Source organism: Arthrobacter sp. NPDC055585 (assembly GCF_053619115.1).
This window is the reverse complement of the sequence record NZ_JBSHIT010000003.1, coordinates 224,035-339,377: the sequence shown is the minus strand read 5'-3', so window position 1 is coordinate 339,377 and position 115,343 is coordinate 224,035. Positions and strand designations below refer to the sequence as shown.

Here is a 115,343-nt window from a genome sequence, read left to right as displayed (position 1 = left end):
TACCCGGGCTGCGGCGGATAAGGCTGGGAGTACTGGTTCGGGTACGGGCCGGGGTACGCCTGGCCGTACGGCGGAGGGGGCGGCGAACCACCTGGCCCCTGCTGATACTGGCCGGTCGGCGGAGGGTAATTCCCTGGCCACTCTGAATGATTGCTCGACATGGGGGCCTGCTTCCTTCGGGGAACGTTCCTTCCGCGCAGTGCGGTCAGTCTTCCTGGAAACTAGAAAACCGGCCCGCCGACGAACGGATCGATGGCCAGGGCAACAAAGAGGATGGTGAGGTAGCTGATGGAGCCGTGGAAGACCTTCATCGCTGACTTGTCCGTGACTTCGCCGCGCAGGGCGCGGGAGTGCAGCAGGTGCGTTTCGGCCAGGAACCAGATGCCGCTCAGCACAGCGCCCAGGGTATAAACCCAGCCGGCACCGCCGACCGGAATCAGCAGCAGGGAGCAGGCCACTGTGGCGTAGGCATACAGGACAACCTGAACGGAGACCAGCTTCGCGCCGGCAACCGCGCCGAGCATCGGAACCGAGGCGTTGCGGTAGTCCTCGCCGTACTTCATGGACAGCGGCCAGTAGTGCGGCGGCGTCCACAGGAAAATCACGGTGAAGAGGATGACGGCGGGCCACTCGACGGTGTTCGTTACGGCGGCCCAGGCGATCAGCACAGGCATGCAGCCGGCTAGTCCGCCCCAGACAATGTTCTGGGTGGTGCGGCGCTTGAGGATCAGAGTGTAGAAGACTACGTAGAGCAGGATCGCACCGAGGCCAAGCAGGCCGGTCAGCGGGTTGGCTCCGAACCAGAGCAGTGCAATGGAGACAATGCCCAGCACCCAGCCGAAGACGAGTGCTTCGCGGGGGCTTACCTCGCCGGTTACCAGCGGCCGCTTCTCGGTCCGCCGCATCAGGCGGTCCATGTCCCGGTCGATGTAGCAGTTGAAGACGCCGGCGCTGGCGGCTGCGAGGGCGCCGCCAACCATGGTGGCAACCATCAGCCACACGGACGGAACTCCGCCGTGCGCAAAGAACATGGTGGGCAGGGTGGTGACCAGCAGAAGCTCAATGACGCGCGGCTTCGTGAGGGCCACATAGGCCCGGAGCTTACGTCCCACGCTCATTCTTCCGGCATATACCGGAACCTCGGCGGGGGCATGCTGCGTACTCACGAAACGATCACTCAGTCCTGTCTGGAATCCTGTCTGGGCCGTAAAAGTCCACGCTCATCATAACCTCTATCCCCTGTAGAAAACGAAGCACGGACCCGTGATCCGGGCAATTGGAGCCCGCACCGGAATCCGGCGGCCTCAACAAGGCGCAGATTGCGGCACCCGATACGCCCATTGACGTGGGCTTCGGGATAAGGTTGAACCGGACATTTCCTGCAGGGCCGGCAGGTCATTTGCACGGCTCCGGCAGGAAATTTGTGCATGTCGGGTAACGATTGCGCACAAAACCCGGTTGTAGTGGTGAGAACACCGCATCCGGCGCGGCAAGCGCCGGTAATCCGTACAGAGAGGGGCCCGGTAAACGTGCCACATTTGGAAGAGCAGAACCTGACCTGGAGCGAGACGGACAGCAAGGCAGTGGACACCGTCCGTATCCTTGCCGCCGACGCCGTTGAGAAGGTTGGAAATGGCCACCCCGGCACTGCCATGAGCCTGGCTCCGGCCGCTTACCTGCTGTTCCAGAAGGTGATGCGCCACGATCCGGCTGACCCGCACTGGCTTGGCCGTGACCGCTTCATCCTCTCCCCCGGCCACACGTCGCTGACGCTCTACATCCAGCTTTTCCTTTCCGGCTACGGCCTCGAGCTCGATGACCTCAAGGCGCTGCGCACCTGGGGTTCAAAGACCCCTGGACACCCCGAATACCGCCACACCGACGGCGTCGAGATCACCACCGGCCCGCTGGGCCAGGGCCTTGCCTCCGCAGTTGGTTTCGCGTACGCACAGCGCCGCCTGCGCGGCATGTTCGACGCCGATGCACCGGCCGGCACCAGCCCGTTCGACCACACCATCTGGGTCATCGCATCCGACGGCGACCTCCAGGAAGGCGTGACCTCGGAGGCCTCCTCCCTGGCCGGCCACCAGGAGCTGGGCAACCTTGTGGTGATCTACGACGAGAACCACATCTCGATCGAAGACGACACCGACATCGCGTTCACTGAAGACGTGCTCAAGCGCTACGAAGCCTACGGCTGGCACACCCAGCGGGTGGACTGGACTGAGAGCGGCGAATACCGCGAAGACGTCAACGGCCTCTACGACGCCCTGGCCGCAGCCAAGGCCGAAACCAACCGGCCGTCCATCATCTCGCTGCGCACCATCATCGGCTGGCCTGCACCGAATAAGCAGAACACCGGCAAGATCCACGGTTCGGCCCTTGGCCGCGACGAGGTGGCTGCACTGAAGGAAACCCTGGGCTTCGACCCGGAGAAGTCCTTCGACGTGGATCCCGACGTCCTTGCCTACACACGTGAGGTGCGTTCCCGCGGCGCTGAGGAACACGCGCTGTGGAACGACTCCTTCACGGCCTGGCAGGAAACCAACCCGGAAGGCGCCCGCCTGCTCGAGCGCATCCAGGAAGGCAAGCTGCCCCAGGGCTGGGAGGAATCCCTGCCCGTCTTCGAAACCGGCAAGGACGTTTCCACCCGAGCCGCCTCCGGCAAGGTCCTCAGCGCCATTGGCCCGGTACTGCCCGAGCTGTGGGGCGGTTCAGCCGACCTCGCCGAATCCAACAACACCACCATTGAAGGCGCACCGTCCTTCGTTCCTGCCGGGCGCCAGACGTCCACCTGGTCCGGCGGGCCCTACGGGCGCGTGCTGCACTTCGGCATCCGCGAACACGCCGCAGCTGCGATCGTCAACGGCATCACGATGTCCAGCAACACCCGCGCCTTCTCCGGCACCTTCCTGATCTTCAGCGACTACCAGCGGCCGGCCATCCGGCTGGGCGCCCTGATGGGCGTCCCGTCCATCTACGTTTGGACGCACGACTCGATCGGCCTCGGCGAAGACGGTCCGACGCATCAGCCGGTAGAGCAGCTCGCATCCCTGCGGGCCATCCCTGGACTCGACGTCGTCCGTCCCGCAGACGCCAACGAAGTGGCTGTTGCCTGGCGGACCATCCTCGAGAACACCGAGAACCCGGCCGGCATTGTGCTCACCCGCCAGAACGTTCCTACCTGGGAGCGGGGCACCGGCGCAGCAGACGCCGGGTCCTTCGCGTCCGCCGACGGCGCTGCGCGTGGCGGCTACGTACTGGCCGAGGCCGTGCGGGACGGCGAAGCGGTAACCCCTGACGTCATCCTGATCGGCACCGGTTCCGAGGTTCAGCTGGCCGTGCAGGCCCGCGAAGCGCTTGCAGCCGAAGGTATTGCCGCGCGCGTGGTTTCAATGCCCAGCGTCGAGTGGTTCAACCGCCAGGACGAGGACTACCGTGCGTCCGTGCTGCCGCGTTCGGTCAAGGCACGCGTGTCGGTGGAAGCAGGCATCGCCCAGGGCTGGCGCGAGTTCGTCGGCGACGACGGCCGCATGGTCTCCCTGGAGCACTTCGGCGCATCTGCCGACTACAAGACCCTGTTCAATGAGTTCGGCATTACCGCCGACGCCGTAGCCCAGGCCGCGCGGGATTCCCTCGCTGCCGTGCATGGCGGGGACGCAGCCCCTGCGGGCACCCCTGCAGCACCTTCCGGCGCGAACTCCACCGAGACCGGCGACCAGAAGTAAACGGATAAAGGAGCACAACCCATGACTTCCACACCCACCGCAGCGCTTTCCGAAGCCGGCGTGTCCATCTGGCTCGACGATCTGTCCCGTGAGCGCATCACCTCCGGCTCCCTCAAGGGCCTGATTACCTCCCGCAACGTCGTCGGTGTCACTACCAACCCCAGCATCTTCGCTGCGGCACTGGCCAACGGAGAGTCCTACGCGGCACAGGTTTCCCAGCTTGCCGCCAACGGGGCCGACGTCGACAAGGCGGTCTTTGAGATCACCACAGACGACGTCATCCAGGCCTGCGACATCTTCGCTCCCGTTGCCGAAGCCACTAACGGCGTGGACGGCCGGGTTTCAATCGAGGTGGATCCCCGCCTCTCCCGTGACACCCAGGGCACCATCAACGAGGCGAAGGAACTCTTCGACAAGGTTGGCCGCAGCAATGTCCTGATCAAGATCCCCGCCACCGCTGAGGGCCTGCCGGCAATCACCGCCGTACTGGCTGAAGGCATCAGCGTCAACGTGACCCTGATCTTCTCCCTGCAGCGCTACCGCGAGGTCATCAACGCCTTTATGGCAGGCATTGAGCAGGCCCGCGAGAACGGCCACGACCTCTCCAAGATCCACTCCGTGGCCTCCTTCTTTGTCTCCCGCGTGGACGCTGAAATCGACAAGCGGCTGGACGGCATCGGCACCGACGAAGCCAAGGCACTGAAAGGCAAGGCCGGCCTGGCCAACGCCCGCCTGGCCTACCAGGTCTACGAGGAGTCCTTCGCTTCCGAGCGCTGGCAGGTCCTGGCAGCAGCCGGAGCCAACGCCCAGCGCCCGCTCTGGGCCTCCACCGGCGTGAAGGATCCGGCGCTGCCGGACACCCTCTACGTCACGGGTCTGGTTGCGCCGCATACGGTCAACACCATGCCGGAGAAGACCCTGGAAGCCACCGCGGACCACGGCGTCATCACCGGCGACACGATCACCGGCACCTACGCAGAATCCGCTGCCGTGCTCGATGAGCTGGACGCGGCCGGTGTCGACTACAACGACGTCGTAGAGGTCCTGGAGGCCGAAGGCCTGGACAAGTTCGTTGTCTCCTGGGGCGAACTGCTGGAAACCGTAACTGCCGCACTGGAAACCGCACGGAAGGCATAGCACCCATGACGACCCTGTCCTTTGAAGCTGCCGGAGCCGCCCGCGAAGCCGTGGAGGCACAGGTCCCTGCCCTGGTCCGGGACGAGGTAGCCACCCGGCTCCTCGCCCAGGATCCGACGCTGTGGGGCCCGGACGCCGAGGCTGAAGCCTCCATCCGCCTCGGCTGGCTGAACCCCGCGCCAAGTTCCCGGCCGCTTCTGGGACAGATCCGGGCGCTGCGCGAAGAACTCGCAGCTGAAGGCGTGGACCGCGTGGTCCTCGCCGGCATGGGCGGCTCCTCGCTGGCCCCGGAAGTCATTACCCGCACCGCAGGCGTGGACCTCACGGTGCTCGATTCCACGGATCCTGATTCGGTGGCAGCTGCCCTGGCGGAAGACCTGGCGTCCACCGTCCTGGTGGTCTCCTCCAAGTCGGGATCCACTGTGGAAACGGATTCGCAGCGCCGTGCCTTCGAAGACGCCTTCACCAAGGCAGGAATCGATGCCGCCTCGCGGATCGTCGTCGTCACCGACCCCGGGTCGCCGCTGGACGCAGCGGCCCGGGAAGCCGGTTACCGCGCCGTCTTCAACGCTGACCCCAATGTGGGCGGACGCTATTCTGCGCTGACTGCCTTCGGGCTGGTTCCCTCCGGTTTGGCCGGGGCGGACGTTGAAGCACTGCTCGACGCCGCCGAGGACACCGCTGAGATCCTGAGCGACAACGCTGAAGACAACATTGGCCTGGCCCTGGGCGCTGCACTGGGCGGCACCAATCCGCTGCGGAACAAAATCGTGATTGTGGACGAGGGGTCCGGCCTGGCCGGTTTCCCGGACTGGGCGGAACAGCTCATCGCTGAATCCACCGGCAAGCTGCAGACCGGCATCCTGCCCGTCGTCGCTGAACCGCAGGCACCCGAGGTCCTCAGCGGGGCCCCGGATGTGCTGGTGGTACGGCTCACGGCGCCGGATTCCGAGGCCATGCCCGAGGGCGACCAGGTGGTTGTCTCAGGCAGCCTTGGCGCCCAGATGATGCTTTGGGAGTACGCCACCGCCGTAGCCGGACGCCTGCTGGGCATCAATCCCTTTGACCAGCCCGACGTCGAAGCAGCCAAGAAGGCAGCGCGCGGCCTGCTGGACGCGCAGCCCGAGCCGGCAGCGCCGTCATTCGTTGACGGGTCCATTGAGGTCCGCGGCGATTCCTCCCTGCTGGGCGGGGCAACCAGTCTTGGCGAAGCACTGCAGGCACTGCTGGGACAGCTCGGGGAAGACGGCTACCTCAGCGTCCAGGCCTACCTGGACCGGGCAGCACAGTCCGAACTGGAGCAGCTGCGTCCGGAACTTGCCCGCAAGACCGGGCGCCCGGTCACTTTTGGCTGGGGACCCCGGTTCCTGCACTCCACCGGACAGTTCCACAAGGGCGGCCCGGCACAGGGCGTTTACCTTCAGGTGACCGGCAATTCCGTGCAGGACATTCCCATTCCGGGACGGCCCTTCACCTTTGGTGAACTGATCGCGGCACAGGCAGCCGGCGACGCCCAGGTCCTCGCGGACCACGGCCGCCCCGTCCTGCGGCTGAACCTGCTGGAAAGGAAAGCCGGGGTGGCACAGCTGGCCGCGGCGGTAGCGGACCTGGGTGGTAAATAGCTGATGTTCAATGAGCACGACAACGGATCGGCATCCCCGCTGAGGGATCCCCGCGACCGGCGGCTAAGCCGGATCGCGGGGCCGTCCTCGCTGGTGATTTTCGGCGTCACGGGAGACCTGGCGCGCAAGAAACTCATTCCGGCCGTCTATGACCTCGCCAACCGCGGCCTGCTCCCGCCGAGCTTCGCCCTTGTGGGGTTCGGCCGCCGGGAATGGAGCGACGCCGACTTCGTTGACTACGTCAAGGAAGCCGTCCAGGCGGGCTCACGCACCAGGTTCAGTGAGAGTGTGTGGGACCAGCTGGTGGAAGGCATCCGCTTTGTCCAGGGCGGATTTGATGACCACGCCGCCTTCGACACCCTGCGCAGCACGCTGCAGGACCTCGATGAGAAGCGCGGCACCCGCGGGAACGTGGCGTTCTACCTCTCAGTCCCGCCGAAGAGCTTTGAACAGGTCTGCCAGCAGCTCTCCAGCCACGGCCTGGCGGAGTCCTCCGGCGGGCGCTGGCGGAGGGTGGTCATTGAGAAGCCGTTCGGCCACGACCTGCAGTCCGCCCGGGACCTGAACGAAGTCGTCGAGTCAGTGTTTCCCGCCGACTCGGTCTTCCGCATTGACCATTACCTGGGCAAGGAAACCGTCCAGAATATCCTGGCGCTGCGCTTCGCCAACCAGCTCTTCGAACCGATCTGGAACGCCAACTACGTTGACCACGTTCAGATCACCATGGCCGAGGACATCGGAATCGGCGGCCGTGCAGGCTACTACGACGGCGTTGGGGCTGCCCGCGACGTCATCCAGAACCACCTGCTGCAGCTGCTGGCCCTCACCGCCATGGAAGAGCCGATTTCCTTCGACGCAGCGCACCTGCGGGCGGAAAAGGAAAAGGTGCTGGCTGCCGTCCGGCTGCCCGAGGACCTGTCCCGGCATTCGGCCCGCGGACAGTACACCGGCGGCTGGCAGGGCGGGGAAAAAGTAACCGGATTCCTCGAGGAAGAGGGCTTCAACCCCGAATCCCGGACCGAAACGTTCGCCGCGGTCCGCCTGGACATCAACACCCGGCGCTGGGCCGGTGTGCCGTTCTACCTGCGCGCCGGTAAACGGCTGGGACGCCGTGTCACGGAAATCGCCGTCGTCTTCAAGCGTGCTCCGAACCTGCTTTTCCGTGACCACGCCGAAGACGACTTTGGCCAGAACGCCGTGGTCATCCGGGTCCAGCCGGACGAAGGAGCCACCATCCGGTTCGGTTCCAAGGTCCCCGGGACCCAGATGGAGGTGCGGGACGTATCCATGGACTTCGGCTACGGGCACTCCTTCACCGAGTCCAGCCCGGAGGCCTACGAACGGCTGATCCTGGATGTGCTGCTCGGTGAACCGCCGCTGTTCCCCCGGCACCAGGAAGTTGAACTGTCCTGGAAGATCGTGGACCCGTTCGAAGAGTACTGGGCGTCCCTGGACGAACAGCCCGAGCCCTATGCGCCCGGAAGCTGGGGACCTGCCTCCGCCGATGAACTGCTTGCCCGCGACGGAAGGACCTGGAGAAGGCCGTGATAGTAGACCTGCCGGACACCACCACGTCCAAGGTGTCCAAGAAAATCGTCGCGATGCGGGACAAGGGCGGCGTGATCGCCCTGGGCCGGGTGCTGACCCTGGTCATCGTGACGGAACCGGATTACGTCGAGGAGGCTATTGAGGCAGCCAACGACGCAAGCCGGGAACATCCCTGCCGGGTGATTGTGCTGGCGGCCGGATCAGCGGAGGAACCCTCGCGCCTTGACGCCCAGATCCGGGTTGGCGGCGACGCCGGTGCCTCCGACGTGATCCTGCTGTACGGCTACGGGGAACTTGCCGCTGAAAGCGAGTCGCTGGTCTCGGCACTGCTGCTGCCCGACGCGCCGATTGTGGTGTGGTGGCCCCACGGTCTCCCCCACTCCGCGGCACAGACCCCGCTGGGCCGCATTGCGCACCGCCGCATCACTGATGCCGCGAACGAGTCCGATCCCAAGCAGGCGCTGCTCGAGCTCAGCGAGAGTTATGAAGCCGGCGACACCGATCTGAGCTGGACCCGCCTGACCCACTGGCGGATTCAGCTTGCGGCAGTGCTGGAGCAGTACGGCGCCGGGGGAATCACCTCTGTTGTAGTAGAGGGGGCCTCCGATTCGGCCAGCACCTTCCTGCTGGCGGCGTGGCTGAAGCACGCCCTGAAAGTGCCCGTGGAGATCATCGAGGATCCTGCCGGGGCAGGAATCCGCCGGGTGCGCATTGAGCGTGAGGGCGGAGCACTTGAACTGCGGCGCCCCGAGGGCAGCACCGCCTACCTGACCCAGCCCGGCCAGCCGGAACAGCGCATTGCGCTTCCGCTGAGGAACCTGCATGAGTGCCTCGCGGAAGAGCTGCGCCGTCTGGACCCGGACGAAGTATTCGGAGAAGTACTGACACAGGGGCTGGCCGCGTGCCTGGCCCCGGAAGGGAACGCCGCATGAGGCACTCCCCCAAAGGCGTGACCATCCACCCGGACTTCGATGCCCTGGTCAAGGCCACCGCGGCCCGCCTGGTCACCAAGCTGGTGGACGTACAAAGCAGGCGCGGGGAAGCCACCGTGGTGCTCACCGGCGGCAGCGCCGGCACCGCTGTCCTGGCCGCCGTGGCCGCCGGACCGGCGCGTACCGCCGTGGACTGGAACAGGGTGAACTTCTGGTGGGGGGATGAGCGCTTCGTGGCCCCGGATTCCCCGGACCGCAACGCACTGGGCGCGCAGGAAGCGCTGCTGCGCCCGCTCAAGGCTGACCCGGCGCGGGTTCACGAGATGCCCTCCACAGCTGACTTCGCCACGGTGGAGGAAGCCGCAGATGCCTATGCCGCCGAGCTGGCGGGTGCCGCTGAAGCCGAGGTGCTGGCGGAGGGATTCGAAGCCCCTGACAGCCGTCTGCCGCGCTTTGACGTGCTGCTGCTCGGCGTGGGACCCGACGCCCATGTGGCCTCGCTGTTCCCGGAGATGGCCGGGATCCGCACTACCGGCCAGACCACGGTTGGCGTCCGGAACGCTCCCAAGCTTCCGCCCGAGCGGGTCTCGCTGACCCTGGAAGCGATCAACACTGCCGAGGAAGTCTGGCTGACGGTGGCAGGTGAAGACAAGGCAGGCGCTGTGGGTCTGGCCCTTGCAGGCGCAGGTCCGGTCCAGGTACCTGCCGCAGGACCGCGGGGCCAGCTCAAGACCCGCTGGCTGATTGACCAGGCCGCGGCGTCACAGCTGCCCGAGCAGCTGTTCGAAGGCGAGGATCAGGAAGCCGAAGAACTGGAAGCCGGCAGCTAGCTCCCCTCCACTGGCTCACGAACATGCACAAAAGGAAGGCCCCGGTCCAAGTGACCGGGGCCTTCCTTTTACATCTTGGTTTGTGCGCCTGCCGGCGGTTCTACGATTCGCCGGAGAACCGCTGGATGAGCCCCAGGGCAACAATGATCAGGCCCCAGGAGATACCGAGGATCACGGTAAAGCGGTTGAGGTTCTTCTCAGCCACGCCGGAGGAACCCATGCTGGTGCTCATGCCGCCGCCGAACATATCCGACATGCCGCCGCCGCGCCCCTTGTGCAAAAGGATCAGGAGGGTCAGCAGCAGGCTGCTCAGCCCCAGCAGGACAAGCAGGATGATCTTCAGAATTTCCACTTACGGCCTTTCACGGGTGACGCATGAGATTGGAGACCTTGCCGCTGTGCAGGTCAGTCGGTCACCAGATGTTCTTCAAACCTGACAATATTAGCAAATTCGGATACATCCAAACTCGCCCCGCCCACCAGCACGCCGTCCACGTCCCGCTCCTTGAGAATGCTGGCAGCATTGGATGCCTTGACCGAACCGCCGTAGAGCAGGCGCACCTTCGCGGCAACGGCGTCGTCGTACAGATCAGCCAGCTCGGTGCGGATGGTGCTGCACATTTCCTGGGCGTCGTCCGGTCCGGCAACCTCACCCGTACCGATGGCCCACACCGGCTCATAGGCGATGACAAGCTTGGAGACTTCCTCCGCGGAGAGGCCCACAAGGTCGTTGCGCACCTGCTGGAGGGTGTGGAGCAGGTGCTCGCCGGCCTGGCGCTCGGCAAGGCCTTCTCCGACGCAGAGGATCGGAGTCAGGCCGTGGCGGAAGGCAGCTTTCAGCTTGGCGTTCAGCAGCTCGTCCGTTTCCCCGTGAACACTGCGGCGCTCACTGTGCCCCACGAGCACGTAGCTGCAGCCGAGCTTGGCGAGGAACTGGCCGGAGATGTCGCCCGTGTAGGCACCGGAATCTTCCGGGGAAAGGTCCTGCGCCCCGTAGCCGATCTTCAGTTTGTCGCCCTGGACAAGCGTCTGGGTGCTGCGGAGGTCCGTGAACGGCGGGAAGACCACTACCTCAACACGGCTGTAGTCATGCCGGGCGTCGCTGAGGGTCCAGGCCAGCTTCTGCAGCAGCGTGATGCCCTGGACGTGGTCCATGTTCATTTTCCAGTTGCCCGCGATCAGCGGTGTGCGGTCGTACTTGCCGTTGGTCGAGGTGGTCATCTCTGCTCCGGTTTCGTTGTGGTTGGGATAAAGATTGGGCGGACATGACGAACGGGCCCGCCGGAGAGCCTCCGGGGGACCCGTTCGCAGCCTACTTGCCGAGGACAGCGATCCCCGGCAGTTCCTTGCCTTCGAGGTACTCCAGGCTTGCTCCGCCGCCGGTGGAGATGTGCGAGAAGTCGCTGTCGGAGAATCCGAGTTTACGCACGGCAGCAGCGGAATCACCGCCGCCAACCACGGTCAGCCCGGAGCAGTCCTTCAGGCCCTCGGCGACTGCACGCGTGCCGCCGGCGAAAGCGTCGAATTCGAAGACACCCATGGGGCCGTTCCAGAACACGGTCTTGCCGGAACGAATGCGGTCAGCGAAGGCAGCGCCGGAAGCAGGCCCGATGTCCAGGCCGATGCCGGAGGCACCGAAACGGCTGTCCTCCATGGACTCCGCCGGCACCACCTGGTGCTCCGCGTCGGCGGCGAACTTGTCTGCCACCACGATGTCGGTGGGCAACACAAACTCACAGCCCGCTTCCTTGGCCCTGGCGAGGTAGTCCTTGACCGTGTCGATCTGGTCTTCCTCCAGGAGGGAGGCTCCCACCTTGTAGCCCTGCGCAGCGAGGAAGGTGAAGACCATCCCGCCGCCCACCAGAAGGTAGTCGGCGCGGGTCATCAGGTTCTCGATCACGGCCAGCTTGTCGGAGACCTTGGAACCGCCCAGGACCACCACGTACGGCTTGGCGGGGTCCGTGGTGAGGCGGGAGAGGACATCGAGTTCGCTGCGGACAAGGTTTCCCTCATAGGCGGGCAGGACTTCGGCGATGTCATAGACGCTCGCGTGCTTGCGGTGCACCGCACCGAAGGCATCGTCCACGTACGCTCCGCCGCTGCCGGTGAGGGATGCCAGCTCCCGCGCCAGCTCCATCCGCTGGGCATCGTCCTTGGACGTTTCCCGCGGATCGAACCGGATGTTCTGCAGGATCAGGACACTGCCCGAAGCCAGTGATCCCGCAAGCTCACGGGCGCTGGTTCCCACAACATCCTCGGCGAACTCCACGGCAAAGGGAGCAAGCTCGTCCAGCCGGTCAGCGGCCGGGCGCAGGCTGTACTTCTCATCCGGCTGGCCCTTGGGCCGGCCAAGGTGTGCCATGACGATTACCTTGGCGCCGTGTTCCACGAGCAGCTGCAGCGTGGGGATCGAGGCACGAATCCGGCCGTCGTCGGTAACGCGTCCCCCGTCGAGGGGAACGTTGAGGTCGGAGCGGACCAGAACGTACCTGTTGTCAACGCCGTCGCTGATCAGTTCGTCAAGTGTCTTAATTGTCATGTCAACCTTTGCTTCTTTGCCGTGCGGGCGGGGAACCTAGAGCTTCGAGGCTACAAGCGTGGTGAGGTCCACCAGCCGGCAGGAGTAGCCCCATTCGTTGTCGTACCAGCCGACCACCTTGACCTCGTTGCCCATGGCCCTGGTCAGCGGCGCATCGAAGATGCAGGAGGCCGGATCAGTGACGATGTCGGAGGAGACAATCGGTTCGTCGGAGTAGCGCAGGTAGCCGTTCAGGCCGCCTTCGCTGGCCGCCTTGTAGGCGTCCGTGATCTCATCGACGCTCGCCTCGCGGGCCAGGGTAACGGTCAGGTCCGTAACCGAGCCGGTGGGTACCGGGACACGGAGGGCGAAGCCGTCCAGCTTCCCGTCCAGCTCGGGGATGACCAGGCCGATTGCCTTGGCGGCACCGGTGGTGGTCGGAACAATGTTCAGTGCCGCGGCGCGGGCCCGCCGAAGGTCGCGGTGCGGTCCATCCTGGAGGTTCTGGTCCGCTGTGTAGGCGTGAACCGTGGTCATCAGCCCGCGCTCAATGCCGAAGGCGTCATTGATGACCTTTGCCAGCGGGGCCAGGCAGTTGGTGGTGCAGGAGGCGTTGGAGACGATGTTGTCTGTTTCCGGGTTGTATTCGGAGTCATTGACGCCCATGACGATAGTGCGGTCCGCGCCCTTGCCGGGAGCTGAAATCAGGACCTTTTTGGCCCCGGCATCGATGTGCTTGCGGGCGTCGTCGGCCTTGGTGAAGAACCCGGTGGACTCGATGACGATGTCCACGCCCATGTCCTTCCAGGGAAGCTGGGAGGGATCACGCTCGGCCAGGACCCTGATGGTCTTGCCGCCGACCACCAGGTTGCCGTCCTGGACTTCGACGCTTTCGCCGATCCGGCCGGTGATGGAGTCGTATTTGAGCAGGTGAGCCAGGGCCTCTGGGCTGGTCAGGTCGTTGACCGCGACGATGTCCAGATCCGCATTCTGCTCGAGTGCTGCCCGAAAATAGTTGCGTCCGATACGCCCGAATCCATTGATTCCAACACGAGTAGTCACTTTTGTTCTCTCCTTGATAGCGGGTCGTTCGAGAATCAGTGACCTCAGTGGGGAAAGGCCACTTCAGTTGACTTCGCAGGAGCGGCGCGATCCGGACCTGCTTCAGCGCACGGGTTGCCGGTCAGGGCGTGCATGAGCCGTTGCTTCATCTTACGCGCAGGTGCCGCCGGTATGTGACCGGCGGCACCTGATTATTGGCGTACTGGGCGCAATAAATGACGCGTTACGCGGGCAGGATCAGCCCGGTTGCGCCGGAACGTGCAGCGTCGAAGCGGGCAGCGACGTCGGCCCAGTTGACGATGTTCCAGAAGGCCTTGACGTAGTCAGCCTTGACGTTGACGTAGTCCAGGTAGAAGGCGTGCTCCCACATGTCCAGCATCAGCAGCGGGATGGTGCCAACGGGAATGTTGCCCTGCTGGTCGTAGAGCTGCTCGATGACAAGGTTTCCGCCGAGGGGCTCGTAGGCCAGGATGGCCCAGCCGGAACCCTGCAGCGAGTTGGCTGCAGCGGTGAACTGGCCGCGGAAGGCATCGAAGGATCCGAAGAAATCGTCGATAGCTGCCGCCAGCTCGCCTACGGGCTTGTCGCCGCCTTCCGGAGACAGGTTGTTCCAGAAGATGGAGTGGTTCGTGTGCCCGCCGAGGTGGAACGCGAGGTCCTTGGAGAGCTTCGGGATGTTGCCGAACTCGCCCTTTTCACGGGCTTCGGCCATCTGTGCCAGGGCCGTGTTGGCGCCGGCGACGTAGGTGGCGTGGTGCTTGTCATGGTGGAGTTCCATGATGCGTGCCGAGATGTGGGGTTCGAGGGCTGCGTAGTCGTACGGCAGTTCCGGCAGTGTGTATTCGTTCACGAAAATCCTCCGTTGATTGTCGGATCCATAACTCCGGACGGCGTGTCCGTCCGGAAGTTCTTTGTGCTGAAAATCAGCACGCTTAGTCCATCCTATGCAAGACCCTACTGGTCTAGCATTTCGGGGGTCACATTGGCTTCAGTACCGGGGATGCCGAGTTCGGCGGCACGCTTGTCCGCCATGGCCAGGAGCCGGCGGATCCGTCCGGCAATGGCGTCCTTGGTCATGGGAGGATCAGCCAGGCGGCCCAGCTCGTCCAGGCTCGCCTGCTTGTGGGCCACCCGGAGTTCACCGGCGTAGCGCAGGTGGTCCGGGACGTCTTCTCCGAGGATTTCAAGGGCACGCTCCACGCGGGCTCCTGCAGCCACGGCCGCCTGGGCCGAGCGGCGCAGGTTGGCGTCGTCGAAGTTCGCCAGGCGGTTGGCAGTTGCCCGCACCTCCTTGCGCATCCGGCGCTCTTCCCAAACCATCAGCGCATCGTGTGCGCCCATGCGGGTCAGGAGCGCGGCGATGGTATCGCCGTCGCGGATCACCACACGGTCAACGCCGCGCACTTCGCGTGCCTTCGCCTGGATGCCGATGCGGCGGGCAGCGCCAACCAGCGCCAGCGCGGCCTCCGGGCCCGGGCAGGTGACTTCCAGCGAGGAAGAACGGCCGGGCTCGGTCAAGGAGCCGTGGACCAGGAACGCTCCGCGCCACACCGCCTCAGCGTCCGCAGCGGATCCGTTGACGACGACGGAGGGCAGGCCGCGGACCGGCCGCCCGCGGGCGTCCAGCAGGCCGGTCTGGCGGGCCAGGGACTCTCCGTCCTTGACCACGCGGACAATGTAGCGGTTGCCCCGGCGGAGGCCGGAACCGGACACCACCACAATGTCACTGGCATGGCCGTAGACCTCCGCAATGGCAGCACGCAGCCGCCGGGCGGTTGAGGCGAGGTCCACCTCTGCCTCAATCACGATCCTGCCTGAGATGATGTGCAGGCCCCCTGCAAAGCGCAGCATTGCCGATACTTCGGCTTTTCGAACCGAGGATTTCTTCACGCTCAGGCGCGAAAGTTCCTCTTTGACTGCAGCAGTCAGCGCCACAAAACACTCCTAGTTTTCCCCGAAAATATCGTGATAGGCGGCTGCCAGGCGCAGCGGATCATGGATCGGCCGCCCGGCCGCTGCCCCTACCTTACCGAAGACGGCACGTGCCCCCATTTCCGCCGCCGCGGCCGCGAAGGCGTCCGGGTCCTCGACGACGGCGGGATCGGCCAGCACGGCGTCGACCTTGAAGCCGGGCGCGTAGCGCCGGATGGCGTGCAGGTGGTCGACGGCGCTCATCCCGGCTGTTTCCTTGGTCTCATTGCGCAGGTTCATGGTCAGGCAGCGGCGGGCATTCGTGGAGCACAGCGCATCCCGCAGCTGGGGCAGCAGCAGGTGCGGGAGCACCGAGGTGTACCAGGAGCCCGGGCCCAGGATGACCCAGTCAGCCCTTTCGATGGCGGTAAGCGCATCTGGGCAGGCAGGTGCGTCCGAGGGCAGGAGACGGACATTGACCACGTTGGAACGGGTGCCTGCTACGGCCAGCTCGGCCTGGCCGGTGACCGTTTCGTGGCGGAGTCCCGACGCGGTCTGGCGCAGCACGTCACCCTGGATGGTGAGCGGATGGGTAGACATGGGCAGAACCTGGCCGCGCGCACCGAGCAGGGCGCCGGCCCACTGGAGGCCCGCCACCGGATCCCCGAGCAGTTCCCACAGGGTAACGATCAGCAGGTTGCCGAGGGCATGGTTGTCCAGCGAACCGTCCACACCCGGCTTGGACTGGAAACGGTGCTGCATCACGTCCCGCCAGGTCCGTCCCCAGTCAGTGTCATCACACAGGGCCGCCAGCGCCATCCTGAGGTCTCCCGGAGGCAGCACATCGAGTTCTTCGCGCAGTCGGCCGGAGGAACCGCCGTTGTCCGCTACGGTGACAACGGCGGTGAGATCGGTGGTCAGCAGCCGCAGCGCGGAGAGTGTGGCGGAAAGCCCGTGCCCTCCCCCGAGCGCGACGACGGCGGGGGGCTTTGTTCCGCTGGTTGCCGGGAGGGTGGATCCCTCCGGAAGGACCGGGATGGGCCCGGTCAGGAACCCCACCTACTCCCGCCCCAGGTCGCGGTGGTGGGCGCTGACTGTTACGTGAGGCAGTTTGGCCAGCCGTTTTGCCAGTTCCTCGGTGACGGCCACGGAGCGGTGCTTGCCGCCGGTGCAGCCGACGGCGATGGTCGCGTAGTGCTTGTTCTCCCGCCGGTAGCCGTCGATGACGGGCACCAGCGCATCCACGTAGCGGTCCAGGAACTCTGCCGTGCCGTGGGCAGCGAGGACAAAGTCACGCACATCGGCATCCTGGCCCGTGTGCGGCCGCAGCTGGGGAACCCAGTGCGGGTTGGGAATGAAACGGACGTCGGCCACGAAGTTCGAGTCCACCGGCAGACCGTACTTGAATCCGAAGCTCATGACGTTCAGCCGCAGGACAATGGGGCCCTGTTCGGTGAAAAGCTCCGTGATGGCAGTGGCCAGGGCGTGAACGTTGAGCTTGGAGGTATCGATGATGATGTCCGAGGCGTCCCGGAGTTCCTTCACCACGTCGCGCTCGGCGGCGATGCCGTCCAGGATCCGGCCGTCCTCCTGCAGCGGGTGGGGGCGGCGGCCGGATTCAAAGCGCTGGACGAGGGTCTGGTCCGAGGCGTCGAGGAAAAGGAGACGGTAGGAAACACCAGCAGCGCGCAGGCTGTTCAGCGCTTCGCGGATGTCCTGGAAGAGTTCCTTGCTGCGCACGTCCATGACCACTGCGAGTTTGGGTATCGAGTGCGGCATCCGGGAGACCAGTTCGGTGAGGGTGCCCAGCATCATGGGAGGCAGGTTCTCCACGACGTACCAGCCATGGTCCTCGAGTGCGTTGGCAGCCGTACTGCGTCCGGCACCGGACATACCGGTGACAACAAGCAGTTCGGACTCGGCAGGCTTCACGCTTTTCAGCCCGTCCACTTCAGTCATCTTTTCCTGTTCCCGTCACTCGCCAGGGCCATCCGGGGTTCGGTCAGCAGCCTGTACCGGCTGCGGACCGGCCCGGTGTGCGGGTCCGCCGCAGTCCGGCCTTCCCAGCCTAACTAAGATTCAACTATTTCGCCGGTGGTCATGTTTACTGCCGGAGCCGCGTCGGCGCCCGCATCTGCCAGCGCTGTCTGCAGGGCCGCCGCCATGGACGGGCCGATGCCGGGAACCTCCTGGAGCTGGGCTGCATCTGCCTGCTTGAGGCTGCGGACGGAACCGAAGTGCTTGAGCAGCGCCTTCTGCTTGGCCGGACCCAGTCCGGGGACCGAGTCCAGCACGGAGGCAGTCATGGACTTTCCGCGCTTCTGCCGGTGGAACGTGATGGCAAAGCGGTGGGCTTCGTCGCGGATCCGCTGCAGCAGGAACAGGGCCTCGGAGGAACGCGGCAGGATCACCGGGAAGTCACTCTCCGGGACCCAGACTTCTTCCAGCCGCTTGGCCAGCCCCACGACGTAAACATCGGTGATGCCCAGATCCTCCAGCGCCCGGGACGCTGCTGTGACCTGGGGTTTGCCGCCGTCGACCACCACCAGGTTGGGCGGATAGGCGAACTTGGCCCTGGGGGCTGCGGTCAGGGTGTCCGCCACCGGACTGTCCGGTTCCTGTGCCTCGGCAGCGGAGCCCGGCTCGGCGTCGGGCACCTGCGCGGCGGGATCGAAGTTCTCGGCAAGATAGTGCTTAAACCGCCGGGAAATGACGTCATACATCGACGCGGTGTCATCGCGTGCAGCCTCGCCGGTGATGGAGAAACGCCGGTAGTCGGACTTTTTCATCAGACCGTCCTCGGCCACCACCATCGAGGCCACAACGTTCGTGCCCTGCACATGGGAGATGTCGTAGCACTCGATGCGCAGCAGGGGTACCGGAAGATCCAGGGCCTCCTGCAGCTCGGACAGCGCAGCCGAACGTGTGGTGAGATCCCCGGCTCGGCGGCTCTTATGCAGCCGCATCGCGTCTTCGGCGTTGCGGGTGACCGTCTCCATCAGCGACTTCTTGTCCCCGCGCTGGGGAACTGAAATCTTGACCTTGGATCCGCGCAGGCCGCGGAGCCAGACCTGAAGTTCCTCGGCGTTCTCCGGCAGCACCGGCACCAGCACACGGCGCGGAATGCTGTCCTGCGCAGAAGCTTCGCCGTAAACCTGCTGGAGCAGATGCTCCACCATCTCACCGGTGTCCATGTCCTCGACCTTCTCCACCACCCAGCCGCGCTGGCCGCGGATCCGGCCGCCGCGGACGTGGAAGACCTGGACGGAGGCCTCGAGTTCGTCCTGGACCATGCCAAAGATGTCGGCGTCGGTATCTTCGGACAGAACCACGGTGTTCCGCTCGAAGACCTTCTTCAGGGCGGCGATGTCATCGCGCAGCCGGGCGGCGGATTCATAGTCAAGGTCCGCGACGGCTGCCTGCATCTGCTTTTCCAGGTCCTGGATGAAGCGTTTGCCCTCACCGGACATAAAGGAGCAGAGTTCTGCGGCCAGCGCACGGTGGTCCTCTGCGCTGATCCGTCCGACGCAGGGGGCGGAGCACTTGTCGATGTAGCCAAGGAGGCACGGGCGGCCGGTGCGTTCGGCGCGCTTGAAGACCCCGGCGCTGCAGGTCCGGACCGGGAAGACGCGCAGCAGCGTATCCAGGGTCTCGCGGATGGCCTTGGCGGGATAGAACGGACCGAAGTAGCGGGTATCTTTGCGGCGTTCACCGCGCATCACCTGCGCCCGGGGGTACTTCTCCCCCATGGTCACGGCCAGGTAGGGGTAGGACTTGTCATCCCGGAACATGATGTTGAACCGGGGATTGAATTCCTTGATCCAGGTGTACTCGAGCTGCAGCGCTTCAAGCTCGGTGCCTACGACCGTCCATTCCACGCTGGTGGCGGTGAAGACCATGGCCCGGGTCTTGGGCATCAGCTGCCGGGGGCTGGCGAAGTAGGAGTTCAGCCGGGACCGGAGGTTCTTGGCCTTGCCTACGTAGATGACCCGCCGGTGTTCATCGCGGAAACGGTACACCCCGGGTTCGGTGGGGATTTCCCCCGTCCGGGGCCGGTAAGTTGCTGGATCTGCCACTTTTCCATCCTACGGCCCGGCCCCGGCGGCCGGAGCCGGGTTCGCCGCCCGCGCAACCGGGGCAGCCGGGGCAGCCGGGGCAGCCGGGGCCTAGGCGCCGTCCGGCTTGTTCTGGTTGTAGCTGCCGGCGCGTTCCTGGCCGGAGAGCTCGGCGATGGCGTCCATGACCTGGTCGGTGACCCGGCGGCGTTCCGGCAGGGCATGCGCCGGCCCGGTCTTCGAGAAGTACAGCGGCCTTCCCACGCTCATGGTGAAGGAGTGCGGCTTCACCCATTTCTTGCCTGCGGGCTGCAGCCGTTCGGTGCCGATCAGGCCTACCGGCACAACCGGCGCTCCGGAGGTCAGGGCGAGCCAGCCCACGCCTGTGCGGCCGCGGTAGAGCAGGCCGTCCCGGGAACGGGTGCCTTCGGGATAGATACCGATGCCGCCGCCCATTTCCAGGACATCTAGGAGGGATTTGAGGGCTGCGACGCTGGCGGCTTGCTGGCCGCGCTCCACCGGAATTGAGCCCACGCTCTCGAAGAAATTCCGCATCGCGGCGCCTTTAAGGCCGGGCGTGGTGAAGTACTCCGCCTTGGCGAAGAACCCCACGCGGCGCGGCATAAGCGCCTGGATCAGCACACTGTCCAGAAAAGAGAGGTGGTTTGCGGCCACAATGAACGGACCGGTGGTGGGAACGTTTTCCAGACCGGTGATGGTGGGCCGGCAGAGGGAGATCAGTCCCCGCGTGCTGGAGCGGGTGAGGTTATAGAGCCCCATGGGCACCTGCCGGATGTGCGGCCGCGTGGACGGCTGCCGGGAGCTCCGCGGCTGAATGTACGACGGCGGCGGCACCGGACGCTTCCAGCTCACCGTCCTGGGCAAAGCCCCAGGAAACGCCAACACAGGGAATACCGTTGGCGGAGGCGCCGTGCACGTCGTGGGAGCGGTCCCCGATCATCACTGCTGCGGAATACCGCCCGTTGTGCTCAGCCAGAGCAGCCCGGACGATTGAAACCTTGCCGTCTGCGGCAGCCAGCCGCTCATCAGCCGGGGAGCCGTGGATTGAATCGAAGAGGATGTCCAGGCCCTGGAGCGCGAGCAGCTCACGGGCAATCGGTTCGGGTTTCTGCGTAGCCACAGCCACCAGGGCGCCGTCCGCGCGCAGGTTCCGGACAGCATCTGCAATTCCGGGGTACGGCCTGCTGGCAGCCATCCCGGTTTCCCGGTAGCTCCGGCGGTAGCTGGCGATCACCGTTTCAAGCTGTTCTGCGGGGACCCCGGCAATGCGGGTCAGGGAGTCTTTCAGCGCCGGACCGACCATTGCCTGCAGGTCCCTGGCCGGCGGAACCGGAAGTCCGGAGGCGGCCAGGGCGGCTGCGATGCCTCCGGTGATGCTGCCGGCAGGATCCACGAGAGTGCCGTCCAGATCAAAGAGGACCAGGAGCCTTGAATTCGTCACCGGGCAAGTTTCGCACAGAGAACCCTGCCAGCGTAAAAAGGTATTACCGCCACGGAATATGTCAGCCGGATTTGCCGGGCCGGGCGGCGCACCCTAGCCGAGGATCTCGGCCAGGAACCTGCCGGTGTGGCTGTCCGGTGACTTGGCGACCTTCTCGGGGGTTCCCTGGGCAACAACCATGCCGCCGCCGGTGCCGCCGTCGGGTCCCAGGTCAATGATCCAGTCGGCGCTCTTGATGACGTCCAGGTTGTGCTCGATGGTGATCACCGTGTTGCCCTTTTCCACCAGCCCCTGCAGCACCAGCAGCAGCTTGCGCACGTCTTCGAAGTGCAGGCCCGTGGTTGGCTCGTCCAGGACGTAAACGCTGCGGCCGTTGGACCGCTTCTGCAGCTCGGCTGCCAGCTTGACGCGCTGGGCCTCGCCGCCGGAGAGCGTGGTTGCAGGCTGGCCGAGGCGCACGTAGCCAAGTCCGACGTCGACCAGTGTGTTCAGGTGCCGGGCAATGGGTGCAAAGGCAGCGAAGAACTCGGCTGCCTCTGCGATCGGCATGTCCAGGATCTCGGCAATGTTCTTGCCCTTGTAATGGACCTCAAGGGTTTCCCGGTTGAACCGGGCGCCGTGGCAGACCTCGCAGGGCACATAGACATCCGGAAGGAAGTTCATTTCGATCTTCAGGGTGCCGTCACCGTGGCAGGCTTCGCAGCGGCCGCCCTTGACGTTGAAGGAGAACCGGCCGGGGAGGTAGCCGCGGACCTTTGCCTCGGTGGTCTCCGCGAAGAGCTTGCGGATGTGGTCGAACACGCCGGTGTAGGTGGCCGCGTTGGACCGCGGAGTGCGTCCAATGGGGCTCTGGTCGACGTGGATGACCTTGTCCAGGTGTTCCAGGCCGTCCACCCGGGTGTGCCGGCCGGCAACGTGCTTGGCGCCGTTGAGCTTACTGGCCAGGACCCGGTAGAGGATGTCATTGATCAGGGTGGATTTGCCGGAGCCGGAGACGCCGGTCACCGCCGTAAAGACGCCCAGGGGCACGCTGACGTCGATGTTGCGCAGGTTGTTTTCCCGCGCACCAACGATCTTGAGCTGCCGGGACTTGTCCACCTTGCGGCGCTTGGCGGGAATCTCGATTTTCCGTCGTCCGGAAAGGTAATCGCCGGTAATCGAACGCGTGTTGGTGAGGAGTTCGGACAACGGGCCGGAGTGGACGATTTCGCCACCCTTCTCCCCCGCACCCGGTCCTACATCGACAACCCAGTCAGCTTCGTGAATGGTGTCCTCGTCATGCTCCACCACAATCAGCGTGTTGCCGAGGTTGCGCAGCCGCGCCAGGGTTTCGATCAGGCGGCGGTTGTCCCGCTGGTGCAGGCCGATCGAGGGTTCGTCCAGGACGTACAGCACGCCCACCAGGCCGGAGCCGATCTGGGTGGCCAGGCGGATGCGCTGGGCTTCGCCGCCGGAGAGTGTTGCGGCCGGACGGTCCAGGGAGAGGTACTCCAGGCCGACGTCGAGCAGGAAGGTCAGGCGGGCCTTGATCTCCTTGAGGACCTGCTCGCCGATCTTGGCCTCACGGTCCGTCAGCTCCAGGTTCTCGAAGAACTCTGCCGCTTCGCGCAGCGGCATGGCACTGGCTTCGGCAATGTTGCGCTTGTTGATGAGCACTGACAGGGACGCGGGGTTCAGGCGCGCGCCGCCGCACTCGGGGCACGCGATCTCCCGCATGTACTCCTCGTACCGGTCGCGGGAGCTCTCGGACTCCGTCTCCTGGTGCTTGCGCTTGATGTAGCCGATCACACCTTCGAAGCCGGTCGTGTACTTGCGTTCCCGGCCGAACCGGTTCTTGTACTGCACCACAACTTTGTGGTCCTTGCCGTGCAGCACGGCTTCACGGGCCTTGGCCGGCAGCTTCTTCCACGGAACATCCATGGAGAAGCCCATGTCCTTGGCGAGCCCGGAGAGCAGACGGTTCCAGTACTCGGTGGTGGCTGTGCCCATGGACCACGGCGCAATGGCACCGGCGGCGAGGCTGAGGTTCGGGTTGGGAACCACCAGCTCCTCGTCCACCTCGAGCCGGGAGCCGATGCCGGTGCAGACGGGGCAGGCGCCGAACGGGTTGTTGAAGGAGAAGGACCTTGGCTCGATCTCGTCGATTGCCAGCGGGTGTTCGTTCGGGCAGGCCAGGTGCTCGGAGAAGCTCCTGGTCCGTTCCGGGCTGTCTTCGGGCAGGTCAACGAAGTCTGCCAGGACGCGGCCGTCGGCGAGCCCCAGCGCGGTTTCCACCGAGTCGGTGAGGCGCTGGCGGATGCCGTCCTTGGCTACCAGGCGGTCGATGACCACTTCGATGGTGTGCTTGTACTGCTTGCCGAGCTTGGGCGGATCGGAAAGCTGGACGGTTTTGCCGTCCACCTTGGCACGGGAGTAGCCCTTAGCGGCGAGGTCCTTGAACAGGTCCACGAATTCGCCCTTGCGTCCGCGAACCACCGGGGCCAGGATCTGGTACCGCGTGCCCTCTTCGAGTTCGAGCAGCTGGTCGGTGATCTGCTGCGGGGTCTGGCGGCTGACCGGCTCGCCGCAGACCGGACAGAACGGTGTGCCCACACGTGCCCAGAGCAGGCGCATGTAGTCATGGATTTCAGTAATGGTGCCCACCGTGGAGCGCGGGTTCCGACTGGTGGACTTCTGGTCGATAGAGACCGCCGGGGACAGGCCCTCAATGAAGTCGACGTCCGGCTTGTCCACCTGGCCCAGGAACATCCGGGCGTAGGAGGAGAGGGATTCGACGTAGCGGCGCTGGCCTTCGGCGAAGATCGTGTCGAACGCCAGGGACGACTTTCCGGAGCCCGAAAGTCCGGTAAAGACAATCATGGCGTCGCGCGGAAGATCAAGGTCCACGTTCTGCAGGTTGTGTTCCCTTGCACCCTTCACCACGAGGCGGGAGAGATCGCCGGCGGGGTGCGGATTGTGGCCAGAAGTCAGTGAAGTCGCGGTAGACACGCTTTCCACTCTAGATCAAAGCCGATTCGAAGACGTATTCGAGGGTGGGTGTGTTCACCGCTGGCGTAGGGCCGCCTGGACGTAGGCAACGGCATCGCTGTGGTCCACGCCGTTGGCGCGGACGGTTTCGGCGAAAATCCGGGCGGCTTCGGCGACCCGCCGCCGTCCGTTGTCCCCTGCGGCTGCCACAACGGTGCCTGCCCGGGAGCGTGTGGTCACTACCTCGGCCTGTTCGAGTTCGCGGTAGGCACGGGCTACGGTGTTGACCGCCAGGCCCAGCCGCGCGGCCAGGGCCCGCACCGGGGGCAGCCGGGTTCCCACCGGAAGGGTGCCGTCATTTGCGGCGTCGAGGATCTGCAGCCGGAGCTGTTCAAAGGGAGGCACCGAACTAGCCGCATCGATCCGTACCCAGGAGAGCACGCCGTCGTCCATGCCACCGCTTTCTTAATCCCTGTTTCCCGAACGCGAATGCGGCCGGTTCGGAATCCATCTTGCCACGGCCGGCGGGCATGCGCGGGGAAAAACGCCGCTACTCATGTGCCTCAGCGCTGGCAGCCGGTTCGCTGAACTGGGACTGGTAGAGCTGGGCATAGAACCCTCCGGCCTCCAGGAGGGCCTCATGGGTCCCCTGCTCCACGATCTGCCCGTCCCGTACCGCCAGGATGACGTCAGCGTCGCGGATGGTGGACAGGCGGTGGGCGATGACAAAACTGGTGCGGGCCTCGCGCAGCGCGCCCATGGCCAGCCGGATCGAGACTTCGGTGCGTGTGTCCACCGAGCTGGTCGCTTCGTCCAGCACGAGAATGGACGGGTTGGCCAGCCAGGCGCGCGCAATGGTGATGAGCTGGCGCTGTCCCTGGCTCAGGGATCCGCCGTCGGCGCTCAGGACCGTGTCATAGCCCTCCGGAAGGGACCGGACAAAATGGTCCACGTGTGTGGCCTTCGCGGCCTCAACGATTTGCTCGTCGGTTGCGTCGGGAGCCCCGTAGGCGAGGTTCTCCCGGACGGTGCCTTCGAAGAGCCAGGCGTCCTGAAGGACCATGCCGATGCTGCGGCGGACATCATCCCGGGTCATGGTTCTGGTGTTGACTCCGTCCAGCAGGATTTCTCCGGAGTCCACGTCATAGAAGCGCATCAGCAGATTCACCAGGGTGGTCTTCCCTGCTCCCGTAGGCCCGACAATCGCTACGGTCTGTCCGGGCCTGGCCTCGAAGGAAAGATCGTGGATGAGCGGCGCCTCGGGTGAGTAAGAGAAGCTGACGTGGCGGAAGGCGACGTCGCCGCGCACCCGGCCCAGCCGGACCGGATCCTTGGGGTCGGGTTCGATTTCCTTCGCGTCGAGGAGGGCGAAGACGCGTTCAGCGGAGGCAAGACCGGACTGGAGCATGTTGATCAGTCCGCCGAGCTGGCCCAGCGGCTGGCTGAACTGCCGGCTGTACTGCACAAAGGCCTGCACTCCCCCGATGGACAGTGCGCCGCCGGCCACCTGGATGCCGCCCACAACGGCCACAGCCACGTAGTTCAGGTTTGAAATGAAGGTCATGGTGGGCATGATGACGCCGGAGACGAACTGGGCCCGGAAAGAGGATTCGTAGAGCCGGTCGTTGCCCGGATGGAAGCCCTCCACCACGCGTTCCTGCTGGCCGAAGGCCTTCACCACATCCTGGCCGGTGAACATCTCCTCGATGTAGCCGTTCACTTCTCCCGTGGTCTTCCACTGCGCCTTGAACTGCACCTGCGAGCGCCTGGCGATCAGGACGGTTACCAGAGCCGAGACCGGCACCGTGAGCACGGCGATCAGGGCAAGCAGAGGTGAGATCCAGAGCATCATGCCCAGCACCCCCACGATTGTCAGCACGGAGGTAATGACCTGGGTGATGCTCTGCGAGAGGGTTTGGGCGAGGTTGTCGATGTCATTGGTCACCCGGCTCAGGACATCGCCGCGGGACTGCTGCTGGAAATGGGACATGGGCAGCCGGAAGAGTTTGGCGTCCACGTCCCGGCGAAGCCGGTACATGGCGTTCTGCACAATCCGTGCCGTCACCCGGGCCTGTGCCCAGCCGAAGAAGAAGGACGCCAGATAGATCGCCAGCACCCCCATGAGCAGCATGCCCAGGGTGGAGAAGTTGATCCCCTCACCCGGCACGGCGTCCATGGCGGCGAGCATGTCAGCCAGCTGGGTCTCCCCCGCAGCCCGCAGGGCCTCAACCTGGGCCGCCTTGGATACCCCAGGAGCCAGGGAAGCGCCAATCACCCCGTCGAAGATCACGTTGGTGGCATCCCCGAGTACCTTCGGCGCGGTGACTGCGAGCGCCACGGAGACAACACCAAAGAGCAGTACCGCCCCAACGCGCCAGGTGTCCGGGGAGAGCAGCCTCAGCAGGCGTGCCGTGGAGGCCCTGAAGCTGGCGGGCTTTGCTGCCGGAGCCCCGCGCCCGTGCATGCTCACAGTGCCTCCTCCGGTGTGTACTGGGAGGAGACAATCTCCCGGTAGGCGGTGTTGGTATCCAGCAGCTCCGCATGGGTGCCGATTCCTGCGATCCGTCCCTCCTCCAGGACTATGATCCGCGCGGCGTCGGTAATGGTGTTTACCCGCTGGGCCACCACTATCACCGTGGCATGGGCGGTGCGCTGTTTCAGGGCTGCCCGCAGGCGGGCGTCCGTGGTGAAGTCCAGGGCGGAGAAACTGTCATCGAAGAGGTAGATGTCCGGCTGGACCACCAGTGCCCGGGCAATGGCCAGCCGCTGGCGCTGGCCGCCGGAGAAGTTGCCGCCGCCCTGCTCCACCTCATGGTCCAGCCCTCCCCCGGCTGCCCGAACAAAGTCCGCCGCCTGGGCTATCTCCAGTGCTTCCCACAATTCCTCATCCGTGGCTTCGGGTTTTCCGAAACGCAGGTTGGAGGCGATGGTGCCGGAGAAGAGGTGGGCCCGCTGCGGCACCAGCCCAATGCCTGAGCGAAGGGAGTGCAGGGTGACGGCCGCGGTGTCCTGTCCGTCAATGCTGATGCTGCCCTCGGTGGGATCCAGCAGCCGCGGCACCAGGTTCAGCAGAGTGGACTTTCCTGCTCCCGTGGAGCCGATGATGGCGGTGGTCTGCCCGGGCACGGCCTCGAAGCTGATGTCCTGCAGGACGGGATCTTCGGCGCCCGGATAGGTGAACCCCACCCCGGAGAAAACCAGCCGGCCGCCGTCGTACACCAGCTCACTGGCATCCTCGGCGTCCCGGACACTGGTGCGGGTATCCAGCACCTCATAGATCCGTTCGGCGCACACGGCGGCCCTCGGAAGCATCATGATCATGAACATGGACATCATCACTGCCATGAGGATCTGCATGATGTAGGCGATGAACGCAGTGAGTGCTCCGATCTGCATCTGCCCCGCGTCAATGCGAAACGCTCCAAGCCAGACCACGGCGACAGTGGCGAGGTTCGCCACGAGCATGGTCGCGGGGAACAGCAGTGCCAGGTACTGGCTGATGCGCAGCTGCGTGCCGGTGAGGTCCTGGTTTGCGGCGTCGAACCGCTGTTTCTCGGTGCGTTCCCTGACGAAGGCGCGGATGACGGCGATTCCCATGATCTGTTCCCGCAGGACACCGTTGACCCGGTCGATCTGCTTCTGTGCCCGGCGGAACAGCGGGACCAGCCGGCGCAGCACGAGTCCAATGACGATCACCAGCACCGGGAGGATCAGCAGCAGGATCCCGGACAGGGGGATGTCCTGGTTCAGGGCCAGCAGAACACCGCCGACTCCCATGATGGGAGCTGACACCATCATGGTCATGGTCATCAGCAGCGCCATCTGCACCTGCTGCACGTCATTGGTGGTCCGGGTAATCAGCGACGGTGCACCGAACAGGCCCACTTCCCGGCCGGAAAAGGTTTCCACGTTGGTGAACAGGGACCGGCGCACGTTCCGCCCCACACGCATGGCAGTGCGGGCGGCGAAGTAGGTGGCCGCGACGGAGCAGACCACCTGCCCGGCCGTGACGGCGAGCATCCAGCCGCCGATGTTCAGGATGGTGGCCGTGTCCCCCTTCACCACACCCTGGTCAATGATGTCCGCGTTGAGGGTGGGCAGGAACAAGGTGGCGGCGGTCTGCAGGAACTGCAGGATAACGACGGCGGCGACCGCACCTTTGTACGGGGCCAGGTTTTCGCGAACGAGCCGAAGAAGCACGTATCCTCCCGGAACTGCCGGGGCGTTCCGGCACCATCTGAACGTACGCCCGGCGCGGCCCGGCGGCAAGGGATCACCGGACACGCAGCTTCGAGCTCAGGCGGCATTGATCTGCCCGGTTAGACTGGCGCCATGCTGGATACCAGGAACGTTTCGATTCGCAGTGCCTCCGTCAGCTCCATGGACAACAACGTCTACGTGCTCACGGCCAAGAACTCAGGCGCGCAGGTCCTGATTGATGCCGCAGATGACTTCCCGCGCATTCAGGAACTGCTCGACGCCGGGGCGGCAGATCTCTACGGCGGCTCGGGTGAAGCCGCGGTGCAGATGATCATCACGACGCACAGCCACTGGGACCACGTGCGTGCGCTCGCCGAGGCCAAAGCGGCCACCGGAGCGCGTACCGCTGCGGGCGCACCGGACACCGCGGACATCGAAGTGCCCACTGACCTGCCGCTCTCCCACGGGGACGTGCTGGACTTTGACGGGTTTGACCTGGAGGTCATCGCCCTGCGCGGCCACACCCCCGGGTCAGTTGCCCTGGTCTACCGGGATCCGGAGGGCCCGGCCCATCTGTTCACCGGCGATTCCCTCTTCCCGGGCGGAGTCGGAAACACCCAGAAGGACCCCGAGCGGTTTGCCATGCTCTACCGGGACGTAGTCGAACGTATATTCGAACAGTTCCCGGATGACACGCTGGTCCATCCCGGGCACGGCGCCGGAACCACGCTGGGTGCGGAGCGTCCCCACCTGGCCGAATGGAAGGAACGCGGCTGGTAGTCCGCGTCTCCCCGGCCCTCCGTTGACCGCACCTGCGCGGCGGCCTTACGCTCCAAAGGGGCCTGCCGTACCGGGTGAAAGCGAGCAGCCGTGGGAAACCAAGCGCCGTCCCCCGCCAGTCCCGGCCCTGGCAGCAAGATAGGGCTCCTGGCCTGTGTGGCATTCGGCGTAGGGACCACGGTAGGCGGAGGCGTGTTCACGCTCGCCGGAACTGCGGTGAACCTGGCCGGGCCGGCCGCCGTCCTCAGCTACATCCTTGCCGGGACCGTGATGTTCCTGTCCGCCCTTTCCTTCATTGTGGTCTGCACCCGGGCGCGGGACGGTGAATCCGGCTACGCTCCGGTTGGCGACATCCTGGGACCGTTCTGGCGCTTTGTTGTGATGTGGGCCTTTTACCTCAACGGCGCCGCGATGATCGCGTTCCTGGTGACCTCATTCGGGGACTACTTCAGGGAATACTTCCTGCCCGCCGCGGGGACCCTGGTGCTCGCAACCGCTCTCACCGCCGTGGTCACTGTTTTGAACCTGGGGCCGGCAGCTGTGGTCGCCCGCGCGGAGACCTGGATTGTGGGCCTGAAACTTGCCCTGCTGCTGTTCTTCGGCATCTGGGGGATCACTGAGCTCCGTCCGGATGATCTGGACCACCCGCTTCCCGCCGGAGCCGGCGGCGTGTTGTCTGCGGCAGCCCTGCTGTTCACTGCTTACACGGGCTTCAATGTCATTACGAACATGGCCGGTTCGGTGCGGAATGCGCGCAAAACGGTACCGCGCGCCATCCTGCTGACCATCCTTGTTTCCGGGGTCGTCTACCTCGGCACAGCGCTGGCCATGACCGCCAGCGGCATGACGTTCTTCAAAGCCACCGGAGTGTCCCAGGCCGCAGAAATCCTGATGGGGCCCTGGGGAGGAGTGCTGGTGGCAATTGCTGCGTGCCTGTCCACTTTCTCCGGCGCCAACGCAAATGTCCTGGGCGCCTCGGAAATCATGCTCCGGATGGTGGCCCGCGGGGATGTGCCCCCCGGCCCTGGGCAGACACTCACGCAACGGACGCCCATACCTGAATGTACTGCTGCTCGGACTTGTCAGCGTACTGCTGGTGTTCATCCAGGACACCACGTTCATTGTGGCCATCGCCAATGCGGCAGCCATCATCGCCATGATGGTGGTCAGCGTGGCCGCAGCGGTGCTGGGCTTCCGGAAATGGCCCGGAGAGGGTGCCCGGCTGCCGCTGGGTCCCGTAATTCCGATCGTCGCGGCTCTTGCGGCAGGCGCCCAGCTTCCCTCGCTGAACCCGGGGGCGGTTGCCGCCGGGTTTATCCTTACTGCCGTTGGCGGCGCACTGTATCTGGCGCGCAGGGTGCAGCGTGGCGGAACCGGGAACCAGGCGCACGCCAATGCCCAGATAGACGGACGGAACACACCGCTGATGGCCGCCGCCCGAACCGTGGACTCGGGTATCAGCTCCGGAGAGTTGTCCCGGCAGCTTTCCCGGCGCCGAAAAAAGCCGTGAGGCCCTCAGCGTTTCCGGCCGACCATAAAGAGCCGGCGGAACGGCAGGACGGTTCCCCATGGCTTCGCCGGGTAGGCCTCCCGCAGCAGCGCGCCGTATTCCGCTTCGAATCTCTGGTACTCCCCCGGATCCAGGGCTGCGATAACAGGCCGGAGGGCCGTGCCGCGGACCCAGTCCAGCACCGGATCCGGACCGGTGAGGACCTGTTCGTACGTGGTCTCCCAGACATCTGCGTCGAAACCCGCGTTCAGGAGCAGCTCCAGGTATTCCCCGGGCTCGGCCACTGAATCGGTGCCCCGCAGCACCCCTGCGAGCGCCTGGGCATAACGCGGGCTGGACGCCAGTTCCCGCATCAGGGCGTGGGACGGGGCAGCAAAGTTCCCTGGTACCTGTACAGCGATCCAGGATCCCGGGTCCATGGCCTTGGCCCAGCGCGTGAGCAGCTCCTGATGTCCCGGTACCCATTGCAGCGCAGCATTGGAGAGCAGGACGCCGGCTCCTGGTTCCGGTTCCCAGTCCTGGATCTGCCCCTGGGCGAAGCTGAGGTTCTTCCCTGATTGGGAGTTCGCATTACGGATCATGTCCGCAGAGGAGTCAATGCCGGTTACCGGGCTGCCCGGCCAGCGTTCGGCCAGCACCGCGGTGAGCGCCCCTGTCCCGCAGCCCAGATCGGTAACCCAGGCCGGATCCCGAACCGGTTCGCCGGCTCCGATCCGGGCGGCGAGGTCGAAAAACGGCCGGTCGCGGTGGTCTGCAAACTGGAGGTAGCGCTCAGGATCCCATTTCATGTCCGCGAGCCTAGCAGCGCCGTGGTACGCCCTTCGGAATCCGCCCTGAAGGAAACCGCGACCGGTGATTCCTGCTGCCGGGCTAGGCTGGTAGGTGAGATGAAACTACTTGATTCGCTTCCCGCGGCAGCCAGCGGAACCACGACCATCGACCCGGACGAGGTTTACACGTCCTTCCTTGAATGGGTGGAAGGGCGCGGCATGTCCCTTTACCCCGCCCAGGACGAGGCCGTGATGGAGCTGGTCACCGGGAACAACGTCATCCTCGCCACGCCCACCGGTTCGGGCAAGTCCATGGTGGCAATCGCTGCCCACTACTACGCCATGGCACTGGATGAGCGCAGCTACTACACCGCCCCGATCAAGGCTCTCGTCTCGGAGAAATTCTTCGCGCTCTGCGATATTTTCGGGGCCGAGAACGTCGGCATGGTGACCGGCGATTCCTCGGTCAACAAAGACGCCCCCATCATATGCTGCACGGCCGAGATCCTGGCCAACATTGCCCTGCGGGAAGGTGCCGACGCAGACCTGGGCACGGTCATCATGGACGAGTTCCACTTCTACTCCGATCCGCAGCGCGGCTGGGCCTGGCAGGTGCCGCTGCTGGAGCTGCCGCAGGCACAGTTCCTGCTGATGTCCGCCACCCTGGGCGACATGACCCGGATCGCCAACGAACTGAGCGAGCTCACCCACCGGGACACCGTCACGGTCTCCTCCGTGCAGCGGCCCATTCCGCTGCACTACTACTACGTGGAAACCCCCATCCAAGAATCCCTGGAGGAACTGCTGGCCACCAAGCAGGTCCCCGTCTACGTGGTGCACTTCTCCCAGATCGAAGCCATTGACCGGGCCCAGGCGCTGATGAGCATCAATGTCTGCACCCGTGAGGAAAAGGACCGCATTGCGGAGCTGATCGCCGGGTTCCGGTTTGCCCCCGGTTTCGGCAAGACCCTCAACCGGCTGGTGCGCCACGGGATCGGTGTACACCACGCCGGCATGCTGCCCAAGTACCGCCGCCTGGTGGAGCAGCTGGCCCAGGCCGGACTGCTGAAGGTCATCTGCGGCACGGACACCCTCGGTGTGGGCATCAACGTGCCGATCCGCACCGTGCTGATCACCGCGCTGTCCAAGTACGACGGCACACGCACCCGGCCGCTGAAGGTCCGTGAGTTCCATCAGATCGCCGGACGCGCAGGACGGGCCGGCTACGACACCGCCGGCACCGTGGTTGTGCAGGCACCGGAACACGTGATCGAAAACGCCAAGGCCATGGCCAAGGCACAGGCGAAGTTCGGTGATGACCAGAAGAAACTGCGCCAGGTGGTGAAGAAGAAGCCGCAGGCCGGATTCGTGTCCTGGGGCAAACCCACCTTTGAAAAGCTCGTGGACGGCACCCCGGAGCCGCTGACCTCCAGCTTCAACATCACCCACTCCATGCTGCTGAACCTGCTGGAACGCCCCGGCGATCCGTTCGCCGCCGCTAAGAAGCTCCTGAGCAGCAACCATGAAACCCGCTCCTCACAGCTGGCCCTGATGAAGAAGGCCCTGAGCATCTACCGTGAGCTGAAAACCGCGGGCATTGTGGAGGTCCTTCCCGAGCCGGACGCGGACGGACGCACCGTCCGGCTGAAGGTGCACCTGCAGCCGAACTTCGCGCTGAACCAGCCGCTGTCCCCGTTTGCCATGGCGTCCCTGGAGATCCTGGATCCGGAGAGCCCGTCCTACGCCCTGGACGTGGTGTCGGTCATCGAGGCGATTATGGAAAAGCCGCGCCAGGTGCTCTCCGCCCAGGAGAAAAAGGCCCGGGGCGAAGCGGTTGCGGCCATGAAGTCACAGGGCATTGAGTATGACGAGCGGATGGCGCTGCTCGAAGAGGTCACCTATCCGCAGCCGTTGGCCGAGCTGCTCGAACAGTCCTTCGAGGTTTACCGCTCCGGCGCACCTTGGCTGGGCGAATTCGAACTCAGCCCCAAGTCGATCGTCCGCGACATGTACGAACGGGCCATGAGCTTCGGTGAGTACGTGGCCTTCTACTCGCTGGCCCGCTCCGAGGGCGTGCTGCTGCGCTACCTCTCGGACACCTACAAGGCCCTGCTGCACACGGTTCCCCCGGAACGGCTGCGTGAGGACCTGGAAGACATCATCGAATGGCTCGGCGAGCTGGTCCGCCAGACCGACTCCTCGCTGCTGGATGAATGGGAGGAACTCACCTCCGGCGTCAACCCCGACGCCACCGACGAGCCCGTGCTGCCGCCCGTTCCGGACCGGCTGACCGCCAACGTCCGCGCCTTCCGGGTGATGGTCCGCAATGAGATGTTCGCCCGCGTGAAGCTCTTCGCGGACGAGGACGACGCCGCCCTGGGCGCCCTGGACGGCGACGCCGGCTGGAACGCCGACCGCTGGGCAGATGTGCTCGATGCGTACTTCGAGGAACACGATGACATTGATGACGGCCCGGACGCCCGAGGCCCGTCGCTGCTGATCATCAAGGAACTCGCCGGGAAGTGGGAGGTGCGGCAGATCTTCAAGGATCCGGCCGGCCACCTGGACTGGGGTATCAACGCGGAGGTGGACCTCGCTGCCTCCGATGAAGCAGGCACCCCCGTCATCCGCGTGATTCATGCCGGCCGGCTGGACTAGGCTGGAAACCATGCAAATTCGAGCTGCGCGCAGAGACGATGTTCCGGTAATCCTTGAGCTCATTCATGAGCTGGCCGTCTATGAGAAGGAGCCGGACGCGGTCAAGAACACGCCGCAGGCGCTGGAACAGCACCTCTTCGGCGACCATCCTGCTGTCTTCGCCCACGTGCTGGAGGATGAAGGCGCCGTCCAGGGTTTCGCCCTCTGGTTCCTGAACTACTCCACCTGGGAAGGGGTCCACGGCATCTGGCTGGAAGACCTCTACGTCCGGCCCGAGACGCGCGGACGCGGCTACGGCAAGGCACTGCTGCGAGCCCTGGCGCAGACCGCCGTCGAGCGCGGCTACGCCCGCGTCGAATGGACCGTCCTGAACTGGAACGAACCCTCCATCCTGTTCTATAAGTCCCTCGGCGCGCAGCCGATGGATGAGTGGACCACCTACCGCCTGACCGGCGAAGCACTGGAGGAATTCGGCACCCCCGGAGCAGCATGAGCGTTCCGCACACCGCCTCGGAGCCGCTGACCATCCGCGGCATGCGCGTAGTTGAGCACCGGTTCACGGTACCGCTGGACCACTCCGTGCCCGGCGGCGAGCAGATCACCGTCTTTGCCCGCGAGTACTCAGACCCCGAAGTGGCAGCTGCCGGGGACCTGCCCTGGCTGCTTTACCTGCAAGGCGGCCCCGGCGGCAAAGGCAACCGGCTGCTGCAGTTCGGCGGCTGGACGAAGGCCGCCTCCCGGCGGTTCCGCATCCTGATGCTTGACCAGCGCGGCACCGGGCTCTCCACTCCCGCCAACCGGCAGACCCTGGCTGCCCGCGGGGATGCCGCGGCGCAGGCGGACTACCTTGCCCACTTCCGGGCGGACTCCATAGTGGCCGACGCCGAGCTCATCCGGACCGCCCTAGGCTCCGGACCCTGGAGTATTTACGGACAGTCCTACGGCGGATTCTGCGCCCTCACCTACCTGTCCTTCGCCCCGGCGGGCCTGAAGGAAGCCTTGATCACCGGCGGTCTGGCACCCCTGCAGGGGCCCGCCGACCGGGTGTATCAGGCGACGTTTGCCCGGGTTGCGGCCCGGAACGCGGAGTACTTCGCCAAGTATCCCGGGGACCGCGAGCTCACCACGCGCATCGCCCGTCATCTGGATTCAGTACCCGAATACCTTCCGGACGGCACCCGGCTCACGCCCCGACGGTTCCAGATGGCCGGCTCCTACCTGGGCGGCAATACCCGGATGGACGGGCTGCACCACCTGCTGGAGGAAGCTTTTCTCCAGGGCGCCGAGGGCCCGCGGCTCTCGGACACGTTCCTCGCCGGGCTCTGGCAGCTCGCTGAACGTTCCACCAATCCCCTGTACGCCCTCATGCATGAGTCGATCTACGGCCAGGGACAGGCCACGAACTGGGCGGCCTGGCGGGTGCTGGCATCCCGGCCGGACTTCCAGCCCGACGCCGCCGAGCCGCTGTTTACCGGTGAGATGGTCTACCCCTGGTACTTCGAGGAGGATCCGGCCCTGCGCCCGCTGCAGGAGACCGCGGAACTCCTGGCCGCCAAGTCCGACTGGCCGGATTTGTATAACCGGACGCAGCTCGCAGCCAACACGGTTCCAGTTGCTGCCGCCGTTTACTCCGATGACATCTATGTGGACCGGGACCTTTCCCTCGAGACCGCTGCTGCGGTTCAGGGCCTGAAGGTGTGGGAAACGGATGAGTTCCACCACGACGGCATTGCGGACGACGGCGAGGGCATCTTCAACCGGCTGCTGGGCATGGTGCGCGGGGACAAGGGCTGACACCAGCTCCGCTGAGGGGATTTGGGTGTGCCGTAGCTGGCGCCCTGAAGGGGGAATATCCTGACGGGAAGTAGCTAACAGCGGCGGAAGGCCTTCCCATGGCACCGAGTACGCGTTACAGCACTGCTCCCGGAACCGGCGTTCCCAGGCCGGAAGCACCCCCTTGGCGCCGGGTCACCTCCATCGTCCTTGGCATCCTTGCCGCGCTGCTGCTCACCACTTCGGTGGCCGCCGGCTATGCCGGGAGCCTCGTGGCAAACACAGACCGCTACGTCGCCGTCATAGGCCCGGTCATCCAGGACCCGGCGGTACAGGCGGACCTTTCAGAACAAATAGGCGACCAGGTCACCAGCCGGCTCGATGTGAACACCGCTGTCAGCGATGCCTTGTCCAACCTGGATGACTCACGGGCGTCGCAGGCCCTCTCCGCAGCCCTCGCACCGGTCATCGCGGACCGCACGAATTCGCTCATCGACAATACCGTTTCCCGGGCCGTCTCCAGCCAGGCCTTTGCCACCCTCTGGGTTGACGCGAACCGGAGGGCACATGAACTGCTGGTCCGCGCCGTCGAGGATGATCCGGGCGGGATGGCATCGATCGCCTCCAACGGGGATATCACCGTCTCCACCACCGCCATGATCGGGGAGGTCAAGTCCCGGCTCCTGGCGCAGGGCGTGTCAGCTGCTTCGGTGATACCGGACGACGCCGGCGGAGACTACACGGTGTTCAACGCCCCCGGCCTGGCCTCGGCGCTGTCCGCCCTGGACACGCTGGGAAGGACCGCTGCGGTCCTCCCCTGGCTCGCTGCTGCCGCAGCCGCGGCAGCAGTACTCATCGCCCCGCGGGGCCGGCGGCTACGGTCCGGCCTGGTGATCAGCATCTCCAGCGCCGCAGCATCCCTGGCAGCCGTTGTTCTGCTGCGGTTCGTCCAGCAGGCCGGCGTGGACTCGCTCGGCTCAAGTGCCGCCGTCTCACCAGATGCCGCGTTTGTTCTCAGCAACGCGTTCCTGGACCCCCTCGCTGCAGCACTGCGAACGGTCTTCGTCCTCGCCCTGCTGGCCGTCGTGGTGCTCTACGCTGCCGGCCATCAATCCCGCTGGGAACCATGGGCCATGCGGCATCAGCGGGTTTACCAGGCGGTTGCCGCCGGAATCACCGTGCTGGTGCTCTTCCTGCCGGGTCTAAGCGCCGGGATAACAGCCGGCATCACCTTGGTCCTGGTGGGATTCATCGTGGTCCTGGAGGTGCTGGGCAGAAGAACGCGGACACCGCTTGATGCGGTGCCCGCGTAATGCCGGCTTGCCGAACGCGTCAGCACACGGAGGCGCCGTCCGTCAGGCCAGGGCTTTGTCCTTGAGCCGGCCGAACTCGTCGTTGGTGATCAGCCCTTCATCGAGAAGGGATTTAGCCGAGCTGATTTGCTCGGCCGCGCTCTGGGTTCCCGCTGTCCGCCGGATGTATGCCGCAGCCTGTTCCTCCGACTCACTGGCGCGGCGTGCGCTCCGGGCGGCCATGCCGCTGCCTCTGGCAATGACGTACACCAGGGCTGTCAGGTAAGGAACGAAGAGCAGGAAAAAGATCCAGACAGCCTTCGCCCAGCCATTGAGGCTGTCATCGCGGAACAGGTCCACGAAGATCTGGAAAAGCAGGATCAAATACGCGAAAACAAAGAAAACCGCAACGATCGACCATAGTACTTCGAAGAAGTTCATGGCTGCTCCTTTGGAGCGTCAACGGAAACGAGATAACCCCGCAGGGGGCCGTGGATTTCCCCTCCGCCGGGGAGGGACGGTGGTTCTACTGGCAGGCTAGCACCGGGGTCTGCGGCCGGAGCCGGTGTACACAAACTGTGTGCGGATACAACGAGGGCGGCTTCCCTGCCTGCCTGGTCGGGAAACCGCCCTCGTGATCTGAATGTGGTGTGAGCGGTACTGCCTTGGTTCAGTTAGTGATCGGTGCCGGGCTTGCGCGGATCGTCGGCCAGGAACCTGGCGCGTGCTTCATCAGTGATCTCCGGCAGCTCGACGTCGGACCTGGACTCCGCAGCTTTCTCGGCGGCACGGTAGGTCTTGGTGACGTCGTCGTAGGCCTGGGCGCGCTCGGCCTGCGGAGCGTCCTCACCCAGGCTGCGGTAAACCTTCAGTGCGGACTCCAGCGAGGCTACTGCCTGCACTGCCTTGGCCTTGGGGCTCAGCAGACTGGCGACAGTGGCAATCACAATCGTGCCCAGGATCACGGCCAGGGAAACGAAGGTCGGGATCTCCGGTGCCCAGGCAACGGATTCACCGCCGTTGATGAACGGCAGTTCGTTCACGTGCAGTGCGTGCAGGATCAGCTTCACGCCAATGAAAGCGAGGATGACCGAGAGGCCGTGCTTGAGGTAGATGAGCCGGTCCATCAGCCCGCCAAGCAGGAAGTAGAGCTGGCGGAGGCCCATCAGGGCGAAGATGTTGGCCGTGAAGACAATAAACGCACTCTGCGTCAGGCCGAAGATCGCGGGAATGGAGTCGACGGCGAACATCAGGTCGGTGACGCCGATGGTGATGAACACGATGATCATCGGGGTGAAGACCTTCTTGCCGTCCACCACGGTACGGATCTTGCCGCCGTCGAAGTTCTCAGTCATCGGCAGGAAGCCGGTCAGCTTGCGGACCAGCTTATTATCGCTGCCGCCCTCTTCGTCTTCGCCGTTGTCCGTCGCCTGCTTCCAGGCGGTCCAGAGCAGGAACGCGCCAAAGAGGAAGAAGACCCAGGAGAAGTTCTCGATCACGGCAGCGCCGACGATGATGAAGATGCCGCGCAGGATCAGCGCGATGATGATGCCGAACATCAGCACTTCCTGCTGGTACTTACGGGGTACCGAGAAGCGGGCCATGATGATGATAAAGACGAACAGGTTGTCGATGCTGAGGCTGTATTCAGTCACCCAGCCGGCCACGAACTGGCTGCCGTATTCCGGGCCGGTAAAGATGAACATCATCACGGCGAAAATCAGCGCGAGTCCAACGTAGAAGGCAACCCACAGGCCGGCTTCCTTCATGGACGGCTCGTGCGGCCGCTTCACGACCAGGAGCAGGTCGAAGAGCAGTACAAGCCCCAGGACAATGAACGTACCGACCTCAAAAGCGAGGGGTAATGCGGGCATGGGGAACAGACCTTTCAGAGCACGGAAAAAGGCGGGGAGTTCCCGTAACCGCTACGGAACTGCCCCACCGCCGCCAAGCAGTCTACCCCAAGGCACCCCTAAGCGTGCCCGGCGTTCTGCATTTGCCGCAGTTCCTTTTTCAGATCCCCAACCTCGTCGCGCAACCGGGCCGCGAGTTCGAACTGCAGCTCGGCTGCCGCTGCGTGCATCTGTTCGGTCATCGATTCGATCAGTCCGGTCAGGTCTTCCGCGGGCGCAGCAGCCAGTCCATCCTTGCGGATGGTCTTGGCTCCCTTGCCCTTGGCTCCCTTGCCCGCGCTTTTCTTCTTCGCCGCTTCCTCAAGCAGGGCCTTAGTGTCCGCGTCTTCCCGGGCCAGTGAATCGGTGATGTCCGCGATCCGCTTGCGCAGCGGCTGCGGGTCAACGCCGCGTTCCTTGTTGTAGGCCACCTGGATCGCACGCCGGCGGTTGGTCTCATCAATGGCATGGGCCATCGAGTCAGTGATCCGGTCCGCATACATGTGCACCTGGCCGGAGACGTTTCGCGCTGCACGGCCGATGGTCTGGATCAGCGACGTGGAGCTGCGCAGGAATCCTTCCTTGTCCGCGTCGAGGATTGACACCAGAGAGACCTCCGGCAGGTCCAGGCCTTCACGGAGCAGGTTGATGCCCACCAGTACGTCGAAGGTGCCCAGCCGGAGTTCGCGGAGCAGTTCCACCCGGCGCAGGGTGTCCACGTCGGAGTGCAGGTATTCGACCTTCACACCGTTCTCCAGGAGGTACCCGGTCAGGTCTTCGGCCATCCGCTTGGTCAGCGTGGTGACCAGCACTCGTTCATCCTTCTCGGTCCGGGTGCGGATCTCCGCGAGCAGGTCATCGATCTGGCCCTTGCTGGGCTTGACCACCACTTCAGGATCCACCAGTCCGGTGGGCCGGATGATCTGCTCCACCACGCCGTCGGCCTTGCCGAGTTCGTACTTGCCCGGGGTCGCGGAGAGGTAGACCGTCTGGCCGATCCGCTCGAGGAACTCATCCCATTTCAGCGGGCGGTTGTCCATGGCGGAGGGAAGCCGGAACCCGTGTTCGACCAGGGTCCGCTTGCGGGACATGTCGCCCTCATACATGGCACCGATCTGCGGGATGGTGACGTGGGATTCGTCCACGACCAGCAGGAAGTCGTCCGGGAAGTAGTCAAGCAGGCAGTGCGGTGCGGTTCCGGGGCCGCGTCCGTCGATCCAGCGCGAGTAGTTCTCGATGCCGTTGCAGAAACCCATCTGCTGCATCATTTCCAGGTCATAGGTGGTGCGCATGCGAAGCCGCTGTGCTTCCAGCAGCTTGTTCTGGCCCTCCAGTTCGGCCAGCCGCTCGCGCAGCTCATCCTCAATGCCCTTGATAGCGCGGTTCATCCGGTCCGGTCCGGCCACATAGTGCGACGCCGGGAACACATACATTTCCGTCTCGTCACGGATCAGATCGCCCGTGAGCGGGTGCAGGGTCTGGATGCTCTCGATCTCGTCGCCGAAGAACTCGATGCGGATGGCCTGTTCCTCATACATGGGGATGATCTCCACGGTGTCCCCGCGCACCCGGAAGGTGCCGCGGTGGAAGTCCATGTCATTGCGCACGTACTGCATTGAGACAAAGCGCCGCAGCAGGTCGTCCCGGTTCATTTCCATGCCCCGGCGCAGGGTCACCATGCCCTGGATGTACTCTTCCGGGGTGCCCAGGCCGTAGATGCAGGACACGGTGGCGACGACGATGACGTCCCGGCGGGTCAGCAGGGCGTTCGTGGCGGAGTGCCGCAGCCGCTCCACTTCCTCGTTGATGGAGGAGTCCTTCTCGATGAAGGTGTCCGTCTGCGGAACGTACGCCTCGGGCTGGTAGTAGTCGTAATAGGAGACGAAGTATTCCACCGCATTGTTCGGCAGCAGCTCGCGGAATTCGTTGGCCAGCTGGGCGGCCAGGGTCTTGTTCTGCACCATCACCAGCGTGGGGCGCTGTACCTGCTCCACCAGCCAGGCGGTAGTGGCGCTTTTGCCGGTACCGGTGGCACCCATCAGGACAACGTCCTTCTCACCGGCCTGGATACGCTCGGCAAGCTCCTTGATGGCAGTGGGCTGGTCACCCGCCGGGGAGTATTCGCTGACTACTTCAAAGGGGGCTACGACTCGTTTGATGTCCTGCGCAAGACTCATGGTTCAACGCTACTCCGCGACGCGGTCAGGTGCTGTCCGTATTGCTGACGGCATAACGCCTGCGCCTAGCCGCCGGCCGTCCGCTGCCGCTCCTTGTTCAGGGGTACCAGCCGGGAAGCCCAAAGCTCGCGCACGGCGTTGACCAGCTCCTCCGGAGTACCCGTGTTTTCGAGCACGGCGTGGGCCACGGCAGCGCGCTCCGCGGCCGTTGCCTGCGCGGCGATCCGTGCCTGGGCTGCCGCCGGCTCCATCCCCCGGTCCCGGACCATCCGCGCCAGGCGCTCCTCAACCGGTGCCTCGACCACCAGCACAAAGTCGAAGTTCCCGGCCTGTCCGGTTTCCACCAGCAGCGGGATGTCCTGGACGAGGATGCCGTCTTCCGGCACCTCGGCGGCAAGCTCCGCAGCCCTGGCCCGGACCAGCGGATGGATGATCGCGTTCAGGGACCGGCGCTTGTCCTCGTCGGCAAACACCACAGCTGCCAGCGCGGGGCGGTCCAGGCTCCCGTCTGCGGCAAGCACGCCGGGTCCAAACGCCTCAACGACGGCGGCGAGCCCCTCGGTGCCGGGTTCCACCACCTCCCGGGCCAGGGCATCGGCGTCGATCAGGATGGCGCCGCAGTCCGCCAGGGTCCGGGCCACGAGTGACTTTCCGGCTGCGATTCCGCCGGTGAGACCTACCTTCAGCATGGCCACCACCCTACCTTCCGGGCCCCGGCTGCACTTGTTTTACGCGTGCTTTCCGCTGAATCGGCGTCCAGTGCGGGATACCGCGGCAACTAGACTGGCAGGGTGAGTGAATTCCAGGCGGCGACGGGGCGCTATACGACCATCGCCGGGGATCACCGCACCGAGCTGGAGATTAAGCGCTCGCGGTTCATTACCGTTCTGCGCCGGACCGAAACCGAGGACGAGGCGCGCGGGCTGATCGCCGAACTGCGCCGCGAATTCCATGATGCCCGGCACCACTGCAGTGCCTTCGTCCTGGGCCCGGACCGGGAGGTCCAGCGTTCAAGTGACGACGGCGAGCCCTCCGGCACCGCCGGGATTCCCATGCTGGAAGCGCTGACCAAACGGGAGACGTTTGACGGCGCAGCGGACCTGAGCGACATCACCGCCGTCACGGTCCGCTACTTCGGCGGGATACTCCTTGGCGCCGGGGGCCTGGTGCGGGCGTACTCCGAATCCGTCTCCTCGGCACTGTCCACCGCTCCTTTGGTGCGCCGACGCCGGATGCAGCTGTACGCGGTTCCGGCCAGCCATGCCGGTGCCGGACGGCTTGAAAATGACCTGAGGAATGCCGGGTACACGGTGCGCGGCACCGAGTACGGGGCCGGCGGGGCCGTAATCACGGTTGCCCTGCCTGATGCCCCGGACAGCACGGCGGGCTTCCAGGAGCGCCTGGCATCCCTCACCGCCGGAGACACTTCGGCCGAACTCCTTGCCACTGAATGGATTGACCTGTGACTGCCGACGCCGTTCCCTTCGACTTTTCCCTGCTTGGGCGTGCCCCCGACGTTGAGGCGGAGAACCTGCAGGCGTTCGACGCCGCGGACAGGCTGCTGCTTGATACAGCCGCCGGCGACCTGGCGGCGGCGGCCCAGACGGGGCGCGAAGGCAGCGGAGCCGTCGTCGTCATCGGCGATTCCTACGGCGCTCTCACGCTGGGAGCCGCCGCAGTGCATTCGCTGCACGGAATCCGGGTGCAGCAGGATCCGCTCTCCGGGGAACTGGCACTGGACCGCAACGCTTCACAGCTGGATCTGCCGGATGTCTACACGCACTGCAGGCTTGAACCTGAGCTGGTGAACGGCGCACGGCTTGTGCTGCTCCGGCTGCCCCGCTCACTGGACGCGCTGGAGGAGATTGCCCGCCTGATCGCCGTGCACGCAGCACCGGACGTCCGGATCTATGCGGGCGGCCGGATCAAGCACATGACCACCGCCATGAATGAGGTCCTGGGCCGGTATTTCGGCTCGGTCACGGCCGGCCTGGCCCGGCAGAAATCCCGTGTGCTCTCGGTCAGCGACCCGCTGCCTGCAGCGGACCTGCCTGCGCAGCGTTTCCCGCTGCAGGCGGAATACGACGTCGGCCTGTCAGTGCCCCTGCGCCTGTGCGCACGCGGCGCGGCCTTTGGCGGTGCATCGCTGGATCCCGGCACCCGGTTCCTGCTTCCCTTCCTGGCCCAGGCGCGTGCCTCCAGCGATGCCGTTGACCTCGGCTGCGGCAACGGCGCGATCGCCGCCTACCTGGCGCTGGCCCGGCCGGGCCTTCGCCTGCTGGCATCCGATCAGTCCGAGGCGGCTGTTGCCTCGACTGAACTGACGCTCGCCGCGAACGGTGTCTCAGACCGTGCCGAGGTGCGGCGCGCAGACGCCCTGAGGTGGCTTCCGGACGGGTCCCGGGACCTGGTGGTGCTCAATCCCCCGTTCCATATCGGCGCCAGCGTGCACACCGGAATTGCCTTCAAGCTCTTTGCGGACGCCGCCCGCGTGCTGCGCCCGGGCGGAGAGCTGTGGACCGTCTGGAATTCGCATCTGGCCTACAAACCGGCCCTAAACCGCCTAGTGGGAGCAACCAAACAGGTTGGCAGGAACCCCCGTTTTACGGTCACCGTGACCACCCGGCGCTAGGCGCCGCCGGAGAGCTCCGGCGGCGGTCTGAAAAATCAGAGAGAGCGCTCTCTTGACAGTGAACCGCGTCACATCTAGGCTCTCAGCAAGATCAGAGAGCGCTCTCTGCAACGGAACGGCTTCACCGGACCGAATCGGGCTCTCTGGACATGGCTCCACAGTTACGTCCCGTTCCAGGACAAGCCCAGTCACTATTCGGCACGGTCCTCCCCGGGATACCAACCGGCAATGCACACACAAAGGAGTGACCGTGAAAAAGTTCCGACATTCAGCAGCTGTTGTAGCGGGAGCGGCGGCAGTGGCCCTGCTCGCCGCCGGCTGCGGAGGCGGCAGCAATGACGCCGCCTCGGATGAGAACCCGATTGAACTTTCCGTGACCACGTTCGGCACCTTCGGCTATGACGACCTTTACGGGGAGTACGAAGAAGCCAACCCGGGCATCACCATCAAGGCCAACAACATTGACCGCGGTGCCAACGCCCAGACTGATCTGTTCACCAAGCTTGCGGCAGGCTCCGGCGTGAGCGACGTCGTTGCCCTCGAAGAGGGCTGGCTGGGATCGGTCATGGAGGTCTCCGATCAGTTTGTCGACCTCAACGAGTACGGCGCAGCCGACATCAAGGACAACTGGGTCGACTGGAAGTTCAAGCAGGGCACCGACGCCAACGGGCGCGTGATTGGCTACGGCACTGACATTGGCCCGCAGGGCCTTTGCTACAACGGCGACCTCTTCGAAGCGGCCGGGCTTCCGAGCGACCGGGAGGAAGTCGCTGAGCTCTTCGGTGGAGATGACGCAACCTGGGACCGGTACTTCGAACTTGGCAACGAGTACCACAAGACAACCGGCAAGGCCTGGTATGACCAGTCCGGCTTCGTCTGGAACTCCATGGTGAACCAGATGGATGAGGGCTACTACACCAAGGACGGCAACCTCAACATCGAGGGCAACTCTGCCATGAAGGAACGGTTCATGCAGCTCGCTGCGGGAACCGAAGCCGGCCTTTCGGCCAACGAGACCAAGTGGGACTGGGGCACCGGACGGTCCTTCACCGACGGTTCCTTCGCAACCTTCGTCTGCCCCGGATGGATGCTCGGCACCATTCAGGAGCAGCTCGAGTCCGCAGGCGGCGGAGCTGACTCCGGCTGGGACTTCGCAGACGTCTTCCCCGGCGGTGCTTCGAACTGGGGCGGCGCGTTCCTGGCAGTTCCGGAGACCTCGGAGCACAAGGAAGAGGCAGCAAAGCTCGCCGCCTGGCTGACCGCTCCTGAACAGCAGGTGAAGCAGTCTGCTGCAGCCAACAACTTCCCGAGCACGGTTGAGGCCCAAAAGCAGCTGGCTGAAGAGGCAAAGCCGAACCCGGTGTTCAACAACGCACCCACCGGCGCAATCCTCGCCTCGCGCGCAGAGAATGTCATTGCACAGTTCAAGGGACCGGACGACTCCGTCATCCAGGAGAACGTGTTTGGTGCCGCGCTGACCCAGCTTGATGCCGGCAAGACCGACGGTGAAGGGGCCTGGAACGAAGCAATCAAGCTCCTCAACGAACTGGTGGTCAAGGACTAGCACAGACGGACGGGGCCTCCGGTACGCCGGAGGCCCCCCGGATGGCCTGGGAGAGAAGCAATGACCGTAACCCTCAAGCGCCCGGCCCAAGCGGCTGAACCGCTCAGAATCAAACCAACCTTCCGGCAGCGGCTGAACGTCTGGGACGTAAAGGCCTCGCCCTATCTGTACATATCCCCGTTCTTCCTGCTTTTTGGGCTCGTCGGCCTGTTCCCGCTCATCTACACGTTCTGGGTCTCGCTGCACGACTGGCACCTGTTGAAGGGCCAGGGCGACTTCGTGGGCCTTGGGAACTTCGCAACCGTCCTGGGTGACCGGTTCTTCTGGAACTCGCTCGGGAACACCTTCAGCATCTTCCTGCTCTCGGCGATCCCGCAGCTGATCGGCGCGTTGTTCATCGCAGCGATCCTGGATCAGAACATCCGGGCCAAGACCTTCTGGCGCATGTCGATCCTGCTGCCCTACATTGTGACCCCGGTTGCGGTGGCGCTGATCTTCACGAACATGTTCAACGAGCAGCACGGCCTGATCAACAACCTGCTGGGGAACTTCGGCATCGATCCGGTCATGTGGCGGACGGACACCTTCGCCAGCCACGTAGCAGTGGCGACGATGGTCAATTTCCGCTGGACCGGCTACAACGCCCTGATCCTCCTGGCGGCGATGCAGGCAGTACCCCGGGACATCTACGAGTCTGCCGCGATCGACGGCGCGGGTGCGTTCCGCCGGTTCTTCAGCATCACGCTGCCCAGCATCCGTCCCACCATGATCTTCGTCGTGATCACCTCCACCATCGGAGGACTCCAGATCTTCGCTGAGCCACGGCTCTTCGATCCCTCCTACGCCGGCGGACCGCAGCGGCAGTTCCAGACCACCGTGCTTTACCTCTGGGAGATGGGATTCAAACGGATGGACTTCGGCGTGGCCTCGGCAATTGCCTGGCTGCTCTTCCTGATCATCATCGTCATCGGGGTTGTGAACCTCACCCTGTCCAGGCGGATCGCATCATCGGACGGCAGGAAGACCAGGCGCCGGCCGAAGCTTATGGAAGGGAAGTCAAAATGAGCATCATCGAGCAGCGGACAACCGGCCAGGCGCCGGCACCGCGCCCACGCGCCAAGGCCCCGCTGAAGCAGCGTTTCCTCGGCAACGGACTGCGCCCCGGCTACCTGACATACGGGCTTCTCCTGGCCTTCTTTGTCGGGTCCGCGTATCCGCTCTGGTGGTCCGCGATCGTCGGCAGCCGGTCCAACGAGGCGCTAGGCCTGTCCTACCCTCCCCTGCTGCCGGGCGGCAACTTCTGGACGAACGTCGCTGAAGTCTTCAACACTGTTCCGTTCTGGCTTGCCCTCTGGAACAGCGTGGTTATCTCCACCGTCATCACCGTCTCGGTCGTGATCTTCTCGACCCTTGCCGGATATGCGTTCGCGAAGCTCCGGTTCCGCGGAAACACCGGTCTGATGATCGCCGTCGTCGCCACTATGGCGATCCCCACGCAGCTGGGCATCATCCCGCTCTTTATGGTCATGCGCACCTTCGGCTGGACCGGCGAGATCGGTGCAGTGATCATTCCAACGCTGGTTACGGCCTTCGGCGTGTTCTTTATGCGGCAGTACCTGGTGGATGTCATTCCTGATGAGCTCATCGAGTCTGCGCGCATGGACGGTGCGAACATGATTCGTACGTTCTGGCATGTGGCACTGCCCGCCGCCAGGCCGGCCATGGCCATCCTTGGCCTGTTCACCTTTATGAGTGCCTGGACTGATTTCCTCTGGCCGCTGCTGGTGCTTGATGCCAGCAACCCCACACTTCAGACAGCACTTAGCCAGCTGCAGTCCAACCGGTACACCGACTACGCGGTGGTCCTGACCGGTGCAGTAATGGCAACCATTCCCCTGCTGGCACTCTTTGTGCTGGCAGGCAAGCAGCTTATTTCCGGAATCATGCAGGGAGCAGTGAAGGGCTAATGACGAACAACACCTCTACGGGGAACCACAGCAATTTTCCACCCGGGTTTATCTGGGGTTCGGCCACCGCTGCCGCCCAGGTAGAAGGCGCCGCCTGGGAGGACGGTAAGGAGGATTCAGTGTGGGACGCTTTCTCGCGTACGCCGGGAAACGTCCGCAACCAGGACACTCCGGCCATCGCCGTGGACCACTATCACCGGATGCCTCAGGACGTGGCGCTGATGAAGGAACTCGGACTGGATTCCTACCGGTTCTCCACAAGCTGGGCGCGCGTCCGGCCGGGAGGTGGAGCCCTGAATCCCAAGGGCCTGGACTTCTACTCCCGTCTGGTTGACGAACTGCTCGGTGCCGGCATCCTGCCCTGGCTGACGCTCTACCACTGGGACCTCCCGCAGGGCCTGGAGGAGAAGGGCGGCTGGACCAACCGGGACACCGCCTGCCGGTACGTGGAGTACGCCCAGGACGTCTACGCTGCACTCGGCGACCGGGTCCGCCACTGGACCACGTTCAACGAGCCGTTCTGTTCCTCGCTGCTTGGCTACGGCTCCGGAGTGCATGCCCCGGGACGGCAGGAACCCCGAGCGGCGATCGCGGCCGTGCATCACCAGCATCTGGCGCACGGCATGGCCACCACAGAACTGCGCAGCCTGGGGGCAGAACAGATCGGGATCACGCTCAACCTCAGCAACTCGATCCCCAAGGATCCCTCCGATCCGGTGGACCTTGAGGCTGCCCGGCTGTTCGACTCGCTGCAGAACCGGATCTTCCTGGACCCGATTCTCCTCGGCGCCTACCCGGAGGACTCGCTTCGGGACCTTGAGCCCTACGGGCTGCATGAGGTGATTCTGCCCGGCGACATGGAACTCATCGCTGCGCCCATTGATTTCCTGGGCGTCAACCATTACCACGACGACCAGATCAGCGGCCATCCTGACACCTCGGGTGAGGACGGCCACGGCGGCGGAACAGCCAGCCCGAAGGCATCACCGTGGATTGGCGCCGAACACATCACGTTCCCCAGCCGCGGGCTGCCGCGCACAGCAATGAACTGGGAAGTGAACCCGGACGGGCTGCGGACGCTGCTGGTGCGGCTGGGTGAGGAGTACCCCAACCTGCCGCCGCTCTACATCACTGAAAACGGGGCCGCCTACGACGACGCCGTGAGCAGCGAGGGAACGGTCCCCGACGCAGAACGGACCAAGTACATTCTTGACCACGTTCAAGCCGTCGGTGAGGCCATCGCTGAGGGTGCCGACGTGCGGGGCTACTTTGTCTGGTCGCTGCTGGACAACTTTGAATGGTCCTGGGGATATGACAAGCGCTTTGGAATCATTCATGTGGACTACCAGACCCAGGAACGCATCATCAAGGACAGCGGACTGGCCTACAGCAGCTTCGCGCGTGAAGTGCGGCAGGCGGCGGAGGGGACAGGGGCCTACGGCAGCTCCCCCGCTGCCGCCGGTGTCGGGTAAAGGAAACTAAGATTGACTGCTGAGCTCGGCATCGGACAACGGCGCAGGACGCCAGGAAATGGAGACCCCATTGGGTACTGACACGGGCCAGGTGCGGCCGGCTCCCACCTTGGAAATGGTGGCTGCACTGGCCGGAGTCTCCCGGGCGACCGTCTCGCGGGTGGTCAACGGCTCCACCTCGGTGGCGCCCGAACTCGTGCACAGTGTTGAACAGGCCGTCCGGACGCTCAACTATGTGCCGAACCGAGCTGCACGGACCCTGGCCAGCCGGCGGACGTACACCATTACGCTGCTGGTTCCCGAGTCCACGTCCAAGGTGTTTGCGGATCCGTTCTTCGCCACGGTGGTGGAAGGAGTGGCCAAGTACCTCAACTCCACGGACTACATGCTGAACATGGTTACCTCGTCGGAAGCGAATCCGGGGAAGACCCAGCGGTATCTGATGGGCGGCAACGTTGACGGCGTGCTGGTGGTTTCCCACCACAGCGGTGACCATTCCTGGGAGCATCTCAGCGATGCCCTCCCGATCGTCTTCGCCGGACGGCCGCTGCTGAATGCCGCGGACAGCTACTACGTGGAGGTGGACAACGAGGAAGGCGCCCTCGCTGCGGTCCAGCGCCTGATCGAAACGGGGCGGCGGAACATTGCCACAATTGCCGGCCCGCAGGACATGCCTCCCGGGGTGGACCGTCTCGCCGGATGGCGCGGCGGTCTGCACCGGGCCGGGCTCAGCGACGCGCTGGTGGAGTATGGAGACTTTACCGTTGCCTCGGGAGCGGAGGCGATGCGGCGGCTGCTGGCCCGGGGAAAGCCCCTGGACGGAGTTTTCGCAGCCAATGACCAGATGGCTGCCGGTGCCCACGCGGTTATCCGCGAACACGGGCTGCGCATTCCGCAAGACATTGCCCTTGTGGGGTTCGACGACGACCAGTTTGCCACCCGGGTCTCCCCCGCACTGACCACCATCCACCATCCGATCGCGGAGCTCGGCGAGAAAATGGCCCGGATGCTGGTGGAACTCATCGAAGGACGGGCAGCGGAGCGGGTCTGCCGACTGCCCACGTCCCTGGTGGTGCGCGAGTCCGCCTAGTCCGTCCCGGCATCGTGCCGGGACGGGCCGCTGTCAGGCAGCGGTGTACCGGATGCCGCTGTAGTCTTCCTCGGGCCAGAGCTTACTGCACCGGTTACGCCGGTCCCAGCGTGATTCAACAAGCCTCAGCGCGTCCTCCCACTGTTCGGCCTCCGGCTCCCGTGCCCGGATCAGCGCGGCCGCGGCTGCCTCGGATGCACAGTGCCAGACGGAGAACGCTGCGTACTTGGAATCGCTGAAAACGCCGTTCCAGAACGGACTGCGGCGCTTCTTGAGCAGCTGAACTCCCAGTACCAGCAGTCCGGCAGCCAGCGCTGCCGTCCAGAAAAAGACCTCCCCGGAGATGAGATCGAACGGCTTGGCCGCAATGGCAGCTGCCAGCAGTGTTCCCCCGGCGTTGCGGATGCGGCCGGCGTTGGAGGCGGCAAAACCGTCCGTTTCCCGGGCCAGCCTCAGCTGTTCCTTCTCCCAGGCGCGGAAACGGCCCAGATCAGATGTGGCCTCGGAGTGTTTCACCGCTTCCGCAGCTTCGAAGTAGGCCGGGAACCTGGAATGCAGGTCCCTCTGGCGGTCATCGGACGCCCGGAGCTCCTGCCAGGTGTCAGCTTCCCGCTCTTCCTCCGCAGCGCCGTTAATCAGGTTGGCGCACTGGGTCGGAGTCAGGTTCCTCGCGGACGCCTGAGTTCTTTGCCGGATCTTCGTCTCCAGTTCGTCCGATTTCCCCGATAGCGGTTCGCGCCCCTGCATTCCTGTTCCCCCGGTCCTGATGTGTGTGCTGTCCTTTGACGGCGCCCAGCCTACCAAAAGCGGAGACCAGCTCCTGACAAGGCAAAAGGCGGGTCCCCACCGAAGTGGGAACCCGCCTTTTAGGCAGTTAGCGCCTTAGCAACAGAACTTAGTTGCCGGTCAGCTTCTCGCGCAGTGCAGCAAGTGCCTCGTCGGATGCCAGGGTACCGGCAGCGGACTCGGATGCAGCAGGCTCGGAGGAGTAGCTGGTGGAGCTGGACTCAGCGGAGTCCGATGCAGCAGCAACATCCTCGGAGTTGTGCTGGGCAACCTGCTTCTTGTGAGCTTCCCAGCGGGCCTGGGCGTCAGCGTACTGCTGCTCCCAAGCGGCGCGCTGGGTCTCGTAGCCCTCGAGCCATTCGTTCGACTCGGGATCGAAGCCTTCGGGGTACTTGTAGTTGCCGGCTTCGTCGTACTCTGCGGCCATGCCGTACAGAGCCGGATCGAATTCGGTGCCCTCGGGGTCGACGCCCTCGTTCGCCTGCTTCAGCGACAGGGAGATGCGGCGGCGCTCGAGGTCGATGTCGATGACCTTGACGAACAGTTCGTCACCAACGGAGACAACCTGCTCTGCCAGCTCTACGTGGCGGACAGCCAGCTCGGAGATGTGGACCAGGCCTTCGATGCCGTCTTCGACGCGAACGAACGCACCGAACGGAACCAGCTTGGTGACCTTGCCCGGCACAACCTGGCCCAGGGCGTGGGTGCGGGCGAAGGTCTGCCACGGATCTTCCTGCGTAGCCTTCAGCGACAGGGAGACACGCTCGCGGTCGAGGTCAACTTCCAGAACCTCAACGGTGACTTCCTGTCCAACTTCAACGACCTCGGAGGGGTGGTCGATGTGCTTCCAGGACAGCTCGGAAACGTGAACGAGGCCGTCTACGCCGCCAAGGTCCACGAATGCACCGAAGTTGACGATGGAGGAAACAACGCCCGGACGAACCTGGCCCTTTTCCAGCTTGTTGAGGAAGGTGGAACGGACCTCGGACTGGGTCTGCTCGAGCCATGCACGGCGGGACAGGACCACGTTGTTGCGGTTCTTGTCCAGCTCGATGATCTTGGCTTCGATCTGCTGGCCGATGTACGGAGCCAGGTCGCGGACGCGACGCATCTCCACGAGGGATGCGGGCAGGAAGCCGCGCAGCCCGATGTCGAGGATAAGACCACCCTTGACAACCTCGATGACGGTACCGGTAACGACGCCGTCTTCTTCCTTGACCTTCTCGATGTCGCCCCAGGCACGCTCGTACTGTGCGCGCTTCTTGGAGAGGATCAGACGGCCTTCTTTGTCTTCCTTGGTGAGGACCAAAGCTTCGACCTGATCGCCCACGGAGACAACGTCCCCGGGATCGACGTCGTGCTTGATGGAAAGCTCACGGGAAGGAATGACACCCTCGGTCTTGTAACCGATGTCGAGCAGGACCTCGTCGCGGTCAACCTTGACGACGGTACCTTCGACGAGATCGCCGTCGTTGAAGTACTTGATCGTTGCGTCAATGGCGGCGAGGAAGTCCTCGGCAGATCCGATGTCGTTGATGGCGACCTGCGGGGTACCGGACTTCTCGGTGGTGGTGATGGTCATGTAGTTGGGACTCCGATGTGGAAGTTGTAGTAATTCCGGAGGCGCTCCCACCGGCTCGCGTGCAACCTAAATACTCAGGTTCAAGACGGTGCTTGGTTGTCCGGAGATGGACAGAATGTTAATAATGTTGGTGCCCGCCCTGCGCTTGGTATGCAACTCCCGGTATTGGGAACCGAACCAGCACGCGTGACGCGCCTGTTCAGTCTAGCCGGAGGCTCCAAGTCAGGTCAAAGCCGTACGGGGATTCCAGTAGTCCTTCATCCCTCTTCCTGCTAACCGCGAAAGGCCGCCGGTAATTCCCGGACCCGAAACCGCTAGAAGTGGGTGCTGCAGTACGGAGCCCGTGCAACGTCAAAGAGCCGGCCAAGGGCGCGGATGTCCTCTGCGCTCCCCCGGATCCCGCCGGCGGAGGCCAGCACGGAGGCCGCCGCACCGCCAAGGTAGAGGGACGCGAACGCGGCAGCGTCCGCCTCCACCGCAGGCACACCCGAGGGCAGCTCGTCCTCCAGTTCCGTGACCACGGCTGCTGAACCGCTGACCTGGAGCAGCCACCGCCCCTGGGCAAGCCCCAGCGGATCAGCAATATCCAGCACCAGTTCTCCGTCGGCCTCGAACCCGCGGGAACGGAGCATCGCTGCCGGGTCCAGCGCCCGCAGCCACAGTGCGTCCGCAATGCCGGTGATGCGGTATCGGCGCCGGTCGGCCAGCGCCCACGGAAGCGGATCGGCAACGGGGGCGGAAGCGGTGATCTTCTCAACCAGGTCGATCGAGCCCAGATAGCGCCACAGCTCGAGCCGGGCCGTGTCGTCTACAGCAACCAGGTCCAGCACCTTCAGGGTATGCGGCTCGGTTTCCCACGGCAGGAACCGGTAGGTGACATACCCGTCCGGGGTGCCGGCGGCGTCGTAATGGACGGCTGCCCGCACTTCCTTCTGCTTCTCGGGAAGGTCTCCCCAGAGACCGGCCGCCCGCTTCGCATACCCGGTCTGACGCCCCAGCGCCCCGCGGGTCACCTGCAGGTGCCGGGCGAAGATCTGAGGCGCAAGCTTCTCCATCCCGGCGAGGTCAGCCAGGACAGTGGTGCCCGACGGCGCCGTGCGCAGTTCCAGCCTCCCGCGGACATCCACCTCCACCAGGGTTTCCGACGTCGCTGCGCCGAAGCCGAACCGTCCGTAGATCACGGCCTCGGAGGCATACAGGGAAGCAAGGGCAAAACCGCTCTCCTTCGCGATCCGGAGGTCCTCAGTCATCATGTTCGTGAGGATGCCCCGCCGGCGGTGGGTGGGGCGCACTGTGACGGAGGTGACCTGGTGTGCCGGGATCAATCCCGCTCCGGCATTCAGGTCATGGGCCATCGTGGCGTACGTGGCAACGGGAGCCTGCGGATTCCAGGCGTGTTCGGGCGCGCCGTCGTCGTAGACACCCGTGAGGGTCCGTCCATCAGCGACGTAGGCCTGGATAATCGACGCCACGTGCGCCGGATCAATGGCAGGATCGTGGAACCCGACGTTGACCGCTTCGAGCCAGTCAGCGGTCTGCTCATCGGGACGCTGCGGATCGCTTTCGGTGAAGCCGGCGTGAAAACGTTCCGTGCGCAGAGCGGTCCGGGTGGTCTCGGCCGTCATGTGTTCCCCTTGGTCGTTGGTTCTAATGCCCTGCCTCGTGCCAGCTCGCACCCCAGCCCACTGAGACATCCAGCGGAACGGACAGGTCGGCTGCGCCGGCCATCTGCTCGCGCACCAGCTTCTCTGCGGCTTCGCGTTCGCCCGGCGCGACTTCCAGGACAAGTTCGTCATGGACCTGCAGAAGCATACGCGTCTTGAGGCCCTGCTTCTTCAGTTCAGCATCCACACCGAGCATGGCCTTCTTGATGATGTCTGCGGCCGAGCCCTGGATCGGGGCGTTCAGTGCAGCGCGCTCGGACATTTCGCGCAGCTGCCGGTTGGTGCTGGCGAGGTCCGGCAGGTAGCGGCGGCGGCCCTCGATGGTTGAGGTGTAGCCGTCCTTGCGGGCCTGCTCGACGACGCCGCGCAGGTAGTCCCGAACCGCGCCGAAGCGGGTGAAGTAGTCGCGCATCAGTGTCCGTGCTTCATCCACCGGGATGGAGAGCTGTTTGGACAAGCCGAAGGAGCTCAGGCCGTACACCAGGCCGTAGGACATTGCCTTGACCTTGGAGCGCATGGCGCTGGTGACTTCTTCGGGCGGAACACCGAAGATGTGCGAGCCGACGAACCGGTGAAGGTCTTCGCCGTCCCGGAAGGCCTGGATCAGGCTTTCGTCCCCGGAGAGGTGCGCCATGATGCGCATTTCGACTTGGGAGTAGTCGGCGGTCAGCAGGGTCTCGTAGCCCTCGCCCACCACGAACACCTCACGGATCCGGCGGCCTTCCTCGGAGCGGATCGGAATGTTCTGCAGGTTCGGGTTGATCGAGGACAACCGGCCGGTGGCGGCCACGGTCTGCGCGTAGGTGGTGTGGATCCGGCCGTCGTCGGATACGGACTTCCGCAGGCCTTCCACCGTCTGGCGCAGTTTGGAGGCGTCCCGGTAGGCCAGCAGGTGGGCCAGGAATGGATGGCCGTTTGTTTTAACGATCAGGTCCGAGAGCGCATCGGCGTCGGTCGAGTAGCCGGTCTTGATCTTCTTGGTCTTGGGCAGGCCCAGCTCGTCGAAGAGCACCACCTGCAGCTGCTTCGGGGAGCCGAGATTGATCTCCTTGCCGATTACCTCGAACGCTTCGGTCTTGGCCTGTTCGATGGTGCGGCCGAACTCGTCCAGCAGCCGGTCCAGCTTGTCGGTGGACACGGCAATGCCGGCCAGTTCCATCTCAGCCAGGACCTCTGCCAGCGGCAGTTCGAGCCCGCCGAGGAGCTGGTTGGCTCCGCGTTCGACCAGCAGCCCGGAGAAGTGCTCGCTCAGGCGCAGGGCAGCGAAGGCTTCCATGACGGCGGGAGCGGCGGTGTCCTCGCCGTCGAGTGAGAGTTCAAGCTGGTTGCCGGAAGCCGCGGCGGGCTCGAGCGAGAGTTTCAGGTGCTGCAGGCTCAGGTCCGGCAGGTCGTAGCTGCGCCGGTCGGGCTGGATGAGGTACCCGGAGATAGCGGGGTCATCTACTTCGCCGTCGAGGTGGAGGCCGCGGCGGGAGAGCAGCTTGTAGGAGTCCTTGAAATCGTGGACCACCTTGGGTGCGTTGGTGTCTGCGAGCCAGTCCGCCAGGACCTTCTCTGCGTCTGCGTCCAGCTCCGTGAGCGGAACGAAGACCGCGGCATCATCCGTGACAACGGCAAGGCCGGTCGCCTCGCGGAATTCGCCCGCTCCTTCGGTGACCAGCCGGAGCCCGGCCGGCTTCTGGTTGGTCGCCTTGAACCAGGCTGAAAGGGCGTCTGCGGCGGTGATGGTGGTGTGGGCGGGCGGCAGCAGCTCCGGGTGGTCCCCGGGGACTTCCTCTTCGCCGTACACGTCGAAGAGGCGCTTGCGCAGTGCGTTGAACTGCAGGGCGTCGAAGAGTTCCTCGATGGCCTCCCGGTCGGGCCGGCGGGCGGCCATTGCATCCAGGTCCACGGGCAGTTCGAGGTCCCGCAGCAGCCGGTTCAGCCGGCGGTTGCGCTTAACGTCCTCGATGTTCGCGCGGAGGGAATCGCCCACCTTGCCCTTGATCTCATCCAGGTGTTCCAGGATGCCTTCGAGTCCGCCGTAGGCCTTGATCCATTTGGCGGCAGTCTTGGGGCCAACGCCCGGCACACCGGGCAGGTTGTCCGCGGACTCCCCCACCAGGGCGGCGAGGTCTGAGTACTTGTCCGGCGGCACCAGGTATTTCTCCTCCACCGCGGCTGCGTCCATGCGCGGCAGGTCGGAGACACCCTTCTTCGGGTAGAAGACGGTAACCCGGTCATTGACCAGCTGGAAGGCGTCCCGGTCGCCGGAGACCACCATGACGTCCCAGTTCCGGCCGGCTGCCTGCTCGGCGAGGGTGGCCAGGATGTCGTCCGCTTCGTAGCCGTCGAGCGTGATGGTGGGAATGCGCATGGCTTCCATGACCTTGATGATCAGGTCGACCTGGCCGTGGAACTCTTCGGGCGTCTTGTTGCGTCCGCCCTTGTACTCCGAGTACTCCTCGGTGCGGAAAGTCGGTGTGTCCAGATCGAAGGCCACGGCAATGTGGGTGGGCTCTTCGTTCTTGATCAGGTTGATCAGCATGGACGTGAAGCCGTACACCGCGTTGGTGTGCTGCCCGGTGTCGGTGGAGAAGTTCTCCGCCGGCAGGGCGTAGAAAGCCCGGAAAGCCATTGAATGGCCGTCAATAACCAGCAGGCGGCTGTGGCCGGAAGCGTTCGGCGTTCCCAGGGCGGCTTCGGCCGGAGCTGCAGCCGCCAGGCCGGACGGCACGGGTGCCGCGTGGCTGCCTGTCGGGGCGGCTTCCGCCGGCTCGGTGTCCGCCTCCGTTTCCGCGGTTTCCAGCAGGGAATCCGCGGGCTCGGGAAGGGGGTCAGAGACAGGTACAGAGGCCAGTTTGGCAGTTTCACTCACAGATGTAAGCCTAGTGGGCATGAGCGACATTTTCACGCCGGGCCAGGCTGGCCCCGCGCAGGGCGAACTCCCCCGGCTGCAGGAACTGATCGACGCCGGCGTGCCGGCAGAACTGCACCCCTGGCTGGGCGAATCCGGAGTCGGCCCCCTGGTGGTGAAGCTCGGCATCCGTTTCCTGGAGATGTCCCCCTCCCGGATCGTGGCCACCATGCCGGTTGAGGGCAACCAGCAGGTTGCGGGCATCCTGCACGGCGGTGCCCATGTTGTCCTCGCTGAAACCCTGGGTTCCTTCGCCGCTTCGCTGCATGCCGGACCCGGCCGCTACGCCGTCGGCATCGAGGTGGGCGCCACCCATCACCGTTCGGTTTCCACCGGGCTCGTCACCGGCACTGCCACGGCCGTGCATCTGGGCGGAACAGTTACCACGCATGAAGTGGTGATGACTGACGAGGAGGGACGCCGCCTCTCCACTGCCCGCATTACCAACCTGATCCGCGAGGTCCGCTAATCCCCACGCAGCCGGACGCACCGGCCAGGCGGGGAATAGGCACGCAGATCCGGGAGTTGTCCGCAGATAACCCCAATGCGCAGGTGCCTTAGTTGTGCCTGCCGAAAGGAAGTACGTGCAGACAGATCTGTTTTCTCCCCTGACCCTAGGCACCCTCGAGCTGCCGAACCGCCTGGTGATGGCACCGCTGACCCGTGTCCGCAGCGGCGCCGAAGGCATTCCCGGTCCCCTCGTAGCCGAGCATTACCGGCAGCGGGCGTCCCTTGGCCTGATCGTTTCCGAGGGAACCTACCCGTGCCGGGAAGGCCAGGGATTCTCCGGTCAGCCGGGACTGGTCACACGGGAGCAGCTTGCCGGCTGGCGCGAAGTTACTGACGCCGTCCACGGGGCAGGAGGACGGATCTTCGCACAGGTAATGCACGCCGGCCGTGTCTCCCACCCGGAACTCAACGGCGGCTTCCAGACCGTGGCGCCCAGCGCCATCGCCATTGAGGGAGTCATCCGCACCCCGGCCGGCAAGCTGCCGCACGCCGAGCCGCGGGAGCTCAGCGAACCGGAACTGGACGAGGTACGGGACATTTTTGTCCGCGGTGCGCTCTCTGCAGTTGAAGCAGGGTTCGACGGCGTCGAACTCCACGGTGCCAACGGGTACCTGCTGCACGAATTCCTCAGCCCGGCCTCCAACCGGCGCACCGATGGGTACGGCGGATCACCGCAGGCACGCGCACGCTTTGTAGTGGAGGTGGTCACCGCCGTGGCCGCTGCCATTGGTGCGGACCGGGTCGGCCTGCGCATCTCTCCGGAGCACAACATCCAGGACGCCTGGGAGCAGGACGCGGAGGAAACCCTCGCCACCTACGGTGCCCTGGTGGACGAAATCGCTCCGCTGGGCCTGGCGTACCTGAGCATCCTCCACAACAACCCGGCGGGTGACCTGGTGCAGGAACTCCGCCGCCGTTTCGGTTCCCCGGTTCTGCTGAACACCGGTTTCGCCGTCGTCACCACCCGGGAAGAAGCAGCCGGACTGCTGGAGCAGGACCTGTGCGACGCCGTCGCCGTCGGCCGCCCTGCCATCGCGAATCCGGATCTGCCCCTGCGCTGGCGCGACGGGCTGCCGCTGAATACCCCGGACCAGTCCACCTTCTACTCGGACGGCGCCGAGGGTTACACGGACTATCCGGAATACGCAGGCGCGACCGCCTAAACCTTCAGGACGGTCGACGGCGGTTCTCCGCCGAGTTCGACGTCCACGTCCGTGTCCGCGGAAGGCAGCACCACCAGCCGGGTGTGCGTGGCCCCCGACGGTTCGGCGACGCTGAGGACGTACCGGCCCGGGGCCGGCAGCGGCAGTTCATAGCTGCCGTCCCGGGCCGAAACCGCTGAAAGTGCCCCTGCGTCCCCGGTCTGGGGAACCAGGAGAATAAGCGCGTTAGGCACCGGACGCCCATGGTGCCGGACACGCCCGGTGAGCATCAGCCGGTGCGTGAAGTGGATATCGTACGGGCCCGGTGACCCGGGGAACTGTAGTACTTCGGAGACCGGGAGCCAGCGGCTGTGGGAGGCGATGAAAACGTAGCGCCCCGGTCCCGGCAGGACCACCGAGTAAGTGCCGTGTTCATCCGTGCGGTCCCAGTCCACGGGTGTTCCCGACAAGTCGGCGACAGAAACGGTTCCCCGGTCTATTGCCCCGCGGTCCCAGGGTGCCCGCAGAGTGCCGGTAACGCTGAAAGCCTGCTCCGGCCCGGGCGTTGAAGCTGTCTCGGCGCCGGCCCCGCCGGTTTCGGCACGTGCAGCATGAAGATCCGGATGCGTGGCCTCGTGCCGGAGGGCCCGCGGGAGCAGGAAGCACAGCAGCGTGGCTGCCGCTGCGGCCAGCCCGGCAAGGATAAAGATCAGGCGGAACGCTTCCAGCCCCGGGAAGACCCGCCCTCCGACGCCGAGGGTGATGGAGGCCAGGATGGTCGCCACTGCCGCGCTGCAGGTGGAAGTACCAACCGAGCGCAGCAGGGTGTTCAGCCCGTTGGCGGCCGCGGTGTCTGTCCGCGGCGAATTGCTCATCACGATGGTGGGCATGGCGGCCATGGCCATGGCGGTGCCCACGGAAATCACCACGGCTCCGAAAATGATGCCGCCAATGGTACTGACCAGGAAGGTGCGGCTGAGGTACCCGGCGGCCATCACGGCGCAGCCGCTGATCATGGTGGTCTTGGCTCCAAAGCTGTTGGTGATGCGCGCTGAGACGGGGGCGATCGCCACCATTGCCACTCCGGAGGGGATCATGGTCAGCCCTGCAACCAGGACGCTCAGTCCAAAGCCATACCCGGTGACCCGGGAGAGCTGCAGCTGCTGGGTGGTGACCAGCATGTTGGCGTACATCGAGAAGCCCACCAGGATCGCCGCGATGTTCACTACCAGTATTGGCCGCCGCGCGGAGGTCCGCAGGTCAACAAGGGGCTGCCCGCTGCGCAGCTCCAGCGGAAACCACAGGGCGATCAGGACGGCAAAGGCCGCGAAGAGGCCCAGGATGATATCGCTCGTCCAGCCCCAGATCCCTCCCTTGGTGATGGCAAGCAGCAGCGTGGTCATGGCGCCGGAGAGCAGCAGCGCTCCGGCGTAGTCGAACCGGCCTTTGGTGCGCAGGGTTGATTCCGGTACGAAGACGTATACGGCTGCAAGGATCACCAGGGCGATCAGGGCCACGACCCAGAAGGTGGCCTCCCAGCCGAGCTGCTGGTAGATCAGACCGGCCATCGGCAGTCCGAGTGCACTGCCGATCCCGAAGCTGGCGCTCATCAGGGAAACCGCCCCCGCGATCCGGCGCTGGGGCAGGGTGTCACGAAGGATGCTGATGCCCACCGGTATCACTGCCCCGGCGAAACCCTGCAGGGTGCGGCCGATGACTGCTGAGACGAACGTGCCGCCGAGAGCCGCAATAAACCCGCCCGCCACCATCATGGCCAGGGAAATCATCAGCATGCGCTTTTTGCCGAACATGTCCGCCAGCCGGGAAACGATCGGCGTAGCCACTGCAGCACTAAGCAGGGTAACGGTGACCAGCCAGGACACGTCATCCGAACTCACCGCGAAGATCCGCGGATACTCCGGCAGCAGCGGCACCACCGCTGTTTTCTCCAGCGATACCGTGATTCCGCCCAGGGCCATGATGGTGGTCACCAGCCAGGCGGGTGACCTGCTTGCCCGGGAGGCGGGAGGGCTGCTCTGGCTCTGCTGGGACACTGGGCCTCCTCCAGTAGCCGGGCGCGTCAAACCTTATGGCGCAGGAGGCAGCGCAGCTGTACCCCGCGCTGCCGTACCGTGCCGTCAGCTTCGGCTGATCGGAACTTTCCGCCCGGTGCTGCCCTCGTCCTGGATCGGTACCCGGACCTCCAGCACCCCGTCCCGGTAGGAGGCTGTCACCTCATCGGTGCTCGCCCCGGCCGGCAGCTGAATGTCACGGCTGAAGGAGCCGTACTTGAACTCCGACCGGTAGCCGTTCTTGGCCCGGTTTGAAGTCTCCTCCCGCCGTTCTCCCCGGATGCGCAGGGTGCCGTCGGAGACAGTCACGTCCAGGTCCTTTTCCGGATCGATACTTGGAAGCTCTGCCCGTACCACCATGGCTCCGGTGTCCCGGAACTCTTCCACCCGGAAGGCGGGGACTTCCCAATCCCCTTCAAAGAGCCGGCGCATGGGTTCAGGCAGTTCAAAACGGTCTCGTCGGCTCAGTCCAGCCATGGGGTTTCTCCTGCGGTATACCGCTCGCCCGGCGTCCGTACGTTCCTTGGGCGGCGGGGCTGCTGCGGGAAACGGATAAGTTCTCTGAGGGTACGCGCGGCGCTGCGCCCGCTCAACGCCAAGGGACCTGACCGGCACCCGCGGAAGCAGCTTTCGGAGTACTTATCGACGAATCCGAAACTACGTGCCGGTATGGCCGGAGGTGCCTAGAACGACGCCGCGCGCCCGCGTATAGTCGATCGCGCGCACCCATGGGGCTTATCCGCCGCCGCGCACCGCGGCAGGCATTCACGCTGGACACTCCTTAGGAGAGGTCGAAACCATGCCGCAGAACGATCCCCAGGACTTCCTCAACCTCAACCCGGTATTTTCCCGTGAGGGCGAGGACACCCAGATACCAAAGTACGAGTTCCCGCAGGGCAGCATGCTGCCTGGAACCGCCTACCAGATCGTCCATGACGAAACCATGCTGGACGGCAACGCCCGGCTGAATCTTGCAACGTTCGTCAGCACCTATATGGACGACCACGCGAACCGGCTGTACGCCGAAACGTATGACAAGAACATGATTGACAAGGATGAGTATCCGCAGACGGCGGCGATCGAACAGTACTGCTGGAAGATGCTGGCCGGGTTGTGGCACTCCCCCGATTCCCAGGGAACCATCGGCACCTCAACCATCGGTTCCTCGGAAGCGTGCATGCTCGGTGGACTGGCGTTCAAGCGGCTCTGGCAGCACAAGCGCCGGTCCGAGGGCAAGTCCACCGAGAAACCAAACCTGATCATGAGTTCTGCAGTGCAGGTCTGCTGGGAGAAGTTCTGCAACTACTTCGACATCGAGGCGCGGCTGGTTCCCATCAGCGAGGAACACAAGTGCCTGGATGGATTCGAGCTCGAGAAGTACGTCGACGAGAACACCATCGGAGTGGTCGCAATCATGGGCGTGACCTACACGGGCATGTACGAGCCGGTAAAGCAGATCGCTGCGAAACTCGACGAGATCCAGGCCTCCACGGGGCTGGACATCCCGATCCACGTGGACGGGGCATCCGGCGCCATGATCGCACCCTTCATCCAGCCGGAGCTTGAATGGGACTTCCAGATTGAGCGGGTCCATTCGATCAGCACGTCCGGACACAAATACGGCCTCGTCTATCCGGGCCTCGGCTGGGTTGTCTGGCGGGAACGGCAGTGGCTGCCGGAAGACCTCATCTTCTACGTCAGCTACCTCGGCGGCGACATGCCCACGTTTGCCCTGAACTTCTCCCGCCCCGGCGCCCAGGTGGTGCTGCAGTTCTACATGTTCCTCCGCCTCGGTTTCGAAGGCTACAAGAAGGTCCAGCAGGCCTGCCAGGACGTTGCGCTGTACCTTTCCCACGGCATCAGCGAGATCGGCCCGTTCGAGCTGTGGAATGACGGCTCTGACATTCCTGTCTTCGCCTGGCGGCTGAAGGAGGGGCATACGGACCGCTGGACGCTGTACAACCTGGCAGACCGGCTCCGCACCAAAGGATGGCTGGTGCCTGCCTATCCAATGCCGGACAACCTGGGCAGCCTCACGGTCGAGCGGATCGTAGTGCGCAACGGCCTGAGCATGGACCTTGCTGGCCGACTGCTCAAGGACATCCAGGACGAGACGGCCTACCTGGAAAACCTGAGTGCGCCCATGCCGGTTGAGCAGGAGCACCCGGGATTCCACCACTAGGAGGTGAGCGCAGTGAGCGATTCAACTGCATCAGCTGCATCAGCCGGCGCTGCTTCATCGACTGGATCTGCATCCGGCCGCATGAGCCGCGCAAAGCAAAACGCAACCATTACCGTCGGCGCGCTCGCCGTTATGAACATCGTGGCCGTCGTCAGTCTCCGCGGCCTTCCGGCAGAGGCTGAATATGGCCTGAGCTCGATCTTCTACTACGTCTTCGCCGCCGTCGTTTTCCTGATTCCTGTGTCCATCGTGGCGGCAGAGCTGGCTACGGGGTGGCCCGAAACCGGCGGTGTCTTTCGCTGGGTCGGTGAAGCCTTTGGCCCCCGCTGGGCCTTCCTGGCCATGTTCATGCTCTTCATCGAAGTGACCATCTGGTTCCCCACCGTGCTCACCTTCGGCGCTGTGTCCCTTGCTTACACAGGGACGGACACGAATATTGACGCGCAGCTGTCGGGGAACAAGGCCTTCGTCCTCGCCGTCGTGCTGGTGGTGTACTGGCTGGCCACGTTCATCGCCTTCCGCGGTGCGGCGGCATTCTCCAAAGTCGCCCAGTGGGGCGGAATTGTGGGCACCCTGATTCCGGCCGGGATCCTGATAATTCTTGGATTCTCCTACTACTTTGCCGGCAATACGCCGCAGATCCAGATGGGATGGGGAGAGGTCATACCGGACTTCTCCAACTTCTCCAACGTTGTGCTGGCGGCCAGCATTTTCCTCTTCTATGCCGGCATGGAAATGAACGCCATCCACGTCAAGGACGTAAAGAACCCAACACGGAATTATCCGCTGGCAGTGCTTATCGCCGCTGCAGGGACAGTCATCATTTTTGTCCTGGGAACCCTCGCCATTGCCTTTGTGGTGCCGCAGGCGGACATCAACCTGACGCAGAGCCTGCTCACTTCCTACAACGACATGTTCGACTGGGCGGGCATTGGCTGGGCCTCGCCGATCGTTGCAGGAATGCTGCTGATCGGTGTGCTGGCCGGGGTGGTCACCTGGGTTGCCGGCCCTTCCAGCGGCCTGCTCGCAGTGGGCAGGGCAGGGTACCTTCCACGTTTCTGGCAGCACACCAACAAGCACGGCATGGGAACACACATCCTGCTCTTCCAGGCGTTTATGGTGACGGCCCTGGGCGTTGTCTACGTGGTCCTGCCCTCGGTTCAGGCGGCCTACCAGATCCTGAGCCAGCTAACCGTCATCCTCTACCTCGTGATGTACCTGCTGATGTTCGCTGCGGCGATCTACCTGCGCTACAGCCAGCCGAACCGGCCCCGGCCGTACCGGGTGCCCGGCGGTGACCTGGGCATGTGGATCTTCGGCGGCGTCGGATTCCTGGGTTCGCTGATGGCCTTTGTCTTCAGCTTCATCCCGCCGGACCAGATTTCCGTGGGGTCACCGGAAACCTATGTGGGAATCCTGGTGGGCGGCGCGGTGCTGCTCATCATCCTCCCCATGGTTATCTATGCGTTCCGGAAGCCGCACTGGAAGGATCCGCAGGCCGAATTCGTGCCCTTCACCTGGCAGCTGGAACACAAACATCCCGGTACGGTCAACGAATCCTCAGCGCCGACGGCCGAGCTCTCCGAGAAATGGGAGAGCGCCTATGAAGGGTCAGCCGCTGACGCACCTGCGGCCGGGACAACGGCCGGCACCACTGCCGGGAAGCACTCCGGGAAGCCGTCGCCGGCAGGCGCCGGATCCAGAGGCTCCGGAGCCGGCGGACGGTCGCGCGGACACCGGCCCCGTACGGGGCCTGCAGCAGGCGGGAGCACAGCGGTATGAAAATCGATAAATCAGCTATCCAGGCGGCCGTGACGACGGCGCACAGCGACTTCAAATCGGACACCGGCGGAGAGAACGCCAGCTACATTCCTTATCTGGCCTCCGTTGACCCGGCACTCTTTGGCGTCAGTGTGGTGACGGCCGACGGCGAGGTCTTCGAAACGGGCGACGCGCGGTTTGAGTTCGCTCTGGAATCGATATCCAAAGTCTTCTCGATGGCACGGGCCATGGACGAGGTAGGGCTCCCCCAGTTCCACGAGAAGGTGGGTGCGGATCCCACGGGGGAACCGTTCAACTCGGTGATCGCAGTGGCCCTGCACGGAGACAAGCCGCTTTCCCCGCTGGTCAATGCCGGGGCCATGTCCACGGTGTCCCTGATCCCGGCCGGCAGCGCGCAGGAACGCTGGCAGAAGATCCTGGCCACCCAGTCGGTCTTTGCCGGCCGGGAAATCAAGCTCAGCGACGCCGTCAATGACTCGGAACAGTCCACGAACTTCCACAACCGGGCCATCGCGTGGCTGCTGTACTCGGGCGGAACCATGTACTCGGATCCGATGGAGGCCTGCGACGTGTATACACGCCAGTGCTCCACCCTGGTCACCACCATCGATCTGGCCACGATGGGAGCGACCATTGCTGCCCGCGGAACCAATCCGGTGACGAAGCAGGCAGCTATCACCCATACGGACATCATTCCGTCCATGCTGGCGGAGATGACCATGGAGGGGCTCTACACAGCCTCCGGCGACTGGGCCTACCGGGTGGGACTGCCCGGAAAATCCGGAGTGGGCGGCGGCGTACTGGCCGTGATGCCGGGAGTGCTCGCCATCGCGGCGTTTTCCCCGCCCCTGGACCCCGTAGGCAACAGCGTACGGGCGCGCAAGGCCGTGGCGCAGATCGCGTCGGCGTTGAACCTCAACCTGTACAACGCCTCGGACTACGCCACGTAGCGGCTGCGCGGCAAAGACGGACTGCGGCGGGGATTTTGCGAACGGGTCTCCGCCGCAGTTCCCTGTCTGAAGCTATCCGGTCAGGCGGATGCCGTAGTCTGCCGATATGTCCGCTGCTGCCTGCCGCAGCCGGGGCAGCAGAACCTCCTCCAGTCCTCCAGCCCTGCCGTAGGACCGGTGCAGGGAGACGTTCGCGGCCGCGACCACCCTTCCGGCGCGGTGCACCGGGACAGCTACTCCGCTGAGGCCCTCCTCATACTCCTCGCGTACAACGGACCAGCCGGTCTCCTGCACCCTGCCGATCTCCGCGAGCAGTGCCTCCTCCGTGGGAACCGTATGGGCGGTATAGCGGCGAACGTCCGAACGGCGCACACGGTCCAGCAGATCGGCTTCATCCAGGGTGCCCAGGAGAACGCGGCCCATGGAGGTGGCCCAGGCCGGGAAGCGCGTACCTACGTGCACGGCAACGCTGACCAGCCGCGGCGAGGTGACCCTGGCAACGTAGACCACGTGAACGTCATCCAGGATGCAGACGGAAGCCGTTTCCTGCAGGTCTGCTGAAAGCGACTTCAGATGCGGTTCCGCGATGGCCGGAAGGGTCAGGTTTGAAAGGAAGGCCGATCCGATGTTCAGTACCCGCGGCGCGAGCTGGTACCGAGTGCCGTCCGTGGAGAGGTAGCCGAGTTCCACCAGGGTAAGCAGGAAGCGCCTGGCGGCAGCCCGGCTCAAATCGGCGGCGGCCGCAACCTCACTGACACTTTGCAGCGGTTTCTCTTCGGTGAAGGCGCCGAGGACGGTGAAAGCTTTCTCCACGGACTTCACGTACCAGTCCCCGTGTGCCCTGCCCATTCAGTCCCCCGCCCTGCCCTGCGCTTCGCCCATACCGGGCACGGCCCGGAACACTCTTGAAGTGATCCTAGCCCACGGGACTGCCGGTCCGTAGAGCCGGAGCGGAGGCAAAGCAACAGGTCAAAGACTGATTCAGGCGTTTGCGAGGTACTGTGCGGCCAGCCGTACGGGTGCGTTGGGTGCGCCGTAGCCCTCGTAGGCCGGGCGGCGTTCAACCACCTCGAAGAAGACGTTGCCCACGGTGGACGTGTAGAAATGCAGGAACTCCCCGTCCGCGTCCCGGTCGTAGAGCAGGTTCAGGTCCCTGAGCGTGGCAAGGAAGTCCGGTTCCAGATCGAACCGTGCGTCCAGGTCCTCGTAATAGTTGCCGGGCACAGGCAGGAACTGGAGCCCGCGGCCGACGGCGGTGCGCGCCAGGGTGACCAGGTCGCTGCACGCGAAGGCAACGTGCTGCGGGTAGCCGGAGCCGTCGAAGACCATCGGCGCAATGTTCAGCGCCATGCGTACGGCGCCGTCGCTGCTGCGCATCACCTGGCTCCGGACCAGGCCCATGGGGCTGGGAACTTCAACGCTGGGCCTCGGAGTGAGCCCCAGGGTTGATTCGTAGAACAGGACGGCCTCGTCGAAGTGCTGCCAGGGCTGGGACAGGTTTACGTGGTCAACGGCAGTGATGGGACCCGGCGCAGGAAGGGCATCCCCGCTGCCGAATTCATGCGTCCAGCCGGGCCCGCCGGGCTCCGACTCGCAGAGGAAGATCTCAGTGCCGTCCGGGGCAGCGACGGCCTGCAGGACCTCCTCATTGGCCTGGCTGCGGCGCGGAACGGCGGTAGCCTTCAGCTGCAGGGCGCGCGACGCGGCAGCCCGGGCGTCCGGAACGTCCAGACCAATGGCAGAGATGGCGGGTTCCATCCCGCGGGCGTGCTGGCTGTTGATAACCACCCTGGCGCCGTTCTGGGTCCAGAGTTCAACGGGCTTGCTCCGGTGGGTGCCCTGGCAGGTGAAGCCGAGCTGGTAAAGCAGGGCGCGGATCGGTTCAGGTTCCCCGGCTTTGACTTCTGCGAAGTTGAACCCAAGTGGCTCCCCTACGCCGGGGAGGGTGGCCAGTTCCATTGCCGGCTTTGCGGCCCCGGTCTCCTGCAGGTGGATGGAGGTCCGCTCGGCCAGCCGAATGAGTGAGCGCATGGCGTCTACCGCCGTGCGCTCCTCTGCTGCCTGCCGGAAAACGTCATTGAAGATCTCCAGCGATACGGGCCCGTTGTAACCGCTGCGGACCAAATGGCCCATAAAGGTGACGAGGTCAAAAGCACCTTCGCCCGGGAACACCCGGTAGTGGCGGCTCCAGGACAGCACGTCCATGGACAGCTCCGGAGCGTCGGCCAGCTGGACAAAGAAGATCTTCTCCGCCGGGATCTTTTCGATTGCGGACGGGTCCCATCGGCGCGAAAGGATATGGAAGCTGTCCAGGCAGGTGCCCACATTGGGGTGGTCAGCCATCTCGACAATCCGCCAGGCATGCTCGAAATCACTGACGTACCTGCCCCAGGCCAAAGCCTCATAGGCGAGCCGGACCCCGTAGCGCGCGGCGGTTTCACCCATCTGCCGCAGCTGGGCAGCTGCCACCTCGTCGTCGTCGACCGTTGCGGTGGCAACGTTGCTGCAGACCAGCATGGTGTCGATGCCAAGACGGTTCATCAGCCGGAACTTCGCTTCGGCACGCCGCAGGTTTTCTGCCAGGAGTTCCTCCGAGACGCCCTCGAAATCCCGGAACGGCTGGTACAAATCAAGAGTGAGGCCCAGTGAAGCAGCGAGGCTGCGGATCTGCTCCGGGGTCGACGGCGAGACGACAAGGTCCTGTTCGAAGATCTCGACGCCGTCGAAACCTGCCGCTGCACAGGCGCGTAGCTTGTCCTCCAGGGTTCCTGACAGGCAGACCGTGGCAATCGAGGTGCGCATGGAAATTCCCTTCCGGCTCAGAGGCCGTTGCTGACCATTTCGAGGAAGTGTTCCCGCATGCGGGACGAGTCGGGGCGGATGCCGGTGATGAGTTCGAAGGCGTCCACTGCCTGGCCAACCGCCATGTGGCCGCCGTCGAGGACCCGGCACCCCATTGCTTCGGCCGTTTCGATCAGCCGGGTGCGGACCGGGCGGTAAATGACGTCGGCAACCCACAGTTCCGGCCGCAGCAGGGCTGGATCCACCGGCATTCCGGGATGGGAGTGCATGCCCACCGGAGTTGCCTGCACAAAACCGCTCGCGGCGGCCAGCGCGCCGGGGAGGTCGCCGGCAGTTCCGGCAGTGACCCGGGCGGCGGGGAACAGTGCGGAAAGTGACTGCACTCGCTCCTGGACCCGGTCCGGGTCCAGATCCACAAGAGTCAGTTCCTGGACTCCCGCCTTCAGCAGGGCATAGGCCACGGCGGCACCGGCGCCGCCGGCGCCCAGCTGGACAACCCGGTCCAGCCCCGCGCCGGGCAGCCCGGCGGAAAGCGCCCGCGCGAACCCGGAGTGGTCCGTGTTGTGCCCAATAAAACCGGAGTCCGTCACCAGGACTGTGTTGACCGCGCCCAGACGGGCGGCGTCATCCGAAACCTCATCGAGGTGCTCCAGCACCAGCTGCTTGCAGGGATGAGTGATGTTGAAGGCGTTGAATCCCAGGTCCCGGCCGTAACGCAGCAGCTCGCCCACCTCTTTGCCGCTGCGGCCGTTCACGGCGAGGTCCACCGGGCGGTAGAGGTAGTGGAGGCCGTGTTCCCGGGCCTCACGCTCGTGCATGGGCGGGGTCAGCGAAGCGGTGATCCCGTCGCCAATCAGCCCTACGAGCCAGGATTCGGTGGTGGTGCTCAAGTGATACTCCCTTCGGCGCCCGGGACGGGCTAGGCCAACGGTACCGGGCTGTTCATAAATTGCACAACTGTGCGCATACCGCACATTTGTGTTGCATCTGAGTGTGATGCAGGTTAAATTGTGGTGTTCGCATGAAGCACTGCTGTGCGTTTTACGCACACTTTTCCTGGAGGCCCCCTATGAGCGCTGCACCGACGCAGTCTGCCCAAGCCACCGCCAAAACCCCCAAGAAGGCCGCCGCGGCGAGCTTTATGGGCAGCGCGGTCGAGTACTACGACTTCTTTATTTTCGGCACGGCCGCATCGCTCATCTTCCCGTACGTGTTCTTCCCGGACGCAGACGCGCAGGCGAGCATCATGTCCCTGGCCACCTTCGGGTTCGCCTACATTGCCCGTCCGGTCGGTGCGGTAATCCTCGGCCACTTCGGTGACCGGGTGGGCCGCCAGAAGATCCTCATGTTCACCCTGATCCTTATGGGCGCCTCAACCTTCATGATCGGCTGCCTGCCGGACTTCAACACCATTGGCTGGTGGGCCCCCACCCTGCTGGTGCTCTGCCGCCTGGCCCAGGGTCTCTCCGCCGCCGGCGAGCAGGCCGGCGCCAGCTCCATGACGCTGGAGCACGCTCCGGACGGACGCCGCGCCTTCTTCACGTCCTGGACCCTCACGGGCACCCAGGGCGGCCAGATCCTCGCTGCAATGGTGTTCATTCCCGTCATGGCGCTGCCTGATGACATTAAGTACAGCTTTGGCTGGCGCATTCCGTTCTGGCTCAGCGCCGTCGTTGTGATTGTCACCTTCTTCATCCGCCGCACCCTGCACGAGACACCCACCTTCCAGGAAGCCAAGGCGAACAACCAGATCGCCAAGCTGCCGGTGAGTGACCTGCTCAAGAACCACTGGCGCGACGTCCTCCGGGTCATCTGCTGCGCCTTCATCGCCGCCGTCTCCACCGTGTACGGCACGCTGGCTATCAAGTACGGCACCGAAGTGGGCAACGTTGACGCCGCCATCACGCTCTGGCTGGTGGTCGCGGGCAACATTGCGGCCCTGTGCACGCAGCCGCTGTTCGGCATGGCCGCTGACCGTTTTGGCCGCAAGCCGGTGTTCATCTACGGCGCCCTCTCCAGCGCCGCCGTCATGCCGTTCTACCTGCTGTCCATGGAGTCCGGGAACTCGCTGCTGCAGTTCGCTCTCTCCGTGGTGGTCTTCGGCTGCGGCTACGCTGCCGCGAAAATGGCCGCCACCATCCGGTTGCCCACCCGTTCCAGCCGCTCCACGAGCGGAACCAGGTCTCCGGCACGCAGATGCACCTCCATACCCTCAAAATCCAGGGTATTGATAAGCCGCTGCAGCTGCCCGGGAAGCTCTGTTCCCAGCTCCAGCAGTTCTCCTCCGGCTTTGCCGAGCCTCCTCGCGTAGGCCGCCGGATTCAGCTGCTGCATGGTCATGCGGCGTGCATAGGGTGAGAGCGTTTTGCCCATGCTGAAGTCCGGGTCCAGGACCTCTCCCATCCCCTCCGTCATGATCAGCATCCGCAGCAGCAGCGCAATCTCCCCCGGCAGCTGAAGGTGGTGGTTCCGAATGATCGCCAGGCCGCTGGTGATAATGCGCCCCACGGGTGCGTCACCGAGCGTGCGGTTGGAGTACAGCCGGATCAGGCCGGAGAGGTCCATTCTTAGCCTGACCCGGTCCGGACGGGTCCGCGAAACGGTCATCCGCATCAGGGCCGTAGCCATCCGCTCCGGGTCCTTCCGGATGACGGCAACGAACAGCGCGGACAGCTGCCCCCGGAGCTTGTCATCCAGCTCCCCCACCATGCCGAAGTCAATCAGCCCAATCTGCGAGTTGGGCTGAACAAAGATATTTCCGGGATGCGGGTCGGCGTGGAAGAAACCGTCTTCGAACACCATCTTCATTTCCGCGTTCGCGGCAGTCACCGCCAGTGCCTTGCGGTCCAGGCCGGCCGCGTCCAGGGCTGTGGTGTCGGTGACCTTCATGCCGTAGAGCCGCTGCATGGTGAGCACCTTGGACGTGCTGTGCTCCCAGTAGACGTGCGGGATGACGACGGCGGCATCATCCTCGAAGTTCAGCGCAAAGCGGTCCGCGTTGTGGCCCTCCTGCACGTAGTCCATTTCCTTGCGCAGGGTATCGGCGAACTCATCCATAAACCCCTTGACGTCGTAGTCCCTGGCGGCCTCCCAGTGCCTGCTGGCATAGCCGGCCAAGGACTGGAGAATGGACAGGTCCGCCTCGACTTCCGGCACAATTCCGGGCCGCCGGACCTTTACCACCACTGAGGAGCCGTCCTTGAGCGTGGCCGCATAGGCCTGCCCGATCGAGGCGCTGGCAATCGGCGTGGTGTTGAACTCCGCGAAAACCTCCACCGGGTCGGCCCCCAGTTCCTGGCGCAGGGAGATCCGGACGTCATCCCAGGCCGCAGGAGTGGCGGAGTCCTGCAGCTTCGCCAGTTCATCCATGTAGGCCGGCGGCAGCAGATCCGGACGGGTGGAGAGCAGCTGGCCCAGCTTCACGTACGTGGGCCCCAGCTCTTCCAGGGCACGGCGCAGGTACTCAGGGCTCGCCATCCGCCCGGAGTCAGTGCCGTCGCCGTCCCGCCGCCGGAACGGCAGCCAGGACTCCAGCCCGGCAACCGAAACCAGGTATCCCAGACCGTTGCGGTAGAGGATCTCTGCCATTTGGCGATAGCGGTCAAAACGGGTCTTCATTGCCCTCTTTCCGTGGGACCTGCCGCAGAGCAAGCTGTTCGGCAGCCGGTCCGGTCTCCAGTCCGGGGAACCGCGGCAGGACTGGTGGCGGTCCTGCGCGGACGTGCTGTAAGGGAACGATAGTCCCTTAAAGCAGGCATGGAACAGGGACGCTGCAGGCGCTCCGGCAGCGCATGCGTCATCGGCACCGCACTCTTCCGCAGCATCCCTGCGCCCGAATAGACTCAAGCACCCCGCCCGGATAAGCCGAGGACCAGGAGCACCCATGCCAACACAAGACCAAGGGATGGATCCCGCCCGGAAAGCGGCCCTGCTGACGGGGGCCGGCATGTGGGAGACAGCCGGATCCGAAGAAGCCGGGATTCGTGCCCTCACGCTGACTGACGGGCCACACGGTGTGCGTCTGGCAGCCGGGGACGACGCCGGTCCGGCTCTCGGGCAGTCACGTCCGGCCACCTGTTTCCCGGCAGAATGCGCCACGGCCAGTTCCTGGGATCCCGGGCTGCTGGAAGAGCTGGGCCGCGCGGCGGGCAGGGAAGCTGCCGGCTACGGCGTCGACGTCCTGCTGGGACCCGGGCTGAACATCAAACGTTCCCCGCTGGGCGGCCGCAATTTCGAGTACTTTTCCGAGGATCCGCTGCTCACCGGTGCCTTGGGCGCTGCCTGGACCAGAGGTGTGCAGTCCTGCTCAGTGGCTGCCTCTCCCAAGCATTTTGCCGCCAACAACCAGGAAACCGGCCGGATGACGGTCGACGTGATCGTGGACGAACGGACCTTGCGGGAAATCTACCTGCGCGCCTTTGAGACGGTGGTGAAGGACGCTTCGCCGTGGACGGTCATGGCAGCCTACAACCGCGTCAACGGTTTCCATGCTGCCCAGGATCCGTGGCTGCTCACGCGCATTCTCCGCGGCGAATGGGGATTCGACGGCGTTGTGGTGTCCGACTGGGGCGCCGTTACCGACCGCGCTGCAGCGCTGGCTGCCGGTCTTGACCTGGAAATGCCGTCCTCGTCCGGGCTGGGCCCGCGGGAACTGGTGGCTGGTCTGGAGGCGGGACTGGTCTCCCCCGAGGATGTGGACGCGTCGCTGGACCGGATGCGTGAACTGGGCCGGCGCACGTCCGGCAGGTCCGGTGAGGCTGCTGACTTCCACGCCCACGACGCCCTGGCCCGGCGCGCGGCGTCGTCCTCCATGGTGCTGCTGAAGAACGACGGCGGTCTGCTCCCGTTCACCGCCCAAGCCTCGCTGGCCGTGATTGGTGAACTGGCCCGGACTCCGCGCTACCAGGGCAGCGGATCCTCGCGGGTAAACCCCACCCGCCTCAGCACACCGTGGGCGGCGCTCTCCGCCCGGGTATCCGGGGCATCATTTGCCCCCGGCTACAGCCTTGATGATCTTCAGCCGGATGCCGGACTCATTGAGCAGGCGGTACAGGCCGCAGCGGCCGCAGACCAGGTGGCGGTCTTCCTTGGGCTGCCCGATGCTGCGGAGACCGAGGGCCTGGACCGCACTTCACTTCAACTGCCGGATGCCCAGCTTCGCCTGCTCGACGCCGTAGCGCAGGTTCGGCCGGATGCAGCGGTTGTGCTCTCCAACGGTTCCGTGGTTGACACGGCGTGGGCGCCGAAGGCCGCTGCGGTGCTTGAGAGCTGGCTGGCGGGCCAGGCCGGCGGGGATGCCGTGGCCGATGTGCTGCTGGGGCAGGTGAATCCCTCCGGCAAGCTGGCCGAAACCTTCCCGCGCAGGCTCGAAGACACCCCGGCATACGGTAATTTCCCCGGGGAGGCGGACGAGGTGCGTTACGGGGAAGGAGCCCTGGTCGGCTACCGCTGGTATGACACCCGGAAGCTGGAACCAGCGTTCCCCTTCGGGCACGGGCTCAGCTACACGCAGTTCGGCTACTCGGACCTGGCGGCCGCGGTGCAGGACGGCACTGGAATGCGGGTGTCCCTGCAGCTGACCAACACCGGCGCCCTCCAGGGCGCAGAGGTCGTCCAGCTCTACGTTGCTGCTCCGGCCGGAGCCGTGCCGCGGCCTGAGCAGGAGCTGCGCGGCTTCCAGCGTGTTGACCTTGCGCCCGGGGAAACCCGCACGGTGACCCTGGCGCTCCAGCCCGGGAGCCTTGCCCGGTTCGATCCGACTACCCGGTCCTGGGTCACCGATCCGGGAACCTACGAGGTCCGCGCCGGATCTTCCTCCCGTGACATCCGGCTCACCACGGCTGTTGAACTTACTGCGCCGGTACCCCTGCCCCTCCCCACCGCGTCCTCCACCCTGGCTGAGTGGATGCACCATCCGCTGGGTGCAGCCGTCCTGGGAGAGGCATTTAATGCCGCTGCGCCGGGCAGCGGGGAGACAGCGCAGCTGCTGACACTGATGGGCAGCCTGCCGCTGGAACGGCTCGGCCGGTTCCCGGGTTCTCCGCTCAGCGCAGATCAGGCGGCCGGCCTGGCCCGGCTGGTGGCCGAGCGCGCCGGCCGGGACCACGGGCCCGGTGCAGGGAGCTGAGGGCAGCGCGGCGGACCAGATGCCCCGTCCCGGTATTACCGGTTGCTGCGGTCCGGGGAGGCGGAGCGTTCGGATGCCATCGCTGCAATAGTCCCGGCTGCCAGCAGGGCGCCGATGCTGATGCAGACGGCCAGCAGCGGAAGTGTCCAGCTTCCGGCGGCATCATGCAGGGTGCCCAGGGCAACCGGGCCTGCTGCAGCCACGAGGTAGCCGCCTCCCTGCACCATGGCGGACAGCTGCCCGGCGTGGCGCCCTGAGCCACCCAGCCGGACCAGGATCAGGAACAGCACAGTGATGCCGGCGCCCTGGGCAATTCCACCCAGCGTCACCCACGCCACCCAGCCTGTCGGCGCCAGCAGGAGTCCCGCAGGCAGGGCAGCCCAGGCAGCGGCCGTCAGCCAGAGCAGGGTCCGGGTTCCCAGACGGCGGGCGAGCAGCGGAACGGCCAGCGCTCCGATGATCGCCGGACCCTGGAACAGCGAGGCACCTGCGCCGGCACCGGCAGCGTCAAGCCCCAGGAGGTCCGTCAGCAGGGTCGGCAGCCAGGTGGAAACCGCGTAGAAGGAAAATGCCTGGCCGCTGAAGGCAATCAGAAGGAGCCAGGCGACCGGGCGCCGCCACACCGGAGTCTCCCGGGGCGCCGGTGTATCGGATTCTGCCGTGTCGGAGATGGAGGCTCTGCCGGCTTTGTCCGCCTCCGGCTCCCCGGAGCTGCCGGCGGAGGACCCGCCGTCGTTTGTTTCGCGTGCGCGTTCGGCACGGGCTCCGCCGAGGACAAAGTCCCGCCAGCCCACCAGCCCCAGCCAGGCGAGGGCTGCCGCGATGGCCAGCCCGCTCCAGACCGCCATCGCCACTCGCCAGCCAAACGCAGCGGCCAGCGGCGCCGTCAGAATAAGCGTTGTCATGGAGCCGATGTTCATGGCTGCCGTGTAGGTGCCGGTTACGAGCGGCACCCGGGCAGGCTGGAAATCGCGCCGGATAATGACCGGGACCAGGACATTTCCGACGGCGATCGATGCGCCGATCACAACTGTTCCGGCGAGTGCCAGTCCGGTCCCGCCGACTGAGCGCAGGATCGTTCCGGCCAGGATGCCGGCCAGGCAGAAGGCGATTGCCTGGTCCGGTCCCCCGCGCCGCAGCAGCGGCAGCGCAAGGAAGGAGATGACTCCGAAGCAGGCGATCGGCAGGGCCGTAAGCAGGCCGGAGGTCTGGACGGACATCCCGAGTTCTGACTGCAGGACATTCAGGATGGGTGACGGCGCGACGATCGGGCCCCTGAGGTTCAGGGCGATCAGCACGATCCCGGCCAGCGCCCCCCAGAACACCCGGCGCGCAGACCTCTGCCGGCCGTTGTGTCCGGTGCGTGCGGGGCTCTCCAGGTGCATGCTGCGGCGCTTCCTTCGGGACTCGGGGCCGGCCGCCGGTCGTGGCTGCCTGCCCGATTCTCTCACCGCCGGGCATAACGGACCTGAAAGGCACGCAGGACGCCGTCACAATGGGTTCGCGGAGACGGCGGATTACGCGGCGCGGCGCGGGGAAAGACGCCTTAGAACTGCTGCTGCGGCTGCGGCGGGAAGGCCGGCAGGTGGTGGGTCGGCAGCCGGTCTCGGTCGAAGGTGACCGTCGTGTAACCGTGCGGTGCCGGGCGGCCGTTCTCGTCCAGGTTGACGAAGACAATGCGTTCGATGGTCAGGATGCTGGATCGGGTAATCATGTTCCGCACCTCGGCCCGCATCGTCAGGGATGTCTTGCCGAACTTGGTGGCGCAGAGTCCCATTTCAATGAGGTCGCCCTGCTGTGCGGAGCTCACAAAGTTGATTTCGGACATCAGCTTTGTGACGACCCGCCCGTTGCCCATCTGCAGGATTGCGTAGATGGTTGCTTCTTCATCGATCCACCGCAGCAGCGAGCCGCCGAACAGTGTTCCGTTTGCGTTCAGGTCTTCAGGCCTGACCCATTTGCGGGTGTGAAAATTGATGTCGCCAGATTCCATGATTCTCAGGTTATCCCCGCGGGAGCGCCCTTCCGTGACCGGTGTGAGGGTGCGCACCGGGCTTCATGATGGCGGGAACAACCCCTTCCGAGGAGGATTTGCGGTGCGCTATCCCACACTCCAGCCTTCGTCGGCGGGAAGGATCGATCCGGTCACGGCGACGGCGTCGTCACTGAGCAGGAAGGTCACCGGAGCGGCTACCGCCGCTGCTTCGAGGTCCGCAGGGATCAGCGACGCAGCCGGCAAAGGTCCCAGTCCGCCCGGAAATCCGTAGTTCGAGTCAAGGGTGTTGCGGGTAGGCATGGGAACGACGGCGTTGACGCGGACACCGCGGGGTGTATACGTATACGCCTCACTGCGGGTCAGCCCGATGACGGCATGCTTTGCAGCGGTGTACGCCGCTCCCCCGATCGAGCCGCGCAGGCCTGCCTGTGAGGCCAAATTCACTATGGACCCGGCCCCGCGGGAGAGCATCAGCGGAATCACCCTGCGTGAGAGACGGAACGGTCCGGTGACATTGATCCGGAATATGCGCTCCCACAGGTCGTCGTGCACCTCGTGCAGTGGTTCCATATCGTCCGAGACACCGCCAATCAGGGCCAGGCCGTCGATCTCCCTGCCCGCTGCGTCGATGATCCGCTGGATGTCCTCCTCCCGGCTGAGGTCCGCAACCACACCGGTGGTGCCGTGCGCCGCCGGATTCTCAAGCAGCGCCTCCATCCGGAGAGTGTTGAGGTCCACGGCAATAACGTGCGCGCCTTCCTTTGCCAGCCGCAGTGCGGTGGCGCGGCCAACCCCGGACCCGGCACCGGTTACGATCACGGTTTTGCCCCTGAACCGCCCCGGAATGATTCCTTCCTTCCAGTTCAGCGGGGATGGTGGGGGTGCAGACGGAAAAAGGTGGACCAGCTCGGGGTTCGGCGGGGACTCGGAGAAGCTGTGGTTCGCGGCCTCCACCAGTAGATTCAGCTGTTCGGTTGTGACGTTCCCCCGGGAGAGCGTGACGATCGAGGACAGTGGAAGACTCTGTACAGCGTAGATGGCCCGAACGTCCGGCCCGCGTCTGGCCAGGACATCGAGGAGGATGGCTCGGCCGCTGGGATGTTCAAGCCACTCCGAGATCAGCGACTCAGTGCTTAGCTGGTGAGGACCTTCGGACATTTTTTGCATCCGTTCCCGAGCCGGTCCGCCGCGTGCCGTGGGGTGGCTGCAGTCGACTAGCTGCTGTCTAGGTGACCCCTCTTTCACTATGCCACGCAGCGACAGGGTGCGGACAGGATGGACGGCGTATTCGGTGTGCGCGCAGGGCCGGTTCCCTCGTCCCGCGGTTTAGGCAGTTGGGTCAGTCTTCGAGGGCGGTGGGGCCGGCGGCGGGTATCCGGGGGCCGGCGGCCCGGTGTACGGGTTACCGGGATAGGCAGTGCCCGGCTGGTTTCCGGGATAGGGCCCCGGATACGGCCCCGGATAGGGTGCCTGATACGGCATGGGATATGGCGTGGGATATGGTGCGCCGCCCGGAGGATACGCGGGTCTGTCCGGTGTCCGGCGCAGCAGGATGATCCCGCCGACCAGCAGGGCCACCCCGGCACAAGCCAGGAACACTGCGCCGATCCAGAGGCCGCCCGCTACCGGGCCAAGCCAGTCGGCACGGAAGCCGGCCTGGAGGTCTGCCGCCACGGGCGCGGAGCCGTCGGCGTTCATCACCACCACGGTCCAGTCGCCGGTCTGCAGGTTCCAGCTGAGCTGTTGTTCGCCGGTTCCGCTTGATTGTGCCGCCCAGAAGTCCTGGGCCGCCGGCGGCAGCGGCTCGGACACGCCCTGGTATTCGCGGTAGGAAACATCGAAGGGTGAGAACTGGACATCCCGCAGCTCGCTGTAGGAAACGTCCTGCAGATACCGTTCCACGTCCCTGCTCGGCCCAATCCCCATAAACAGTTCTCCCGAGCTGCCGGCGGACTCACCCCGGATAAGAGCGGTGCCAACATTGTCCTGGCGTCGAACCCCCATGCCTACCTCAAGGTCGGGCAGGGTGAGGGCGTGGGAATCCACAGAGTAGATCTCACGGGGAAGAGTGAAGAACCCCTCTCTGTCCTGATGGCTGCTCGCTGCTGAAACACCGGCAGCGGCAATACCCATGCCCAGCCCGAACAGGATCAGCAGTCCGCCGGCAACGATCATGATGATTTTTCCGGCCCGCATCTTTCCTCCAGCCCTCAGCCCGTGACGGTGGCCCTGATTTCAGGGTTCGCCGCACCGGCTGCGGTGTCAAGGATTCCCGGCAGCCCCCGGTTCCTGCAGCACGTCGGCGAGGTCATAGCGCACCGGTTCATCGAGCTGGTCATAGCCGCAGCTCTTCGGATCACGGTCCGGCCGCCAGCGCAGGAAACTTGGCGGGTGCCGGAACCGCGGCCCCTCCATGTGGTCGTATGCCACCTCCACTACCCGTTCTGGCCGAAGCGGGGTGAAGGACAGATCCTTGCTGCCGGTCCACCGGCTCCCTTCTGAACTGTGTGGTGTCCTGGAACCGGATTCCGCTTCCTCCGCGCTCCAGGGGTGGGACGCGTCCCAGGTCACCAGGGGCTGCAGCTCGTTGAAGAGCTCACTGCGCCGGGCCATCGGAAAGGCGCCGATGACTCCCGCATTGGAGAGGTTGCCGCGGTCGTCGTACAAACCCAGCAGCAGCGATCCGATGCGGTCCTCCCCCGTTTTGTGCGTACGGTAGCCCGCCACCACGCAGTCAGCCGTGCGGCGGTGCTTGACCTTGGTCATGGCCCGTTTACCAGGCTCGTAGTTCCCGTCCAGCGGTTTCGCTACCACTCCGTCCAGGCCCGCCCCCTCGAATCGCTCGAACCATTCCTGCGCCGTCACTGCTTCCAGGGTCTGCCGGGTCAGGTGGAGCCGCCCGCCCGCCGCACCCAGGACTGATTCGAGTTCCTCCCGCCGTGCCCGGAAGGGTTCACCGGTCAGGTCCCGGCTGTCCAGTGCCAGCAGGTCGAAGGCCACGAACTGTGCGGGTGTCTGCTCCGCCAGCAGCTCCACACGGCTTTCGGCCGGATGGATCCGTTGCTGCAGCAGGTCGAAGTCCAGCTTCCGGCCATCGGCGCTGATAAGGATGATCTCCCCGTCCACCACGCACCGGCCCGGCAGCCCCTGACGAAAGGCCTCGAGAAGCTCCGGAAAGTAGCGGTTCAGGCTCCGTCCGTTGCGGCTGAGGATCTCCACCTCGTCCGCGTCCCGGAACACCAGCGCGCGGAATCCGTCCCACTTGGGCTCATAGGCGTAGCTGCCTTTGGGGATGCCGGCTGCGGGTTTGGCCAGCATAGGCGCAAGAGGCGGGGACAGCGGCAGTTCCATTGGCACGGCCTTCCTTGATCTGGTTTGTGCGAATCGGGATCACACGCGGTCAGGGCTGAGCACCACCGTAGGATGCATTTATGAGTCTGAACAGCACCACCGGCCAACGTGCTGCCTCCGGCGCCGGCCACTTTGAGCCTCCACTGCTTCACCCGGTTCACCGGATCGGCGCCCGGACACTGGACTTCCGCCGGCAGGTGGCCCTGATGGCCATCATCAACCGCACACCCGATTCGTTCTACGATGCCGGCCGCACTTTTGGACAGCAGGAGGCAATTGATGCGGCACTGCAGGCGGTGCACGACGGCGCGGACTGGGTTGACATTGGCGGCGTACCGTTCGCGCCCGGCCCGGCGCTGGACGCCGCTGAAGAAGCAGCACGGATTGTTCCGGTCATCCGCGCGGCACGGGACGCTTCCGACGTCATTATTTCTGCTGACACGTTCCACCCCGCTGTGGCTGAACGGGCGATCGAGGCCGGTGCCACGGTCATCAACGACACCACCGGACTGCACGATCCACAGCTGGCACGGGTGGCTGCGCAGACCGGCGTGCACCTTGTGGTGACCCACAGCCTCGCTGCACCGCGCACGGTCTATCCGCGGCCGCAGTACGCCGATGTGGTGGCCGAAGTGGCAGCGTTTCTGCAAAGCCGTGCCGGCTACGCCCAGGACCTGGGCGTGGCACCTGAGAAAATCATCATCGATCCAGGACATGACCTGAACAAGAACACCCTGCACTCACTTGAACTGACGCGCAGACTCGCGGAGATAGCCCAGCTGGGTTTCCCGGTCCTGGCTGCCGTGTCCAACAAGGACTTCATCGGTGAGACCCTTGATGAGCCCAAGTCGGAACGGGTCGAGGGGTCCCTGGCCGCAGCAGTCGCGAGTATTTTCAACGGTGCCCGGATTCTGCGGATGCACAACGTCGGGGCTGCATCCCGTGCCATCCGGATGACCGAAGCTGTTCTGGGCTGGCGCGAACCGGTCCGCCTGCGGCACAACATGGGCGAGAAGAACGAGCCTGCCCCGTGAGCAGTGCCGCTATCACCGCTGCCGGCTCGGAGGAGGAACTGAACGACTCCCAGCTCCTGGACGCGTATGCCTGGGATACGGTGCCCGGCCAAGCAGGCCGTCCCTGCTTCCGGTTCAATTTCATCGCCTCACTGGACGGGGCAGTGAGCTTCAACGGCCGGTCAGGGGAACTGGGGAACGACGCCGACCGCCGGGTATTCGGCCTGCTGCGCTCCACAGCTGACCTCATTCTGGTGGGTGCGGGAACGGTGCGTACGGAAGGTTACGCCGGTGACCTGCTTCCTGCCCGGACGCAGTCCGGGCGCGCGCGGCGCGGGCTCGCCGCCCATCCCGGCATCGCCGTCGTATCGGCGTCCCTGGACCTGGACCCGGAGTCGGGTTTTTTTGCCGAGGCGCCGGTCCGGCCGCTGATCCTTACTGCGGCCGCGGCACCGGAATCCCGCCGCAGTGCCCTGGAAGAGGTGGCGGACGTTGTAGTTGCCGGGGCGCGGACAGTTGAACCCCGTCAGGCAGCGGCCGTGCTCGCCGGACGCGGTCACCACCGTGTCCTGTGCGAAGGAGGGCCGCAGCTCTTCGGCTCGTTTCAGTCGGCGGGACTGGTCGATGAGCTGTGCCTGACCCTTGCACCGGTTTTAGCTGCCGGCGCAGCAGGCCGGATCAGTGCCGGGGCACCGGAACTCGGCCTGGCACGGCTGCGGCTGACGCACGTGCTGCGCTCCGGGGACACCCTGCTGCTCCGCTACCTCGCATCCTGACGTCCCCGGCCCCCGGGGGGCCAGGTCAGAAATTGATCATGTGGCCGGTCAGGCCGTGGAACGCTTCCTGGAGCGCCTCGCTGAGCGTTGGGTGCGTGTGGACGTTGCGGGCGAGTTCCGACGCCGTGAGGTCCCACTTCTGGGCCAGCGTCAGTTCCGGCAGCAGTTCGGACACATCGGGACCAATGAGGTGCCCGCCCAGCAGTTCCCCGTAGGCGGAATCAGCGATGAGCTTCACGAAGCCCACCGGTTCTCCCAGCCCGTGTGCCTTTCCATTCGCGGTGAACGGGAAAGTACTCACCACTATGTCGTGTCCCTCGTCTTTGGCCTGGGCTTCGGTGAGTCCAAAACTGGCAACCTGCGGCTGGCAGAACGTGGCCCGCGGCATCATGCGGTAGTCCCCCAGCGGCATAGTCTCCGCGCCGGCAATGGTTTCAGCTGCCACTACCCCCTGGGCTTCCGCCACGTGGGCCAGCTGCAGCTTGGCGGTCACGTCGCCGATGGCGTACAGGTTGGGGACACTCGTGCGCATGTAGTCATCAATGGCGATCGCGCCGCGGTCCGTGACTTCCACGCCGGTGCTTTCCAGTCCATAGCCGTCCAGCCTCGGGGCGAAGCCAACGGACATCATGACCCGGTCCGCCTCGATTGACTGCTGGCTGCCGCCCTTGTCCGTGTACGTAACCGTGACGGAGCTGCCGTTGTCCGCAACCGTCTCGACTTTCGCTGAGGTGTGGATCGGAATGCCCAGCTTTTTGTACTGCTTGGTGAGCTCCTTGGATACGTCAGGGTCTTCGTTCGGCAGCGCGCGGTCCATAAACTCGATGATCGTTACGTCCACGCCGTAGCTGCGCAGCACGTACCCGAATTCCATGCCGATGGCACCGGCGCCCACGATCACCATCTTCCCGGGCAGGTCGCGGCTGAGGATCTGCGTCTCATACGTGACGACGTTCTCGCTCAGTTCAACTCCGGGCAGCAGCTTCACGGCGGCGCCGGTCGCGATAATCGCGTTTTCAAAGGTGACTTCCTCGGTCTTGCCGTCCGACAGGGCCACCTCGATGGTATGGGCGTCCTTGAACACCCCGTGACCGTCATACTCGGTGATCTTGTTCTTCTTCATCAGGAAGTGAACGCCCTTGACCCGCCCGTCCGCCACCTGCCGGCTGCGGTCAAAAGCGGCACCGTAGTCGAAGCTCACGTCGCCGTGCATGCCGAATGTCTCCGCCTGGCGGGTAAAGATCTGTGCAAGCTCCGCGTTGCGCAGCAGCGCCTTGGACGGGATGCAGCCTACGTTCAGGCAGACCCCTCCCCAGTACTTCTCCTCGATGACTGCAACGCTGAGGCCCAGCTGGGCGGCGCGGATGGCGGCAACGTAACCGCCGGGCCCGGCTCCCAGGAGAACGACGTCGTAATGTGCACTCATGCTGGCTCCTCAATCGTGGACATAGGGCTTGTGGAACAGTACCGGCTCAGATGTAACCGCGGTACCCCTCCCAGGCGCGGCGCCGCTCCGGGAAGGGGTCGGATTCGATCCGGTCCTGCCGGTCGAAGATCCGGGTGTGGCGCTTTTCCTCCTCATACCGCGGCCAGTCCTCCCCGGGCAGATGCCGGTGGGCCAGGCTGAGCAGGGAGCCCTGGAACCGTGCCGAGAGTTCACGCAGTTCATCCATGCCGCCCAGCAGGGACAGGGCCCTCATGGTCCGTTCATTGGTTTCCCCGAAGATGACCGGAACGTCAAAGGCGTGGGTGGCACCAAAGCCCAGCAGGTTCATGAGCCGGGTGGCGTAGTCGTAGCGGTAGATCCAGGTGGGAGCTACCCTGGAGTGGCCTTCGGCGACCATCTGGCTGGGGTACCAGAAAACCAGGTCGCCGCTGATTTCCACGGACTGGTCCCGCGACGGGTACCCGGGGTACGCGGCGGTCACGCGTGCCATCGCCGCGGGGTCCGTGCCGGCGAACATGCGTTCCAGCCGGGCCGGAGTGGAGGGCAGAATGTTATCCAGCTTGGCAAACAGCGCGCCTTCCTGGGCCATGGTTCCCAGCACCAGGGGCTTGGGGGCCGATTCGCCGTCCAGATAGGTGTCAATGGGATGCCGCGGCAGGAACTCGCCGTCGATCACCGGCGAAACGCTCAGCGAACCCGGCTGCTGGACCGGGCCAATCTTGCTGGTCATTTTCTGGATAGCGCTGACAAGCTTGCCCGCAGGGATGCGGGAAAGCACTTCGGCGGCCCTGGATTCATCCACGCGCAGGATTTCCAGCAGATCCAGTGCCCACCTCTCGTGCATGTCCGGATAGTAGGCCCCGGCCGGTGCGGGACTTTGGGCGAACGCCTTATGGAAATAGGGGGCGGCGGAGGGGATGCACATCAGGGCGGTAACGGAAATGCCGCCCGCCGACTCTCCGAAGATAGTGACGTTGTCCGGATCCCCGCCGAAGGCCGCGATGTTCTCCTGCACCCAGGCCAGCGCCGCGACCTGGTCCCGCAGGCCGAGGTTTGAATCGAAGGGCCGCTGGGGGGTTGAAAAGGACGTGAAGTCCATAAACCCGAGGGCACCGATCCGGTAGTTGAGGCAGACGTACACCACTTCCCCGGTGCGCACCAGGTTCGCGCCGCGGTAGGTACGTACCGCTGAGGAGCCTGAGCTGAACGCGCCGCCGTAAAGATAAACGAGCACCGGCAGTCCGGTCTGGTCCTGGTCAAGCGGGGCGCTGACATTCACCGTCAGGCAGTCTTCGCTCATGAGCGGCCGCCGGCGGGAACCGGTCAGCGCCAGCCCGCGGGACTGCGGTGGAATCGCACCGAACTCGGATGCGTCACGCACTCCCGTCCAGGGCTCGGGAGGAACCGGGGCACGAAGCCGCAGCTCTCCCAGTGGAGGTGCCGCGTAGGGAATCCCGCGCCAGGTACGAACACCGTCTTCAACAATGCCGCGAACCCAGCCATTTGCTGTTTCGACCTCGAGTGCTGATATGTCCAGGGACATTCGCTCACCTGCTTCCACGGGCGGTGCAGGCTCCGGGGCTCGGGTAAGCCGGGTGTCAGGGGCCGGTTCCGCGCTTACCCACGATAGACCTCGGGGCAGGCAGGAACCAGAGCCGGCTGTATATGCCCGGCCACCGGAGAGGGATCCGGTGCGGCGGCATTAGCCGGAACTGTTCAGGGTGTGTGCGGCATAGGGTTGCGCAGGAGATAGCGGTGCACGGCCAGCTCCTTGAGGCAGAGCAGGCCGACGGCGGCTACGTTCAGCAGGATTTTGGCCGTCGTATCCCATTCGGTCAGGGCGCAGAGCATCCAGACCACCAGAAGTACGGCAGCATCCAGCCGGCGCAGTGCACCGGGTGTCCTGGCTGCACGCGCGCCCTGAGACCGCTGAGACCGAGGCTGGGCACGCATGGTGGCGCTCATCAAAGCCATAGGAACTTCTTTCCCCCGCAACGCGGCGGAACTGCCTATTTCACACAAGGCAGTTGCCGCCCTTAAAGAACTTCTATCACACCCGGGCAAACTCACCCAGTTAACGCCTGCACGCTCCGGGCTGTCGCTTAACGTTCTGCAACACTGCCGTCTTCCACGGTCCAGAGCCGGTCCAGCTGGACATTCTGAAGCATCCGCCGGTCATGGGTCACCAGCAGGAGCGTTCCCGTGTAGGACTCCAGTGCTTCTTCGAGCTGCTCGATTGCCGGCAGGTCCAGATGGTTGGTGGGTTCGTCCAGGATCAGCAGGTTCACCCCGCGTGCCTGGAGCAGGGCCAGGGCTGCACGCGTCCGTTCACCCGGGGACAGTGCACCGACTTTGGTTCCAGACTGGTCCGCCTTCAGCCCAAACTTGGCCAGCAGGGTCCGGACTTCCCCTGCGTTCATCTCAGGGACGCTGGACTCAAAGGCTGCCGCCAGGGGCTCCCCGGCAGGTAGCTGGGTGCGCAGCTGGTCGATCTCGCCCAGTGCTACTCCCGCACCCAGCGACGCCGATCCTTCCTCCGGCGCCAGGGTGCCGCGCAGCAGGGAAAGCAGGGTGGATTTGCCCGCCCCGTTGGGTCCGGTGATGCCGATTCGTTCGCCGGCATTTACCTGGAGGGAAACCGGGCCGAAAGCGAAGTCACCGCGCCTTACTGCGGCCTGGTTGAGGACGGCCGCCACCGAGCCGGAGCGGGGGGCCGCAGCAATCGAGAACTGCAGCTGCCATTCCTTCCGCGGCTCTTCCACCTCGTCCAGCCGGGCGATGCGCGACTCCATCTGGCGCACTTTCTGTGCCTGCTTTTCGGAGGACTCCATACTCGCCCGGCGCCGGATCTTGTCATTGTCCGGGGACTTCCGCATGGCGTTGCGCACGCCCTGGGAACTCCACTCGCGGGTGGTCCTTGCCTTCGCGACCAGCTCAGCCTTCCGGCCGGCGAACTCGTCGTAGGCTTCGCGCGCGTGCCGCCGGGCGACTGCGCGCTCCTCCAGGAAAGCGTCGTAACCGCCGTCGTACACGGCCACCTGGTTCTGGGCCAGGTCAAGTTCAACGATCCGGGTGACACAGCGGGCCAGGAACTCCCGGTCATGGGAAACCAGCACAACCCCGCCCCGCAGCCCGCGGACAAAGTCCTCCAGGCGGGCCAGGCCGTCCAAATCCAGATCGTTGGTCGGTTCATCCAGCAGGACTATGTCAAAGCGGCTCAGAAGCAGTGCGGCGAGAGCTACCCGGGCTGCCTGTCCGCCTGAAAGGCCGGTCATCTGCGCATCGGTCCCAAGCTCGAGGCCAAGGTCGGCCAGGACCGCCAGCATCCTGTCCTCCAGGTCTGCGGCGCCGGACGCGAGCCAGGCATCCAGGGCGGCTGCGTACTCGTCCTGCGCCTGTGCTGATTCGGTTCCGAGGCCTTCCGCAGCGGCTTCCATTGCTGCCGTGGCAGCGGCTGCGCCGGTGCGCCGCGTTATGTAGCCTGCCACGGTTTCGCCCTCAACGCGTTCATGTTCCTGCGGCATCCATCCCACGAACGCGTCAGTCGGATGGCGCTCAACGGTCCCTTCAAAGGGCACTGCCGCTCCGGCGAGCAGTCCCAGCAGCGTGGATTTGCCGGCGCCGTTGCTTCCCACCACACCAACGACGTCGCCGGGGGCAACGGTCAGGGACAGGTTTGAGAACAGGACACGGTGGGCGTAACCGCCGGATAGATTGCGGGCTACAAGAGTGGCGGTCATACCCTCAATCTTATGCGGCGTCCGGCAGCCGGAAGACCGGACGGAAAGGAGCTACCGGTAACCCTGGTACCCGTCCCAGGCTCGCCGGCGGACCGAGCGCGGGTCGAGTTCAATCCGGTCATACCGGTCGAAGATCTTGGTGCGGCGCGACGTCGCATCGTAGTGCGGCCACATCGGTCCGGGCGCGCCGCTGCGAGCGAAGCGAAGCAGCGCCGACTGGAACCTGTGGCCCACGTTCACTGCGGTCCGCCGGTTGCCCATACTGAGCAGCATCCGCCCGGCACCGCCGTCGTACGTGCCGAAAACCGCCATCAGATCCATGCCGTGCGTGGCGCCCAGGTGCACCGCCCGGGCCGCGCGCGGTGCATAGTCGAACCGGTAGGACCAGGTTGGTGCGTGGCCGGAGTGCGCTTCGGCAGCCTGCACGCTGGGGTACCAGAACACAGCGTCACCGCCCAGCTCTATTGCCTGGCGGCGGTGCGGATATCCGCGGTAGGCGGCAGCGACCCGGTCCCGGCTCCCCGGGTCCGTCAGTTCAAACATCCGCTCGATCCGTTCCGGGGACGTCGGGAGTATATTGTGCAGCCTGCTGAAGAACGCCCCTTCGTTCTCCATGGTTCCGATCACCATGGGCACCTTGTGGGCACGGCCCTTCTCGAAGGCCTCCAGCGGGTGCAGGGGAAGGAAAGAACCGTCCACTACCGGTGCGGGGCACAGCGCCCCGGGCCGGGTCTCCGGAGTAATCCTGCCGCTGAGCTCATCCTGGGCTTTCACCAGTGTGGCCGCCGGGAGGCCGGACAAGGCTTCGGCGGCGCCGCCGGGACCGGTGCCCAGCACGGCCAGGAACTCCCCCGCCCACTGGGAAGCCAGGTCCGGGCCGTACGCCGCCCCCGGAGCCGGGCTCTGCAGGAACGTCCGGTGGAACAAACCAGCGGCTGCCGGGACGCACATCAGTGTCAGCGCCGATGCCGCACCGGCGGATTCACCGAACAGGGTGATGTTCTCCGGGTCCCCGCCGAAGGCCGCAATGTTCCGGCGGACCCATTCCAGGGCTGCCACCTGGTCAGCCAGGCCAACATTGACATCAAAGGTGCGTTCAGGAGTCGAGTAGGCGCGGAAGTCCATAAATCCGAGCGCACCCAGACGGTAATTCATCGAAACGAACAGGACGTTTCCCGCCGCCGCCAGCCGGGCGCCGTCGACCAGGTCCATGGCAGCGGATCCGGTGGTGAATGCTCCGCCGTGAATGAAGACCAGAACGGGAAGCGGCGCATCGGCGGGCGCCGCCGGGGCAGCAACATTCAGTGTCAGGCAGTTTTCACTCATGGGTGTTTTCGCGTCCGCGCCGGGCAGGATCCGCCGGATGGTCTGGGGTGCCCAGGCGCCGAAGCTCCCCGCATCCAGCACGCCGCTGCGGTGCTCGGGGCGAACCGGCAGCCGCAGCCGCAGGGCGCCCACCGGGGGCTGGGCATACGGGATGCCCCTCCACACCCGGGCGTGATCCGTCTGCCGTCCACGGACTGGCCCCTCGGTGGTCTGGACGGTGAGATCTGCTTCCGCGGTGGCAGTCGGCATGTTTGTCCTTTCGCCCGTGGGCCCGGCGCTTGGATTGGGGTGGGTCCGGGCACTTTTGGATACTAGTTCCCGGCCGCGGCACAGACCATCCCCGCTGCGGATACCCGCCTTCGCTCCGCCGGGATAGGACACCGGGAGGCGGCGTCTGCGGTTCAGCCAGCGGCAGAACGGCCCCTCTGGGTGACCATCAGTATGCTTATGCTTCCTGTACGACCCCGACGAGAGGAGCAACATGGCACGCGTCGCAATTATTGGCGGACATGGCAAGGTGGCACTGCAGCTGGCAAAGGATCTCGCGGCGAACGGACACCAGGTGTCCTCGCTCTTCCGGAACCCAGACCACGTTTCCGAGGTGGCTGCCACCGGTGCTGAGCCGGTTGTGGCCGACGTCGAAAAGCTGGACACCCCGGAGCTCGCTGCACTGCTGGGCGGGCACGACGCCGTGGTGTGGTCCGCCGGAGCCGGCGGCGGCTCCCCCGAACGGACCTACGCAGTGGACCGGGACGCAGCCATCCGTTCCATGGAGGCAGCAGAGCAGGCAGGCGTACAGCGCTACGTCATGGTCTCCTACATGGGCGCCGGAAAGGACCACGGCGTTGATCCGGACAACGGCTTCTACGCTTACGCCGAGGCGAAGGCCGCAGCTGATGAGCATCTGCGCCGCAGCGGCCTTGACTGGACCATTCTTGGTCCCAGCGCGCTGACTGATGATCCCGGGACCGGCCGCATCAGCACGGGCCCCGGCCAGGACGGCAGTGTTTCCCGCGCCGACGTTGCGGCAGTGGCGGCTGAAGTTCTTGAGCAGCCGGGCACGGTTGGGCAGTTCATCGAATTCATCAATGGGCAGACTCCGGTCCGCGACGCGGTAGCTGCCCAGGCAAACGCCTAGGCGGCAGCAGCATAAGGGACGGGTGCGGCAGCCAGACTGCCGCACCCGTCCTTTTGTGCGTCCCGGCCGCACTGCTGCCTGCCGGTCTCCGGATCCTCAGGTGTCTTTGTGCGCTCCGGGCCCGGGCTCGACGGCGAACACGTCAGGCGCGTCGTATCCGGCCCTCGCGAACGCGCGCACCACTGCGTTACCAACCTGCCCCGCCTCGGGCTGGCTGACCAGTACCACGGCTGAGCCGCCAAAACCCCCGCCGGTCATGCGCGCTCCGGGCGCCCCGGCCGCCGTCGCCGTTTCAACTGCAAGGTCCAGCTCCGGGCAGGAGACCTCAAAGTCATCGCGCAGCGATTCATGGCTGGAGGCCAGGACCTGCCCCAGACCACGGATGGGCCGGCCTGCTTCAAGATGCGCGACGGCGGTCAGCACCCTCGCGTTCTCGCTGACCACGTGCCTGGCCCGCTGATAAGCCTTCCGGTCCAGCCGCGGGGCGGCCAGCACGAGGTCCGGCAGGGTAAGCTCCCGCAGCGACGGCACACCCAGAGCTTCTGCGGCGCGTTCGCAGTCACGGCGGCGCTCAGCGTACCCGCCCGAATCGTGGGCGTGGCTGACTTTGGTGTCGATGACCAGCAGGGACATGTCCTCCCCTGCCAGATCCAGCGGAACCAGCCGGTGCGCACGCGTGCCGCAGTCGAGGAACAGGCCATGGCCGGCTTCGGACAGCAGGGACGCTGACTGGTCCAGGATCCCGGTGGGAGCACCGGAAAATTCGTTCTCCGCCTGCTGGCATGCCAGCACCAGGTCCTCGGGGGACAGCTCTGATCCGGCAAGTTCCTGAACCGCCAATGCCGCGGCACACTCCACGGCAGCCGAGGAGGAGAGTCCGGCTCCCACCGGAACGTCTGAGTCCAGCAGGATATCCATTCCCGGTACCCGCACACCGCGGATCCCCAGAGCCCAGTGCACCCCAGCCACGTAGCGGCTCCAGCCTGCAAGGCGCCCGGGAGCCAGTTCAGCCACCTGGACTTCTGCCGGGTCCCCGGAGGCCGTGGTGGCGAGGCGGAGGAGTCCGTCCTGCCTCGGGGCTGCGGCAATCCGGGCCCGGCGGTCGATTGCCAGCGGAAAAACAAAGCCCTGGTTGTAGTCGGTGTGCTCCCCGATCAGGTTCACCCGTCCGGGAGCGGACCAGATGCCCGCCGGCGCATAGCCGTAGAGGTCCCTGAAGGCTGCCGCGGTGTTCATGACGGCTCTCCTGCAGTTGTGCCGTGATCGGGTGCCGGCACCGCCGCCCGGAGCCGTGCAGCGGTCTGCTCCGGACTCACGTCGGCTATGAACGCTCCCATTGCGGCCTCGGACCCCGCGAGGTATTTCAGTTTGTCCTCCGCTCTCCGCGGCGACGTCACCTGCAGGTGCAGCCGGTAGGAATCCCTGCCGGGATGCTCCACGGGCGCCTGGTACCAGGCGGCGATGTACGGCGTCGGGGTTGGATACAGGGCTTCGATCCGGCGCAGGATGTCCAGGTAAATCCTCGGAAGTTCTTCCCGTTCTTCCTCCGTGAGCGCGGCCAGGTCCGGAACACTCCGGTGCGGCACTACGTGGACCTCCAGCGGCATCCTTGCTGCGTAGGGAACGTAGGCGGTCCACCGGCGTCCGCGGGCCACTACCCTGCTGCCTTCCTGCAGCTCCGCGGCCAGCAGGTCACCGAAGAGGTCGCGTCCGGTCTTGTCACGATAGGCCTGCGCCGATTCAAGCTGGCGCAGGGTCCGCGGCGTCGGAAACGGGTAGGCGTAGATCTGCCCGTGCGGATGGTGGAGCGTGACCCCGATTTCAGCACCCCGGTTCTCAAAGATGAAAACCTGGCCAACTCCGGGAATGCCGGAGAGCTCAGCGGTCCGGTGAATCCATGCCCGAACTACAGTCCGCGCCCGTTCCAGGCCCAGTCCCGCGAAGGACGCGGTGTGCTCCGGGGAAAACGCAACTACCTCACAGCGCCCAACAGCCGGCGCTTCAAGATTGCCGGCGGCGTCGTCAGCCGGACCGGTGCCGGGACCAAAGGAGGGAAAACGGTTCTCGAAGACGGCGACGTCGTATGCGGCCGCAGGGATCTCGGTGGCTCGATCCGGGCCTGAGGGGCACAGCGGGCACTGTGAAGCCGGCGGAAGGTGGGTGCGCGTCTGCCGGTGTTCGGCATAGGAAATCCACTCGCCCAGCAGCCGGTCGTACCGCATCCGTGGTGTTCCTGGGCGCGGGGGCAGGTCGCGGGTGTCGGGCGGCAGCGCCGGATCAACCGGGATCCCGGCGTCGAAAAAATAGAGCAGCTCTCGGCCGTCAGCCAACCGGGTCTTTACGGGGGCAGCTTGGCCGGTCAGTTCGGCACCGGGCAGGTTTGGGCCGAGCGCCGCCGGATCCACTGCCCTAGCCCGTGATCTTGTACTTGGCGCGGTCCGCTTCGTCCAGGACCACCTGCTCTTCGGGAGTCATGGCAGATCCGCCGCGGCTCACCGGCATCCACCAGGCGCTGTCGGGTGCCTTTTCGGGGTAGGTGTCAATGCACTCGTCAATCCCGGCCTGCAGGATCTCCTGCAGCCGCTGAGTCTCCTCGGTAACTGAGGCATCCGGACTAATCTTCAGCGGTTCGCCAATGTGGATGCGGACCGGGGTCTTCCAAACTGCCTTCAGGCTCAGGCCGTGTCCGCGGGTGAGCATCCGGTGTCCGCCCCAGACCGAGACCGGGATGATCGGCACGCCGGCCTCGGCCGCCATGCGCACAGCCCCGGTCTTTAGCGTCCGCACCGTGAAGCTGCGGCTCACGCCGGCTTCGGGCAGCACCGCAAGGTAATCACCCTTGTGCAGCTTCTCCACCGATTCCGTGTACGCGGCTGCGCCGTTTGAGCGGTCAACCACCACATGCTCACACCAGTCGCAGACGGCAGCGACGAACTTCTTGCGGGCTGCCTTCTTGGTCACCAGGAAGCGCATATGTACCTTCAGCTGTTTCCACAGGAGGTATTCGGCGAACACAAAGTCCAGGTAGCCAAAATGCGTGACAGCCACTACGGCACCCTTGCCGGGCTCCACTTTGCGGTTCAGTCCCCTGACCAGCCCGTCCTGGGGCAGGTGCTCAAGTCCGGAGGGAATTACCTTCACCCGGAACAGCTTCACCGCCGCCACTCCGGCGAACACAATGGAGCGGTAAACGTACTTGTTGGGCCGGCGTTTCGGGGGCACAGTCGACTCCTTGGCTGGGAACGGGACAGCAATGGCAGTTTATCCCCTGCTCCGGGCAGCTAGGAAAACCATCGCGGAAGCCGCGACCGCGGCTGCAGGCGGCTAACCGGCTGCGGTTCCCCGCACCAGCAGGTACTCCCAGTCCATCTCGATGCCGTTCGCGGTGCTGCGTGCATGGCGTTCAGCCAGGGAAGACAGCTCCCGGTCCAGGGCTGCACTGCGCTCAATGTCGTCCCCCAGACCGCTGTAGACCCCGACCACAGGTCCGAAGTTCTCCTTGAAGAATTCCCTGAAGTGCTCCGGGTTCTCGAATCTGTCCACCGTGACCATCTGCTTCCGGCTCCGCCAGTCTTCCAGCGCCCCGGATTCAAACAGTCCGGCCACGTAATCTTCCCTCCCCCACATCGGCGGCCCCGGAACGGCAGCCTGCGGCGGCTGGTAGTCACGCATAATGGCGATCAGCTCTCCAATGAACCCTTCGGGGGTCCAGTTCAGCAGGGCTATTGTGCCCCCGGGACGGCAGACCCGCAGGAGTTCCGCCGCTGCCTGCCGGTGGTCCGGAGCGAACATCACCCCTACACATGACATCACGGCGTCGAATGTGCCGTCCTGGAACGGCAGGTCCTCGGCATCGCCCTGAATCCACTCCAGTTCCGCGCCCTGGTCTCCGGCAATACCCCGGCCTGCCTCAAGCAGCTCCGGTGTCAGGTCCAGGGCAACCACCCGGGCGCCGGCCAGCGCTGCGGGGATGGAGGCGTTTCCGGTTCCTGCAGCTACGTCAAGGACGTAATCCCCGGGGCCGATTCCGGCCTCGGCTGCCAGGACCGCACCCAGTTCGGGCACCACTTCTCCGGCTACGCTCTTATAGTCGCCCAGCGCCCACATCCGGCGGTGCCGGTCCTTGAGCTCCCGGGCCGGATCGAAGCGGGGCTGGGGTGTTTCCATGACTGGTTCTCCTGTACCGGGCTGTCCGGGCCGGACGTTGAAAGTCCGTTCCGGCAATTCTGATCTCGCCGCTGCGGGCTGTAAAGGCGTGCGAACACCTTCGACGCGGCACCTGCGCTGGCTATCGTTAGGTATGGCCCTTCCGGATGGTGAGGCTCCAAAGGCGTCCGACGCCGCTGCCTACGGCACTGCCGTCCCGCCGGCAGCCGAACTTGATTCCCAGCTGGGTTCCATTGACTGGTCGGTTCTGCCCCCGGGTGCAGTCCGGCTTGGTCTGGACGCCCCCAGCGGAAAACTCGCCGCGTCTGCCATGGGTGAGCCGGGCCGGACGCCGGTCCTGCTGGTTCCCGGAGTTATGGGATCAAAGGAGGACTTCTCGCTGCTGATGCCGCTGCTGGCTGCGCAGGGTTACTACGTGCTGTCCTACGACCTTTCCGGCCAGTATGAATCCGCCGCTGCAGGGCCGGAGAACCTCATCCCGCCCCGTCAGCACTACGACTATGACCTCTTTGTGGAGGATCTGCTCTCGGTACTGGACCTGCTAGGTGAGCCGGCGCATGTCCTGGGGTATTCCTTTGCCGGTGTAGTTGCCGGGCTGGCGCTGCTGCGCCGTCCGGACAGGTTCCGTACTCTGACCCTGATGAGTGCGCCTCCGGAACCGGGGCTGGCTTTCCGTTCCGTCAGGATCCTCGGCCCGTTCTCCCCGCTGGTTTCCGGCCCGGTGAGCGCGGACCTGATTGTCTGGGGTGTGAAACGGAACTTCGCCCGGGTGCCGCCGTCCAGAATGGATTTTGTGCGCAGGCGCTTCGGGTACACCCGCAGGCAGTCCATCCGGGACATCATCACGCTGATGCGGAACGTGCCGGACGTCCGTCCCCAGCTGGCCGCCCAGCCGTTGCCGAAGCTTGTGGCGGTTGGCGAACACGATGTATGGCCCAACCGTGTCCATGCCGGGTTTGCGCGGGCTATCAAGGGCCGGCTGGCCGTGTACCGCGGCGGACACAGTCCCTGCGAGACCGCGCCCAACCAACTGGCCCGCGATCTGCTGGCCCTCTACGCGGATGCGGCTCCGCCCGCCGCACCGTAGGCACCCCCGGGCCGGTGTTCTGCCTGCCACTGCCGCCGCAGCCTTCGTCGCTCCAGGGGACCCTGCTGGCGGAAGTCGGTGGCGAAAGTGGTCCAGGCCATGGACAGCCGCCGGCCCAGCCCGGACCAGCTCTCAAGCGGGCGGGCGGAAACCCCCACACGCAGTGAGTCCACCCAGAGGACGTCCATGTCCGGTGCCACCTGCCAGCTCAGATCAAGGTCGTCGTGGATCCGGGAACTGGAGCGGTGCACCCCCTCGCGCATGCGTTTCCACATGGATGCCGGGAGGGCGAAGTTGGAACCGAAGATGGGCGGGTGGCCCATCAGCAGGTTCATTGACCAGCGGTAGCCGGCTATGTAGAGGTGTTCTGCGATCCACCGGGTGTACCGGTTTCCGCCGTAGAAGTTCCCGGGACCGGTAACCACGGTGAGGGGGCCGGCTGCTTCCGCAAGGGCTTCGATCCGTTCGAGCCAGTCGGGCGGCGGCACCGAATCGGCGTCCAGCCTGGCCAGCAGCTCGCAGCCCGCGGCGTCCAGTCCGCAAGCCGTCGCGGCGGCGACTCCTGGAAGGGACTCAGCTACTCGGCGGACCCCGGCAGCCTCACAGACCGCCGCTGTGTTGTCGGTGGAATCGTTGTCCACGACCACGATTTCCTCTGGCGCCCGGGTCTGCTGTGCCAGTGCGGCCAGGCACTTCTCGAGGAACGCGCCGTCGTTCCGTGCGGGTATCACTACTGAGATGGTTGCCATATCCCCTGCTCTCCGGCCTATGCAATCGTCCCACCGGGCACGCCGGGGGCGGAAGGCGGGCAGGGCGGGCAAGGCTTCCGGGCAGCAAAAAGGGCCGGCGGCTGCCGGCCCTTTCCAGTTGTATCCGCGCTTAGAGCGTGACGGTCACTTCGTCGTAGTCGTAGCGGGGCAGGCGGTCGAACCAGGGGTTCTCGCCCGGCTTGCCCACGTTGATGACCATAAAGGTGCGGCGGTTGCTGCCGGCGTGGAACTCGGCGTCGATTCCGGCGGCGTCGAACGCGCCCATCGGACCGGCTGCGAGGCCGACGGAACGGACGGCCATGATGAAGTACGCGGCCTGCATGTGGGCGTTGTTGTTGCCCATGATGCTGCGCAGTTCGGCATTGCCGTCGAACATGGCCTTGCGGTCTGCAGCATGCGGGAAGAAGGTCGGGAAGCCTTCATGCCATTCGGTGTCGAAGCTGAGCACGGCCACCGCCGGGGCGGACGCGGTCTTGGCCTGGTTTCCCTCGGCCATGTGCTTCACCAGGCGTTCGCGTGCTTCCGGGGAGTTCACCCAGGTGATGCGCATCGGCTGGATGTTCATTGACGTCGGACCCATCTTGGTCAGTTCATAGATGGCCCGCATCTGCTCCTCGGTCACCGGTTCGGAGCTGAACGTGTTGGCGGTGCGCGCTTCCAGGAAGAGGGTGTCGAGGGCTTCGCTGTCCACGACGAACTGATCCTGGCTGGTCTGGGTGGTGCTGTTGCTCATGGAGACACTTTCTGGTTGGCGAAGTTACCAGTGGTTGTTAACACCGCCGCCGGCATTACGCTTCCCGGAAAGCACCGTGATGATCCTCACACTTCAATCCTCAGGCAGGTCCATTTTCCTCCTGCTCGGCTGCACCCGCGGCGGTTCGCCGGGCATCTTCGGGTAATCCGGCGGGAAGGGCAGCTCGCCCAAGCCGTTGTCCAGATCCCGCTGCCACCACTGCAGCAGCGTGTCGATGCTGCCCTGCCGGTCCCCGAATCCGGCCCACGGATCCCCGGACTCCGCCAGCCGGTCCGGAACTGTTACCACCGTAAAGTTCCGGGGATCAACGCTTTCCAGCTCCTCCCAGGTGATGGGAGTGGAGACGGGTGCATGCGGCAGCGCGCGCGGGCTGTAGGCACCGGCCATGGTCCGGTCCCGGTTGGCCTGGTTAAAGTCCACGAACACCTTCTCGCCGCGCTCCTCTTTCCACCATGACGTGGTTACCTCATCCGGCATCCGGCGCTCCAGCTCGCGGGCAGCGGCAATGACGGCGTGCCGGACATCCTGGAATTCGCGCACCGGCTCAATCGGGGCGAAAACATGCAGTCCCCGATTGCCCGAGGTTTTGATGAAGGCCTCCAGCCCTGCTTCGGCCAGCACTTCGCGCAGGGCAACCGCAGCGGGGACGGCGTCGTCGAAATCTGTGCCGGGCTGGGGGTCCAGGTCAATACGCAGCTGGTCCGGGTTGTCCGGGTCCCCTGCCAGAGAGGGCCAGGGGTGGAACACCACGGTGTTCATCTGCACAGCCCAGACCGCTGCCGCCGGTTCGTCGATGACCAGCTGTGGATGGGAACGGGCACTTGGATAAACCACCATCACGTCCCGGACATAATCCGGGGCGCCTTTGGGCGGGTTCTTGGAGAAGAACTGTTCCCCGTCGATGCCGCCGGGAAAACGCTGGAGGGACAGCGGCCGGTTGCCGTTTGCTGCGGTGAAGGCCCCGCCCACAGCCACCATGTAGTTGGCCAGGTCCAGTTTGGTGAAGCCGGATTCCGGCCACAGCACGCGGTCCGGACTGGAGATTCGAACCTCGCGGACACCGTGGGGTCCGGGCACTGAAAGGGTGGTTGCTTTGGCCGCCATGCTTGGCAGGCTACCTGCTGCAAGTCCCCGTGTCAGCGTTGCCCGTAGGGCCGTTCCCGCCCCGGCCGGCGGTTGTCCACCCCTGACGGGCTCAGGCAGCGGCCCTGCGGCTGGTAAACCGTCCATGGACAAAGTGGTAAAGGACCATCGCGGCCGCCACAACGGCCGTAAGGACCGCATACATGCCGGAGAACCCCGTGAGCGGGATAAGCAGGCCCAGCAGGAAGGGGCCCAGGCCAATGCCGGCGTCGAGGATCAGGAAGAAGGTGGATGTGGCGATTCCGATCCGGTGGTCCGGAGCCACGGTGACGGCAATCGCCTGGGCTGTGGGCATCAGGGCTCCAAAGCCCATCCCCACAAAGGCTCCGGCGAGGGCCAGCACAGTGGTATTCGGTGCCCAGGCCAGCAGTCCAAGTCCGACGGCAAACGAGGCCAGGATGGGATACACGACGGCGTTGTCCCCGCGGGTGTCCTGGAGCCGGCCGACGATGAAACGGGAGACGAACACAATCCCGGCGTAGATCAGGAAGAATGCCGACGCCGCGGCCACCATGTCCTTTTCCTGGGCGTAGGAGTTCAGGAAGGTGAGGACCCCGGAGTACGCCACGCCCGCCACGAGCATCACCGAAGCGATCGCTGCTGCACGGGGTTCGAAGAAATCACCCGGGCGCATGCGCCACTTCGCAGCAGTCTCGGCAGCGGTAAGCGTTCGTTCCGGAAGCTTGAGCGCCAGTGCAATAAGCAGCGACGCGGCAGCACACACCGTCGTGACCATATACAGCACGTCGTAGCTGGTGCGGTCCACCAGCAGAACTGCCAGGAAGGGTCCGACGGCGGTGGCCAGGGTGTTCGAGATGGAGAAGTACCCCGTTCCTTCCCCGCGGCGCCCCGCGGGAATCAGCCCCATTACGGAGGCGGAAATTGCTGTACTGGCCAGGCCAAACGCGGCACCATGCAGCACCCGGATGGTAATGAGGACCCCGAGGCTGCCCGCCGGAATGTAGAACAGGGCCGCCACGGTGTAGAGGAGCAGCCCAATCAGCAGCATCCTTCGCCGGCCGACGAAGTCGAGGAACTTACCGGCGAAAAGCCTTGCCGCCAGGGCCCCGAGGACAAACGAGCCTGCGGTCAGCCCGGCTGCCGTATCGGATGCTCCGAACCGTTCCACCGCGTAGAGGGCCATGGATGTCATCAGCAGGTAAAAGACCAGGGAGATGAAAAAGTTGACCGCGATGGCCAGGCTGAAGGCCCTGGTCCACAACCGGCGGACACCTGTGCCGCCCGGGTCCCGGCTCCCGGCCCCGGGCAGTTTTTCGCTGCCAGCCCGTTCTACCCTGTCCGGCAGATCCTTGTTTTCGCCCTCTTGCGGCACCGTGCGCTCCGTATTCCGTTTCAGTCCCTCAATTAGGTTGCCTAACCCAACTACCCAACGCTACGCCGGTTTCAGGGGGTGAACAGAAAGGTTTGCAGCGCAGAAAACCCGCCAGGCCGCGGAAGCGCAGGGCGAATCCGGGCACCCCCTTCCACGCCGGTGTGGCCAAGTGCATACTTTTTCACACACCGGCTCACGCCGGCCCCAAACACCTTGAGAGGACCTTCCATGGCCAGCCAGATGAATCCCTACCTGAGTTTCCGCGACAATGCAGCCGAAGCCATGGCCTTCTACCAGGACGTTTTCGGCGGAACCCTGGAGAGCTCCACCTTCGGGGAGATGCACGCCAGCGAAGATCCGTCCGAGGCGGACAAGATCATGCATTCCGCCCTGACCACGGACAAGGGTTTTGTCCTGATGGCCTCGGACACTCCCAACAGCATGAACCTGGATGAGGGCAGCAGCTATTCCATCTCGCTGAGCGGCGACGACGGTGAAGATCTGCGCGGATACTGGGACAAGCTGCTCGACGGCGGGCAGATGACCTTGCCGCTGGAGCGGGCACCCTGGGGCGATGTTTTCGGAATGCTGACTGACCGGTTCGGAACGAGCTGGATGATCAGCATCGAAGACGGCGGTTCCTAGGCTCCGGCAGCCCTCAGGGAGGCGAAGAGAACGAGCACACCGATGCCGTTTGCGCTCTGCGCCGAGGGGGCACGGGATCCCAATCATGGCGCCGAGGCAGAGCAGGGCGGCCCTGCCAGGGCCCGGCGGGCCTCCGCTGGGCCCACCCTCCGGCTGCGTCAGCCCGGGCTCAAGCAGTTCCTTCTGGTCTCGACGGCGTTCCGCAGGGCCAGGGCCGCAACGGCTCCGCCGATGGCCGAATACAGCGTTTCCAGTGGCCGGAACTCGATGACTCCGGTTTCCCAGACCTCCAGGCCGACCAGTGCTGTGCCTGCTGCTCCGGAGACCAGCGGAGCGGCGGGGTGCCGCAGGAGCTGCAGAGTGCCGGCGATCAGGTAGCCGCCCCCGCACCCTGCAGCCAGCAGTAGTCCGGGAACACGCCAGCTGCTGAACGGTGTGCGCCGGAGTACCCAAGGGCCGGAGTGGAGGAAGGATCCGCCGGGCCGGACTACGAGCAGGATCCCGGAGACGAGAGCGGCGGCGCCGGTGCTGAATTCAAGTCCCATGAGCAGCTTCTCGGCCCGTGTGTAGGGTTCGGATTCCTGCATGTTAAGCCCCTGTTTGTTCTGCGCTTGGTCTGTAACTGGTCTGTTCTGCTACTGATGGGCGCCGCCTGACCTGTTCCGTGTCTGGCATGTTCGGTACCGGTTCGGTCGCCGCCTGGTTGGTCCGCCGGCACTGTCCCCGCCCCGCGTTCCGCACCGCTTGCGCCGCCTGGGCCTACCGGCAGTATCCAGCGTGCCGCCGTCGTCGTCCATCCCTCCCCACTCACGGCATTGCCGCCGGTCATTCCGAGTTGCTCCCGGTTGCCCGCGGGACCTGTTTTTGGCCCCTGCCGCGGTCCTATGCTGGCTGTGGAGCCGCCGGGTAACCGGCCGGCGGCCAGAGCCGAGAGGGCTGTCCCATGGAAAACACCTACACCGTTGCTGTGCGGGCCCCGTTCAAGGAAGCCGTTCGCCTGACCAAGGAGTCCCTCGCCGCCCATGGGTTCGACATCATGAGCGACTCAGACTTCGCAGCCCAGTTGGGCACGGATGCGCCGGACTGGATGCTCAACTACCGGATCCTGGGAACCTGTAACACCGAGCTGGCTGGCGAGGCTATGGAGCTGGACCGGGCAATCGGCGTCGCGGTCCCCTGCAACGTTGTTATCCGTGAAGATCCCGGTGGCACCGTCTCAGTGGTGGAGGCGCTGAACCCGGAGTCGCTGGTGGATCTGGCCGGCCAGACGGAACTGGCACAGGTGGTTTCCCGGACATCCGACGGGCTGCAGGCTGCAATGCATACCCTGAGCCAGTCCACCGGTTCGGTTTAAGCGTTCCCCGGCGGTCCGGGCCGCGGCGGCGGGACGGACCCGGTTGGCGGACCTGCCGGCATGGACCCGTTCCGTTTCGGGCAGCTGGCAGGGCAGTACGCGTAAGCTCAGCACATGGCCAGATACTTCGATGTTCACCCGGATAATCCCCAGCCCCGCACCATTTCCCAGATCACTGCAGTGCTCCGGGACGGCGGGCTGATCGCCTACCCTACAGACTCCTGCTACGCCCTGGGCGCCCAGATCGGCAACCGCGAGGCGCTGGACCGGATCCGCGCTATCCGGGAACTGGATTCCAAGCACCACTTCACGCTCATGTGCCGAGACTTTGCCCAGCTGGGCCAATTCGTCCAGGTCAACAATGACGTCTTCCGGGAGATCAAAGCGGTGACCCCGGGCAGTTATACGTTCATCCTGCCTGCAACCAAGGAAGTGCCCCGCCGCCTGCTGCACCCGAAGAAGAAGACCGTTGGGGTGCGGATACCGGACAACAAGGTAGTGCTGGCCCTGCTTGAGGACCTCGGTGAGCCCATACTCTCCAGCACGCTGCTTCTGCCCGGGCAGGAAGAAGCCCTTACTGAGGGGTGGGAGATCCAGGACCTCCTTGGAAATCAGCTGGATGCAGTGGTGGATGCGGGATACTGCGGACCGGATCCGACTACCGTCATCGACTATTCCAGCGGTGTCGCGGAAGTCGTCAGGCACGGAACCGGAGACCCGTCCCGGTTCGAATAGCGCACAGGCGTTCCGCCGTCATGAGCACGCGCGGGCGCATTCGGGCTTCCGCTGTTGACACTGGCTCAGGCGTGCCGAAAGGGTGAACCCACTTGATTGGGGGGAATGCGTCACCACTCGCGCACTCTGAGACGGGAATCCACAAATGAACAAGGGAAAACTGACAGTAACGACGGCGATACTGGGCGGACTGATCCTCTCCGGCTGCAGCGGCGGGGCCGGTTTGGCCGACGGTCCACCGGACGCGGCAGCAGAACCGGCATCGCTGGAGCAGGCCGGGAACAAGAAGGATCACGGTCCCAAAAAACCGAGGCCCGACCAACCGCAGGGAGCCAGGAACATTATCCTGATGGTCGGTGACGGCATGGGCACAGCCCAGCGCAACGCCATCCGACTCTCCCATGTGGGCCTCACCGGCGAACTGGTGATGGACTCGCTCCCCGAGCTGGGGCTGGTGCACACCAATTCAGCGGATCCGGAAACCTTCGTGACCGACTCCGCAGCGGCCGCCACCACCATGTCCACCGGAGTGAAGACCTACAACGGGGCTATCGGCGTCGACCTCAACGGGGTTCCGGTGCCAACGGCACTTGAGATCGCGGCGGCCCTTGGCAAATCCACCGGGCTGGTAACCACTGCCCAGGTCACGGACGCGACGCCGGCAGCATTCGGCTCGCACGTGGCAGACCGCGGGGAACAGAGCGAAATCGCGAGGCAGTTCCTTGAATCCAGCCGGCCGGACCTGATTCTGGGCGGAGGGGAAGACCACTGGTATCCCGTGGGCAATCCAGGCAAGTATCCGGATAATCCACCGGAGGATCCCGCAGAGGAAAGTACCGGACCAGTCAACCTGGTGGAGCAGGCACAGGCTGACGGTTACGAGTACGTCTGGGATGAAGCGGGACTCCTGCAGGCCCAGGGACCCAAGGTTCTGGGGCTCTTCGCCAACGAGGAGATGTTCCAGTACGGGGACGACGTCGAGGAAATCTACGAACCGAACGTTCCGCTGACCACCATGACGCAGAAGGCCCTTGAGCTCCTCTCCTCCCCTGCCTCGCAGGCGCGTCACGGCGGCGGCTCTGAGGGTGAAGGGTTTTTCCTCCTTGTGGAGGACGAGGGCATCGACTCGATGGCCCACGTCAACAACGCCGAGCTGACCATCAAGGCCGGCATCGCGTTTGAGGAATCCGTAGCAGTGGCCCGCGACTTCGCTGAAGCTGACGGGAACACGCTGCTGATCGTTGTCGGGGACCACCAGACCGGCGGCATGACCATCGAAGCGTTCAATGACGCGGAGGATGAGTCCGGCGACGGAATCTCCGCTGAGGACGGCCCGCTCCCGGTAGCCAATTCAGACCAGGTCTTTTCCGTGGACTGGACTACGGAGGGCCACACTGCCCTGGACGTACCATTGACGGCCATGGGACCGGGTTCGGAGAAACTGGGCGGGTTCTACGAGGACACGCACATTTTCGACGTGATGGTTGAGCAGATGCGGACGGGGGTGAAGCGGAACGGACTGGATCTGCAGTCCCACCGTGGCGGCCGCGGGGAGTACACGGAGGAATCCCTTGCCGCTTTCCGGCATTCCCTGGAGCTTGGGGTTAGCACGCTGGAACTGGACACCCACCTGAGTGAGGACGGCGCCGTCGTCGTCTGGCACGACGACGTTATTCTTGGCACCAAATGCCGGGATACCGAACCGGCGACTGCCAACGATCCTGACTTCCCCTACGTTGGCGACCGGGTTGCCGCGCTCACCCTGGCGCAGTTGAAGACCCTCGACTGCGGATTCACTCAGCTGCCGGGATATCCCGAGCAGCAGGTTGTGGAGGGAAACAGGATTGCCGAGCTGAAGGATGTGTTTGCTCTGGCCCGTGAGCTGAGGGCACGGCAGGTGGGTTTTAATATCGAGACCAAGGTCGAAGACGGCAGGGCCGGCGGTCCGGGTATGGAAGCTCTGACCCGCGCCGTTGTCCGTGAAGTTCGGCGGTCCGGCATGGCGGACCGTGTGACCATCCAGTCCTTCGACTGGTCGGCGCTGAATCTGGTGGGCCGTCTGGCTCCGCGGCTGGACCGTGTGGCGCTTGTTGATGTGCCGGCCACCCTGGAGATCGGCCAGCCTGGTGCTGCTCTGATCCTGGGCGGAATCGACATTGACGATTACGACGGGTCTGCAGTGAAGGCTGCAGCGGCCCAGGGGTATGACGTGATCTCTCCGATCTACACCTCCGTGACCCGGCAGATGGTTGCAGATGCGAAGGAAGCCGGACTGAAAGTCGTTCCGTGGACGGTAAACGAGCCGGCGACGATGAACTACCTCATCGATCTTGGTGTTGACGGCATCATCACGGACTATCCCACCCGGCTGCGGCTCGTTATGGAGCAGCGCGGCATACCGCTCCCCCGGGCTTACGGGGGTTCGTAACAGTTCCTGTGATTAGCGTCTGACAACGACGGCGCCTCCCGCGCCTTGCGGAGGGCGCCGTCGTCGTTGTGTGTGGCGCCTTACTAGACTTGAGGGCGACCCGTCCGCACCACCGAAGAAGTTTTGAATGTCCCGAGGGAAGCATCATCCGCCGCGTCCGAAGCCTGCCAACAGTGAAGATTTCCTGATAGCTGCGGATTTGAAGAAGGAGCGCGGCTGGACCGAAACGCAAATCAAAACGTTCTTGCCGGAGCCTGACCGTACTGCCCGGAATCCGTTCTCGCGTAAAGCAGCCCCGATGAAGCTCTATTCCCGGGAACGTGTTGAAGCCGTCGAAGCTACCGGGGAATTCCAGAAGGCGCGTGAGGCATCCCGCAAGCGCCAGCTTGCTGCCCGGGAGCGTGCTCTCACCAAAAAGAAAGAAGCCGTTGCTGCCGCCCAGGCGCTGGAGCTGCGTATTGTTCCTGAACCTTGGGGTGAGGTTCAGCAGAAAGCTCTGGATCACTACAATTCCCGTTTGAGGCGCAGCCAGTCTCCTGCCGGACCCCGGACTTCCCAGGCGCGGCGTGACCGGATGACGGTGAATTACCTTCGGCACAAACAGACTTCCTATGAGGAGGAGCTGAAGGAATTCAAAGGTGTTGTCGGTGTTGGTGAAGCATATTTGATTGTGCGGAATCGGATTCTTGATTTGATTGCCGAAACCTATCCGCCGCTGCGTGCCGAGTGTGAACGGCAGAAGTTCGATGCGCCCGGCCTGCCTGACGGGGTTGTGCTTTAGGGCTCTGCAGGCGGGTCTGGAGGTCGGGTTGGGGCGGGGCTTCGTAATGCTGGCTTGGCGTGGCCGGGTCGGGGGGACGGCTGGGACTGGTCGTCGGAGACGCTGTTAGCGGCGGCCTACTGGGTCCAGCTCTCGTGGGCCCACATTGCGCGATTCGGGGACTTGCCTGTCCGTAACCTGCCGTCTATGCCGTTCCACTCTGATGTCCAGCTCAGTGAGTCACATTGCTGTCTGTCGGCATCCCTTCGCTAAGGCCTCCGCTGCCGTCCATCCTGGGCCCAATACCTTGCGCCGTGCACATTCGAGTTCAGCGATTGGAGCGACAACTCGACGCCAGTAATCCATAGCGCCCTTGGCAAAAAAATTGAGTATTTGACCGGTAGTTGGTGGTCCCGAAAAGGGCTGATTTTGGCCCGGAAATGTCAGTGGCGGCTGAAAGAGTTGGGGTATGAACCGCTCCTCGGAGACACCGTTTTCCCGGTCACGTGACCGGGAACGGAGCGCCGTGTTCTGCGCCGATCCTGCGCTGGCCGATGAGACTCCGGTAGAGACTCTGCCGGTGGGGTTCGCTGGCAGGTTGTCGTTCGGTGGTGCCGAGTCTCTGGGCTATCAGGAGACTGTTTCCGCTTTGCAGCGCCTTGGCATGCTGATCTCCTGGGCGCAGGCACAGCAGGCACATGTTGCAGCTCGCTTGGAGGTGCTTTTTGCCCGGGACATTGCCGATGCATCGGGCCGTGAAGAACCTGCCCTTGCCCTGAGTCTCGCGGCTGCTTAAGCGTCAACTGTCCTGAACATTCCGCACATGACGGCGATGCAGCTGATCAGTGAATCCTCCCGGTTGTGTGCTGATGCTCCGGAGACCCTTACCCGCTTGGCTGAGGGAAAGATCGGTCTGCAGCATGCCCGGATCATCCTCGAAGAGACCCACAACCTCCCCACGGAGGTCCTTGAGGTTCCGGATACGGAAGTGCGCGACGATGGCCGGGCTGAGGCAGGCACCGCCGAAAAGCACTCTGCCGGGGATCCGGGTCAGCTGGATCTCGGGCTCGGGGAACCAGGCACAGCAGTCGGAGCCGACGGCGGGAACGGCACCGAAGCAGGAACCGATGGCGGCACGAACAATCCGGGCACCGGAAATGCAACCACGGACGAGTCCAACCCACCTGCCGATGCCGGGGCGCTCAGTGTTCGTGGCGCGTTCGAGCGTGATCTGCTCACGGAGGCGGAGGGCAGGACTGCTGCGGGGTTTGGCCGCCGTGCCCGGAGGCTTCGGGAGTCGCGGTTTCCGGATCTGATTCCGGTTCGTCACCGGCAGGCGAAAGACAAACGCAGAGTGATGTTCCAACCATTGCCCGATGGTATGTCCTGCCTCAGCGCGATCATCGCTGCTGAAAAGGGGCAGGCCATGTTCGCTGCCCTCACCGGTGCCGCGAAGGCCGGCAAACGTACCGGAGATCCACGGACAATGGACCAGCTCCGTGCCGACACCCTCACCGCACTCCTCCAAGGCGAACCAGAGGACACCGAGACTCCCACCGATCTAAGCACTCGTACCGAGTCAGAGATCGAGACTCCCCCGGGGTCTGGGTCCCGCGCCGGGAGTCCTGCAGAACGCAAAGCCGACACCGCTACCGGGCCCCGCTCGAACAAGCGTCCGCGGCGGGCGGAACGGCACCGCAACCGGAATCAAAACCGTTCGAAGGTCCGCACTGAAGCTATGGTCCTGATCAACGCTGACACCCTCGCCGGCATCGACGAGAACCCCGCTGAACTCAACGGCTACGGCCCCATCAGCGCCGAGACAGCACGGGCCATGATCCTCGAGGCCCTGCACTGGACACCTCTGCTCCAAGACCCCGCCACCGGTGAAATCCTGAACGTCGGACGCACCCGCCGCATCCCGGCAGGGCTCAAACGCTGGCTCCAAGCACGGGACGGAACCTGCAGATTCCCCGGCTGCTCAGTAACCGTCACCCACGCGGAGATCGACCACACCAAACCCTTCTCCCACGGCGGACCAACCGATCATTCGAACCTGGAACACCTCTGTCCCAAACACCACCGGTTCAAAACCCTCGGACATTGGAAAGCACGCCAACCAGAGGCCGGAACCATCGAATGGGACTCACCCACCGGCCGGACTTACAGAACAGAATCAGCCTTGGATTTCACAACCCAGGAGACCACGGTCCGCCTCCAAAATGGTGCGCGATCTGGCTCCGTGGCCGAAGGCCGATACAGTTCCGTTTCCGGTTCCGATACCAATCGCTGGTATGGACTCGGAAGCGGCGATACCAAGGACGGCTCAGCAGGAACGGCCACCACCGAACGCGCCCAGGGTTCCGGCAGGCCAGACGATGAGCCCCCACCCTTCTGATCTTCCGAAACGATTCGGCGGGGACTACCGGGCCCGATGCACGGCATCAAACCACGCCAGGACCGAGAGCTGCAGCTTCCCTCTGGTTACCGGCCGAACAGCTTCGCCAGCCAGCCCGCGCTCTCCGCTTTCGGAGCAGGTGCATTGCGGTCACAAGTGCAGCGGTCTGACTTCGGAATGTTTCGCATGACGTCCTGTACATGGTTTCCGCAACCAGCCCAGGTCGACTTGCCACAGCTACGGCACTTTACGGCACGGCACATGATTTTCTCCTCGTATGGATTCCTCTGCCGAACCTTTGTGCGGCAGCGAATCCACTATCGCGCATACCCCCTGGGGTATGCAAATTACCCGCCGGGGTATAGCATTGAGGGAATCGTGCCGGCATCGGCACACCGCCGCACAGGAGAAACCATGCAGCTCGACAGCGAAGACACAACCCCGATCATCAACCGCCTCAAGCGCGCCCAGGGACAACTGGCAGCGGTCACTCGCATGCTCGAAGAAGGACGGGACTGCAAGGACATCGTCACGCAGCTCTCTGCAGTGTCCAAGGCAATTGACCGGGCAGGATTCGCCATTATCGCTTCCGGACTCGAACAGTGCCTCACAAGCGACGACCCGAGCCTGGACCGCAAAGAGATGGAAAAGCTCTTTATGTCCCTCGCATAGGGGGAATTGCGACGGCGGGGGGCTCGGTAAGGCCAGTCGATCCCCGCCGGCCCCGCCTCGCCCCTCGGCGGACCCCTCCCTGCGGCGGACCCGGTCCCGCCCCACCACCCAGCCCGCGCCGGAGCCCACCCCAGCTAAAAGATCACCACAAACCGCATCAGCGCGTCATAGAGCTTCGAACTCATGAGCTCATCCGGGCCCATGGCCTGACGGTCCTGCAGGGCCAGATCCGGATGATCAGTAATGATTCCGTCAACGTTGTCGCGGAGCATGTTACGTATGGCATCAGAACCATTCACAGTCCACACATAGACGTCCTTGCCGTTCGCCCACGCAGACTCACGAACCGCATCCGTATATGAAGCTTCCTCCACAACGATGAAATCCGCCGTAGTCTCTGGGGCCGCAACACCAGCCACAGCAAGAGTCAGACCCACATATAGCTCAGGCCGCAGACGCTTAAGCTCTTCGGCTTTCTCCTGACTGAGTGAGTGATAGATGTTCTCGTGGAGCGCATCCAGCCCTTCAAGCTCAGCAACAAGACGCTCGACGTAGTCGTCCGTTTCACCGCCGTGCAGCTTCAGCTCAATCAACAGGGGCTCACTGGCCTCCTGGGCAGCAAGGATGTACTCCCGGAGCGAGGGAATCGAATCAGTATGGCCAAACTGGTCGTGCACAGTCAGCGAAGTCAGCTCCGCAAGGGTGAGATCAGCAACAGCAGCATTCCGGCCGGCCAGACGCTGCAGGGACGCGTCATGCATCACCACGAATTCGCCGTCGGACGTCTGCATAACATCCATCTCCACAAGATCAGCACCCGCCTCTGAAGCAGCACGCAAACCTGAAATCGTATTCTCGACTCCCCCGCCGCTAAACCCTCGGTGGCCCAGAACCAGAGACTGGGGAACCTCCCGCAGTCCGTCCATGACGGGAAGGTTCAGCACACCGAGTATCAGGGCAGGTACGACGACGGCGCCCGCCACGGCTGCCCGTGTCCTGTTCAGCTTCCGCCGGCTGCCGCGGAGGCTGTCCTCGAGCCTGCTGCTGCCTTCGCCAGAACCATCCACGCGCGCAACAGCGGGCTTTGGTTCGACCCAGGTGCGGACCGCGCCAACACCGGGGCGCACAGCCGCCTCCACAGCAGTACCAGTGGCCGGCGCAGCATCTGTGCCGACGGAACCCTCATCGCCAAGGCCGCCGGAAGCGGGCGTCCCGGCTGCACCTCCGGAACCAGCAGGTTGGGTGGCATCCGCGTTCCAGCGCGGCTGCACCTCCGGTGGAAGAAGGGGCATGCTGCGTTCAGTCAGTTCAAGGAGCATTCCCGCAACAAAAAGAACAAAGCCACCCGCAATGACCACACCGGCAACCTGGGCAGCACCAAGGCTGAATGCCGCTACTCCGGCAGCCGCGCCGGGCAGCAGCAGATCCGCACCCAGCGTAGGAAGCAGCGCAAGCACCACCAGACAGGCTCCGGCAAACAGTCCTGTGGCAGCAGCCGCAGCACCGGCCACCAGAAGCGCCGGGGTAGTTTGGCCGGTAACCCGCCAGCTCAGCCGCATAGCTTTGCCGCCGGGAACTCCGCACACAGCAAACAACGGCACCGCGAGGGAGCAGCGCAGCGCCACGGTGCCCACCACAACAAGGAAGACGACGTAGACCAGCGTCCCCTGGGTGGACTTCAGCATCTCCCCGGAAACGAAATTGGGGATTGAAACCGCGTGGGTGAGGACCGAGAAGAAACCTGCCTGCGTCAGGGGTACGGCCAGGAACAGGTATGCGCCCAAGGGCAGGAACCCTGGACGCGCCAGACGCCGGACTACCGGGCGAAGACGGACAATCAGCGCTGCGGGTCGAAGGCTTCCGCCGGCACGGACCTGGGAAGCTGCAAGCACTAGAAAGCTCAGCTGCAGGGAGACGGTGAGCAGTGCAAGCACACTCAGACCCACAACCCACGCCAGTGACACCCGGTTGGCAAGCATCTCCGAAATCCACGCTGAATTCACGGCGTGGACCCCGGTGGAGGACAGGGCCTGGGTAAACATCCAATGGATCAGCGGGCTTACCAGAAGCAGCGGCAGGGCCTGGCTGACTGCGTACACGGCAAGCAGCCGCCAGCTGCCCTTTTTCAGCAGATCCCACCCGGCACGGATAAGACCGGGAACCAGGGAACGGAAGCCCAGGGCCGCAGGCAGCGGCGTTCTCCCCGCGGGCTTCCCGGCCTTGCTCCCATCAGGTTTGCCGGCCCGCTTCGGCCGCCGGCCCGCTGGAACGTTTTCACCCCGCCGGTCAGCGGCCCGGAGACTACCGGGCATGCGCACGGCTCCCGGAGCACGCACACGCACGAGCACGGCTCCCGATACTGCGCAGAAACAGGAACCTATTTACCGGCACGGTTGCGGACTTTCCGGTATGGGTGGGTATCAACCTTCGTCGTGAGGTCGGTGATGACATCCTCGTAGGAGCGGTTGCGCCGGGCTGCGGCCATCATGCCCTTGGTGGTCTTCGCCGCACTGCGCAGATTCATCGGACGGCCCGCCACACCGTAGAGCAGCAGGGCCCAGTCCGGAAGCAGGGAGAGAATGCCGTCCTGGATAACAATGCCCGTCCAGACCTTGACCGGGTTGCCCCGCAGGGACGGCTGGCGGATCGCCTGGCTAACCTCCGCGGCGGGCAGGCAGAGCGCCAGCCAGTGCCGCTGTTCGTCAATGTACTTCTCCAGGTCCGCGTAGGTAGCCGGAAGCCGCGACGGTTCGATCCCCACCAGCTCCGCCGCAACGTGCTGCTCCACAACAAACTGGTCCTGTTCCTGGACGGTGAGTTTAGGCCCGAATGCATCGGCAGCGCGCAGAACGGCAAACACCAGGGTGTTGTGGGTCCAATCCATCCATTCAGTAGTCTCGGCGCGCAGCGTCTCTCCCGTCACCGGATCCTGCCAGTTCGCATGCTTGTGCATTCCGCGCACAGAGCGTGCGGCGGCGTCAGCGTGTGCCTTGTCTCCGAAGATCGTGGTGTCGATGTATTGTCCCGTACGTTCTCCGCGGGCCACCGGATCCTGGCCGGCTGCACTGACTGCGGTGAACAGCCGCATCATGCTGGGATTCAGAGCCTGGAGCAGGAGCGCGGCAATCCCGCCCAGTTTCGACGACGCATCCGAGTACAACCTCCAGCTGATGCTCTCCGGGCCGAAGTATCCATAATCCTGCCGGGGCTGGTCAGTAGGCCGGTCACTCTGTTTCACAATGGCTCCTCATGCAAACGGAACCGGCCCTTGGTGACCGGTCAAACTTGGACTCAATCCAATTTGCGTTGAGTATATAACCCGCATCACATCCGGTGCGTCATGATTGCGACACATGGGTGCCGTTACACAGACCTAGGGAAAGGACACGGGACGCTACTGCCGGCTGAAAGCCTCGGCTTTCTTCGTAGGCCCCGCCACCAGCAGTTCGTCACCCTCCTGGATCATCAGGTCGGGCTCCGCGAACTGCCACTCGCCGTCGGACTTGCGGACGGCAACAATGACGACGCCGTACCGCCGCCTCGCCTGAGCCTCGTAGATGGTGGAGCCGGTCAAAAACTGCCGCGGCGAAGTCTCGATGACAGCAAAGTTGTCGCCCAGCGGGATGTAGTCCAGCAGACTCCCCTTTACCAGATGGGCGACCCGGCGGCCCATATCCTTTTCCGGGAAGATGACGTGCTGAACGCCCAGCTGCTGCAGGACCGTTCCGTGCGCTTCGCTGACGGCTTCCGCCCAGATCTGCGGCACGCCGAACCGCAGCAGAAGGGAGACAATGAGGATGCTGGCGCCGATATCCTGCCCGATGGCCACCACAACCCGGTTGAATTCAGGGATGGAGAGCTGCCGCAGAACATCCTCCTGCGTGGCATCGGCCATCACCAGGTAGGTCAGCCGCCCGTCCAGGCTCTGCACCACGTGCTGTTCCCCGTCGACCCCCAGCACGTCGACGCCACTGGCCATAAGTTCCAGGGCCAGCGACTGTCCGAACCGTCCCAGGCCAATCACCGCGACGGCGTCGGACTCACTGATCCGTGCCGATTCCCTGCCGGAAAAAAGACTGAGCTTAGCCAATGATCGGCCTTTCCTCGGGAAGCCTGTACTTCAGTCTGCGCTCCTGCAGCGCCAGCGCGGAAGCCAGCAGGATAGGGCCAAGCCTGCCTGTGAACATCAGTACCACCAGGATCAGCTCTCCAGCTACGGGCAGCGCCGAAGATACTCCGGTGGACAGCCCGACCGTGCCAAACGCAGAGACAGTTTCGAACAGCAGGCGGTCCATGGAGTACTCCGTCATGGCCATCAGTGCTGCAGTTGATACTCCGATGAGCCCGGCAGCAACGAGCCCCACCACGAGTGCCTGCCGCGCGGTGTAGGCGGGGAGCATCTTGCCCATCGCCGTCACCTCCGGGTTGCCGCGGGCTTCGGCAAAGACGGCGAAAACCAGCACCGCGAAGGTCGTCACCTTGATGCCGCCACCGGTACCGGCCGGAGCTGCACCGATGAACATGAGGGCGTCCATGCCCAACCAGGACAGCGCATCCATCTGCGCTACGTCAATCGAGCTGAATCCGGCCGTCCGCGTCTGGACGGACATAAAGAACGCGGCGAGGAACCGTTCGGGGCCGGAGAGAGCTCCCAGGGTCTGCGGATTGTTCCACTCGCACAGAGCAATAAACAGGGTTCCGGCGGGCAGCAGGATCAGGGTCCCCCACACGACCAGGCGGGTGTTGATGGACCAGTGGATCGGCTTACGCCAGGCCCGGCGGAGCTGGACAAGCACGGGGAACCCCAGCCCTCCGATGATCACTGCCGCTGACACGGGAAGGCACACCAGCGGATCGGAAGCGTAGCCTTCAAAGTTGCGGGGAAAGAGCGAAAAGCCGGCGTTGTTGAATGCCGAGACGGCATGGAAAACGCCCAGCCACACGGCTTCCCCCGGGTCCTTCCCGTAACCCAGCCAAAACCGCAGGGCCAGGAGGAGGGCCACCACTGCCTCAGTGAGGAGGGAAATCCGTACGACGCCGCTGATCACCCGGGGCGTTTCGTTCAGCTCCTGGCTCCGGTTCTCGGCAATCGCCTGCAGCCGTGACCGGAAGCTGAACCGGCCAATGACGGCCAGGCCCACAATGGAGGCGAACGTCATGACTCCCAGCCCGCCGATTTGGATCAGCACCAGGATGACCACATGTCCGAAGGTGGACCAGTACACATGGGTTTCCACCACGGAGAGTCCGGTCACGCACAGGGCTGAGACCGCGGTGAACAAGGCATCCGTGAAGGAAGCGCTGCCGGGAACGGCGTCCGAGGCAGGCAGCATCAGCAGTCCCGTTCCGCAGAGGGCCGCGGCTACGAAACCGAGGAAGACCACCTGTGAAGGACGCGAGACCCGCCCGCGGCGTCCCGGCCCGGCACGCTCAGGCACACATCGACAGTACGCCTGGACGGCGTCCCCGGTCACCGCTGCGGCGCCGGAACGGCCGGTGCCGCGCTGATCCGCCGCAACCGCCGGCGACGAAGCGCTTAACGCGGCCCGGGAGCACCCTTTACGGACCGGGCCGCCGGATTGCTCCACAGCGCCACGTGGACCCTCGTGCCGCGCCGGACCAGACCCCGGGGGCCGGCGGCAGCCATCATGGCCTCCGTCGCTTCGGCACTGGCCGCAAACCGCTGCAGATAGAGTGCATCCGGCGCCGCCCGTGCGCCCGCAAGGGTGGTGGCCCACCACAGCCCGGTCAGCGGTGTCCCCGGAAACGGAACCTGCACCAGTTCTGCTGCTTCCAGCTCGCGCCGGACCACGTGTGCCACCGCCAGCATGATGCCCTCCCCCGCACGAACGGCAGCCAGACCGGCTGCTTCACTGTCCAGCTGTACCAGCTCCGGCATCACGGGAAGCCGGGCCATCCACCGCTGTTCCTCTCCCGTTGCTTCGGAGAGCGGACCGGTGAACCAGCGCTGTGCAAGAACGGCGGCTGTATGCCGCCCCGGCCGCAGCGTGGCGACGGGATGGTCCGGAACCGCCACCAGGACCCGGTGGTAGCGCAGGAAGGGCAGCGCCTGCAATCCTGAGCCGCCCGCCGGACGCGCACCCAGGGCGATGTCATAGGCACGTTCGGCCAGCAGGGCACCGGCATCAGAAGCGGAGTCGACGACGACGCGCGGCGCAGGACCCGGTACACGCCGGGCAAAGGCCTCGAGCAACCGTCCGGCAGCATGTTCGGCGAAGGCGGGCGTAGCCAGGACCCGCAGCTCGTCGCCGGCCCGGGAAGCAAGGGCAACTTCCCGACGGGACTGCTCCACCAGGCCGACGATCTCCTGGGCGTATGCCGCAAGCGCACGGCCGCCTGCAGTGAGCGCGATGCCGCTGCCGGACCGGACCACCAGGGCATCACCGAGGTCACTTCGCAGAGAGGCAAGCGCTCCGGACACCGCCGGCTCGCTGACTCCGAGCTCTTTCGCCGCCTCGCGGACCGAACCCAGACGCGCCACCAGCGCAAACGTCCGCAACTGGCTCAGCGTCATCGGCACGGCATCATAACCTTTCGCTTAGGTGGATATTGACACCTCAGGAAGCCAACGGCAACCTTAGCGAAACCAGCCCGCTGCAGGTTCGCCGCGAGGTGAGCTGCCCCGGGCGCAGCATCGGATATCAAAGGGGATATCGTGCAGATACCCGCTCCATTTGACTACGCCCGTGCCACGGATGTGGCAGACGCCGTCGCGCTGCTGGACCGCTATGGCCCGGAATCGCGGATTGTGGCCGGAGGCCACAGCTTGCTGCCCATGATGAAACTGCGTCTGGCCCGGCCGGAATGGCTTATCGACATCAACGACCTGTTTGAGCTGGACTACATCGTGCGGGAGGCCCAGTGGCTTCGGGTGGGAGCCCTGACCCGCCACAACACCCTCCTCGAGTCCCCGGATGCGGCGGAGCTCTTTCCGATCATCGCGGAGGCGGAGCGGTTTATTGCCGACCCGGTAGTCCGCAACCGGGGCACGATCGGCGGTTCGCTGTGCCAGGCTGACCCGGCGGAGGACCTCTCCACTGTCTGCTCTGTACTGCGGGCGGAGGTGGTGCTGCGGGGTCCCGGCGGAAGCCGCACCCTGTCCATGCCGGAGTTTCACCGGGGCCCGTATGAAACCGCTGCTGCCCCCAACGAAGTCCTCTGTGAAATCCGGTTCCCCATTGTTCCCGGGCAGAGCAGTTCCTACGAGAAGGTTGAACGCCGCGTGGGTGACTGGGCGATTACGGCTGCCGGAGCAGCAGTGGCCCTCGCATCTGACGGATCTGTAGCTCAGGCCTCCATCGGACTGACGGCCGTGGGACTGGACGGCACGGCGGCTGAAGCCGAAGCCGTGCTGCTCGGCCGGCGTCCCGAACCTGAGCTGATTGCCGAGGCTGGACGGCTGGCTGCGGCTGCCTGCAACCCCGTGGCCGACCAGCGCGGTCCCGCTGACTACAAGCGCCACCTTGCCCGTGAACTCACCACCCGCGTGCTTACGCGCTCCTGCGAACGCGCCGCCGCCCTCCAGAAGGACTAAGCCAATGGAAATCAGCCTCACCATCAACGACGCCGACGTGACCAGCGACGTCGAACCCCGTGTACTGCTGGTCCATTACCTTCGCGAGCAGCTGGGTATGACGGGCACGCACTGGGGCTGCGACACCACCAACTGCGGCGCCTGTGTGGTCCTGCTGGACGGCGAACCGGTGAAGTCCTGCACAGTCCTGGCAGTCATGGCAGACGGACATGCCATCCGCACGGTTGAGGGCCTGGAAGTGGATGGCCGGCTCGATCCGGTCCAGCAGGGATTTATGGCTGAACACGGACTCCAGTGCGGGTTCTGCACTCCCGGGATGATGATGACCGCCAGGGCGCTCCTGGACCGGAATCCGGATCCGGAGCCCGGCGAAATCAGGGAAGCCATCTCCGGGCAGATCTGCCGGTGCACCGGGTACGCGACGATCGTCCGCTCCATCCGGTGGGCGGCCGAACACCCTGCTGCTTCCAGCCTCGGGGCGGATGAAGGTTCCGGCGGGAACTACACCGGCGGAGACTACGACGGCGAGTTCGCCAACGACGTCGACATCCGCGACATTCCGGAAACCGCCCAGAGAGTCACCTCTCCGGAGGAGGGAAACACACCATGACCACGGCAGAGCGCGAAGCGAACCCCGCTGCGGACAGTCCGGACCGGCCCATCGGCTTTGGCCGGATGCAGCGTAAGGAGGATCCCCGTTTTGTCCGGGGG

Annotated in this window: 95 protein-coding genes and 3 pseudogenes (2 of these 98 only partly in view); 42 read left to right on the top strand and 56 right to left on the bottom strand. The window is 64.9% G+C overall.

Features of this window, described 5'->3' with window-relative positions; genetic code table 11:
• Together ACWGQ2_RS07800 and ACWGQ2_RS07795 are read right to left on the bottom strand one after the other, a co-directional pair.
• Positions 1-161 carry the start of a TM2 domain-containing protein gene (locus tag ACWGQ2_RS07800; protein WP_452015953.1) on the bottom strand. The gene continues 391 nt to the left of window position 1, outside the view, so only the first 161 of its 552 coding nucleotides appear in the window; its start codon is at positions 159-161; the stop codon falls past the left edge of the window.
• A 60-nt stretch (positions 162-221) separates the two neighbouring features.
• Positions 222-1,118, bottom strand: a complete 897-nt coding sequence (locus ACWGQ2_RS07795; RefSeq protein ID WP_452016086.1) for a heme o synthase — start codon at positions 1,116-1,118, stop codon at positions 222-224.
• 420 nt (positions 1,119-1,538) lie between these two features.
• Here ACWGQ2_RS07795 and tkt point away from each other — a divergent pair, with 420 nt between their 5' ends.
• From tkt to pgl, 6 genes are read left to right on the top strand one after another with little or no spacing between them, the layout of a single operon-like run.
• On the top strand, positions 1,539-3,728 hold the full coding sequence (gene tkt / locus ACWGQ2_RS07790) for a transketolase (RefSeq protein ID WP_452015951.1): 2,190 nt from the start codon (positions 1,539-1,541) through the stop codon (positions 3,726-3,728).
• A 21-nt stretch (positions 3,729-3,749) separates the two neighbouring features.
• Complete coding sequence (tal, locus tag ACWGQ2_RS07785; protein ID WP_452015949.1) at positions 3,750-4,865, top strand: transaldolase; 1,116 nt, start codon at positions 3,750-3,752, stop codon at positions 4,863-4,865.
• Between the two features lie 5 nt (positions 4,866-4,870).
• On the top strand, positions 4,871-6,487 hold the full coding sequence (locus ACWGQ2_RS07780; protein WP_452015947.1) for a glucose-6-phosphate isomerase: 1,617 nt from the start codon (positions 4,871-4,873) through the stop codon (positions 6,485-6,487).
• Between the two features lie 3 nt (positions 6,488-6,490).
• The gene (gene zwf, locus ACWGQ2_RS07775; protein ID WP_452015945.1) at positions 6,491-8,035 is read left to right on the top strand and encodes a glucose-6-phosphate dehydrogenase; all 1,545 of its coding nucleotides are present in this window, start codon (positions 6,491-6,493) and stop codon (positions 8,033-8,035) included.
• On the top strand, positions 8,032-8,967 hold the full coding sequence (locus ACWGQ2_RS07770) for a glucose-6-phosphate dehydrogenase assembly protein OpcA (RefSeq protein ID WP_452015943.1): 936 nt from the start codon (positions 8,032-8,034) through the stop codon (positions 8,965-8,967). Before zwf ends, ACWGQ2_RS07770 begins: the two co-directional genes overlap by 4 nt.
• Complete coding sequence (pgl, locus tag ACWGQ2_RS07765; protein WP_452015941.1) at positions 8,964-9,797, top strand: 6-phosphogluconolactonase; 834 nt, start codon at positions 8,964-8,966, stop codon at positions 9,795-9,797. Before ACWGQ2_RS07770 ends, pgl begins: the two co-directional genes overlap by 4 nt.
• Before the next feature lie 100 nt (positions 9,798-9,897).
• Here the strand turns inward: pgl and secG are convergent, their stop codons facing one another.
• The 15 genes from secG to ACWGQ2_RS07690 all read right to left on the bottom strand — a co-directional run bounded on the left by secG (position 9,898) and on the right by ACWGQ2_RS07690 (position 27,972).
• The gene (secG, locus tag ACWGQ2_RS07760; protein WP_422399451.1) at positions 9,898-10,149 is read right to left on the bottom strand and encodes a preprotein translocase subunit SecG; all 252 of its coding nucleotides are present in this window, start codon (positions 10,147-10,149) and stop codon (positions 9,898-9,900) included.
• 53 nt (positions 10,150-10,202) lie between these two features.
• Complete coding sequence (gene tpiA / locus ACWGQ2_RS07755) at positions 10,203-11,018, bottom strand: triose-phosphate isomerase (RefSeq protein WP_452015938.1); 816 nt, start codon at positions 11,016-11,018, stop codon at positions 10,203-10,205.
• Between the two features lie 91 nt (positions 11,019-11,109).
• Positions 11,110-12,336, bottom strand: a complete 1,227-nt coding sequence (locus ACWGQ2_RS07750; RefSeq protein WP_452015936.1) for a phosphoglycerate kinase — start codon at positions 12,334-12,336, stop codon at positions 11,110-11,112.
• Positions 12,337-12,372: 36 nt separating this feature from the next.
• Positions 12,373-13,377, bottom strand: coding sequence for a type I glyceraldehyde-3-phosphate dehydrogenase (gene gap / locus ACWGQ2_RS07745; protein ID WP_452015934.1), 1,005 nt, complete (start codon positions 13,375-13,377; stop codon positions 12,373-12,375).
• 223 nt (positions 13,378-13,600) lie between these two features.
• Positions 13,601-14,227 (bottom strand): superoxide dismutase, encoded by a 627-nt coding sequence (locus tag ACWGQ2_RS07740; protein WP_452015932.1) that lies wholly within the window; start codon positions 14,225-14,227, stop codon positions 13,601-13,603.
• Positions 14,228-14,331: 104 nt separating this feature from the next.
• Positions 14,332-15,312 (bottom strand): DNA-binding protein WhiA, encoded by a 981-nt coding sequence (gene whiA / locus ACWGQ2_RS07735; RefSeq protein WP_452015930.1) that lies wholly within the window; start codon positions 15,310-15,312, stop codon positions 14,332-14,334.
• A 9-nt stretch (positions 15,313-15,321) separates the two neighbouring features.
• Positions 15,322-16,347, bottom strand: a complete 1,026-nt coding sequence (locus ACWGQ2_RS07730) for a gluconeogenesis factor YvcK family protein (RefSeq protein WP_452015928.1) — start codon at positions 16,345-16,347, stop codon at positions 15,322-15,324.
• A complete protein-coding gene (rapZ, locus tag ACWGQ2_RS07725; RefSeq protein WP_452015926.1) occupies positions 16,348-17,247 on the bottom strand; it encodes an RNase adapter RapZ in 900 nt (299 codons plus the stop codon).
• A gap of 113 nt (positions 17,248-17,360) precedes the next feature.
• Positions 17,361-19,364, bottom strand: a complete 2,004-nt coding sequence (gene uvrC / locus ACWGQ2_RS07720; protein ID WP_452015924.1) for an excinuclease ABC subunit UvrC — start codon at positions 19,362-19,364, stop codon at positions 17,361-17,363.
• A 90-nt stretch (positions 19,365-19,454) separates the two neighbouring features.
• Entirely contained in the window at positions 19,455-20,123 is a 669-nt protein-coding gene (locus tag ACWGQ2_RS07715) for a lysophospholipid acyltransferase family protein (RefSeq protein ID WP_452015922.1), read from the bottom strand.
• Positions 20,110-20,805, bottom strand: a complete 696-nt coding sequence (locus ACWGQ2_RS07710; protein ID WP_452015920.1) for an HAD hydrolase-like protein — start codon at positions 20,803-20,805, stop codon at positions 20,110-20,112. Before ACWGQ2_RS07710 ends, ACWGQ2_RS07715 begins: the two co-directional genes overlap by 14 nt.
• Before the next feature lie 93 nt (positions 20,806-20,898).
• Positions 20,899-23,793, bottom strand: coding sequence for an excinuclease ABC subunit UvrA (gene uvrA, locus ACWGQ2_RS07705; RefSeq protein WP_452015918.1), 2,895 nt, complete (start codon positions 23,791-23,793; stop codon positions 20,899-20,901).
• A gap of 54 nt (positions 23,794-23,847) precedes the next feature.
• Positions 23,848-24,225 carry a GntR family transcriptional regulator gene (locus ACWGQ2_RS07700; RefSeq protein WP_452015916.1) on the bottom strand — a complete coding sequence of 126 codons (378 nt, stop codon included), beginning with the start codon at positions 24,223-24,225 and terminating at the stop codon, positions 23,848-23,850.
• 97 nt (positions 24,226-24,322) lie between these two features.
• The gene (locus tag ACWGQ2_RS07695; RefSeq protein ID WP_452016084.1) at positions 24,323-26,236 is read right to left on the bottom strand and encodes an ABC transporter ATP-binding protein; all 1,914 of its coding nucleotides are present in this window, start codon (positions 26,234-26,236) and stop codon (positions 24,323-24,325) included.
• A 2-nt stretch (positions 26,237-26,238) separates the two neighbouring features.
• Positions 26,239-27,972 (bottom strand): ABC transporter ATP-binding protein, encoded by a 1,734-nt coding sequence (locus ACWGQ2_RS07690; RefSeq protein WP_452015914.1) that lies wholly within the window; start codon positions 27,970-27,972, stop codon positions 26,239-26,241.
• Positions 27,973-28,104: 132 nt separating this feature from the next.
• Between ACWGQ2_RS07690 and ACWGQ2_RS07685 the strand changes: the two genes are divergently transcribed.
• The 3 genes and pseudogenes from ACWGQ2_RS07685 (at position 28,105) to ACWGQ2_RS07675 (ending at position 30,262) form a co-directional block, all read left to right on the top strand.
• Positions 28,105-28,752, top strand: coding sequence for an MBL fold metallo-hydrolase (locus tag ACWGQ2_RS07685; RefSeq protein ID WP_452015912.1), 648 nt, complete (start codon positions 28,105-28,107; stop codon positions 28,750-28,752).
• A gap of 90 nt (positions 28,753-28,842) precedes the next feature.
• Positions 28,843-29,739, top strand: a pseudogene (locus ACWGQ2_RS07680) (APC family permease); the annotation flags it as partial.
• Between the two features lie 22 nt (positions 29,740-29,761).
• Entirely contained in the window at positions 29,762-30,262 is a 501-nt protein-coding gene (locus ACWGQ2_RS07675) for a hypothetical protein (protein ID WP_452015910.1), read from the top strand.
• 5 nt (positions 30,263-30,267) lie between these two features.
• Here ACWGQ2_RS07675 and ACWGQ2_RS07670 read toward each other — a convergent pair whose 3' ends face one another.
• Complete coding sequence (locus ACWGQ2_RS07670; protein ID WP_452015908.1) at positions 30,268-31,050, bottom strand: trans-aconitate 2-methyltransferase; 783 nt, start codon at positions 31,048-31,050, stop codon at positions 30,268-30,270.
• 99 nt (positions 31,051-31,149) lie between these two features.
• Here ACWGQ2_RS07670 and ACWGQ2_RS07665 point away from each other — a divergent pair, with 99 nt between their 5' ends.
• The 4 genes from ACWGQ2_RS07665 (at position 31,150) to ACWGQ2_RS07650 (ending at position 36,776) form a co-directional block, all read left to right on the top strand.
• Positions 31,150-33,690: a DEAD/DEAH box helicase gene (locus tag ACWGQ2_RS07665; protein ID WP_452015906.1), complete on the top strand. Its 2,541-nt coding sequence runs from the start codon at positions 31,150-31,152 to the stop codon at positions 33,688-33,690.
• A gap of 10 nt (positions 33,691-33,700) precedes the next feature.
• Positions 33,701-34,183: an N-acetyltransferase family protein gene (locus ACWGQ2_RS07660; protein WP_452015904.1), complete on the top strand. Its 483-nt coding sequence runs from the start codon at positions 33,701-33,703 to the stop codon at positions 34,181-34,183.
• Positions 34,180-35,484: an alpha/beta fold hydrolase gene (locus tag ACWGQ2_RS07655; RefSeq protein WP_452015902.1), complete on the top strand. Its 1,305-nt coding sequence runs from the start codon at positions 34,180-34,182 to the stop codon at positions 35,482-35,484. Before ACWGQ2_RS07660 ends, ACWGQ2_RS07655 begins: the two co-directional genes overlap by 4 nt.
• A gap of 98 nt (positions 35,485-35,582) precedes the next feature.
• The gene (locus tag ACWGQ2_RS07650; protein ID WP_452015900.1) at positions 35,583-36,776 is read left to right on the top strand and encodes a hypothetical protein; all 1,194 of its coding nucleotides are present in this window, start codon (positions 35,583-35,585) and stop codon (positions 36,774-36,776) included.
• Positions 36,777-36,818: 42 nt separating this feature from the next.
• Here ACWGQ2_RS07650 and ACWGQ2_RS07645 read toward each other — a convergent pair whose 3' ends face one another.
• From ACWGQ2_RS07645 to coaE, 4 genes and pseudogenes are all read right to left on the bottom strand, one after another.
• Positions 36,819-37,196 carry a hypothetical protein gene (locus ACWGQ2_RS07645; protein ID WP_452015898.1) on the bottom strand — a complete coding sequence of 126 codons (378 nt, stop codon included), beginning with the start codon at positions 37,194-37,196 and terminating at the stop codon, positions 36,819-36,821.
• 437 nt (positions 37,197-37,633) lie between these two features.
• Positions 37,634-38,629, bottom strand: a pseudogene (locus ACWGQ2_RS07640) (TerC family protein); the annotation flags it as partial.
• A 98-nt stretch (positions 38,630-38,727) separates the two neighbouring features.
• The gene (uvrB, locus tag ACWGQ2_RS07635; protein ID WP_452015896.1) at positions 38,728-40,824 is read right to left on the bottom strand and encodes an excinuclease ABC subunit UvrB; all 2,097 of its coding nucleotides are present in this window, start codon (positions 40,822-40,824) and stop codon (positions 38,728-38,730) included.
• A gap of 65 nt (positions 40,825-40,889) precedes the next feature.
• Positions 40,890-41,513, bottom strand: coding sequence for a dephospho-CoA kinase (coaE, locus tag ACWGQ2_RS07630; protein WP_452015894.1), 624 nt, complete (start codon positions 41,511-41,513; stop codon positions 40,890-40,892).
• Between the two features lie 102 nt (positions 41,514-41,615).
• On the opposite strand from coaE, the gene ACWGQ2_RS07625 reads away from it, so the two are divergent.
• The 7 genes from ACWGQ2_RS07625 (at position 41,616) to ACWGQ2_RS07595 (ending at position 49,549) form a co-directional block, all read left to right on the top strand.
• Positions 41,616-42,290 (top strand): IMPACT family protein, encoded by a 675-nt coding sequence (locus tag ACWGQ2_RS07625; protein ID WP_452015892.1) that lies wholly within the window; start codon positions 41,616-41,618, stop codon positions 42,288-42,290.
• Positions 42,287-43,456: a class I SAM-dependent methyltransferase gene (locus tag ACWGQ2_RS07620; RefSeq protein WP_452015890.1), complete on the top strand. Its 1,170-nt coding sequence runs from the start codon at positions 42,287-42,289 to the stop codon at positions 43,454-43,456. Before ACWGQ2_RS07625 ends, ACWGQ2_RS07620 begins: the two co-directional genes overlap by 4 nt.
• Positions 43,457-43,706: 250 nt before the next feature.
• On the top strand, positions 43,707-45,020 hold the full coding sequence (locus ACWGQ2_RS07615; protein WP_452015888.1) for an ABC transporter substrate-binding protein: 1,314 nt from the start codon (positions 43,707-43,709) through the stop codon (positions 45,018-45,020).
• A gap of 60 nt (positions 45,021-45,080) precedes the next feature.
• Positions 45,081-46,085, top strand: coding sequence for a carbohydrate ABC transporter permease (locus ACWGQ2_RS07610; RefSeq protein ID WP_452015886.1), 1,005 nt, complete (start codon positions 45,081-45,083; stop codon positions 46,083-46,085).
• Positions 46,082-46,987, top strand: coding sequence for a carbohydrate ABC transporter permease (locus ACWGQ2_RS07605; RefSeq protein WP_452015884.1), 906 nt, complete (start codon positions 46,082-46,084; stop codon positions 46,985-46,987). The genes ACWGQ2_RS07610 and ACWGQ2_RS07605 overlap by 4 nt, the downstream gene beginning before the upstream one ends.
• Entirely contained in the window at positions 46,987-48,459 is a 1,473-nt protein-coding gene (locus ACWGQ2_RS07600) for a GH1 family beta-glucosidase (protein ID WP_452015882.1), read from the top strand. The genes ACWGQ2_RS07605 and ACWGQ2_RS07600 overlap by 1 nt, the downstream gene beginning before the upstream one ends.
• A 70-nt stretch (positions 48,460-48,529) precedes the next feature.
• On the top strand, positions 48,530-49,549 hold the full coding sequence (locus ACWGQ2_RS07595) for a LacI family DNA-binding transcriptional regulator (RefSeq protein WP_452015880.1): 1,020 nt from the start codon (positions 48,530-48,532) through the stop codon (positions 49,547-49,549).
• Positions 49,550-49,582: 33 nt separating this feature from the next.
• Here ACWGQ2_RS07595 and ACWGQ2_RS07590 read toward each other — a convergent pair whose 3' ends face one another.
• The 4 genes from ACWGQ2_RS07590 to polA all read right to left on the bottom strand — a co-directional run bounded on the left by ACWGQ2_RS07590 (position 49,583) and on the right by polA (position 56,198).
• Positions 49,583-50,296 carry a hypothetical protein gene (locus tag ACWGQ2_RS07590; protein ID WP_452015878.1) on the bottom strand — a complete coding sequence of 238 codons (714 nt, stop codon included), beginning with the start codon at positions 50,294-50,296 and terminating at the stop codon, positions 49,583-49,585.
• Positions 50,297-50,444: 148 nt separating this feature from the next.
• Positions 50,445-51,917: a 30S ribosomal protein S1 gene (gene rpsA, locus ACWGQ2_RS07585; protein ID WP_091605081.1), complete on the bottom strand. Its 1,473-nt coding sequence runs from the start codon at positions 51,915-51,917 to the stop codon at positions 50,445-50,447.
• 314 nt (positions 51,918-52,231) lie between these two features.
• Positions 52,232-53,542, bottom strand: coding sequence for a GNAT family N-acetyltransferase (locus ACWGQ2_RS07580; RefSeq protein ID WP_452015876.1), 1,311 nt, complete (start codon positions 53,540-53,542; stop codon positions 52,232-52,234).
• A gap of 22 nt (positions 53,543-53,564) precedes the next feature.
• Positions 53,565-56,198 carry a DNA polymerase I gene (polA, locus tag ACWGQ2_RS07575; protein ID WP_452016082.1) on the bottom strand — a complete coding sequence of 878 codons (2,634 nt, stop codon included), beginning with the start codon at positions 56,196-56,198 and terminating at the stop codon, positions 53,565-53,567.
• Positions 56,199-56,457: 259 nt separating this feature from the next.
• On the opposite strand from polA, the gene ACWGQ2_RS07570 reads away from it, so the two are divergent.
• Both ACWGQ2_RS07570 and ACWGQ2_RS07565 read left to right on the top strand, forming a co-directional pair.
• The gene (locus ACWGQ2_RS07570) at positions 56,458-56,946 is read left to right on the top strand and encodes a PaaI family thioesterase (RefSeq protein ID WP_452015874.1); all 489 of its coding nucleotides are present in this window, start codon (positions 56,458-56,460) and stop codon (positions 56,944-56,946) included.
• A 178-nt stretch (positions 56,947-57,124) separates the two neighbouring features.
• A complete protein-coding gene (locus ACWGQ2_RS07565) occupies positions 57,125-58,150 on the top strand; it encodes an alkene reductase (RefSeq protein WP_452016080.1) in 1,026 nt (341 codons plus the stop codon).
• Here ACWGQ2_RS07565 and ACWGQ2_RS07560 read toward each other — a convergent pair.
• Positions 58,147-60,183 carry an MFS transporter gene (locus ACWGQ2_RS07560; protein ID WP_452015872.1) on the bottom strand — a complete coding sequence of 679 codons (2,037 nt, stop codon included), beginning with the start codon at positions 60,181-60,183 and terminating at the stop codon, positions 58,147-58,149. The genes ACWGQ2_RS07565 and ACWGQ2_RS07560 overlap by 4 nt on opposite strands.
• A gap of 84 nt (positions 60,184-60,267) precedes the next feature.
• Complete coding sequence (locus ACWGQ2_RS07555; RefSeq protein WP_452015870.1) at positions 60,268-60,678, bottom strand: Hsp20/alpha crystallin family protein; 411 nt, start codon at positions 60,676-60,678, stop codon at positions 60,268-60,270.
• Between the two features lie 322 nt (positions 60,679-61,000).
• Between ACWGQ2_RS07555 and ACWGQ2_RS07550 the strand changes: the two genes are divergently transcribed.
• From ACWGQ2_RS07550 to glsA, 3 genes are read left to right on the top strand one after another with little or no spacing between them, the layout of a single operon-like run.
• The gene (locus ACWGQ2_RS07550) at positions 61,001-62,383 is read left to right on the top strand and encodes a glutamate decarboxylase (RefSeq protein WP_452015868.1); all 1,383 of its coding nucleotides are present in this window, start codon (positions 61,001-61,003) and stop codon (positions 62,381-62,383) included.
• 12 nt (positions 62,384-62,395) lie between these two features.
• Entirely contained in the window at positions 62,396-64,165 is a 1,770-nt protein-coding gene (gene gadC / locus ACWGQ2_RS07545; RefSeq protein WP_452015866.1) for a putative glutamine/gamma-aminobutyrate antiporter GadC, read from the top strand.
• The gene (glsA, locus tag ACWGQ2_RS07540) at positions 64,162-65,115 is read left to right on the top strand and encodes a glutaminase A (RefSeq protein ID WP_452015864.1); all 954 of its coding nucleotides are present in this window, start codon (positions 64,162-64,164) and stop codon (positions 65,113-65,115) included. The genes gadC and glsA overlap by 4 nt, the downstream gene beginning before the upstream one ends.
• A 72-nt stretch (positions 65,116-65,187) precedes the next feature.
• Here the strand turns inward: glsA and ACWGQ2_RS07535 are convergent, their stop codons facing one another.
• From ACWGQ2_RS07535 to ACWGQ2_RS07525, 3 genes are all read right to left on the bottom strand, one after another.
• Positions 65,188-65,964 (bottom strand): IclR family transcriptional regulator domain-containing protein, encoded by a 777-nt coding sequence (locus ACWGQ2_RS07535; RefSeq protein ID WP_452015862.1) that lies wholly within the window; start codon positions 65,962-65,964, stop codon positions 65,188-65,190.
• Positions 65,965-66,096: 132 nt separating this feature from the next.
• A complete protein-coding gene (locus ACWGQ2_RS07530; protein WP_452015860.1) occupies positions 66,097-67,917 on the bottom strand; it encodes a bifunctional sugar phosphate isomerase/epimerase/4-hydroxyphenylpyruvate dioxygenase family protein in 1,821 nt (606 codons plus the stop codon).
• A 17-nt stretch (positions 67,918-67,934) separates the two neighbouring features.
• The gene (locus tag ACWGQ2_RS07525) at positions 67,935-68,807 is read right to left on the bottom strand and encodes a shikimate dehydrogenase (RefSeq protein WP_452015858.1); all 873 of its coding nucleotides are present in this window, start codon (positions 68,805-68,807) and stop codon (positions 67,935-67,937) included.
• 179 nt (positions 68,808-68,986) lie between these two features.
• Between ACWGQ2_RS07525 and ACWGQ2_RS07520 the strand changes: the two genes are divergently transcribed.
• Complete coding sequence (locus ACWGQ2_RS07520) at positions 68,987-70,228, top strand: MFS transporter (RefSeq protein ID WP_452015856.1); 1,242 nt, start codon at positions 68,987-68,989, stop codon at positions 70,226-70,228.
• A gap of 320 nt (positions 70,229-70,548) precedes the next feature.
• On the opposite strand, the pseudogene ACWGQ2_RS07515 reads toward ACWGQ2_RS07520, so the two are convergent.
• Positions 70,549-71,286 (bottom strand): annotated as a pseudogene (locus ACWGQ2_RS07515) (ABC1 kinase family protein); the annotation flags it as partial.
• Between the two features lie 514 nt (positions 71,287-71,800).
• On the opposite strand from ACWGQ2_RS07515, the gene ACWGQ2_RS07510 reads away from it, so the two are divergent.
• Complete coding sequence (locus ACWGQ2_RS07510) at positions 71,801-74,044, top strand: glycoside hydrolase family 3 C-terminal domain-containing protein (protein ID WP_452015854.1); 2,244 nt, start codon at positions 71,801-71,803, stop codon at positions 74,042-74,044.
• 35 nt (positions 74,045-74,079) lie between these two features.
• On the opposite strand, the gene ACWGQ2_RS07505 is transcribed toward ACWGQ2_RS07510, so the two are convergent.
• From ACWGQ2_RS07505 to ACWGQ2_RS07485, 5 genes are all read right to left on the bottom strand, one after another.
• Entirely contained in the window at positions 74,080-75,429 is a 1,350-nt protein-coding gene (locus tag ACWGQ2_RS07505) for an MFS transporter (RefSeq protein ID WP_452015852.1), read from the bottom strand.
• A gap of 161 nt (positions 75,430-75,590) precedes the next feature.
• Positions 75,591-76,037 (bottom strand): acyl-CoA thioesterase, encoded by a 447-nt coding sequence (locus ACWGQ2_RS07500; protein ID WP_452015850.1) that lies wholly within the window; start codon positions 76,035-76,037, stop codon positions 75,591-75,593.
• 108 nt (positions 76,038-76,145) lie between these two features.
• Positions 76,146-77,198, bottom strand: a complete 1,053-nt coding sequence (locus ACWGQ2_RS07495) for an SDR family NAD(P)-dependent oxidoreductase (protein ID WP_452015848.1) — start codon at positions 77,196-77,198, stop codon at positions 76,146-76,148.
• A 168-nt stretch (positions 77,199-77,366) separates the two neighbouring features.
• A complete protein-coding gene (locus ACWGQ2_RS07490) occupies positions 77,367-78,236 on the bottom strand; it encodes a hypothetical protein (protein WP_452015846.1) in 870 nt (289 codons plus the stop codon).
• A gap of 66 nt (positions 78,237-78,302) precedes the next feature.
• Positions 78,303-79,391: an ATP-dependent DNA ligase gene (locus ACWGQ2_RS07485; protein WP_452016078.1), complete on the bottom strand. Its 1,089-nt coding sequence runs from the start codon at positions 79,389-79,391 to the stop codon at positions 78,303-78,305.
• A gap of 80 nt (positions 79,392-79,471) precedes the next feature.
• Between ACWGQ2_RS07485 and folP the strand changes: the two genes are divergently transcribed.
• Positions 79,472-80,425 carry a dihydropteroate synthase gene (gene folP, locus ACWGQ2_RS07480; protein ID WP_452015844.1) on the top strand — a complete coding sequence of 318 codons (954 nt, stop codon included), beginning with the start codon at positions 79,472-79,474 and terminating at the stop codon, positions 80,423-80,425.
• The gene (locus ACWGQ2_RS07475; protein WP_452015842.1) at positions 80,422-81,180 is read left to right on the top strand and encodes a pyrimidine reductase family protein; all 759 of its coding nucleotides are present in this window, start codon (positions 80,422-80,424) and stop codon (positions 81,178-81,180) included. The genes folP and ACWGQ2_RS07475 overlap by 4 nt, the downstream gene beginning before the upstream one ends.
• A 25-nt stretch (positions 81,181-81,205) precedes the next feature.
• Here ACWGQ2_RS07475 and lpdA read toward each other — a convergent pair whose 3' ends face one another.
• The 5 genes from lpdA to ACWGQ2_RS07450 form a co-directional block, all read right to left on the bottom strand.
• Positions 81,206-82,606, bottom strand: coding sequence for a dihydrolipoyl dehydrogenase (lpdA, locus tag ACWGQ2_RS07470; protein ID WP_452015840.1), 1,401 nt, complete (start codon positions 82,604-82,606; stop codon positions 81,206-81,208).
• 46 nt (positions 82,607-82,652) lie between these two features.
• A complete protein-coding gene (locus ACWGQ2_RS07465; RefSeq protein ID WP_452015838.1) occupies positions 82,653-84,170 on the bottom strand; it encodes a carboxylesterase/lipase family protein in 1,518 nt (505 codons plus the stop codon).
• Positions 84,171-84,343: 173 nt separating this feature from the next.
• Complete coding sequence (locus ACWGQ2_RS07460) at positions 84,344-84,601, bottom strand: hypothetical protein (protein ID WP_452015836.1); 258 nt, start codon at positions 84,599-84,601, stop codon at positions 84,344-84,346.
• 128 nt (positions 84,602-84,729) lie between these two features.
• Positions 84,730-86,367 carry a ribosomal protection-like ABC-F family protein gene (abc-f, locus tag ACWGQ2_RS07455; protein WP_452015834.1) on the bottom strand — a complete coding sequence of 546 codons (1,638 nt, stop codon included), beginning with the start codon at positions 86,365-86,367 and terminating at the stop codon, positions 84,730-84,732.
• Between the two features lie 51 nt (positions 86,368-86,418).
• Positions 86,419-87,942, bottom strand: coding sequence for a carboxylesterase/lipase family protein (locus ACWGQ2_RS07450; RefSeq protein WP_452015832.1), 1,524 nt, complete (start codon positions 87,940-87,942; stop codon positions 86,419-86,421).
• A gap of 232 nt (positions 87,943-88,174) precedes the next feature.
• On the opposite strand from ACWGQ2_RS07450, the gene ACWGQ2_RS07445 reads away from it, so the two are divergent.
• Positions 88,175-88,831: an SDR family oxidoreductase gene (locus ACWGQ2_RS07445; RefSeq protein WP_452015830.1), complete on the top strand. Its 657-nt coding sequence runs from the start codon at positions 88,175-88,177 to the stop codon at positions 88,829-88,831.
• A gap of 96 nt (positions 88,832-88,927) precedes the next feature.
• On the opposite strand, the gene galK is transcribed toward ACWGQ2_RS07445, so the two are convergent.
• The 4 genes from galK to ACWGQ2_RS07425 form a co-directional block, all read right to left on the bottom strand.
• The gene (gene galK, locus ACWGQ2_RS07440) at positions 88,928-90,067 is read right to left on the bottom strand and encodes a galactokinase (RefSeq protein WP_452015828.1); all 1,140 of its coding nucleotides are present in this window, start codon (positions 90,065-90,067) and stop codon (positions 88,928-88,930) included.
• Entirely contained in the window at positions 90,064-91,161 is a 1,098-nt protein-coding gene (galT, locus tag ACWGQ2_RS07435) for a galactose-1-phosphate uridylyltransferase (RefSeq protein WP_452015826.1), read from the bottom strand. Before galT ends, galK begins: the two co-directional genes overlap by 4 nt.
• 79 nt (positions 91,162-91,240) lie before the next feature.
• The gene (locus ACWGQ2_RS07430) at positions 91,241-92,053 is read right to left on the bottom strand and encodes a lysophospholipid acyltransferase family protein (RefSeq protein WP_452015824.1); all 813 of its coding nucleotides are present in this window, start codon (positions 92,051-92,053) and stop codon (positions 91,241-91,243) included.
• 102 nt (positions 92,054-92,155) lie between these two features.
• Complete coding sequence (locus ACWGQ2_RS07425) at positions 92,156-92,998, bottom strand: class I SAM-dependent methyltransferase (RefSeq protein WP_452015822.1); 843 nt, start codon at positions 92,996-92,998, stop codon at positions 92,156-92,158.
• Positions 92,999-93,131: 133 nt separating this feature from the next.
• On the opposite strand from ACWGQ2_RS07425, the gene ACWGQ2_RS07420 reads away from it, so the two are divergent.
• Positions 93,132-94,085, top strand: coding sequence for an alpha/beta fold hydrolase (locus ACWGQ2_RS07420; RefSeq protein ID WP_452015821.1), 954 nt, complete (start codon positions 93,132-93,134; stop codon positions 94,083-94,085).
• Here ACWGQ2_RS07420 and ACWGQ2_RS07415 read toward each other — a convergent pair.
• The 4 genes from ACWGQ2_RS07415 to ACWGQ2_RS07400 form a co-directional block, all read right to left on the bottom strand.
• Positions 94,052-94,834, bottom strand: coding sequence for a glycosyltransferase family A protein (locus ACWGQ2_RS07415; RefSeq protein ID WP_452015819.1), 783 nt, complete (start codon positions 94,832-94,834; stop codon positions 94,052-94,054). The two genes, ACWGQ2_RS07420 and ACWGQ2_RS07415, sit on opposite strands and share 34 nt — an antisense overlap.
• A 130-nt stretch (positions 94,835-94,964) precedes the next feature.
• Positions 94,965-95,588, bottom strand: a complete 624-nt coding sequence (locus ACWGQ2_RS07410) for a malonic semialdehyde reductase (protein WP_452015817.1) — start codon at positions 95,586-95,588, stop codon at positions 94,965-94,967.
• Positions 95,589-95,681: 93 nt separating this feature from the next.
• A complete protein-coding gene (gene ligD / locus ACWGQ2_RS07405) occupies positions 95,682-96,713 on the bottom strand; it encodes a non-homologous end-joining DNA ligase (protein ID WP_452015815.1) in 1,032 nt (343 codons plus the stop codon).
• Between the two features lie 91 nt (positions 96,714-96,804).
• Positions 96,805-98,085, bottom strand: a complete 1,281-nt coding sequence (locus ACWGQ2_RS07400) for an MFS transporter (protein WP_452015813.1) — start codon at positions 98,083-98,085, stop codon at positions 96,805-96,807.
• A gap of 228 nt (positions 98,086-98,313) precedes the next feature.
• On the opposite strand from ACWGQ2_RS07400, the gene ACWGQ2_RS07395 reads away from it, so the two are divergent.
• A complete protein-coding gene (locus ACWGQ2_RS07395; protein ID WP_452015811.1) occupies positions 98,314-98,730 on the top strand; it encodes a VOC family protein in 417 nt (138 codons plus the stop codon).
• 158 nt (positions 98,731-98,888) lie between these two features.
• On the opposite strand, the gene ACWGQ2_RS07390 is transcribed toward ACWGQ2_RS07395, so the two are convergent.
• The gene (locus ACWGQ2_RS07390; RefSeq protein WP_452015809.1) at positions 98,889-99,317 is read right to left on the bottom strand and encodes a hypothetical protein; all 429 of its coding nucleotides are present in this window, start codon (positions 99,315-99,317) and stop codon (positions 98,889-98,891) included.
• 356 nt (positions 99,318-99,673) lie between these two features.
• Between ACWGQ2_RS07390 and ACWGQ2_RS07385 the strand changes: the two genes are divergently transcribed.
• The 7 genes from ACWGQ2_RS07385 (at position 99,674) to ACWGQ2_RS07355 (ending at position 107,077) form a co-directional block, all read left to right on the top strand.
• The gene (locus ACWGQ2_RS07385) at positions 99,674-100,084 is read left to right on the top strand and encodes a DUF302 domain-containing protein (protein ID WP_452015807.1); all 411 of its coding nucleotides are present in this window, start codon (positions 99,674-99,676) and stop codon (positions 100,082-100,084) included.
• Between the two features lie 114 nt (positions 100,085-100,198).
• Positions 100,199-100,819, top strand: coding sequence for an L-threonylcarbamoyladenylate synthase (locus ACWGQ2_RS07380; protein WP_452015805.1), 621 nt, complete (start codon positions 100,199-100,201; stop codon positions 100,817-100,819).
• Between the two features lie 145 nt (positions 100,820-100,964).
• Positions 100,965-103,247, top strand: coding sequence for an alkaline phosphatase (locus ACWGQ2_RS07375; protein WP_452015803.1), 2,283 nt, complete (start codon positions 100,965-100,967; stop codon positions 103,245-103,247).
• Positions 103,248-103,374: 127 nt separating this feature from the next.
• A complete protein-coding gene (locus ACWGQ2_RS07370; RefSeq protein WP_452015801.1) occupies positions 103,375-104,028 on the top strand; it encodes a hypothetical protein in 654 nt (217 codons plus the stop codon).
• 448 nt (positions 104,029-104,476) lie between these two features.
• Complete coding sequence (locus ACWGQ2_RS07365; RefSeq protein WP_452015799.1) at positions 104,477-104,803, top strand: hypothetical protein; 327 nt, start codon at positions 104,477-104,479, stop codon at positions 104,801-104,803.
• A 27-nt stretch (positions 104,804-104,830) separates the two neighbouring features.
• Positions 104,831-106,405 carry a DUF222 domain-containing protein gene (locus tag ACWGQ2_RS07360; RefSeq protein ID WP_452015797.1) on the top strand — a complete coding sequence of 525 codons (1,575 nt, stop codon included), beginning with the start codon at positions 104,831-104,833 and terminating at the stop codon, positions 106,403-106,405.
• A 414-nt stretch (positions 106,406-106,819) separates the two neighbouring features.
• A complete protein-coding gene (locus ACWGQ2_RS07355; protein ID WP_452015795.1) occupies positions 106,820-107,077 on the top strand; it encodes a metal-sensitive transcriptional regulator in 258 nt (85 codons plus the stop codon).
• Positions 107,078-107,211: 134 nt separating this feature from the next.
• On the opposite strand, the gene ACWGQ2_RS07350 is transcribed toward ACWGQ2_RS07355, so the two are convergent.
• From ACWGQ2_RS07350 to ACWGQ2_RS07330, 5 genes are all read right to left on the bottom strand, one after another.
• Positions 107,212-109,389, bottom strand: a complete 2,178-nt coding sequence (locus tag ACWGQ2_RS07350) for a glycerophosphodiester phosphodiesterase family protein (RefSeq protein ID WP_452015792.1) — start codon at positions 109,387-109,389, stop codon at positions 107,212-107,214.
• A gap of 65 nt (positions 109,390-109,454) precedes the next feature.
• Positions 109,455-110,315 carry an oxygenase MpaB family protein gene (locus tag ACWGQ2_RS07345; protein ID WP_452015790.1) on the bottom strand — a complete coding sequence of 287 codons (861 nt, stop codon included), beginning with the start codon at positions 110,313-110,315 and terminating at the stop codon, positions 109,455-109,457.
• Positions 110,316-110,471: 156 nt separating this feature from the next.
• Positions 110,472-111,167, bottom strand: coding sequence for a potassium channel family protein (locus ACWGQ2_RS07340; RefSeq protein WP_452015788.1), 696 nt, complete (start codon positions 111,165-111,167; stop codon positions 110,472-110,474).
• Positions 111,160-112,515: a TrkH family potassium uptake protein gene (locus ACWGQ2_RS07335; protein WP_452015786.1), complete on the bottom strand. Its 1,356-nt coding sequence runs from the start codon at positions 112,513-112,515 to the stop codon at positions 111,160-111,162. The genes ACWGQ2_RS07340 and ACWGQ2_RS07335 overlap by 8 nt, the downstream gene beginning before the upstream one ends.
• A gap of 98 nt (positions 112,516-112,613) precedes the next feature.
• Entirely contained in the window at positions 112,614-113,612 is a 999-nt protein-coding gene (locus ACWGQ2_RS07330; protein ID WP_452016076.1) for a LysR family transcriptional regulator, read from the bottom strand.
• Positions 113,613-113,753: 141 nt separating this feature from the next.
• On the opposite strand from ACWGQ2_RS07330, the gene ACWGQ2_RS07325 reads away from it, so the two are divergent.
• The 3 genes in view from ACWGQ2_RS07325 to ACWGQ2_RS07315 are tightly spaced (at most 4 nt apart) and all read left to right on the top strand, a layout consistent with a single transcriptional unit that may run on beyond the window.
• Complete coding sequence (locus ACWGQ2_RS07325; protein WP_452015784.1) at positions 113,754-114,632, top strand: FAD binding domain-containing protein; 879 nt, start codon at positions 113,754-113,756, stop codon at positions 114,630-114,632.
• Positions 114,633-114,636: 4 nt separating this feature from the next.
• A complete protein-coding gene (locus ACWGQ2_RS07320; protein ID WP_452015782.1) occupies positions 114,637-115,242 on the top strand; it encodes a (2Fe-2S)-binding protein in 606 nt (201 codons plus the stop codon).
• On the top strand, positions 115,239-115,343 hold the 5' portion of the coding sequence (locus ACWGQ2_RS07315) for an aerobic carbon-monoxide dehydrogenase large subunit (RefSeq protein ID WP_452015780.1). The gene runs 2,286 nt beyond the window's last position; 105 of the gene's 2,391 nt are visible here — the first part of the coding sequence; it begins with the start codon at positions 115,239-115,241; its stop codon lies off the right edge, out of view. Before ACWGQ2_RS07320 ends, ACWGQ2_RS07315 begins: the two co-directional genes overlap by 4 nt.

What these genes read in the sequence shown, in the direction of transcription:
- ACWGQ2_RS07415 (WP_452015819.1), bottom strand. Translation starts at nt 94,834, where the DNA reads ATGGCAACCATCTCAGTAGTGATACCCGCACGGAACGACGGCGCGTTC.
- ACWGQ2_RS07485 (WP_452016078.1), bottom strand. Translation starts at nt 79,391, where the DNA reads ATGGAACTGCCGCTGTCCCCGCCTCTTGCGCCTATGCTGGCCAAACCC.
- uvrB (WP_452015896.1), bottom strand. Translation starts at nt 40,824, where the DNA reads ATGAGTCTTGCGCAGGACATCAAACGAGTCGTAGCCCCCTTTGAAGTA.
- ACWGQ2_RS07490 (WP_452015846.1), bottom strand. Translation starts at nt 78,236, where the DNA reads ATGCGGGCCGGAAAAATCATCATGATCGTTGCCGGCGGACTGCTGATC.
- ACWGQ2_RS07500 (WP_452015850.1), bottom strand. Translation starts at nt 76,037, where the DNA reads ATGGAATCTGGCGACATCAATTTTCACACCCGCAAATGGGTCAGGCCT.
- ACWGQ2_RS07645 (WP_452015898.1), bottom strand. Translation starts at nt 37,196, where the DNA reads ATGAACTTCTTCGAAGTACTATGGTCGATCGTTGCGGTTTTCTTTGTT.
- tpiA (WP_452015938.1), bottom strand. Translation starts at nt 11,018, where the DNA reads ATGACCACCTCGACCAACGGCAAGTACGACCGCACACCGCTGATCGCG.
- ACWGQ2_RS07410 (WP_452015817.1), bottom strand. Translation starts at nt 95,588, where the DNA reads ATGAGCAACAGCACCACCCAGACCAGCCAGGATCAGTTCGTCGTGGAC.
- ACWGQ2_RS07670 (WP_452015908.1), bottom strand. Translation starts at nt 31,050, where the DNA reads ATGAAATGGGATCCTGAGCGCTACCTCCAGTTTGCAGACCACCGCGAC.
- abc-f (WP_452015834.1), bottom strand. Translation starts at nt 86,367, where the DNA reads ATGACCGCCACTCTTGTAGCCCGCAATCTATCCGGCGGTTACGCCCAC.
- ACWGQ2_RS07390 (WP_452015809.1), bottom strand. Translation starts at nt 99,317, where the DNA reads ATGCAGGAATCCGAACCCTACACACGGGCCGAGAAGCTGCTCATGGGA.
- ACWGQ2_RS07420 (WP_452015821.1), top strand. Translation starts at nt 93,132, where the DNA reads ATGGCCCTTCCGGATGGTGAGGCTCCAAAGGCGTCCGACGCCGCTGCC.
- ACWGQ2_RS07445 (WP_452015830.1), top strand. Translation starts at nt 88,175, where the DNA reads ATGGCACGCGTCGCAATTATTGGCGGACATGGCAAGGTGGCACTGCAG.
- coaE (WP_452015894.1), bottom strand. Translation starts at nt 41,513, where the DNA reads ATGCTGAAGGTAGGTCTCACCGGCGGAATCGCAGCCGGAAAGTCACTC.
- ACWGQ2_RS07605 (WP_452015884.1), top strand. Translation starts at nt 46,082, where the DNA reads ATGAGCATCATCGAGCAGCGGACAACCGGCCAGGCGCCGGCACCGCGC.
- ACWGQ2_RS07665 (WP_452015906.1), top strand. Translation starts at nt 31,150, where the DNA reads ATGAAACTACTTGATTCGCTTCCCGCGGCAGCCAGCGGAACCACGACC.
- pgl (WP_452015941.1), top strand. Translation starts at nt 8,964, where the DNA reads ATGAGGCACTCCCCCAAAGGCGTGACCATCCACCCGGACTTCGATGCC.
- ACWGQ2_RS07330 (WP_452016076.1), bottom strand. Translation starts at nt 113,612, where the DNA reads ATGACGCTGAGCCAGTTGCGGACGTTTGCGCTGGTGGCGCGTCTGGGT.
- ACWGQ2_RS07375 (WP_452015803.1), top strand. Translation starts at nt 100,965, where the DNA reads ATGAACAAGGGAAAACTGACAGTAACGACGGCGATACTGGGCGGACTG.
- ACWGQ2_RS07565 (WP_452016080.1), top strand. Translation starts at nt 57,125, where the DNA reads ATGGCACCGCTGACCCGTGTCCGCAGCGGCGCCGAAGGCATTCCCGGT.
- glsA (WP_452015864.1), top strand. Translation starts at nt 64,162, where the DNA reads ATGAAAATCGATAAATCAGCTATCCAGGCGGCCGTGACGACGGCGCAC.
- ACWGQ2_RS07535 (WP_452015862.1), bottom strand. Translation starts at nt 65,964, where the DNA reads ATGGGCAGGGCACACGGGGACTGGTACGTGAAGTCCGTGGAGAAAGCT.
- ACWGQ2_RS07320 (WP_452015782.1), top strand. Translation starts at nt 114,637, where the DNA reads ATGGAAATCAGCCTCACCATCAACGACGCCGACGTGACCAGCGACGTC.
- ACWGQ2_RS07570 (WP_452015874.1), top strand. Translation starts at nt 56,458, where the DNA reads ATGAGCGACATTTTCACGCCGGGCCAGGCTGGCCCCGCGCAGGGCGAA.
- ACWGQ2_RS07660 (WP_452015904.1), top strand. Translation starts at nt 33,701, where the DNA reads ATGCAAATTCGAGCTGCGCGCAGAGACGATGTTCCGGTAATCCTTGAG.
- ACWGQ2_RS07675 (WP_452015910.1), top strand. Translation starts at nt 29,762, where the DNA reads ATGTGCCCCCCGGCCCTGGGCAGACACTCACGCAACGGACGCCCATAC.
- lpdA (WP_452015840.1), bottom strand. Translation starts at nt 82,606, where the DNA reads ATGAGTGCACATTACGACGTCGTTCTCCTGGGAGCCGGGCCCGGCGGT.
- ACWGQ2_RS07355 (WP_452015795.1), top strand. Translation starts at nt 106,820, where the DNA reads ATGCAGCTCGACAGCGAAGACACAACCCCGATCATCAACCGCCTCAAG.
- ACWGQ2_RS07580 (WP_452015876.1), bottom strand. Translation starts at nt 53,542, where the DNA reads ATGACGGCCGAGACCACCCGGACCGCTCTGCGCACGGAACGTTTTCAC.
- ACWGQ2_RS07650 (WP_452015900.1), top strand. Translation starts at nt 35,583, where the DNA reads ATGGCACCGAGTACGCGTTACAGCACTGCTCCCGGAACCGGCGTTCCC.
- ACWGQ2_RS07695 (WP_452016084.1), bottom strand. Translation starts at nt 26,236, where the DNA reads ATGCACGGGCGCGGGGCTCCGGCAGCAAAGCCCGCCAGCTTCAGGGCC.
- ACWGQ2_RS07715 (WP_452015922.1), bottom strand. Translation starts at nt 20,123, where the DNA reads ATGGGGCTCTATAACCTCACCCGCTCCAGCACGCGGGGACTGATCTCC.
- ACWGQ2_RS07360 (WP_452015797.1), top strand. Translation starts at nt 104,831, where the DNA reads ATGACGGCGATGCAGCTGATCAGTGAATCCTCCCGGTTGTGTGCTGAT.
- ACWGQ2_RS07450 (WP_452015832.1), bottom strand. Translation starts at nt 87,942, where the DNA reads ATGCCGACTGCCACCGCGGAAGCAGATCTCACCGTCCAGACCACCGAG.
- zwf (WP_452015945.1), top strand. Translation starts at nt 6,491, where the DNA reads ATGTTCAATGAGCACGACAACGGATCGGCATCCCCGCTGAGGGATCCC.
- ligD (WP_452015815.1), bottom strand. Translation starts at nt 96,713, where the DNA reads ATGGCGGCCAAAGCAACCACCCTTTCAGTGCCCGGACCCCACGGTGTC.
- ACWGQ2_RS07750 (WP_452015936.1), bottom strand. Translation starts at nt 12,336, where the DNA reads ATGACAATTAAGACACTTGACGAACTGATCAGCGACGGCGTTGACAAC.
- ACWGQ2_RS07610 (WP_452015886.1), top strand. Translation starts at nt 45,081, where the DNA reads ATGACCGTAACCCTCAAGCGCCCGGCCCAAGCGGCTGAACCGCTCAGA.
- ACWGQ2_RS07550 (WP_452015868.1), top strand. Translation starts at nt 61,001, where the DNA reads ATGCCGCAGAACGATCCCCAGGACTTCCTCAACCTCAACCCGGTATTT.
- ACWGQ2_RS07350 (WP_452015792.1), bottom strand. Translation starts at nt 109,389, where the DNA reads ATGCCCGGTAGTCTCCGGGCCGCTGACCGGCGGGGTGAAAACGTTCCA.
- ACWGQ2_RS07655 (WP_452015902.1), top strand. Translation starts at nt 34,180, where the DNA reads ATGAGCGTTCCGCACACCGCCTCGGAGCCGCTGACCATCCGCGGCATG.
- ACWGQ2_RS07380 (WP_452015805.1), top strand. Translation starts at nt 100,199, where the DNA reads ATGGCCAGATACTTCGATGTTCACCCGGATAATCCCCAGCCCCGCACC.
- polA (WP_452016082.1), bottom strand. Translation starts at nt 56,198, where the DNA reads ATGGCTTTCCGGGCTTTCTACGCCCTGCCGGCGGAGAACTTCTCCACC.
- ACWGQ2_RS07370 (WP_452015801.1), top strand. Translation starts at nt 103,375, where the DNA reads ATGTCCCGAGGGAAGCATCATCCGCCGCGTCCGAAGCCTGCCAACAGT.
- ACWGQ2_RS07530 (WP_452015860.1), bottom strand. Translation starts at nt 67,917, where the DNA reads ATGCGCACCTCGATTGCCACGGTCTGCCTGTCAGGAACCCTGGAGGAC.
- ACWGQ2_RS07780 (WP_452015947.1), top strand. Translation starts at nt 4,871, where the DNA reads ATGACGACCCTGTCCTTTGAAGCTGCCGGAGCCGCCCGCGAAGCCGTG.
- ACWGQ2_RS07520 (WP_452015856.1), top strand. Translation starts at nt 68,987, where the DNA reads ATGAGCGCTGCACCGACGCAGTCTGCCCAAGCCACCGCCAAAACCCCC.
- ACWGQ2_RS07505 (WP_452015852.1), bottom strand. Translation starts at nt 75,429, where the DNA reads ATGCACCTGGAGAGCCCCGCACGCACCGGACACAACGGCCGGCAGAGG.
- rapZ (WP_452015926.1), bottom strand. Translation starts at nt 17,247, where the DNA reads ATGACTGAAGTGGACGGGCTGAAAAGCGTGAAGCCTGCCGAGTCCGAA.
- ACWGQ2_RS07465 (WP_452015838.1), bottom strand. Translation starts at nt 84,170, where the DNA reads ATGTCCCTGGACATATCAGCACTCGAGGTCGAAACAGCAAATGGCTGG.
- ACWGQ2_RS07395 (WP_452015811.1), top strand. Translation starts at nt 98,314, where the DNA reads ATGGCCAGCCAGATGAATCCCTACCTGAGTTTCCGCGACAATGCAGCC.
- ACWGQ2_RS07365 (WP_452015799.1), top strand. Translation starts at nt 104,477, where the DNA reads ATGAACCGCTCCTCGGAGACACCGTTTTCCCGGTCACGTGACCGGGAA.
- ACWGQ2_RS07510 (WP_452015854.1), top strand. Translation starts at nt 71,801, where the DNA reads ATGCCAACACAAGACCAAGGGATGGATCCCGCCCGGAAAGCGGCCCTG.
- tal (WP_452015949.1), top strand. Translation starts at nt 3,750, where the DNA reads ATGACTTCCACACCCACCGCAGCGCTTTCCGAAGCCGGCGTGTCCATC.
- ACWGQ2_RS07385 (WP_452015807.1), top strand. Translation starts at nt 99,674, where the DNA reads ATGGAAAACACCTACACCGTTGCTGTGCGGGCCCCGTTCAAGGAAGCC.
- ACWGQ2_RS07795 (WP_452016086.1), bottom strand. Translation starts at nt 1,118, where the DNA reads ATGAGCGTGGGACGTAAGCTCCGGGCCTATGTGGCCCTCACGAAGCCG.
- ACWGQ2_RS07600 (WP_452015882.1), top strand. Translation starts at nt 46,987, where the DNA reads ATGACGAACAACACCTCTACGGGGAACCACAGCAATTTTCCACCCGGG.
- folP (WP_452015844.1), top strand. Translation starts at nt 79,472, where the DNA reads ATGAGTCTGAACAGCACCACCGGCCAACGTGCTGCCTCCGGCGCCGGC.
- ACWGQ2_RS07495 (WP_452015848.1), bottom strand. Translation starts at nt 77,198, where the DNA reads ATGTCCGAAGGTCCTCACCAGCTAAGCACTGAGTCGCTGATCTCGGAG.
- ACWGQ2_RS07685 (WP_452015912.1), top strand. Translation starts at nt 28,105, where the DNA reads ATGCTGGATACCAGGAACGTTTCGATTCGCAGTGCCTCCGTCAGCTCC.
- ACWGQ2_RS07460 (WP_452015836.1), bottom strand. Translation starts at nt 84,601, where the DNA reads ATGGCTTTGATGAGCGCCACCATGCGTGCCCAGCCTCGGTCTCAGCGG.
- ACWGQ2_RS07700 (WP_452015916.1), bottom strand. Translation starts at nt 24,225, where the DNA reads ATGGACGACGGCGTGCTCTCCTGGGTACGGATCGATGCGGCTAGTTCG.
- ACWGQ2_RS07555 (WP_452015870.1), bottom strand. Translation starts at nt 60,678, where the DNA reads ATGGCTGGACTGAGCCGACGAGACCGTTTTGAACTGCCTGAACCCATG.
- galK (WP_452015828.1), bottom strand. Translation starts at nt 90,067, where the DNA reads ATGAACACCGCGGCAGCCTTCAGGGACCTCTACGGCTATGCGCCGGCG.
- ACWGQ2_RS07590 (WP_452015878.1), bottom strand. Translation starts at nt 50,296, where the DNA reads ATGCAGGGGCGCGAACCGCTATCGGGGAAATCGGACGAACTGGAGACG.
- ACWGQ2_RS07425 (WP_452015822.1), bottom strand. Translation starts at nt 92,998, where the DNA reads ATGGAAACACCCCAGCCCCGCTTCGATCCGGCCCGGGAGCTCAAGGAC.
- rpsA (WP_091605081.1), bottom strand. Translation starts at nt 51,917, where the DNA reads ATGACCATCACCACCACCGAGAAGTCCGGTACCCCGCAGGTCGCCATC.